Genomic DNA, 111984 nt, shown 5'->3' with positions numbered 1-111984 from the left:
CTGCCCACAGCGACAAGCCCAGCAGCCAGCCGACCAGTACCGAAGACGCCACCCACATACCGAGCATGCCGAGTATTAGCAGCAGGACGACAGGTCTGAGCATGGCCTTCAACGCGCCACGCTCGAGTCGCAACGCGACGCCCATCAAACCGATCGCCAGTGTTAACCGTGCGGCTTGTTCGAGAATGGTCAGCGGCTCGCCCCAACGCGCCAGGTCCAGCCAACCGAGGCCATGGGGGCCAACGGCTAGCCCGACCAGTACCGCGAGGGCGGGTTCGGAAATCGGGCTGCGCTTGATCAGTGCCGAGAGCAGCGCAATGCAGACGGCGACGGCGCCCATTACGGCAAGTGCAACGTTGAGCTGGGTCATCGACACTCCTGTTCGGTGAGTTACCTCACTTGGGAGTGATCTGTGCTGCAAAATGTTTCCGTCGTCGCCCTAAGCATTACGCAACAGCTCGAACAGGCGGTCTGATCTAGCTGCCCGCGCGCTTCATGCATGCCAGGTGGCGGTCGTTCACACGGTTGGCGAACCAGGCAGTGGTCAGGTTGCGGGTGATCTTCGGGCTTTCCAGGCGAATCCCCGGCAGCACCGCGCGCGGGAGCGGTTTGCCAGCGCGTTTTTCAGCCAGTTCGAAGACGCGTTCATACAGCCGCGTTTTCTCGAAGCCCTCGGTATCTCCACGCACCAACGCGTTGCGGATGGCGGTCTCGCTCATGTCCAGCTTGGTGGCGAGTGACCGTACCGCCGTTTCCGTCTGGCCGACCTTGCTGCTGCCATGGATGATCAGATCGCCGTCGAGCGCGAGCTTCCGGCCGCTGGCGCGCGCCACGGCATTCTGGAAGGCCGCGTTGCGGCTGGCGTACCAGCCGGCGTTGAAATCGGCGAAGCGGTAGAGCACGCGGTCGTAGCTGGCCGGGTAGTCGAGCAGGTGGGCGATGCCGAAGAACATGCCACCGCGACGCGTAAATACCTCTTCACGGATCGTGCCCTCACGGGAATAGGGGTAGTCCCGTGCGCGAGACTCGGCGAAGGCGATGCTGACCTGCATCGGGCCGCCCGTTTTGACCGGGTTGAACGTGCCGAACAACTGCTTGCCCAGCGGCACGATACTGACGAAATCGTCGAAAATGGCGCTCAGCTGGCTTTCGTTACGCACCGCCGAAAGCCGCTCGTTGTAAGTCTTGCCGGTCGGTGATTGCACATCCAGTGCGGCATTTACCACGAAACGCGGGACATGGATCCGCGCGGCCCGGCGATAGATCTCCTCGCGCGCGATCTTCGCCAGGCCCGGTACCGGCGGAGTGGCCTGGAAAGTGGATTCCTGCACCGTCACCGCCAGTACGGCGCAGATATTTTCGTTGTTGGCGGGTATGTCCAGCGTATCGAAGGCGGTGTAGATGTCCTGGGCCCATCCCTGGCGATCCGGGATATTGCTCGGTATCAGGCGGACTATTTTCGCCTTCACCTCGTCAGGGCGCGGCGCGGGCGGACCAGGCGGCTGGGTGCTGCACCCGGCTAGCGTCAGCATTAGCAAGGCGGCGAGGGCGGTTGTGTGCCGACGCACTGCGTGAGCGTCGATGCGAATACGGCGAATCGAAGAGCTGAGAATCATGCGGACCTGAGCGTGAGCAATCGTTGTGCTTCGGACATTACAACAGGCGACGCCGTTCTGTGCCGCCGTGGCGGGAACTTGCCTTGCGTACGTGGGCCGAATCGAGGCGGACACCTTTCCTGCAGCCGCACCATCGAACGAGCATCGACCATGAGCGAACCACATTTCGACATCCGCCGACTCGAGCGCTACGACAGCACCACACGCGAGTACCTGCTCGCCATCATCACTGACGAAGACCACGCCTCCCAGGTCGAACTGGGCGATGGCGAGATCGGCTGGCAGTCGACGTTGCGCCATGACCGCCTGCATCGTGAGATCGACCCGCACTCGGGCCAGCCGCGTTATCGCTTCGAGGATATTCCCGAGCACGCCGGCGGTGAATTTCAGTTGGTGAGCCTGATCGCCGAAGGCGGGCGCGGCGCGGAGTTCTCGGAGCTCGCGATGTTCGGCAAGCGGTTGGTGACCTTTGACGACCGTACCGGGCTGGTCTGTGAAATCCGCGACCAGAATCAGCTCATCCCTCGCAACATCCTCATGACGGGCAGCGGCGACGAGGCCTTCAAAGGCTTCAAGAGCGAATGGGCAACGCTTTATCACGACCGTTTGATCGTCGGCAGTCATGGCAAGCGGCCCACCGAGGAATGGGTGAAGTTGCTGGACCGGCACTACGGCGTGCAGAGCGTTGATTGGTCCGAGCGCTACCAGCGTATTCGCGAAGCCTTGGGCGTCGGACCGGACGGATACGTCATCCACGAGGCGGTGGAATGGCATCCATATCGGCGCGAGTGGTTGTTCTTCCCTCGCAAGATTTCCACGGCGCCGTTCGACGAGGCTGTGGACGAGCGCGAGCGCGGCGGCAACACGTTGATCATCGCGAGCGAGCACTTCAACGAGATCCGTACGCTGGAGGTAGGCGAGCGGATTCCGGAGCGCGGCGTGTCATCGTTCAAGATCCTGCCGGGCCACCCTGATGAATGCGTCGGGCTGAAAAGCGTGGAGATTGGCGAGCGGACCGAAAGCTACCTGTTCTGCTTCAACCTCGACGGCAAGGTGCTACAGGAAGACCTGTTCATTGGGGACTACAAGTGCGAAGGGCTGGAGATTCTCTGATAGCGAAGGGAACACCAAAGAGCGAACGGCGAAGGCCTCGATTTCAGCTAACCTGACAGGCCGTAAAGCATCGCCAGGGTTTGACCATGCGCCAGGCAAGAGCAAGCACTCCGTCTAACAAGGCGGACTCCAGTTTCTGGCGCGACTCGGCGCTGCCCTTCATCGAGTCGCGCACCGTGCTGGACGGTCGTCGTGTCTGCTACGCACGGCACAGCCACGACACCTTCTCAATCGGCCTGATCGACAGCGGCGCCAGCACCTACCTCAACGGTGATCATCTTTGCCGGATCGAGGCGGGCACCCTGGTGTTGATGAACCCGGGCGACGTGCATGCGTGCAACCCCATCCAGAACCAGCCTTGGGCGTACCGCATGCTCTATGTGGATGCCGCCTGGATCGCGGAGCTTCAAGACGCGCTGGGCATGCCCGGAGCAGGCTTTCGTCGCTTCGCCCCGATCCTCACGCGCGACGAGCCGTTGCAGGCCGGGTTTCGCCGGCTGCACAGGGAGCTGACCGATCCGCATGCCGATTCGCTACGCAAGCAGGGCGAGGCCGTCGCGTTTTTCACCCTGCTACATGAACGCCTGGTGGTGCAGCCTCGAATCGACAGCCACGCTACGAAGCTGCAGCGCGCTGCCGAATTCATCGCCGACAACTATCAGCGCCCACTCCGGCTCGAGGAGATCAGCCAGGCCGTAGCGGTATCCCCTTCGAGCCTGATCCGGGGCTTCAAGAAACAGTTCGGCATGACGCCGCACGCTTACCTGACCAACCGACGTGTGCAATTCGCGCGCGCCGAGTTGCGTCGGGGGCGGCCCATTGCCGAAGCCGCTTTGGCAGCCGGCTTCGCGGACCAGGCGCATCTGCAACGTGCCTTCAAGCACCTGCTGGCCGCGACACCAGGCCACTACCGCAACGTGCCGCGTGCTCAGGCTTAGCCCACCGATCACTCGCTCACGAGCAGATAAAGCGCGCAGGCAACCAGCAGCAGCGCCATCAGCCAGTTGAACGCGCGTACCCGCCGCGGCTCGCTCAGGTGGTGCCGCAGAAAGGTCCCTGCATAGGCCCAGCAGGCAAGCGAGGCGTAGCAGATAACGAAGTAGATCGCCGCAAAGCGCCAGACGGCCATCGCGTCATCACCCGCGGCGAACAGCCCCATGCCGGCGACCGACGCCAGCCACGCCTTGGGGTTGAGCCATTGCATCGCCGCACCTTGCAGCAGGGTCGGCTGCACGGCCGCGCCGTTGGTATCCAGCCGACCCTCATCGCGCATGAGGCGCCAGGCCATGTACAGCAGGAAGGCGACGCCCGCCAGGCGAATCGATTCGGTCAACCAGGGCCAGCGCGCCAGCAACTGGTCCAACCCCAGGCCAATCGCCAGCAACAGCAGGGTGAAGCCCAGCGTGCCCCCGCTGACGTGGCGCAGGGCAGGCCGCATGCCGAATTGGGCGCCGGCACTGAGCGCGACGATGTTGACCGGGCCGGGCGTGATAGATGAGGCCAGCGCGAACGTGGCCATGGAAAGCAGCAGGCTCATCGAAGCTCCTTGTGTTCTCAATGACAGGAGCGACGATAGGAATTGGCCTCGCGGCGGTATTGAAGAAAATGCGCGTTGTTGGATTACCAGCGGAGCAGGCGCGGGCCGAGCAGGGCGCCGATGAGCGCAGGCACGGCCATGCCGAGCACGTACCAGACGGCCCAGAACGCAACGCTCATCTCCGGACAGTGCAGGCTGTAGACCAGCGTCGCGGTCGAGCTCGCCAGCAGGCCGCCGGCCGCACCGGCAAGACGCGGGCGGGTCGGTGCCAGGCCCCGAATAGCCCAGAACACGCAGAAGAACGTCGGAATCGAGAGCAGCGCGATGTTCACCGGGCAAACCCGCCAGGTTTCGCCGAATACCAAGAGTTGCCTGCTGCCCGACGGGACGCTTATCAACAAGCCCAGCGCGGCCAGCCAGATGGCCGTCAAGGGCGTGGCGATGGCCGCCCAGCTGGCCCCTACCGCCATGCCAGGGCGGGCCAGCCGCGTCGTTATCCATAGGCTGCCCGCGAGCAACGAGGCAGGAAACGCGAGCTTGAGCCAGAACAACGGGGTGACAGCGACCTCGGCGAGATCAGGACGGATGCCCAGAAACATCAGCAGCGCCAGCACGCCCAGTAACAAGCCAGCCGCAATGGCGAAGGTGAAGCGCCGGGCAACGATCCGCCGGTCTACCGCCGGGGCGTTGCTGGCGAGCATGTCGATCAACTCGTGCGTGTTCATCGGGAACCTCCAATCAGAGCGGCCAGTGCTTTCAGGCCACGGTGGACGCCGACTTTGACCGCGGACGTCGAAAGCCCAGTGCGCCGGGCGGTTTCCTCCACCGACAAGCCCTGCAGCTTGACGTGCAGGATCGGCAGGCGCTGCTTGTCCGGTAAGCGTTCCAGCAGCTTGGACAGGTCGCGCTGAGCCTGTTCAGCCTGCTGATCCTCATCGGAGAACAGCTCGGCCTGGTCATCCAGCGGGTCGTGCAGCGCCTCGTGCCGGGCATGAGCGCGGAAATGGTCCATCAGCTTGTAGCGCGCGATGGCCTGCACCCATGCCGTCAGGGGCTGGTCGGCGCGGTAGGTGTGCCGCGCATTGTGGACCGCGAGCAGGGCTTCTTGCAGCAAGTCCTCGACGGCTGCCGTCTGCAGGCGTCGCCGAAGGAAGCTGCGCAGATGCGCGCCGAGCAACGTGAGGAATTGCCGGTAGGCCGCTGCATCGCCGTCGAGCCCCTGCAGGAACAGGCGCTGCAGATGCGCCTCGCGCGCCTTCAGCGCCTCATGACTGGTAGTTCGTTCCATCGGTTGCCCTGGTTACACGAGGGTAAAGAATCGATGTAGCGCCTGTTTGCGCCAGGCAGCAGCGGCCCGGGCGCGCCGCTACGTTAGGGCGGCCTCATTTAAATCTCAAAATTTTTTTCACGCCGCTGTAACCGGCATCGCAGCGCCGGCGAATTACTGGTCGAGCTGCCGGCAAGACCGCAGGCGGCCAAATTACCTTAGGAGAATAACCATGAAGACTCTCGCCCTTGCCGCTGCAGCCGTTGCCCTTGCGTCCATCGCCGCTGGCGCCACCGCCGACGACAAGAAGGAAGGCGCCATGGAAAAATGCTACGGCGTCTCGCTTGCCGGCCAGAATGATTGCAAGGCCGGCGCCGGCACCAGTTGTGCCGGCACCTCCAAGATGGATTACCAGGGCAACGCCTGGAAGCACGTTCCCGCCGGCACTTGCACCTCAATCAAAACACCCAACGGCATGGGTTCGCTGACCCCGATCGAATCCTGACAAGAGGCGCTGTCATGAGCATGCGAGTCGATCTGGGTGCGGGCCTTGGGCTCAAGCCCGAGCATTACGAGGCAGCGCATACCTGTGCTGCTTCGGGGATCTGGTTCGAGGTGCACCCGGAGAACTACATGCTCGGCGGCGGGCCGCGCCTGGCCTGGCTGGAGGCGATCGCCGATCGCCATCCGGTCTCGCTGCACGGTGTGTCGCTGTCGCTGGCAGCCGATTGCGCGCCAGACGTGGCCCAGCTGCAACGTTTCGCGGCGCTGGTCGAGCGGGTTCGACCGGCGCTGGTGTCCGAACACCTCGCCTGGTCCGCCTGGCGAGGCCAGTACCACCCCGATCTGCTGCCGTTCCCGCGGACCGGGGCGGCGCTGCGGCGCCTCGTCGACAACGTCCAGCGCACGCAGGACGCGCTTGGGCGAGCGATTGCGGTGGAGAACCCCAGCCATTACCTGCAAATCGAGCATGACTGGGATGAAATCGACTTTCTAGGTGAGCTGGCGCGCCGCAGCGGCTGCGGCTTGCTGCTGGACGTCAACAATGTGCATGTCAGCGCGCACAACCTGGGTTTCGACGCGGCCGGTTACATCGACCGCTTCCCAGGCAACCTCGTCACGGAGGTGCACCTGGCCGGACACAGTATCGATAGCCTGCAATCCGGGTTATTGATCGATTCGCACGATGCGCCGGTGGCCGATGCGATCTGGGCGCTCTACGCGCGGCTGATCCACCGCATCGGCGCGCGGCCGACCCTGATCGAGCGCGATGACCGCGTGCCGGCCTTCGCCGAATTGCTGGTCGAGCGCGACCGTGCGCAGCAGCTGCTTGATCGCAGGCGGGCGGCATGAAGACATCACTCACCGCGTTTCAGGATGCGTTCGTGGCCGCGCTCCAGGGTAGCGGTCCGGACTCGAGTGGCGGCTGGCTGCGTGCGCTCACCGCACAGCCGGGCTTTGCGGTATACCGCAACACCGTCCTCAAGGGCTGTGTGGATGCATTGAGAGCGAACTTTCCCACCGTAGAGCGGCTGGTCGGCTCCGATTGGATGGCTGCAGCGGCGGCCGCCTATGCCTGGCAATCGCCGCCAACCCGCCCGCAGCTGATCGACTACGGCGAGGGATTCGCCAACTTTCTGCAGCGTTTCGAGCCGGCCCGGCCGCTGCCTTATCTGGCCGAGGTTGCACACCTCGATCGGCTCTGGCTCGAAGCGTTCGCTGCTGCAGAGCAACCTCGGTTGACGTTGCAGGCGCTCAGCACGATGTCGCCGCTGCAATTGGCCGGGTTGCGTCTGGCGCCCTGCGCCGCAGCGCGCTGGCATTGGTCCCCGCTGCCGGCATCCACGCTGTGGCGCTGCAACCGCGAGGCTGTCGATCTGCCGGATCCGTTGCCGTGGCAGGCAGAGGGCACGCTGATCTGCCGGCGCGGCGGCGTCATCCACTGTTGGGCGCTGAGCCAGGGCGGCTGCGCCTTTCTCGACGCGTGCGCAACTGGCCTTTCCCTCGACGCCGCCTCGGCCGCAGCGCTCGAGGTCGAGCCGATGCTGGATTTCAACGAGTTGCTGGCAGTGCTCTTCGCGGCCAACGTTTTCACCGATCACGGACCACGACAGACAGGAGACGACCATGACTAGCCTGAATCCCCCGGCGCCGACCCTCGCGGCGCGCTGGCACCACTGGAACCGACTCGCGGCCTGGCTGCAGCGGCTCATCAGCGATTCCACCCTGAGCCTGGTGGCGCGCCTGGCAATTGCCGTGGTGTTTTTTTATTCCGGGCGGACCAAAGTCAGCGGCCTGCTTACGCTCAAGCCGAGTACCTATAGCCTGTTCGAAACCGAGTACGCAGTGCCGCTGCTGTCGCCTCATCTGGCCGCGCACTTAGCAACCTACGCCGAACATCTGTTTCCGCTGTTGCTGGTGCTCGGCCTGCTGACCCGGTTGTCCGCCTTCGCGCTGCTGATCATGACGCTCGTGATCCAGATCTTCGTCTACCCTGACGCCTGGCCGACGCACCTGACCTGGGTTGGCTTGATGCTGGTCGTGATCGGCCGCGGTGCCGGTCGCTGGTCTGCCGATAGGCTGTTGGGCATTCGCTGAAAAGGCTCCCACGGCAGCCAAACTTGGCCGGCGCAGGGCAGTCCAAGGTGCTCAAGCCTGGCGTCGCTACGCCTGTGGCGAATCTACCAAAGGGAGACTTGATGGCTTCTATCGACCTGCTGATCAGTGACTGCGACGGCGTGATCGTCGACAGCGAAATCATCAGCCACCGTGTGCTGTTCGAGGCTTTGAGCCTGCACGTGCCGGCCGAGCGCCTGCACGAGGCGCTGGAAGGCACGTTCGGCCTCACCGTGCCAAGCATCATCGACCTGATCGAAAAGCGCTTTGGCCTGAACCTGCCCGAGACCTTCGACAGCGACCTGCGCCTGCAGTCAGAAAAAGTCGTGGCCGACGAAGTGCAGGCGATTCCAGGCGTGCGCGAGGCGCTGATGGCCATCGACCTGCCGCTCGCAGTAGCGTCCAACAGCCGGTTGCACAATGTCGAATCCTCGCTGCGGCGCGCCGGCCTGACCGAGCGGGTTGCCGGTCATATCTTCTGTGCCGAGATGGTCGCCTCGCCTAAACCGGCACCGGACGTCTATCTGTTGGCGGCTGAGCGCATGGGCGTAGCGCCGGGCCGGTGTCTGGTCATCGAGGATAGCCCGACCGGCGTGCTGGCCGCGCGGACCGCAGGGATGCAAGTCATCGGTTTTACCGGGGCGAGCCACATTCCAGAGGGGCATGACCAGGCGCTACGCGAACTGGGCGTGACCGCTGTGATCAGTCGGATGCAAGATTTGCCGGCGCTGGTGAATCAACTGGCTGGCTTAGCGGAATAGGGTGGGCGAAACCTTACTTTTCCTTTACCTAGCGCTCACACGAAGCTGACTTTCGTTCGCGTAGAGTCTCGGACAGGCTGACGGAACAGCCCGCTCCCCCTTGGTGGGTCCGCCATGTCCGGCTTGGCCTCTGGCCGCTGGGCATGGCCGCCCGCTGTTTTTAGGTTCAGGTTGCGGGTACGGGCCGCTCCAGCGATAGCACACTCAACATACGTCGGGAGACAAAATCACCATGTTACTTCGCAGCAAGTTCCTGGCGGTCGTGACAGGCGTCGCACTGTTCGGGCAGACGCTCGTCGCTCACGCCGATCTACCGGATTTCACCCCGCTGGTCGAAGACGCTTCGCCGGCGGTGGTCAACATCAGCACCAAACAGAACGCACCCGTTCGCGGCGCCGCGCAGATGCCCGACCTGGAAGGCATCCCGCCCCAGTTCCGTGAATTCTTCGAGCGTGGTTTGCCGCGCCAGCCGGATCGCCAGCGCGAGGCGCAGTCGCTGGGCTCGGGCTTCATCATTTCCAAGGATGGTTACGTCCTGACTAACAACCATGTCGTCGAGAACGCCGACGAAATCATGGTTCGCCTGCCTGACCGCAGCGAACTGCAGGCCGAGCTCGTCGGCGCGGACCCACGCAGCGACGTCGCCCTGCTGAAGATCAAGGCCGACGAAGACCTGCCGACCGTCAAGCTCGGAAAGTCCGACGACCTCAAGGCCGGTGAGTGGGTCGTGGCGATCGGTTCGCCGTTCGGCTTCGACCACACCGTGACCGCTGGTGTGGTGAGCGCGACCGGCCGGACGCTTCCCAACGAGAGCTACGTGCCCTTCATTCAGACGGATGTGGCGATCAACCCCGGCAACTCCGGTGGCCCGCTGTTCAACCTCGACGGCGAAGTCGTGGGTATCAACTCGCAAATCTTCACGCGGTCGGGCGGCTTCATGGGGCTGTCATTCGCCATTCCGATCGATGTCGCCATGGACGTGGCCAACCAGCTGCGTGACGAGGGCAAGGTCAGCCGCGGCTGGCTTGGCGTGGTGATCCAGGAGGTCAACAAGGACCTGGCCGAGTCCTTCGGCCTCGAGCGTCCGGCTGGTGCGCTGGTCGCCCAGGTGCTCGATGGCAGCCCGGCCGCCAAGGGTGGCCTGCAGGTCGGCGACGTGATCCTGAGCCTGAATGGCAATTCCATCGATATGTCCGGTGATCTACCGCACCGGGTCGGCGGGATGAAGCCGGGCGACACGGCCAAACTCGAAGTGGTCCGCGATGGCAGCCGGCGCACGGTGAACATCACGATCGGCGCGCTGCCGGATGATGACGCCCAACTGGTCGCCGGTGGTTCGGGTGGCTCGTCGGCGAGCAGCAATCGACTCGGGGTAACCGTCGGTGGGCTGTCCGACGAGCAGAAAAAAAGCCTCGAGGTCGAGAGTGGTGTGGTGGTGCGTGACGTGAGCAATGGCCCGGCGGCGCTGATCGGCCTGCGCCCCGGCGACGTGATCACTCACCTGAACAACCAGGCCATCGACAGCGTGAAGACCTTCACCAACATCGCTGAGAAGCTGCCCAAGAACCGCTCGGTGTCGATGCGGGTGCTGCGTGAAGGGCGCGCCAGCTTCATCACCTTCAAGCTGCCGAATTGATCGCGGCGCTGCATGACGTAAGGGCTGGCGCCAGGTTGGCCCTTCGATGAAGCGAAGCCCCACCTTGCGGTGGGGCTTTTTCTTTTGCGGCGGGCGGGATTCGCACCAGTCGTCGTACTTGCGCAAGGGTGTTCAGAAACACAATCTTCCGACCCCGCGAATCGCTTAAGCTAGCCGTCGCGTTTTCCCGCCAGCAGTCCGAGGATGCGCACCCTCTACCTTGCGGCCCGGATAAATCAGGCAGGTCTCTATCTTGAATCAGGCAAGGCGGGCCACTCTGGCGCGCTCCGTATCCTTGCGTAGCCGGCTGATCGCGATCGCGGTCGCCGGCATCCTGCCGTTGGCGCTGGTGGCCGGGCTGGGCATGCTGTCGATCGTCAACGAGCAGAAACGGCTGGCCGAGAAACGCAGCCTTGAGACCACACGGCTTGCAGCGACTGCCGTGGAAGTAGAGTTGAGCCGGTCGCTCAACGTGCTCCAGGCGCTGTCCCAATCCCCGCTGCTCGATGAAGGCAACCTCGACAGCTTCGCCGATATGGTCCGTCGCGTACTGCCCTCGCTACCGAGCTGGCACGCCATGCTGATCATTGACCCGGACGGCCGCGTGCTTCGCCGCGTGTCGCTCCATGCCCCCTCCACCTCGCAGGATCTGGCCGAACCAGGCAGCTTTACCAGCCTGCTGGCGAGCCATGAGCCGCAAGTTGGCAGCATGGGGCGCGGGCCGAGCGGCACCTGGGGCATACCGCTGCGGGTGTTGGTCGATGTGGAAGGGGAGACGCGCTACATACTCACCGCCGTGCTCAAGCCTCAATCGATCGCCGACGTGATCAACAACCGCCGGTTACCCACGGGCTGGGTCAACACCGTGCTCGATGCCAACGGCGTGCGCATCGCCCGCTCCCTGCGCCACGAGGAGACTTTAGGTGGTCCGGCGTCGCCCCTGCTGCAGAAGCTGTTACGCGACAACCCGAATGAAGAAGGGATGGGGCTTTCCGCATCGGTGGAAGGGGAAGGGCTTTACACCTCGTTCGTGCGGCTGAAGCCGTCTGGCTGGGTGGTGGCGACCGGCATTCCCACCAGCGTAGTGGAGGCTGGAGCGATGCGGGCTTACACGCTGTACGGCGGCGGCCTGCTGTTATCGCTCATGTTCGCCGTGGCGGCTGCACTGTTCGCGACGCGGCGGATCAATGTGCCGATGCGCCAGCTGCGCCGCGCGGCGCAAGCCATCGGCAGCGGCCGCGCGGTCGAGGCACCGGCAAGCGAGATCGAAGAAATCCAGGAGGTTGGCCAGGCGCTGGCCAACGCAGCGGCGGCCCGGCAGGCCAGTGAGGCGGAGCGCGACAGCATGTTGTCGCGGCTGGAACTGGCTCAGCAGGACCTGACGCAGCAGGTCAGCGACCTTGAGCACTTGCAGGCGCTGAGCAACCGGCTGCTGCAGATGCCCGCGCTCGAAGAACAGTTGCAGGCGATCATCGACACCCTCTGCACCTTGCACGGCGCCGCGCACGGCCTGCTGGCACTGAGCGACGGTACGACGCCGCTGCGCATTCATGCCTCGCGGGGATTCTCCATCGAGTCGCTGGCGCTGATGGACAACGTCTCGCCTGGGCTGGGCGCTTGTGGCGCGGCGGTGCAGAGCGGCACCCGGGTGGTCGTGATCGACACCGAGACTGATCCCTGCTTCCGGGATTTCGTCTCGGTTTCGCGCCGCGAGGGCTTCCGCTCGGTACACAGCACGCCGATCCGACACAGCGATCACCGCGTGCTGGGCACCTTGACCGTGCAACTCCGCGATGCCCGTCCGCCCACCCAGCGGGAAATCCGCCTGGCCGACGTTGCGGCCGGCCTGGCAGCGGTGTTCATCGATCGCGCGCGGGCGCAAAGCAAGGCCGGCATGTTCGAGCAGCGGCTACAGGTCGCGCTGGATTCGTCCACGGTGCCTTTCGCCATCTTGTCGCCGCTCGTTCAGGGCCACCAGGCACCTGACGATTTCCGCCTGGACTTCATCAATCCGACCGGTGCAGCCAGCCTGCACGGCAGCGTGGCCGAACTCACCGGGCAGCATTTGCGCGATGTGCTCGGTCCAGGCGCCAACCCGCAAGCGCTGTCGACCTTGCTGGATGTGTATCGCCTGCAGCAGCCGCGTGACCTGGAAATGCGCAGCACCGCGTTCGGCGGCGAGCGCTGGGTGCGGCTGGTTGCGACACCGTTCGACGAGAGCGTCGCTGTCTGGTTTGCCGACGTCACCGAGGCCAAGCAGCAGGAGCAGGCCATCCGTGAAGCTGGCCGCCGCAAGGATGAATTTCTCGCCACCCTGGCACACGAGCTGCGCAATCCTCTGGCGCCGATTCGCCTGGCGGCGGGGCTGTTCGGCTCGCCGTCCGCCACTGAAGCGCAGAAGCTGCGCAGCCAGCAGATCATCGAACGGCAGGTGCGCCACATGGCCCTGTTGCTCGATGACCTGTTCGATATTTCGCGTATCACGCTGGGCAAGCTGGTGCTGCGCAAGGACTGGCTCGACCTGCGCAGCGTGGTCGAGGCCGCCGTCGAAACCGCTCGTGCGAAGATCGAGGCGAAGCGGCACGCGCTGACGGTGATGCTTCCCCCCGCGCCGGTCATGCTCGAGGCTGACGCGCTGCGGCTGGAGCAGATACTGACGAATCTGCTGAACAATGCGGCGAAGTTCACACCCGACGGCGGCAGCATCAGTGTCACGGTTACGCTGGCAGCGGGGCGGGTACGGGTGACGGTGGCCGACAACGGCCTGGGGGTGGCTCGCGAGCACCTCGGCCTGATTTTCGAACGCTTCGCTCAGGTGCCGGTTAGCGAAGGGCAGGTCAATACGGGGCTTGGTATTGGCCTGGCGCTGGCGCAGGGGCTGGCGAAGTTGCACGAGGCCGACATTCAGGTGACCAGCGAGGGGTTGGGCAAGGGCGCGGCGTTCAGTCTTGAGCTCCCGTTGCCGCCTGTGACTTCGTTCGCCGGGTTGGAACAGGCCGTGGCGGTACCTACTCACGTCAGCAGGTGCGTGCTGGTCGCCGATGACAATCGCGACATTGCCGAAACCATGGCTGAAGTTCTGCGGCTCGAGGGGCACGAAGTGCACCTGGCCCACGATGGCGTGCAGGCCTTGGAGCGCTACCGTGAGCTCAAACCGGACGTGGTGCTGCTGGACATCGGCATGCCGGGCCTGCGAGGCGACGAGGTGGCGCGGGCCATCCGCGAGCAGGATGCCGAGGTTCGCTTGCTGGCGATCACCGGCTGGGGCCAGCCTAGCGACAAAGAGCGCGCTTTGTCGGCAGGCTTCGACGAGCACATGACCAAACCGGTCGACATCGCGTTATTGATCGAGGCGGTAGGGCGCTGAGCACCGTTGATCGTGGCCGTCCACGACATACTGCTGGCGTAAACGGGGACCTTTCTGGCAGGCTGCCTGCCTAAGCGAAAGCTGCTGTCACCTGCTGACGGCACAGGCGTGACATCGGGAGAGACCGCGACGGCCAGGCCGTTCGTGGCGCCGAAGGAGCAACCGCCCCGGAAACTCTCAGGCAAAAGGACCGGTGTCGCGGGTGAACTCTGAAGAGCGTAGGGCCGTCGTCGCCCGTCGCACCGAAGGAGCAAGCGAGCCCTGCTCGTGAATCTCTCAGGTCCAGGACAGAGGGGGCGCCTGATCCGCATGTTGCGGACGGGCTAAACCCTTGACGTCTTGGAGCTGCACCCATGAAGCATATTGCCGTCATCGGTGGTGGAATCACCGGCATTACCACCTCTTACGCGCTGGCCAAACGCGGATTCGCTGTCACGCTGTTCGAAAAGCATCGCTACGCGGCGATGGAAACTTCTTTCGCCAACGGCGGCCAGTTGTCGGCCTCCAATGCCGAGGTATGGACGCACTGGTCGACCATTCTCAAGGGGCTCAAGTGGATGCTCCGCAGCGATGCGCCGCTGTTGGTCAATCCCAAGCCAAGCTGGCACAAGCTGTCCTGGTTTTCCGAGTTCATCGGCGCCATCCCTCAGTACCGGCAGAACACGGTCGAAACCGCCCGCCTGGCCATTGCGGCGCGCGAACATCTGTTTGCGTGGGCTGAGGAGGAGGGCATTGATTTCGACCTGAAGAAGGCTGGAATCCTGCACATCTACCGCGACAAGGCCGGCTTCGAGCACGCCGGCCAGGTGTCCCGGCTGCTTGCCGAAGGCGGCCTGCCTCGCCGCAGCGTGACGCCAGAGGAAATGCGCGCCATCGAACCGACCCTGGCCGGGCACTACTACGGCGGCTACTACACCGAATGCGACTCGACGGGTGACATCCACAAGTTCACCCATGGCCTGGCGGAGGCTGCGATCCGGCTCGGTGTCGATTGTCGCTACGGTCAGGACGTGGTGAAGGTGGATACCGATGGCCACGGCGCCGGCGTGACCCTCGCGTCGGCCCATGGCGAAGAGCGGCTGGCTTTCGATGGCATCGTGATCTGTGCAGGCACGGCCAGCCGGGCGCTAGCCGCACAACTGGGGGATCGGGTGAACATCTACCCGGTGAAGGGCTATTCCATCACCGTCAACCTGCAGGACGAGGCCAGTCGCGCTGCCGCGCCCACCGTTAGCCTGCTCGACGACGAAACCAAGCTGGTCACCAGCCGTCTTGGCGACGACCGCCTGCGGGTGGCGGGAACTGCCGAATTCAATGGCTACAACCGCGACATCCGCGCAGACCGGATTCGGCCCCTGGTGGATTGGGTCGCCGAGTGCTTCCCCGGCGTAAGCACCCGCAGTGTGGTGCCCTGGGCTGGCTTGCGACCGATGATGCCGAACATGATGCCGAAGGTCGGGCGCGGCCGTTCACCTTGCGTGTTCTACAACACCGGCCATGGGCATCTGGGCTGGACGCTGTGCGCCATCACGGCGGATATGATCGGTTCGGTGGTCGGCGAGGCGATGGGCGAGTCAATGAGCGTCGTTGCAGGGCCGGCCCACGCCTGATCGTCCGCGCTGTAGGTTGCGGGGTTGCGCCGCGACCTACAGGCGTTTCGCGCATTTGCACCTCTCCCTCGCCCCTATCTCTAGGGGTGAGGAGATGGGGCGGTGCCGGGCTTCAGACTCAGGCGCCGTTGCCGTCGATCAGGGCGGCGATGGCCTGCAGCAAGGCGGCCTGGGTAAAGGGTTTGGCCAGCAGAGGCAGATTTTCCGCGGCCGTGCCAGGTGCGATGGCGGCATAGCCGCTAACCAGCAACACCGGCATCGCCGGGTGCCGCTCACGCACTTCCAGGGCCAGTTGCGCGCCGGTCATTCGCGGCATGGCGTGGTCAGTGACGAGCAGGTCGAATGACGCCTCTGCGAGCCGTTCGAGCGCCTGTGCAGCGGATTGAGCGGTGGTGACCCGATGGCCCTGGTCGCGCAGCATCTCGGCAGTGTTGGCGAGCACCAGTGCATCGTCGTCCACGGCCAGGATATTGAGCAGCGCCGTGTCGCTGCGAGGTGCGGGGCTATCCATAAGGGGCGATTCGATCAGGGCGTCGTGCATGGCCGGTAGCCAGATCTGGGCCGTCGTGCCGACCCCCGGTTCGCTGCGCAGCACCAGCTTGCCGCCAGACTGTTCGGCGAAGCCATGAACGATCGATAACCCGAGACCGGTGCCCCGGCCGACGCCCTTGGTGGTGTAGAACGGCTCGGTGGCGCGCTTGAGCGTGACGGCGTCCATGCCTTCGCCTTCGTCGGAGACGGCCAGGCACAGATAGGTGCCGGGCTTCAGGCCGTATCGGCCATCGATCCGCTCGCTGTGCGCGCTGATGATCACGCGCCCCTGGCCGCCAATCGCATCGCGCGCATTCAGCACCAGATTGAGCAAGGCGGTCTGCAGTTGGTTGGGGTCCGCCTCGATCATCGGCAGGCGCGACTCGACCTGCGCCTCAATGGCTACGGTGGGGTCGAGCGAGCGGGCGAGCAGTTCAGTCATCTCCTCGATCAAGGCCCGCGGCTGGATGGGTTCGGCAAGTAGGTCCTGCTTGCGGGCGAAAGCAAGCATGCGGCGCGTCAGCGATGCGCCTCGGTCGGCGCCGATACGTGCGTTGTCGATCAGGCGTAGCAGTGGGGAGCCGTCCGGCACCCGTTTGCGCAACAGCTCCAGATTGCCGAGCACGGCGGTCAGCAGGTTATTGAAATCATGCGCGATGCCGCCGGTGAGGTTGCCCAGGGCTTCTATTTTTTGGGCCTGTTGAAGCGCTTGCTCGGCCTCTACCCGCGCAGTGCTGTCCACCGCTTCGGGGACGATCCCGACCACCAGCCCATCCTCGTCGAGCACCGGGCGGATCGAGAAATCGAACGAGTGGGTACCGCCTGGCAAGTGCAGCTGCATGTCGAGGTTGTCGCTGCCGCCCATGGCCGCGGTCATCACGCAGCGCTGCAGGGTCGCCTGCATGCCGGGCGTGGCGCTGAACCATGGCGCTTCCCAGAAGGGCAGGCCGATCACGTCATCAGGTACCGCGCCGGCGCCGGCCAGGGAGGTTGGGTTCGCATAGACGATGCGGCCGTCGCTGCCCAACAGCCACTGGTACAGGTGCGAACTGGCGGCGACGGTCCGGATCTGCGCTTCGCTCTGGGCGAGCGCGGCGGTCCGCTCGGCTACCTGACGTTCCAATTCGCGGCGAAAGCGTTGTTCGGCCAAGCGTACCTCCGCCTCCGAGCGCACCCTCTCGATGTGCGCCCAGGAGCGCTCGGTAACTTCGGTCAGCAGGGCCAACTCTTCGGCCTTCCATACCCGTGGCAGCTGGTCGTGCACAGCCATCAGTGCGGTCAAGCGGCCTTCTTTGGTCAACGGCATGCAGACGGTCGCGGCCAGGCCGAGGGACTGAAAGGTCGCGGCTTCGTGAGGCGGTAGCTGACGTGCGGTGTCGTTGAGCACCAGCGGTCGCCCAGCCTGTAGATTGGCGACAGCAAGCCTGCCGAAGTCGGCGAGGCGATAGTGCCCGACGATGTCTTGCGCGCAGGGTGCGGCCCAGTTTCCGCGAATGGTGAATCCGTCCTGGTCGGCGTCCATGTCGGCATAGGCGCAGACCGAAACGTTCATGTGCTCGCCCAGCTTTTGGGTGGTGATAGCCAGCACGGTATCGGCATCGGTGCTGGCGGCCGTGGCCTTGCCCAGCGCATAAAGAAATTGCATGCGGCGCTCGGCCAGCGCTCGCTGGGTAACGTCGTGGCCTTCCATGAAGATGCCGCTGACGCTTCCGTCGCGGCCGATGACCGGCTGGAAGACGAAGTCCAGGATGAAGCTTTCCTCGGCTTCGCCAGCGGTGTGCTGGATCGTCAGTTCGACCGAGTTGCCGACATAGGCGACTCCCGTCCGATAGACCTCATCGAGCAGCTCGATGAAACCCTGGCGGGCGATTTCCGGCAGGGCTTCACGTACCGACCGGCCAATCAGGTCCCGGTTGCCGACCAGGTTGGCATACGCCGGGTTGGCCATCTCATAGCGGTGTTCAGGGCCACCGAGCATCGCCATAATGCCCGGCGCCTGCTCGAACAGGTGGGTGAGCCGGTCCTTCTCGGCGAGCAGATGCCGCTCGGCCCTGACGCGTTCGCTGGTCTCCACGACGAAGGCGATGACGCCCGCCGGCCGCCCGGTCTCGTCCAGCACGGGCGAGTAGTCGAGGTTCATCCACACCTGTTCCGGACGGCCGTTGCGGTGCAGCGTGAGCTCCTGATCTTTGTAGGCGAGCGTGCCGCCAGCCAGGCAGACGCGCATGACGTTGTCGTTGAAGTCGGCGACTTCGGGCCAGCCCAGGCGCACCTCTGAGCCCAGAAGGCGTGGATGCCGGCCGGCGGCGAACACCGAATAGGCGTCGTTGTAGAGCATGATGCCTTTCTCGCCCCAGAGCAGCACGATGGGCACCGGCGACAGGAGCAACATGGCGGTGACGGTCTTGAGGCTTTGCGGCCACTGGTCCGGCGGGCCCAGTTCGGTTTGCGACCAATCATGCGCGCGTATCAGCTCACCCAGTTCGCCTCCCCTGGAAAAGGCGGCGGGGCTGAGCACTTCATGCGCGGCACTCGGCTGTGTGGTCATCTAGAAATCATTCCGGCTGGGTTGTGCGTTGCTGGCAATTGGTCGCCAGTCTATGCCGTCCCGCGTGATGCCGGGGCGAAACAGCTGAGGAAGGCCCATGAAGCGGTTGGATCACCGCCATGGCACAAAGTTGGATGGGGCGACGCAGGCTGTGCGCGCCGTCACGTCAGTCGTCGCGGGTGAGCACTTCGAGCAGTTCGATTTCGAAGATCAGGTTCGCGTTCGGCTCGATGCGGTCACCGATTCGGCGCTCGCCATAGGCCAGGTGCGCCGGCACGAAGAGCTTGCGTCTGCCGCCGACCTTCATTCCCATCAGGCCGATGTCCCAACCTTTTATGACGCGCCCTGTACCGATCACGCACTGAAAGGGTTTGCCGCGCTCGTAGGACGAGTCGAACACGGTGCCGTCCTCCAGCTGGCCGCGGTACTGGGTGGTGATCAAGGCGCCTTTGACAACGGCCTTGCCGTCGCCGAGCTGGAGGTCCTCGATGTGCAAGTCGTCATGCATGAAGCGATTCTTCAATAGGGGTGGCCCGGGCAGCATGCGCCGCGCCGATCGATGGGCCGCCCATGATACGCGAGCGATGATCAGTGCGCGTCGAGCTGGTCGTCCCAGTCGTGGTGCTTTTTCACGTAGGCGGCAATGAATTCGCAAATCGGTACGATGCGCTTGCCTTCGGTCCGCGTGTCGTCCAGGGCGCCGCGCACGAGGGTGCTGCCCATGCCTTTGCCTTCTAGGCTGGGGTCTACCTCGGTATGGGTGAACAGCCGTCGCTCGCCCTCGTCGCGGTAGGCGGCGAGGCCCAATGGCTGGCCATTGACCTCGAGTACGTAGCGTTGTTGCTGGCTGTCGTGGCGTACGGTTGCGGTCATACAGGTCTCCTCAGGCCGCGTGCTTGGCGGCGGTGATTTCAGGTGTCGAGCGAATCGACCCGTGCCTTGCCCATCTCGATCCCGCGGGCGAGGGCTTCGTCATAGCTGGGGTAATGGCGGCTGTGATCGGCCTCGACCGGGGCCACGATTTCCAGATCCCTGACAATTTCGGCACCCACTGCCCAGAGGGTTTCGCCAAAGGTTTCGTACTCATAGCCGGTGAGGTGAACGATCACGTCGTACCCCTTGTAGACCAGCCGATGGCTATGCGGGATCTGGTGATTGCTGCCGGCGGGAATGTGCGCCGGCGCGTCGAAGTAGGGCTGTTCGGCGTCCGGTTTGACTGCCTTGCTCATCAATGGGCCTCCCGATGGTTGTCGTGCGGCGCTGCTGCCTGGCTGATCCAGCAGGCCACTAGCTTGGGCCCGGCATCGGCCTGCATCGTTCCATCGGTGCGGCACCGTCCAGCGCGTGCAGCGACCCTAGACCGAAGTAGTGGCCGTTCAGATCGCAAGTCGCATGGTGCGCGCCGGGCCTCTGCTTAGCATGGAGGGAGCGTGGCGGGGCCCGGTGTCGGTTCGGCCCGCTTCATTCTCGACTGCCCGCGGGAGGTTCGATGATTCCTTGCGCCCGCCTGGTGATGCAGGTGCTGCTCCTGGTTGCGCTGTTGGCCAGCCCGGCGGCGTTTGCCGAGGCGCTCGAGCCGCAAATCCAGGCGCTGTTTCCCAAGGCGACACGCATCGAACCCAAGCAGGACGAGCCGCCCGTTCATGCCGTCTACCAGCTCGATGAGCTGCTGGGGTACGCGTTCGAATCGACGGACTACTCCAACCTTCAGGGTTTTTCCGGCAAACCGATCCGCTTGCTGATCGGCCTGGATACCGCCGGTGTGCTGGCCGGCGTACGGGTACTGGAACACCACGAGCCGGTATTTCTGCATGGGCTGGGCGAGCAGTCGCTGTTCGACTTCGTCGATCAGTACCGGCAGAAGTCCATCGGCGCGCCCATCGTGGTCGGTGGCGAACAGGGCGCGGCGGGCGAGGGCGGTTCGGTGACCCGCATCGACGGGGTGAGCAAGGCGACCGTGTCGGTGGTGATCCTTAACGAGACGGTGCTGCTCTCGGCCCTGAGCGTGGCGCGCAAGCTGCTGGAAGGTTTCGCCAGCGGCCCGTTGGCAACCGCGCGCGCAGACATCTACGAGCCACTTGACTGGGCCGCGCTGCTCGATCGCGGTTACGTGCAGCGTTGGACGATCAACCGCGAGGCGGTCGAGCAAGCCATCGGCCAGCCGCTCGAAGGCTTCCAGAATCTTGAGGCGGACAGCGACGAGGCGGTCTTCAGTGACATCCATTTCGCCTACCTGAACGCCCCCAGCATCGGTCGCAACCTGCTGGGCGACGCCGGTTTTGCCCGGCTCGGCGAAGAATTGAAAGACGGCGAGCAGGCGCTGCTGGTGCTTTCTTCGGGCCTGTACCGCCATGTACCGGATGACTTCGTTCCGGCGACCGCGCCCAGCCGGTTGGTGCTGGTGCAGAACGATCATGCCATCGAGCTGCATGACATGAATTTCAACAGCGGCGCCGTTAGGGCGCTGCTCGACGCGCCGCTCGGAGAAGACGTCGTGGCGAACGTATTCAGGATCAAGGCACACAATGCATTCAACCCCGCGGCGCCAGCCGGCCTGCAGCTGAACGTCGACCTGCAGCGCAACCACCTGGTGCACAGCAATGCCGCGTTTATCCGGCACTTCCAGCTCGACCCCGACCTGTTCGAGGTCCAGGCGGCTCCGGTCGACGCCGAACCGACGCCCATCTGGCTGCGCATGTGGCAGGAACGATGGTGGCAGGTGGTGCTGGTCGTGCTGGCCCTGGCGGCGCTGACCTGGACGTTTATTCGCCAGCACCGGATTAGCCGGCACAGCCGCGGCTTTCATCTGTTTCGCGCCGCGTTCCTGGTGTTCACGCTGGTGTTCATCGGGCTTTATGCGCAGGGGCAGCTGTCGGTGGTGAACATTTTCACGCTGCTGCTGGCGCTCTGGCACGGCTTCGACATCCGGGTGTTCCTCATGGACCCGGTGATCTTCATTCTCTGGAGCTTCACATTCGTCAGCCTGTTTCTCTGGGGGCGTGGGCTGTTCTGTGGCTGGCTGTGCCCGTTCGGCGCGCTGCAGGAGATGCTCGGTTGGGGCGCCAAGCGCCTGCGCATTCGACAATGGAAGATTCCGGATCGCCTGCACCAACGGCTGCAATGGCTCAAATACCTGATTCTGGTTGCGCTGGTGCCGCTGGCCTTCCATTCACTGACCCTGGCCGAGCGGCTGGCCGAGGTGGAGCCATTCAAGACCAGCATCACGCTGTTTTTCGTGCGCGCCTGGCCCTTCGTGCTTTATGCCGTTGTGCTGCTCGGACTCGGGCTATTTGTGCACAAGTTTTATTGCCGCTATGTCTGCCCGCTGGGCGCCGGCTTGGCGATTCTAGGACGGTTGCGGCTGTTCTCCTGGCTGACGCGCATCGACGCCTGCGGGCGACCGTGTCAGCACTGCAAGAACAGCTGCGAGATCGGGGCGATCAAGCGCGACGGGCGCATCGACTATGACGAATGCATCCAATGCCTGGAGTGCATCGTCATGCTCAACAACGACGATCAGTGCGTAGCCCGCATCAGCGCGCGCAAGAAGGCCAGCAAGGGGCGCGACGCTGATCTCATCGCCACCGATGCAACCGTCGTGCGGCCAGCGCTGCACTGAGCCGGTTGCGCATGACTGCGCGGTTCTGCGAATTCACACAGGCGCTGTGCATGGGCGCCTCTTGTCGCCTCGGCCTGAGCCGTTAGGATCGGTGAGTCGCTGGCCGTCAGGCTGGATGCGGCTCCAATCTGAACGGAAGGCATCTCATGGCTGAACGCGAAATCCACATCGTCGGCGCGGTACGCACGCCGATTGGCTCCTTCGGCGGCGCGCTGAAGGACGTCGACCTGATCTCCCTCGCTACGACGGCATGCCGGGGCCTGCTGGAACGCTCGAGCACGCCGGCCGATGCTGTCGGGCATGTCGTGATGGGCAACGTCATCCCCACCGAACCGCGCGACGGGTACCTGGCGCGCGTTGCGGCAGTGGACGCCGGGATACCGCTGGAGACGCCCGCGTTCAACGTCAACCGGCTCTGTGGCTCCGGCTTGCAGGCGGTGATCAGCGCGGCGCAGTCAATCCTCCTCGGCGACGCAGACCTGGCCATCGGCGGCGGGGCGGAGAGCATGAGCCGCGGGCCGTTCATCCTGCCGAACCTGCGCTGGGGTGCGCGCTTGGGCGACGCGCAGGCGATCGACTACATGAACACGCTGCTGCATGACCCTTGGGGCAAGTTCCACATGGGCGTGACCGCGGAAAACGTCGCCGAGCGCTACGGCATCAGTCGTGAGCGGCAGGATGAACTGGCGCTGGAGAGCCAGCAACGCGCCAGCCGGGCCGTGGCCAACGGCTATTTCCGCGAGCAGATCGTTCCGGTCGCGGTGCCGACCCGCAAGGGAATAATTCAATTCGATACCGATGAGCACATCCGCGCAGACATGACCGCCGAGCGCCTAGCCGCGCTCAAACCGGTATTCAAGAAGGACAACGGCACCGTGACCGCAGGCAATGCGTCCGGGCTCAACGACGGTGCCGCGGCGTTGATGCTGGCGGAGGCCGGGCGGGCCCGCGCGCTGGGGCTTCAATCACTGGCGCGGCTCGTGGGCTACGCGCATGCGGGCGTCGATCCGGCTTACATGGGCATCGGGCCGGTGCCGGCGGTGCGCAAGGTGCTAGAACGCACCGGGCTTGAGCTGGCGCAGATGGATGTCATCGAGGCAAACGAGGCCTTCGCCGCCCAGGCCTGCGCCGTGATGCAGGAACTGGGCATGGACCCGGCGCGCGTCAATCCCAACGGTTCGGGCATCTCGCTCGGCCATCCGGTGGGCGCGACCGGCGCGATCATTGCCGTCAAGGCCGTGCACGAGCTGCGCCGCACGGGTGGGCGCTACGCGCTGGTGACCATGTGCATAGGCGGCGGGCAAGGTATCGCGGCGATCTTCGAGCGCGTCTGAGGCGAGCGAGGGGCGGCTCATCGGGCAGCGAAACTCTTCGCTGAAGATTTCGCCCCGCCTGCCGACAAGCCGGGAGCGAGGTGACCTCTCGACACGAGCCCGGCTTTTCACAGGACGACCCATGAGCAACGTATCCGCCACCGACTCCTTATCGCTTCTGCTTTTCACGCTGCGCAGCGGCAAGCAGATGGCGATCAACCTGTTGAAAGTTAGCGAAATCATTCCGACCCCGTCGCTGACCCGGTTGCCCGAGTCGCACCCGCACGTCCGTGGAGTGGCCACTCTGCGCGGTCAGCCGCTGTCGGTGATCGACCTCAGCCTGGCCATCGGCATGGCGCCGCTGCCGGACCCCAAGGGTGGCTGCCTGATCGTCACCGAGATCAGCCGCTCCAAGCAGGGGCTGCACGTGCAGTCCGTGGTGCGGATCGTTCATATCCGCTCGTCGAAGATCCTGCCGCCACCCTACGGTGCGCGCAGCAGCTCGTTCATCACCGGCACGGCTGAGGTCGACGGCGAGCTGATCCAGATCCTCGACGTTGAAAAGGTCATTCACAACATCGCGCCGGCACCGATCGATGCGGATATTTCGGAACTCGACATCCAGGACGCTCAGCTCCTCACCGAAACACGCGCGTTGGTGGTGGATGACAGCCAGGTCGCGATCCACATGTCGGTGTCCGCGCTGACCAAGATGGGCGTGACCTGTCACGCCGTGCGCAGCGCGCGGGAAGCCTTCGATAAGTTGGACAGCCTCAAGGGCAGCCACGACGCGATCAACATGGTGGTCTCGGATATCGAGATGCCGGAGATGGACGGTTATTCCTTCACCCAGGCGCTACGCAAACATCCCGACCATGGGTCGATCTACGTGCTGCTGCATACCTCGCTGGACAGCACCATCAGCACCGACAAGGCCAAGGCTGCCGGTGCCAATGACATCCTGACCAAGTTTTCTCCGCCGGAAATGGCCAAGTGCATGCTGCGCGCCGCCCGGGTGATCCATCTCGGCGAGGATGCTTCGGTCGCCTGAGCGAGCGGGCATCCGGGCAGCGTGTCCGCCCCGTAGGGGCGTGCATGCTCGCGACTGCTTCTGGCCCACGTCGCCCGTTACAGGTAACCGAGTGCAGCGGCAATCAACTGGCGCGTTTGCCGAAGCTCGCGTCGCGTGTGTTGACGTATAGCGCATATACCGAGTGGCAGCTTGCCATGAACAGTCGGTTGCCTTTGGCGCCGCCGAAGCAGAGGTTGGCGCATCGCTCGGGCAAGCGGATTTTGCCGATGGCCTTGCCTTGCGGATTGAAGACCATCACGCCATCCAGGTCCGCCGGGTTGGCTTCTGGTGCGCCCGAGCTGCCCCAGCCGCACCAAAGGTTGCCGTCTTCGTCGCACTTGATGCCGTCGAGCGCACCGTTGGGCATCGCCTCGATGTGCTTGCGCCGTTCGCCCAGGGTGCCGTCATCATTGACCGTGTAGGCCCAGACCAAGCGGTTCGGCTTGGCGCGTCCTTCGACGACGTACAAGGTTTTCTGATCCGGCGAGAAGCACAGCCCGTTCGGGCCGGCGATCTGGTCGATCACGCGGGTCAGTTCACCCGTCTCACCATCGATCCGGTAGACGCCGTCAGGCAATTCGGTCTCGATCTTGTGGCCCTCGTAGTAGTTGCTCGTCTGGAAGGGCGGGTCGGTGAACCAGATGGAGCCGTCCTGGCGCACGGCCAGGTCGTTGGGCGAATTGAAGCGCTTACCCTCGAAGGTATCGGCCAGCACGGTGATGCTGCCGTCGGGCTCGGTGCGTGTCACGCGGCGGCCGATGCCGTTGGTGGTGGAGCCTTCGCACACCAGCAAGCGGCCCTGCAGGTCACGGGCCAGGCCGTTGGAATGGTTGGAGTGCTCGCGGTAGACGTCGAACGAGCCAGTCATTTCGTCCCAGCGCATGATGCGATTTTCCGGAATGTCACTGAGCAGCAGGTAGCGACCGTCACCGACCCAGACCGGACCTTCGGCCCAACGCATCCCCGTGGCCAGGCGCTCGACGCTTGCGTTGAACAGCCGGTACTTGGCGAAGCTCTCGTCGAGTATCTCGACGAGTTCGTCAGGGTAGCGCTGGGTTAAGGGTTCGGCATGGGTGAGTCGGGGCAGGCCCAGCGCGCCCAGGGAGGCGACGCCGGCTGAAACCATGAGTGATTTTTTCAGGAAGTCGCGGCGTGGCGTGCTGGCGTTGGGCGTGGTGTCGGTCGTTGGAATGGTCATGTGGTGCGTCCTATCGATCTTTTTATTCGCATAGGGAAGCCGTCTCTGCGCTGGGCGGCAAAGCGCTTGGAAGGGCTGGCGTTTACGCGTTAGCGCGGGCTGTCGCGAGAATGATCCCGGCGGGCGCATCCTGAGGAGAGCGTGGGCATGTAGGGTCCGTCGTTATTGTTAGTAGAGGTTGTCGTACAACCTTCCTCAGTATTGTGCCCGTTTGGACCCTTGTCAAAGCGGATTGCTGATTTATTGGGCATCTCTTCAAGAGAGGAGGTCGTATGACTTGCCGCCCGCGCACCCTGTCGCTACGCCACGTAGAATGCTCGGCTTCTATCTGCAACGGGGCGTGACACGTGGATTTGCAGCAGGGCTTCGTCCTGACCCGGCACTGGCGCGACACCGCGGAGGGCACCGAGGTGGAGTTTTGGCTGGCCACCGACAGCGGGCCGCGCCGGCTTCGCGTGCCGAACCAGATCTCCGTGGCCTTCATCCCGGCAGCGCAGCGGCGCGAAGCCGAGCGCCTTTTGACGGGTGAACGCGACGTCGAACTCCGCCCACTGGAGCTGACCGATTTCCGCCATCGGCCGGTGCTCGGTCTGTACTGCAAATATCATCGCCAGTTGATGGGCTTGGACAAGCGCCTGCGCGCGGCCGGGGTGAGCGTCTACGAGGCGGATATACGGCCGCCGGAGCGCTACCTGATGGAGCGGTTCATTACCGCGCCGGTCAGCTTCACCGGCCAACCCGACGCCGGGGGCGTGCTGAGCGAGGCGCAGATCAGACCAGCCCCGGATTATCGCCCGCGGCTGCGGCTCGTCTCGCTGGATATTGAAACCACCATGCGCGGCGAGCTGTATTCCATCGCGCTGGAAGGTTGCGGCCAGCGCCAGGTGTACATGCTCGGGCCGCCAAATGGCGACGCGACTGATGTGGACTTCGCGCTTGAGTATTGTGACCGCCGTGGTCAACTCATCGAGCGGCTCAACGCCTGGATGGCCAAGCATGACCCGGACGCCATCATCGGCTGGAATGTCGTGCAGTTCGATCTGCGCGTCCTGCGCGAGCAGGCGCAGCGCCATGGCGTGCCGCTGCGTATCGGGCGTGGTGGTGAGGAGATGGCCTGGCGCGAACATGGGCACCGCAGCCAGCACTACTTTGCCGCGGTGCCCGGCCGGCTGGTGATCGACGGTATCGAGGCGCTGCGCTCGGCTACCTGGAGCTTTCCCTCGTTCAGCCTGGAAAACGTCGCGCAGACGCTGCTCGGCGAAGGCAAAGCGATCGACACGCCGTATCAGCGCATGGACGAAATCAACCGCCTATTCGCTGAGGACAAACCCGGCCTGGCGCGCTACAACCTCAAGGATTGCGAACTGGTCACACGCATCTTCGAGAAGACTGAGCTGCTGATCTTTCTGCTCGAGCGCGCCACGGTAACTGGGTTACCGGCTGACCGCAGCGGTGGCTCGGTGGCAGCCTTCGAGCATCTCTACATTCCGTTGATGCACCGCCAAGGCTTCGTCGCGCCCAATCTGGGCGAGCGGCCGCCGGAAGCCAGCCCGGGCGGCTTCGTGATGAATTCGCAGCCGGGCCTGTACGAATCGGTGCTGGTATTGGACTACAAGAGCCTGTACCCCTCGATCATCCGTACCTTTCTGATCGATCCGGTGGGGCTGGTCGAAGGCCTGCAGCAGCTCGGTGACAGCGACTCGGTGCCGGGTTTTCGAGGCGCTCGTTTCTCCCGCACTCGGCATTGCCTCCCGGCAATCGTCGAACGCGTATGGGAAGGGCGGGAGACGGCCAAACGCGAGGGCAACAAGCCGCTTTCGCAGGCGCTGAAGATCATCATGAACGCCTTCTACGGCGTACTCGGCTCAAGCGGCTGCCGCTTCTTCGACCCGCGCCTGGCCTCGTCCATTACCTTGCGCGGGCACGAGATCATGCGCCGCACCCGCGAACTGATCGAGGCCGAGGGTTATGCGGTTATCTATGGCGACACCGACTCCACCTTCGTCTGGCTCCGCCGTGCCCATGACGACGAATCGGCTGCGCGCATCGGCCGGCAACTGGTGCAGATCATCAACGCCTGGTGGCGTGAGCACCTGCAAGAAACATTTGGCTTGCAGAGCGCGCTGGAGCTGCAATTCGAAAGTCATTTCAAGCGTTTCCTGATGCCTACCATTCGCGGCGCAGAGGAGGGCAGCAAGAAGCGCTACGCAGGCTTGGTTACCCGCGCCGACGGCAGTGATGGGCTGGTCTTCAAAGGGCTGGAAACGGTACGCACCGACTGGTCACCGCTTGCTCAGGCGTTCCAGCAGGAACTCTACCGACGCATCTTCGACGACGAACCCTATCAGGAGTACGTCCGCGACTATGTCAGCCGTACCTTGGCCGGTGAGCTGGACGACCAGCTTGTTTTTCGCAAACGCTTGCGCCGCCGCCTGGACGACTACGAGCGCAACGTGCCGCCGCATGTGCGGGCGGCGCGTATCGCCGACGCGTACAACCTGCAGCAGGGGCGCCAGCGGCAGTATCAGAGCGGCGGTTGGATCAGCTACGTCATGACAGTTGCTGGCCCCGAGCCGCTTGAAGTGCGGCGCGCGCCCATCGACTACGACCATTACGTGTCCCGCCAATTGCAGCCGATCGCTGATGCCATCCTCCCGTTCGTAAATGACAGTTTCAGCGCGTTGATCGACGATCAGCTCGGTTTGTTCTAACGCCTTTCAGCCTATCTCGCTTCTGGCCAGCACCATCACGACGCCCAGGAAATAGAGCCCGATCAGGGTCACGCTTTCAAACCCGATGCGGCCCAGGCCCTGCTTTTCACGGTGTAACAGCCCCATCAGGAGTACACCGGTCATGAGGATCGACAGCGCGATCCAGAGCAGCACACTGCTGGAGATGTGGTGATAAATCGAGCCGCCTCGATAGGGCGACAATACCGATCACGACTGCGCACGCGAACAGAAGGCCGATGCTGACGGATAAACCCATCGTCTCAAGGTTGGGTATCACGCGTTCTCCAAGTGGCTCGGTTCCTCAAGCGTTGTGCAAGGTAGAACGGCAGCCAACACCAGGGTTCCATGCGCAGGGCTTGATGTAGTTTGTTCGTATATGAATATAAAAATTGAAAAGTTACGTATGCGTAGTAGTCTGTAGGTGTCTTGATAACCAGACGGAGCGCCCGAATGAACCCAGTACAGGCGGCCAGCAAGCCTGATATCAGCTCACCCGATGCGGGCCGGGTGGCGCTGACGTTCTTTTTCAACCTCATGGGGTTGTGGAAGTGCAGCGCCGAACAACAGCGAGTACTGCTCGGGTCCGTCGGCAACACCACATACTTCAAGTACAAGAAGTTGCCCGAAGTACGGCTACCGCGTGACACCCTGGAGCGCATTTCCTACCTGATGGGCATTCACAAGGCGCTGCGCATCATTTTTAGCAACCAGGCCGAGCGGGCCTACGAATGGGTGCATAAACCCAACGAGGCTGCGCCTTTCAACGGCCACAGCGCGCTGGACTACATGCTTGGTGGGCAGGTCGTCGACCTGGCCGACGTGCGCCGTTACCTCGACGGGGTGCGAGGCTGATGCCACGGCAGGACGTGCTACCCGGATGGCGAAAAGCTTATCGGCTGATCAACAGCTCCTACCCGCCGCTGAGTGTGTTTGAGGACACGCTCGATCCGGTCGATCTCGACATGGCCTTCGCCATCGAGGCGATGACCAACGACCGGCTGCGGGACGAGGCTGGCATGCTGCAGCGGGTGCCGCCAGGCGACCGGGTCAGCGGCCCGGGCTCGACCGTGGTCATGGCGGCCTTCACCCACATCGGCAACGCCAGCCGTTTCAGCGACGGTACCTATGGCGTGTACTACTGCGCCAGTTCGATCGACGCGGCCATCGCCGAGACCAAGTTCCACCAGGAGCGCTTTCTGGCCGCCACCCGCGAAGCGAACGTCGAAATCACGATGCGCGCCTATGTGAACAAGGTGGTCAAGCCGTTGATCGACGTACGCGACCAGGCCGAATTGCACCAGCCGGAGCTGTCGACCTATGCCGGAACGCAGGCGTTCGCCCGTGAAAGGCGGGATGGCAAGACTTGGGGGCTTCTCTACCGGAGCGTGCGTCTGGAAGGCCACGAATGTGTCGCCGCCTTCCGGCCGCAGGCGGTTTCGCTGCCGGTGCAGGGCGCGCATTTCCGCTATGTGTGGGACGCACGCGCCGGTGCCATCACACACGTCATGGAGCTCACCGAGGTGAAGGTCTAGCCGCCCGCTAATCGGCGCGCCCGGCGATTCTTGAGTTCGATCAATTCCATCATGTGCTGGTGTGGTTAGCCTGAGGCCTCACCCTCAAGCACACCGAGGCCGCCAATGGCCAAGAAATTTCCCCTCAACCCACCACATCCCGAGCGCATCTGCTGGGGCTGCGACCGCTATTGCTCCGCCGACTCGCTTGCCTGCGGTAACGGTGCCGACCGCACCCAGCACCCAGCCGAGATGATGGGCGACGACTGGTATCTGTACGGTGGCTACAGCGATCTGATCGCCACGGACAAGCCGGAGGAGGCCGAGGTTTGAAGCTGCGTGTCAGTTGGCCGTGGTTCGGGATTGGTCGAGCATATGGCGCACTTTCGCCAACAGGTCGCCGATCTGGAACGGTTTGATCACCATATCCATTCCGCCAGCCAGGAACCGGTCGCGGCGCACCGCATTCTCGGCATAACCGGTCATGAACAGAACCGGCAACGTGGGGCGGTACGTCCGCGCTGTGTCTGCCAGCTCGCGTCCCGACAGTTGCGGCAGCCCAACGTCAGTCAATAACAGATCCACGCTGGGGTCGCCTTGCAGCACGGTCAGGGCCGTCGCCACATCTCCGGCCTCGGTGCAACGGTAGCCCGCTTCGCTAAGCATTTCGGCCACCAGCATGCGCACCGCCGGCATGTCTTCGACGATGAGAACATGCTCACCCGTGCCTGTAGGCAGGTCGACCGAAGCCATCGACACGGCGGACGCGGCGACGGCAGCAGGCAGCACGAGCGTGACCTCGGTGCCCAGGCCTACCGCACTGCTCAGCCGAACCTCACCGCCCGATTGCCGGGCGAAGCCATAAATCGATGACAGGCCCAGTCCCGTACCCTGGCCAAGCGGCTTGGTGGTGAAGAAGGGGTCGAAGACCTTGTCGAGGAACTCCGGGGCAATGCCTGTTCCGTTGTCTTTGACGGTCAGCAATACATAGCTGCCTGGAGCCAGTTCGGGGTCGTCGACCGCCTGAAACATGTCGGTACGGATGGCAATGGTGCCGCCGGCCGGCAAGGCATCGCGTGCATTGATCACCAGGTTGAGCACCGCGCTTTCGAGTTGGTTGGCATCGACCTGAGCGATAGCCCCGTGATCGCATAACTCCAGATGCAGCGTGATGCGTTCGCCTATGGTGCGCTGGAGCAATTCCTCCAGCGAGCGTATCTGTTCGTTGAGATCGGCCGGGCGGGCATCCAGCGGCTGTTGACGCGCGAACGCCAGCAGACGATTGGTCATCGAGGCGGCGCTACGCGCCGAGTTCAACGCTGTGTCGGCGAAGCGCAATACGGCGTCGGTGCGGCCTTCCTGGGCGCGCTTTTTCAACAGTTCGATGCCGGTGATGATGCCAGTCAACAGGTTATTGAAGTCATGGGCGATGCCACCGGTGAGCTTGCCCAGCGAGTCCATTTTCTGCGCTTGCATCAGCTGTGCTTCGGTCTTGACGCGCTCGGCCACTTCGCGGGCGAGCTCGGTGTTCGCGTCGTCGAGTTGCTGGCGCTGGCTGCGCTCGCGCTGGCGTTGTTCGGTGATGTCCTCGATGACCAACAGCCCGAGTTCAGTTGCCCGGTAGGGCGATACCTGCCACTTGGTCTCGCGCTGGGTGCCGTCGATCTTCATGAGCAGCGTGTTCTGCCAGCGCGCCCCGCTTGCCAGGCATTCACGAAGCTCCGCGAGCTTGGCTTGCTGGCCTGGCGCGACGCACGTGCTGAGGGTCGCGGTGTCCTGCTCGATGCCCAGCAGAAGGCCGAGCGCGCGGTTGCCTTCATGCACGTGCAACTGGGTGTCGATCACCGCAATCGGCGCCGCGACCTGGGAAAAGATGTCGCGAAAGCGCGCCTCGCTGTCACGCAGCGCGTGCTCGGTATCGCGGACGCGCAGCAAAGTGCGCAGCGTGGCGAGGAGCACGTCCGGGTCGACGGGGTGAATGAGGTAGGCGTCTGCGCCGGCGTCCAGCCCGGTAATGATGTCACCCGTCTGGATCGAGGCAGCCGAGACGTGGATGACCGGCAACAGGCGGGTGCGGTCATCCGCTCGCAGCGTCCTGACGATGTCGAACCCGCTCATGTCGGGCAGGTTCACATCGAGGATCAGCCCGCCGATCACTTGTGATTCCAGGACGGCCAAACCTTCGGCCCCCGTTCCGGCCTCGATGACGGAATAGCCGTGTTTCTCCAGCACGCGTCGCATCGCATAGCGCGTAGCGGCATTGTCGTCGACGATGAGTAATCGGTTCCTATGCGGCATCGAATGGCTCCGGCGAAATGGCCACGGGAATGATGACGTAGAACGTCGAACCCACACCCGGCGCGCTGTCTACTCCGACACGCCCGCCGAGCAATTCGGCGAACCGTTTGCACAGCGACAGCCCCAGGCCGGTGCCGCGTAAACGCTTCTGCAGCGGTGTGTCGATCTGGACGAAGTCTTCGAACAGGGTGCTGTGCAGATCGTCCGGGATGCCGATACCAGTGTCCGTCACCGCGAAGCGGACTTCCGAATCACCTTCAGGCCGTACCGACACGCGTATCTCGCCCTGTTGGGTAAATTTGAGCGCGTTGGATATGAAGTTGCGCAAGATCTGCGCGAGCTTCTTGTCGTCGGTATACAGCCGCGGCATGTCCTGCGGCTCCTCGAAGATGAGGGCGACGGCGTCGGTGTCAACGATCGGGCGGAACATGCCACGCAGGGCGGAGAAGAGGTCCAGCATGTCGAACCAGGCCGGCGAGATAGTGATGCGCCCGGCCTCGATCTTGGCCAGGTCCAGCAGATCATCGACCATGTCGCTGAGCTCGGTCGCCGCACCACTGATGAACAACACCTGTTTGTGCTGCTCCGGGCTCAGCGGGCCATCCAGTTCGTCGCTGAGCAGCCGCGTGATGCTGCGGATCGAACCTAACGGCGTACGAAACTCGTGGCTCATATACGACAGGAATCGGCTCTTGAGATCCGATGCCTGGCGCAATTGCTCGGCTTGGGTATCGAGCTCGGCGTACAGCGCTAGCACGCCCTGGTTGGTTTCATCCAGCTCGGCACGCAGCGAGTCGTTTTCGCTGCGAAGCTGCTCGAGCTCGGCCTGGGTCGGATCAGTCATCGATTGCCTCCAGTGAAACCACCATTACCGTTACGTCGTCTCGGCCCCGGCAATAATCCCGGTGGAGCAGGGCAGCGATGATGGCTGGATGACGGTTCGCAAGGCCTGGGTAGTCTTGCAGGTTCCAGCGTGACTGCAGGCCATCGCTATACAGGATCAACAGTTCAGTGCCGTTGGCGGGGTAGTCGTAGGCGACGGCTTTGCGAAACTGCGAGCCGACAATTCCGGGGTGGGAGGCCAGGCCTCGGCTTTTCTCCAGCGTGACGAGGTGTCCGCCGATGTTACCGACGCCGGCGAACCTGAGCGAGGCGGTCGCGCGGTCATAGCGGGCGATCGCCGCCGCGCCGCCACGCGTCCCGGTCATTGCGTGATTCATGTCGGAGAGATTCTGGGCAGGGTCGTCCAATGGTGTTGAGGCGAACACGGCGATCCCGGCTTGGCTGGCCCGCTCAGCCTCGGGCCCATGACCAATGCCGTCTACCACAAGGGCGCTCAGCACGCCTCCGGCCATCACCAGCATCCAGCCGTCGCCGCATGCCTTGTCGTTATTCAGCGAATGCTGGCTGACGCCGAAGCGCAGCCGCAGGGGTGAAACCTTGCGCGGATAGACCTGCGCCAGGACTACGGAGCCGCGCTCATCGGAGTGAACATCGAAGACCTGCGCCAGACGGCCCAAGGCGCCTAGCCCGTTTCCCGGCGTACCTCCCGTAGAAAAACCATCGACCAGGCACTGCTGCGGATTGAATCCGGGGCCCTTGTCGACGGCGATCAGCTCGATGCCTGCGCCATCGTCTGCCGGCACTGATCGAAGGTGAAGGGCGCCATGACGGGCATGTTTGAGGAGGTTGGTCGATAGCTCATTGGAGACGATCGCCACACGGCCAGCATCGGCTTCGTCGAAACCAAGTCGGGCGGCAAGTGCCAGCGCGACGCGTCGGGCCTGGCCGACTTGGCTTTCGTCATCGATGGGCAATACGGTCGTGATGTAGCTGCCTGCGGTCATGCCCATTTGGTGATACTGATCCGTGTGCCGGCGCCGGGGGTGCTGTTCAGCTCGAACTCATCGACCAAGCGTCGGGCGCCGGTCAAGCCGAGGCCCAGGCCACCACCAGACGTCCAACCATCTGTAAGCGCAAGTTTGATATCGGCGATGCCAGGTCCTTCGTCACGAAAGGTCAGGCGAATGCCGGTGCGCGCGCCTTGTTCGACCATGTCCCAGTCCATGTCGCCGCCGCCACCGTACACCACGGTATTTCGCGCCAGCTCGCTGACTGCGGTGACCAGCTTGGTCTGATCGATCAGGCGCATGCCGCAATCTTGGGCCAGCTTGCGCACTGCCTGGCGCGCAAGAACCACGTCCTGCTCGATGCGTACCGCGACGGAGCCGCTGGTGCGCACGTTCATTTAGCGGCCATCCGCTTGTGCAGGAGCTGCATACCTTTCTCAACATTGAGAGCAGTACTCACACCCTGAAGCGTAAGGCCCAGCTCGACGAGGGTAATCGCCACGGCAGGCTGCATGCCGACCACCACGGTTTCAGCATCCATGATGCTGGACAGCCCGGAAATCGAGCTGATCATGCGGCCAATGAAAGAATCGACCATGTCAAGTGCTGAGATATCGATCAGCACGGCGCGGGCGGATGTCGAGCTGATGCGCTCGGCCAGATCGTCTTGTAGCGTCAACGCCAGTTGGTCATGCATGTCGACCTGAATGGTAACGAGCAGGAAATCGCCCATTTGCAGGATTGGGATACGTTCCATTTAGACGACCTTCGTAACGGTTAGGCCGGCGCGGCGCAGGGCCAGCGCCAGCGCATCAGCCAGCGAGGCCTTGGTGACGACCCCCTGAAGATCCAGACCGAGATGCACGATGGTTTGGGCGATCTGTGGCCGCACGCCGCTGATGATGCAGTCGGCACCCATCAGTCGAATCGCCGTTACGGTGCGCAGCAGGTGCTGGGCGACGAGGGTGTCGACGGTCGGCACGCCGGTGATGTCGATGATCGCGATCTCAGAGCCGGTATCGACGATACGCTGCAGCAGCGATTCCATGACGACCTGAGTGCGTTGCGAGTCCAGCGTGCCAATCATCGGCAGTGCGAGCACCCCGTCCCAGAGCTTGACTACGGGCGTCGACAATTCCAGCAGCTCTTCCTGCTGGCGCTGGATAACCGCCTCGCGGGATTTCTGGAAGGTGCGTACGGTCTGAAGACCAAGCTGGTCGATCAGCTCGGACAGCGCCCAGAGCTGCTCGGCCAGCAGCGACGGTTCATCGGTGAATTCGCGTTGCAGCAGAGGCATCAACGGCCGCTTGATAGAGAAGATGAAGCCTGCCGTCTCTTGCGAATCGAAGCCGAGCAAAACGCGGCTGCGTGACAGCTGCTCCAGGAACTGGCGCATGTCCTCCCAGCCGTCGGCGCGCAGATCGAACGTGCTGGAGCGGCCGGCACCGGCGATCAGCAGCTTGAGGAACTCCGCAGTTTGCTGGCGGAACTCCTCGGGTTTGACGTTCCGATAGCCGCCGGTAGCCTCGAGCTCCCGTGTCCATTCATCAAGGAGGTCTCGCTCGTGTTTGGCAATGACAGTGAGGGTGCGCTGTTGCAGAGAGGCCATGGCAGTTCCTATAAACGGGGCGGTGAGGCGAGAGTCGACTTGGATGCGAAATGCATGGCAGCGTTCCAGTGGTGCATGCAAAGGCGAGTCGACTGAAGCGCAAAATCTTCGGCGTGGCCTGTAGAGGCTGGAATTCGGCTGGTGGATGCGTCTGACGCAAGGCGCCAGGCTGCTTCGCGGGTATGCCGATGCCGAGGGGTGAGGAAAAGGGCGCGCCTTGTTAACGAGGCAGGACCGTATCTATACGTGGCGCAGCGGTAGCATTTCGCCTTAACTCCCGGGCTCGGTCAAGGTTCGTTTTGCGCTCGGACGCCATTGCGAGCCCGGGTCCGGGCAACGATGCCGGCTGGCGCTACCGTTCGGCGGGTTTACTGGCGCTTCACTTCAGTGAAACACCGCTGGGCCGACATCGGACGGTGCGGGTCTGATTCCGCTGCAGGGCCATGCCGTGATGGCACTTCGCCTTTGCTGAGTTTTCGGTCAAGATTCGCGCCCATTTCTTCAGGAAGGCAGCCCATGCTGGTCGGTAGCTATAACAACATCCTGGTGTTCTTTTCGTTCGTTGTTGCCGTCCTTGCTTCCTACACCGCGTTGGATATGGCCGGGCGCGTCGCGACCGCCCAGGGTCGCGCGGCACGGTGGTGGCTCGCCGGCGGTGCTTTCTCCATGGGGCTGGGGATCTGGTCCATGCACTTCATCGGCATGCTGGCGTTCAGTTTGCCAATGTCGCTGGGCTACGACCCGCTGATAACAGCCGGTTCGCTGGCTATTTCAATTCTTGCTTCGGCAATGGCGCTGTGGCTGGTGTGCCAGCAGGCACTGCCGTTGAGCCGCCTGGTGCAAGGGGCGCTTTTGATCGGCGCGGGCATCGCGGTGATGCATTACAGCGGCATGGCAGCCCTGCGGATGCAGCCGGGGATCATCTATGACACCGGCTGGCTGATCGCATCGGTGGTGGTTGCCGTGCTGGCATCCGGTGCGGCGCTGTGGCTGGCCTTCCGGCTGCGTGCCGACCTGCAGCATGTCAAAGCTTGGCGCGGCGCGGCGGCACTGGTGATGGGGCTCGCTATCGTCGGCATGCACTACACGGGCATGGCAGCGGCATCCTTTCCCGAGGGCAGCTATTGCGGCGCTGCGAATGGCGTCGATACCAACTGGCTGGCACTGCTGGTCATCGTCGTAACGCTCGCAGTATTGGCGATTACATTGATCGTTTCGGTGCTCGACGCGCGGCTGCAGACACGTACCACCGTGCTGGCCAACTCGCTGGAGAAAGCCAATAGCGAACTGATGCAGCTCGCGCTGCACGACAACCTGACACGACTGCCCAATCGCTTGTTGCTCGAGGATCGCTTGAACCAAGCACTGAACGTAGCGCGGCGCGAACGTTCTTGCTTCGCGGTGATGTTCATGGACCTGGACGGCTTCAAAGCGGTGAATGATGCCTACGGCCATCACATGGGAGACCAGTTGCTGGTCAGCGTGACCGAACGGCTCAGCGCGGGGGTTCGTGCGCAGGACACATTGGCGCGGCTCGGTGGCGATGAGTTCGTCCTGCTCGCAGCCATCAGCGACCCGGAGGACGCCGCTACCTTGGCCGCCAAGCTGGTGCAGCGCATCAGCGAGCCGTTTGTGCTGTCGCGCCACACCTTCAGCGTTTCGCTGAGCATCGGCATCGCCGTATATCCCGGCGATGGCCTCACCGAACGAGACCTGCTGCTGCACGCCGACGCAGCGATGTACCACACTAAGAGCACCGGCCGTAACGGCTACAACTTCTTCGAAGCCTCGATGAATGCCGATGCCGCCGAACAACTGCAGCTGCTGCATGACCTGCGCCTGGCCGAAGCGAAGGGCGAGTTGCGCCTGCATTACCAGCCAAAGTTCGAGGCGCCGGCCGGTCCGGTGCGAGGTTTCGAAGCGCTGTTGCGTTGGGAGCATCCGCAGCGCGGGCTTCTCGCGCCGGACAAGTTCCTGCCGCTGGCGGAGAAAACCGGCCTGATCATCCCGATCGGCTGCTGGGTGTTGAACGAGGCGTGTCGGCAGCTGCGCGAATGGCATCTGCAAGGGCTGGATGAGTGGACCGTTGCGGTGAACTTGTCGGCCGTCCAGTTCGAACAGCCGGACCTGCTGGGTGTTGTCACCGCTGCGATCGAGCGGCACGGCATCCCGCCGGCGATGCTCACCATCGAGGTCACCGAGACCGTGGCGATGCGCAACCCGGACGCCACCATCGAAACGCTGGAACAATTGACTGCCTTGGGCGTCAAGGCGTCCATCGACGACTTCGGCACCGGGTATTCGAGCCTGCTCTACCTAAAGCGGTTGCCCGCTAGCGAGCTCAAGATCGACAGCGCATTCGTCCGCGACATGAGCGTGGGCAACGAGGATTCGGTGATCGTCTCCGCAATCATCGCGCTGGCCAAGGCGCTCGGATTGCAGGTCGTGGCCGAAGGGGTAGAAACGGCTGAACAGCAGCAGTTTCTCACCGGGCTGGGCTGCGAAACCCTGCAGGGCTTCCTGCTTGACCGGCCGATGACGCCCGACCAGATCCGCACGCGCCTGGAGCAGGCGCAGACGGGCCCGACCGTGTTCGCCGGTAGCGTCTGCGACGCCGCAGAGCCGGTTTGACCTCGGACGTGGCTTAGAACCAGCGGTCGTTGCGCTTTCGGCCGCGCGTCATCGCCGGAAGGATCAGGCCCGCCAGCAGGCCGGCCCCGGCGATGCTGCCGCCGTAGACCATGTAGCGCATCAGCACTTGATTGTTCTCATCACCGAGCCGGGCTTCGGCATCGCGCAGCTCCGATTCGGTGGCGGTCAGGGCGTCATCCAGGGCCTTGCGACGGGTTTCCAACTCGTCGATTAGCGCCTTGCGTGAGTCCAGGGTCTCCTGCATGCCCTGCACGCGCGCTTTCCAGCTGTCATCGATGGTTTTGAGTTTTTCGCTGAGCTCGGCGACCTGCTGCTCGAGCTGCGGCAGGCGCTCGGCCTGGCCGGGCATCTCCTGCAGGTCGCTGCTGCGGATCCAGACACGGTCGCCGTTCTCGCCGCGGATCTGACTGTAGTCACCCTGGGTGTCGAGCAGCTCGACTTTTTGCCCAGAGGTAAGGCTGCCGACGATGCGGTAACCATCGGTTGGCCCGCTGCGCACATAAGTAGTCAGGGAATCGCTGACCCAGCGCTCACTGCTCGCTTGTTGGGCCTGGGCGGGGATGGCTAATGCCAGCAGCGTGCCGATCAAGCCGGCGCCGAAGGCGTTGCGCTGGGTAGAGGAGAGGGAAAAGCGGGAAAGAAGGGCGACAAGATGACGAGATAAGGACATGGGCAGTCTTCGCGTTGAAAAGATGAAGGCCCCGGTGAACGGGCCAAAATAAAAGCGGGCCGGCCTGGTGCGCCTGTAGACCCGGGAGGGTGCGGCCGGCGATGCCGGTCAGATCGGGAGGCTGCATTCTCCCCGGCCGGCGCGGACCCCGTAGCGCTGCAGACAGGACTGACAGCGAACAGGTATGAGGGTTCATTAAATCTTCACCCGAACGTGCTCTGCCTCAGAGTTGTTCGATCCGTTGCGCGCGGATCATCACCTGATCCTGGCGAAAGCGCGCTTCCAACGAGGCGCGATAACGCTGCCACCAGATGCGGTCGAGATCGTCGGCCATGACTTCGTAAAGAATCAGGTCGTCGCGTACCGGATGGTCGTTATCCTCGCACCAGAGCCCGTCGACCGGCGCACGTGCATGGGCTGTGAGCCCGCCGAAGCGCTGCACCAGTTCATCGCGAACGTCACCGAACAGTGCCTTTGGCAGCGCCTCGCCGGTGTTGTCGTAAAGCGGCAGCAGGAGCTGGATCAGGTACATGCGCAAAGTCCTCAAGATGTCGGGATCTGTTCATCCGACCGCGGCGACGCCGGCTTGGCACCTCGGCCCGCGAACCGCCCGTAGGTCCGGGCGAATTCGGCGGCCTGGCTGGACTCCAATCAGGACAGGCACTGTCAGGAGGTAGCTAAAGATGGACGCGTCCCATCCCTCGATCAACGCGCTTCAAAAGGCGCAGGACATCACTTCGCGCTGGGCGGACGGCGAGCTTGGCGCCGACGAGGCGCAGCGGGCACTCCAATCCGTGTTCGACCAGTGGCAGCCCAGCGAGCCCTCGAACGAGACCGAACAGGTGGCAGAGGCCGCGCTCGCCGGTGCGCGCGTGGCTTTCCAGGATTGGCAGCAGCGTGGCGAGAACTGCGAAGAGCTGGTCGCGCAGTTGCGCTGGATTCTGGACCCCTCGAAGGACGGTATTACCGACCCCGTCCTTAATGTCTACGCGCCGCAGCGCCCCGACTGAATCGATTACCGGGCGAGCAGCACCACGACGACCGCCGCCAGGATGAAGGAAACGCTTTTCCAGAACAGCACCGGATTGCGCTCTATGAGCGGCGGCCTGGCCTTGGCCAGGAACGCCGGGCTGGGCTGGCGCAGTTCGAAGATGAATTCGGAAAGCGCCTCGTAGCGCTTGTACGGATCGGGGTGCAGCGCCTTGCGTAGCACATCGTCGATCCAGGCGGGCACCTCGCGGTCATGCTCGCGCACCGGCTGATAGCGCAGCTTGTTCTGCGCCGCACGCGTGCGGGCGCGGGCGACCTGCGTGCCGTAGGGCAGGGCGCCGGTGAGCATCTGGTAGGTGATGACCGCAAGCGAGAACAGGTCCGAGCGCGGTGTTCCGGCCTCGCCGAGAAAATATTCCGGTGCCATGTACTGGGCGGTGCCGAGCAGGTCGCTGCGTTCGAGCGGGGTGCTGATTTCCATCAGCCCGGCCACGCGGGTGGCGCCGAAGTCGATGATCTTCGCCGTACCGGTGGCGTCGATCATGACATTGGCCGGGCGCAGGTCCTGATGCAGCATCTCCAGCCGGTGGAAGGCGCGCAGCCCCTTGGCAATCTGCTCGACGATGCCGCGCACGGTCTCCAGGTCCGGCCGGGGGTGGTCGATCATCCACTGCGCGAGCGTTTGGCCTTCGATGTATTCACCGACGCTGTATAGATAGCTGCGCTTGCGTGTCGGCAGGCAGGGCTTGGCCACGTGAGGGCTGTCGATGCGCCGCGCGACCCATTCTTCGGTGAGGAAACGCTCAAGGTAGGGGGCGTCCCGCTGCAGGTCGATCGAAGGCGTCTTGAGGATAACGGGCGTCTGGCTGCTGTTGTCGATGGCGAGGTAGACGTGGCTGCGGCTGCTGGCGTGCACCTCGCGCACGATGGTGTAGTCGTCGAACGCCGCTCGCGGCTCGAGGATAGGCGGAAAGGGCAGCTCCGTGAGTTGCTGGTAGAGCTCGTCGGCTGCCTGCATGGGTAGCGCATCGATGCGCAGAATCTGCACGGTGAGGTTGTCGTCGCTGCCCTGCTCGAGCGCCTGGGCGACGATGGTGCGGGCAGCGGCGTCCAGGTCATCGGCATGGCTGGTGATTGCGGCGATCATCGCGGCGGAACTGATGAACTCGTAGACGCCATCGGTAGCGAGAATGAACAGGTCGCCCGATTCGACCCGCTCGGCGCGGTAATCCAGATCCAGTTGCGGGTGGATGCCCAGCGCCCGACTCAGGTAGCTCTGGTCTTCCGAAACCCACAAACGATGGTCGTGGGTCAGCTGCTCCAAGGCGGTGCCCTGCACGCGATAGATCCGCGAGTCGCCGGCGTGGAAGAGGTGCGCGGTGTTCGATTTGATAACCAGGGCGCTGAAGGTGCAGACGTAACCGCGATCGGGGTTGAAGCGCTCCGGCCCGTGCTGACCCTGCGCGTGTAGCCAGGAATTGGCGGCCATCAACACCCGCTGCGCGGAGGTCTTCACTGACCAGGCATCGGAAGTGCAGTAGTAATCGGCGAGAAAGCCGGTCACTGCCGACTCGCTGGCGATGTGGCTGACGGCGCTGCTGCTGATGCCGTCGGCCAGCGCGAGAGCGATGCCCTTGCTACTCAGCTGCGGCTCGCGCGGAATAAAGGCGCCGTGGAAGTCCTGGTTGGTTGCCTTGCGACCTTTATCGGTGTGCTGGCCTACCGAGACCGTCAGTGGGGTAGTCATGGGGGGAGATCGTTGAACTCTTGGGCGCTGGCAGCAAGGCGATCGCAAGAAAGCTCGCTGCTACAAGCGCTGCACCGGTAGGTTTGCAACCGCAGGATGACGTGGAGGGAGACAGCTTGCTGGCGATCATTCGTCATGACCACCAGCAAGCGTCCAGCAGACCTTACGACAGTTTCAGCGCACCAGGGCCCGCTTGGCGCCAGTCCGCACGTGCGTGGTGTAGAGCGTCAGGCCGGTGAAGGCCAGGCCACCGACCAGGTTACCGAGCGCGGTCGGGATTTCGTTCCAGATCATATAATCCATGATCGAGAAATTGCCGCCCATGATCATCGCGGAGGGGAACAGAAACATGTTCACCACCGAGTGCTCGAAGCCCATGAAGAAGAACAGCATGATCGGCATCCACATGGCGATGACTTTGCCACTGACGGTGGTGGAGATCATTGCGCCGACCACACCCATCGACACCATCCAGTTGCACAGCATTCCGCGCAGGAAGATCGTCAGCCAGCCGGCCAGGCCGAACTCGGCGTAGCCCAGCGTGCGTGCTTCGCCGACGTGGGAAATCTTCTCGCCGACCGGGCCCGGTTCGGTGGAAAAGCCCATGGTGAAGACGAACGCCATCATGAAGGCGACCGTCAGCGCGCCGCCGAAGTTGCCGAGAAACACTAGCCCCCAGTTGCGCAGCACGCCGTTGACGGTCACGCCTGGGCGACGGTCCAGAAGTGCCAGTGGGGTCAAAACGAACACGCCGGTAAGCAGATCGAACCCCATCAGGTAAAGCATGACGAAGCCGACTGGGAAGAGCATGGCGCCAACCAGTGGCGAGCCTGTCTGTACGGTGATGGTCACCGCGAATACCGCTGCCAGGGCCAGGATGGCGCCGGCCATGAAGGCGCGGATCAGCGTGTCGCGGGTGGACATGAAGATCTTGGATTCACCCGCGTCGACCATCTTGGTCACGAATTCCGAAGGAACGATGTAGGACATAGGTCAGTTCTCAATTGTGTTGGCAAAGCAGGTCGTTCCTGCCGTTGGCGTATCGCTACTCGTTGTGCCTCGCCGCCTTCATGCCACGGCGATTTCCACCGCATCGCCGTTAAGGCGCACCGGCCAGACTTGCAATTGCTGTTCCGGGTATTCCAGACAACTGCCATCAGCCAGCCGGAAGTGCTGTTTGTAGAGCGGCGAGGCGATCACGAGGTCGCCCTTGAGCTGCCCCAGAATGCCGCGCCCGATGACATTCGCGCCCGATTTCGGGTCCTTGTTGGCGATGGCGAAGACCTGCTCGCCGGTCTCCGTTTCGGGCAGGTGGAACAGCGCCACTTGTTGCCCGTCCAGCCAGGCGACTACGCCTGAATTGGCGACCAGGTCGCGGCGGCTGCACAGCGCGCGCCAGCTGACGGCTTCACTCGGTTGCATGCGTACGGCGTTGGGCTGGCTCATCAGAGCACCTCCTCGGTGACGGGAATCAGGTGGAGTTCAGACGCGTGCACCGGCCGACGCTGGCCGCGTTCCTTGACGAAGTGGATGTCCGGATCGCCGCGCCGGTCATTGACGAAGGTGCGGAAGCGCTTGAGCTTTTCCGGATCCTTGATGGCGTTGGCCCACTCGCATTCGTAGCGGTCGACCACCAGCTGCATCTGGGCTTCCAGTTCGGCGGCGAGGTTCAGGCTGTCGTCGATGATCACTTCCTTGAGGTAGTCGAGACCGCCTTCGAGTGATTCGCGCCAGACCGAGGTGCGCTGCAGCTTGTCTGCGGTGCGGATGTAGAACATCAGGAAGCGGTCGATGTAGCGGATCAGGCTTTCATCGTCGAGATCAGTGGCGAACAGCTCGGCGTGGCGCGGGCGCATGCCGCCGTTGCCGGCCACATATAGGTTCCAGCCGTTTTCGGTGGCGATCACGCCGATGTCCTTACTCTGCGCCTCGGCGCATTCGCGGGTGCAACCCGAGACACCGAACTTGATCTTGTGTGGCGAGCGCAGGCCCTTGTAGCGGTCCTCCAGACGCAGCGCCATGCCGACACTGTCTTGCACGCCGTAGCGGCACCAGGTGCTGCCAACGCAGGACTTCACCGTGCGCAGCGACTTGCCGTAGGCATGACCGGTTTCGAAGCCAGCCTCGATCAGCTCGCCCCAGATGTCCGGCAGTTCGTGCAGCTGGGCGCCAAACAGGTCGATGCGCTGGCCGCCGGTGATCTTGGTGTAGAGGTCGTATTTCTTGGCGACGGCACCGAGCGCGATCAGCTTGTCCGGGGTGATTTCACCGCCGGCGATGCGCGGCACCACCGAGTAGGTGCCGTTCTTCTGCATGTTCGCCATGAAGGTGTCGTTGGTGTCCTGCAGCGGGATCAGCCCCGGATCGGTGATCGGCTGGTTCCAGCAGGAGGCGAGGATCGATCCCACGGCCGGCTTGCAGATATCGCAGCCGGTGTGGCCGCGGCCATGTTTGGCGAGCAGTTCTTCAAAACTGATGATCCCTTCGACGCGAACGATTCCGTACAGCTCCTGACGGGTGTGGGCGAAGTGCTCGCAGAGGCTTTTATCCACTTCGACGCCGCGTGCGGTCAGCTCATGCTCGAACACCTGCTTGAGCAGCGCGCTGCAACCGCCGCAGCCAGTACCGGCCTTGGTCGCGGCCTTCAGCTCGCCCAGATCGGTGATGCCGGCGTCGACCTGGCAGCACACCGCACCCTTGGTGACGTTGTGGCAGGAGCAAATGGTCGCGGTGTCGGGAAGGGCGTCCGCGCCCAGCGTGGGTGCGCCGTCGGACAGCGGCAGGATCAGGCTGGACGGGTCGGCCGGCAGTTTGATGCCGTTCTGCGCGTATTGCAGCAGGGTGTCGTAGTAGCTGTTGTCGCCGATCAGCACGGCACCGATGACGCGCTTGCCGTCTTCGGAAAGCACCAAACGCCGGTAGCTGGCATTGGCTTCGTCGATAAAACGGTAGCTCTTGGCGCCGGGCGTGGCGGCATGGGCATCGCCGATGGAGCCGACATCGACGCCGAGCAATTTGAGCTTGGTGGACATGTCGGCTCCGCTGAACGGCTGGTGCGGTTCGCCGCAGAGCAGGGCGGCGAGGTTGCGCGCCATGGTGTAACCGGGCGCAACCAGGCCGAAGACCATGCCATTCCAGGACGCACATTCGCCGATGGCGAAGATCGAGGGATCGCTGGTGCGGTAGTCGCCGTTGATTACCACGCCGCCGCGCGGCGCGATCTCCAGCCCGGCGCTGCGGCCCAGGGCATCCTGCGGGCGGATGCCGGCGGAAAAGACGATCAGGTCGGTTTCCAGATACTCACTTCTACCATCAGGGCCATCCTGGAAGTTCATCCGGTAGGCGTATTCCTCGCCGACGATGATTTCCTGCGTGGCGCGCGACAGGTGAACGCCGACGCCCAGCGCCTCGATGCGGGCCTTGAGTGCCTTGCCACCTTCTTCATCGAGCTGCACCGGCATCAGGCGCGGAGCGAATTCGACCACATGGGCTTCGAGGCCAAGGGACTTGAGCGCGTTGGCCGCTTCCAGGCCGAGCAGGCCGCCACCGACCACCACGCCGCGCTTGGCATTGCTGGCCGCGGCGCGGATGGCGTCGAGGTCATCGAGGGTGCGGTAGACCAGGCGCGAATTGCCTTCAGCGCCCGGGATTGGCGGTACGAAGGGGTAGGAGCCGGTCGCTAGGATCAGTTTGTCGTAGGGCTGGCGGCCCTCGGTGGTGACCACTTCCTTGCGCTCGCGGTCGATCTCCAGCACCTGCACGCCGAGGTGAATGTGCACGCCGTTGGCGGCGTAGTACTCGGCTTCGCACAGGGCGAGGGAGTCTGCATCGCGACCACCGAAGTACTCGGACAGATGGACGCGGTCATAGGCGCGCTGGCGCTCTTCGCCGTACACATGGATCTGGTACTGGCCTAGCGCGCCGCGTTCGACCAGCTGCTCGACGCAGTGGTGGCCTACCATCCCATTGCCGATGACGACCAGCGTTTCACTCTTGAGCGGTGTGACGATTGCGTTCATGACCGGTTCCTCCGTCGAAGCCGCGGTGCGGCGTCGTCGTACAAAATCAAAAAGGCGCCTGGAGCTGTCGGGCAGCTCCAGGCGCCTTTGCCTGGTATTCGTAGGTTGTGGAGGTGACTGTTCGAGCCTCGTTGCCCGTTGCACCTGTCCCGCGCCGTTCAAGGCAGATGGTCTTCGCTGACCGCGGGTGCGCTGCCAAATCAGTTGGCAGGCGTTACAGCTGACAGTGCAGGTTGCATGCCAGACGATCGCAGGCAGGGCAGCAGGGCTCGCAAAACCAATATCCGCAAGGCTTCAAGGGCCATTGCGTAATGTGAAGGCGACGCGCTTGCCCTGGCCCACCTTTGCGCGGCCCTGACCTATAAAGGTGCGATGCCCTGGCTTGATCACTTTTTTGGGGCGTGCGGGCGAGAACTTTGCCGCGCGCCTTCGGTCGGTAATCCACCTGGCCGGCCCGTTCGCCGAGCGCGCGTCGAGCTGACGTCTGGAGGACCCGTGAACACCATCATCGAACAACCCGTGCTGCTGGGCATGATGCGCCTGACGCAATACCCCGAGCTGTCGCAACCGGAGGCGCTGCTTGCATTCATCGAACGCTGCGTCGAGGCCGGCGTCAGCGGCTTCGACCATGCTGACATCTATGGGGGTGGCGAATGCGAGGCGCAGTTCGGTGCCGCCTTGCGCTTGAAACCCGAACTCCGGCGGCAGATCCAGCTGATCGGCAAGGCCGACATCGTGCCGGCTGAGCAGGACCGCTCTCGGTGGTCGGTCAAGCACTACAACACCGAGGCTGGCTACCTGACGGCGGCGGTGGAGGGCTCATTGAGGCGCCTGGGCGTCGACAGGCTGGACGGATTCCTGCTGCACCGCCCCGATCCGTTGCTGCGCGTCGATGAGGTCGCCCGCGCATTGGATGATCTGGTTGCCAGCGGCAAAGTCGCCTGGCTCGGTGTATCCAATGCGGAGTTGCTGCAGTGCCAGGTGCTGGCTCGCGAACTGCCGATCCGCTGCAACCAGATCGAGCTGTCTCTACAAGCGCAAGCGTCTGTTTGGGATGGCCGCCTGCATGGCCTGCAGAGCGAAGGCATCCAGGTGCTGGCGTGGTCACCGATGGCAGCAGGCCGCTTTGCCGCGCCGTTGCAACGGGCTCTCGATACGGTAGCGTTGGATTTGGGCGCGACGCCCAACCAGGTCGCCCTGGCCTGGTTGCGCTGCCTGCCGGGGCGCCCAGTTCCAATTCTTGGCAGCCTGCGTTGGGAGCGGATCGAGGAAGCGGTGCAGGGTGCTTCGCTGCAATTGGATCGGCCGACCTGGTACTACCTGGCCGAAGCGGCGCGCGGGCATGCCGTCGCCTGATCAATAGCGTGTCGAGTAATTGGCGACGCGGCTCGGGTTCGCCATCTGCTTGACACAGTGGCGGCATAAGGTGTGCCGGACGCCGCGACTCCCCGCGGCCCCCGCTCATGGAGAAAGTCCGATGCGTATCCCGAAGCCGTTGGTCCTGGCACTCGCCGCCGCGATGTCCACGCCCGTGATGGCCGCCACTAACACCTTGGTCGGCTGGGCCATGATGCCTGCCGACACCTTTTCCGACGGCCCGACATCCGGCCAGATGGCCTCCGGCAATCCCTATGGCACCTTCACGCCGCCCTACGATGGGCGCCAGCCGGTGCAGGGCTTTTCCGCGATCCTGCCGGGCGCGGATGAAAACAACTTCATCGTCATGACTGACAACGGCTTCGGCACCCAGGACAACTCGGCAGATACGCTGCTGCGCCTGTACAGCGTACGGCCCGATTTCCGTACTGCCAGCGGCGGCAGCGGTAAGGTAAGCGCCAGCGACTACCGCAGCGGGACGCTGCTGGCCCGCTTCATCGCGCCGTCACGCCTGGGCCTGAACGACATCAACCAGAAGCTGGGCCTGCCGATCCAGGCCGACTACCGCTTCTATTACAACGACGGCTCCAAGCCCTCCGTCGACGGCGATATCGCGTTCGGCCGGCTGCTGACCGGAGCCGACCTGGATGTCGAGTCCGTGCGGCGCGACAAACACTGCGCAATGTGGTTTGGCGACGAGTTCGGGCCGTACCTGATCAAAACCGATGCCTCCGGAACGGTACAGCGCAGTGCGATTTCGCTTCCTGGCGTCTATGCGCCACAACACGCGGACGTGCTTGCAGGCCGCGCCACGGCCAACCTGGGTAGCTCGGGCGGTTTCGAGGGCATGGCGATCAACCCTCGCGGCGACCGCCTCTACACCTTGCTCGAAAAAACCGTGACCGGCGATCCGGCCGGTACGCTGCGCATCAACGAATTCGATATCGATGCGGAACGCTACACCGGCCGCGTTTACTTCTACCGTTTGCAGGCAGCCAACCATGCGATCGGCGACATGACGGCCATCGACGACACCCGCTTTCTCGTCATCGAACGCAACGGCGATACCGCGACGCGTGGCGAGCCTTTCAAGCGCATCTACCTGATCGACACGCGTAACGTTGCGAGCGGCGGCACCGTGCAAAAGACTGAGCTGGTCGATCTGATGCGTCTGGACGATCCCGACGACCTCAACCGCGATGGCCAGCGTCTGTTCACCTTTCCCTACGTGACCATCGAGAGCGTGCTGCCGCTGGACTCGCGCACGCTGCTCGTCACCAACGACAATAATTTCCCCGGCGGTGGCGGTCGTGAACTGGCGGCGGACGTAACCGAGTTTCTGAAGATTCGCCTGGCCAGACCTATTCCTGGTGTGCGCCCGCCCCACCAGCAGCAGGAGCGGACCGCGCGCCGTTGCGATATGGCAGCCAACCTGAACCAGCGTTAGCCAGAACTAGGCTCGGGTCCGGTTAGCGGGCGCCTTCAGCGGGCCCAACCGGCCCCGGGTCTTCCCTTGCGCTTCCAGAATACTGGGTTCGCATGCCTTTTCGAGACGGCACCGCTTAGCGACGAACTAGAACCTCGATCGAGCTTTGTTTAGTCAGCGAGTCACTAGAGGTCGGTGGCTCACTGACCGATGAGGTTGATTGTATTGTTGAGTGGCATGTCTTTGACGGATTGTGCTTGGGCTAGCAACTGCGACACCATCGAAAGTACGGCCCCCGATTGCCCTCCGTCCCGCCCTTTCGGGATCGAGTAATGGTCGCCAGCGAATTCAGTGCTAACGACCGCGTCCATGGTCATGCCTGTCTCGACTCTAATGATGGGTTGCTCGCCATCTGGCGTTCTGATCGTCAATGACGCGCCTCGCGCCTCTTGCTCGCGAACGCATTCGCCAAGGTAGTCGAATACCTCTGCCAACGACCGCGTGTGCAGCTCCACCTTTCCAATCCCCTTGGCTTCGAAAAACACGCGCCCCTCACCGACACTGCCAAAAAAGTCCGGGTCACCCAATTTGAACTCTTTCAGGCTCTCCAACTCGCAGCGGGCATGTTTAAAAAGTTCTTCGCGAGGGCGAATGAAGCAGAACCGAGCACTTTCTATAGACTCGGTGAGCTCGTAGCGATTCTTGCCGTTGGCCCTGACGATCAGCTTCTCCTTGCGTGCTGACAATAATTGGTCAATCGATGGTGCTTGCTTGAGTTCAAGTTCTGGCCCGTATCGGCTAACCAGAAATGCCGTTTCCATCGTGATGCCCTGATCGACGAGGCGGTTGATCATTTTCTGGAATCGAGCGAACTCAGCAGGCGCCGATGGGTTATTGAAATAGCGCTCGGTCTTGCCAGGGCGTTGGATCTGCACGCGCTCGAGAAAGAGCGACAAAATCAGCTCCGCTGGATAGTCCTGACGCAACATGAAGGCCAGTGACGTGGTGCTGATGGGCGCAACGTATCCGCGGTAGAACTCTTGGTTGTCTTGGGTAGATACATCGAATCCCGGCCCTTGCTCGACAGACAGGTGCGGGTTAAAGCTGAAATCCGATGGTGCTTCGCCACCAAATGGCAGCGTCATGTTCGCGCCCGCGAATAGCCGGCTGCGGCCGCGAATAGTCGTAACCGTCGTGAAGTGAGCAGGAAGGTTGGCGCTGCGGCGGACGATGTTCAGCAACAAAGCCTCATCCTGCAGACGACTGTAATCTTGATTGATCGTCGCCATCGCGGAGGCGAGGCGCTCGGTGCCGGCACAGCCTGCCAGAAGGCCGAGCATGGGCACAGCCATCAGCCGCACGGCTCGCAAGAAACGGCGCATTGAACGGGTTCCTGGTCTCGGTTCACTGATAAACGGCGTGACGATCGTTTTTAGCAAACGAACGCCCGCGTAGCGGCATGGCCGGATCGCCAGGCCTCGTCATCGCACCATAAAGGATGGCGCCATAGTGTTATGCGCCTGCCTTATTCAAGTTCTCCTGGCGTTGCTGACGCATGGGGTGGGTCGGCAGTGAGCGTTTCCTGTTCAGTGCGGTGCATGTTCCGGTTGGGCACCGAGTCATGCTCTGGCATGCCTTGGACGATGCGACCGTCTTCAGTAACGATCTGGCCCTGCTCGTTGCGATGGGTTTCGAGTTTTTCCTGCGGCGTTGGATTGCCCATCGGGCTCGGGCGCGCACCGGTGTCTTCCCTTGGGGTGCCAGCCGGCCATTGGGCAGCGGCGGGTTGTGCCGCCATCAGCGCTGCGATAGCTAGCGAGATATAAAGTGGGCTGCGCATGTGGGTCTCCTCGTTGTATTCAGCGGGCTGATACGCCTTCGGGTTTGCATTCCAGCAGCGCAACGGGCCCTCCAGCTGAGTATTTACCAGGTATGCGCATAACCACTTCTTCGTTTGGATTTACCGACACTGCTGGGGTCGCCGTCATGACGGTCTCCTCCGGTAGTGCGTGGAATTGGCACGAAGCGATCTCCTGGTCGTGGTTATTCACCTTGATGGCCTGAACACCTTCCAGATCGACCTTGTCCGACGAGGCTGATGGCACGCCCAGTTCCTCGACTTTGATCTGCATCCCGTGCAAGCGTGTTTTGACCTGCGTTTCCTGTGCGTGGATCGGCAAGGCGAGCGCCAGACAGGCCAGGGGTAAAAGGAGCGGTTTCATCCTGCATCTCCGTATTGCTCTGTACAGCATGTGAACAGGGTGCGCCGGAGTAGTTCGCAGCGATGGCCGCAGGGGATAGGGTTGGCCAGAATGCCTCGCAGCAAGTATTTAAGGCATGGAATCGCCCGCAAAACGGCGTATTTCACCTCGTCCAAGTCAGCCCCGACCACGTCCCGCCATATTTCGTTGCAAATTACTGAACCCCGTTCGTCCGAACCGGTCTGAGCAGAGCGCCATGGCCCTTTGCCCATGCGCCGATCAGCAGCCGCCAGGCCAGATGATCGTCTTGGGCCATGGCTGTTCTGACGAAAAACGAATTCCCGCCTTGTTGAATATGCCGAGCGCCCTAATGGATCAGATATACGCAGTCGTTCTGTCGTACAAACGCAAGGATTTGCTCAAACGCTGCCTGGACGGCATCAGTACTCAAAGCCGGCCGTGTGACGGGATCATCGTCGTCGACAACGCAAGCAACGATGGCACCGAGGAGATGCTGCTCGAATCGCAGCTGCCAAATCTCAAGGTGTTCGTGCTTTCGCGCAACACTGGAGCTTCCGGTGGCTTCAGCGCCGGGTTCCGGCTCGCCTACCAGATGGGCGCTGATTTCGTCTGGATGATGGACGACGACGTTATTCCCGAACCGGATGCGCTGGAAAAACTGCTCGAAGCGGACAGCCAGCTGGCGGCTCGAGAGCAGCCCCGTTCTTTCCTTATTTCCCGTGCGTATACCGAATCGGGCGAGTTGACCAATGTGCCGCAGGTTGACGTGCGCCCGAACGGCATCGCGTATGAGAACTGGCCGGCCATGCTCGATCTCGGGCTGGTACCGGTCCGCCCAGCGACCTATGTCTCGATCCTGGTTCCACGCGCCTCGCTGACGCGCTATGGGCTGCCCCTTGCCCAAATGTTCATGTGGGGGGACGACACGGAATACACCTTGCGCATCACGCAGGATGCCCCTGGCTATATCGTCGGGGCCAGCCGCGTCCTGCATTTGCGTCAGGTCAGCGGTGCGCTGGACATCATGCGTGAGCAGAGCCCGGCGCGGATTGCGTTGCACAAGCATCTGGTGCGCAACGAGTTGTACATTGCCCGGCGCTATTCGCGCACACGCCGCGTCCTTCGCCTGGCGCTGTCTCGCTTGCTCTTCGTAGCTCGCCTGTTCGCCCGTGGTCAGCATGGCAAGGCTCGTATCGTTTTTGCCGGCTTGCGAGAGAGCTTGAACTTCAACCCTTCGCCGGAAGCGGCAGACGCGTCGGTCGAAGCGCTGGGTGTGAGCGTTCGGGAGTTGACTCCGAAAGGCCCGTCGGTTGTCGGCTCGGCTGAGCGACCTGTTGCGGCCGTCACTTCGGAGGAAGACGAAGTCGGCCGGGCGAGCCACGGCAACATGCGCGTGCTGGTATGCGGCGCGGCTGGCCAGGTTGGGCATTGCGTCGTCAACCAAGCCGCCAGCTTCGGGCTCGAAGCGATCGGCTTGACGCATAAGGAGCTGGATATCACCTCACCGGCACAGATCCATCGCGCGATCGAGCTGCACAAGCCGGCTCTTATCATTAACGCGGCGGCCTATACCAACCTCGACCATGCCGAGGCTGAAGTGGCGAAGGCCGAGGCCGTTAACCGCGACGGTGCACGCAACCTGGCCGAGGCGGCGAAGCAGCGGGGCATTCCGCTGTTTCACCTCTCCAGTGAGTACGTTTTCGATGGCGAAGGGGCGACAGCATATTGCGAGACCGATGCAGCCGAGCCGCGCAGCGTCTATGGCAAGACGCGGCGGGCAGGCGAAATCGCGATCACCGAGACGCTGGATCGCCATCTCATCTTGCGCACGAGCTGGATCTACAGCGAGCACGGAAACAACTTCGTCAAGACCATGCTCAACGTCGGCAGCAAGACCGGCGAGGTCTCGGTCGTCAGTGATCAGCTGGGGTGCCCGACCCGCGCACGCAGTGTGGCTCGCGTGCTGATCGAGTTGGCCCTGCGCTATTGCCGCGACGGTCAGCTGCAGTGGGGGCTATATCACTACAGTGGTGCGTCCTGGTGCTCCTGGGCCGATTTCGCTACGGCGATATTCCATGAAGCGGAAATCGCCGGCCTGATCGAGCAGGCGCCACGCGTGCTGCCGGTGACGAGCGAGCAACTGCCGCGCGCAGCAGCAAGGCCAGCTTGGTCGGTGCTTGATTGCAGCCTGATCGAGACCACCTTCGGCATCCGGCCCAAACCGTGGCGCGAAGAATTGCACCATGTCATCCGGCTTATGAGTGATCGGCCGAGCGTGCCGGCAGGCCCTGCGCCTAGCCGTGTGCCATTTAAGGCCTATCCGTTCAGCATCGGCGACAACCCCGCCCAGCTGGCGGTAACGCAAACCGCGCTGCGCAGTTAAGCATCCGGAGCAAAACTTTTTCAGGATGTTTCGGTCCGACGAAAATCCAAATTGGAAGGGACGTGTCATGAGCGACGCAACGGTTAAAAGAATAGGGGTTTCAGGAACAGGGATGATCTCGCACTGTTTCGTCCGCTTGATCATGCAGCACTACAAGGATGTCGTGATCAGCCGGGTGCTGACGCGTCGCAAGCTCGATGAGCTAGGCAGATTCCCGCTGCCGGGCGCCTTGACCAACTCAATCGATGACCTGGTCGAACACTCGGACATCATCGTCGAGTGCTCGGGCGACGTGTTCTACGGTACCGAGGTTGTGGAGCGTGCGTTCGAGGCCGGACTTCCGGTCGTAACCGTCAATGCCGAACTTCAGGTGACTACCGGCTCCTACCTTGCCGGGCAGGGACTGATCACCGAAGCGGAAGGTGACCAGCCTGGCTCCCTGGCCGCGCTTCGCGAAGACGCCCTGCAGATGGGCTTCACCCCGCTGGTCTACGGCAACATGAAAGGCTACCTGAACCATAACCCCAGCCGTGAGGACATGGCATTCTGGTCTGCCAAACAGGGCACAAGCATTACCCAGACCACCTCGTTCACCGACGGCACCAAGGTGCAGATCGAACAGGTCGTGGTGGGTAATGGCTTCGGCGCGACCATCTCACGCCCGGGCCTCGAAGGGCTGGCATCGACCAGCCTGGACACCAGCGCCCATGTGTTTGGACTGATTGCCGACGGCCTCGGCCAGCCAATCGTGGACTATGTCATTCCCAGCGGATATCCGGCGGGCGGTGTATTCCTCGTGTGCCGTCATGACGAGAACCAGGCGCCCGCGATCGAATATTTCAAGCTTGGAAGGGGGCCTTACTACGTGCTGACACGGCCATTCCATCTCTGCTCGCTCGAAGTCGGCAAGACCGTACGGCGAGTGCTCGCAGGTGGCGGTGTGCTGCTCAACAACTCCGTGTCGCCGACCCTCGGGGTCGCGGCCATCGCCAAGCGCGAAATGAAGCCGGGCGAGAGTATCGAGCGTGGCATTGGTGGCTTCGATGTTCGTGGCGAAGCGATACGCCTGGCAGACGAGACAGACCATGTACCGATCGGTTTGTTGCGCAATACCGTACTCAAACGTGCGGTGGAGCCTGGGCAGATGATCAGTTTCGACGATGTCGAACTGCTGCCAAGCCGGGCGCTGGATATCGTGCAGCAGCAGCGGGAACGCTTGAAGGCCCGTCCCGAAATGCCCGCAGTCAGCCAACTGACCATGCAGCAAGTAGCGCAATGAAGCGAATGGGCGGCGGGGCGGAGATCTGGGCCGACGGCTATAGCTACCTCGAACTGCGCCATTGCGGCTTGGGGCTAGTGCCCTACCACCACGAGACGCGGCCCTCTAGCTGTTCGGTAAAACCGCTCGAGCCCCTGCCGTCCGTGCAGGTCGCGCCTGGTCCTGTAAGAAACGAGGCGCCAGGCACTCAGTTCACCGCGTGACGCTCTCACGAGGCTCGCCGGTGTTAGCCGGCGTGGCCCTCGCGTGAGCAAAAGCTACTGGCGCAGCTTGCGGTTGTTCAACGCTCCGACGAGGCGGGTTCGCAAAGTGCGGACCACACAGTGCGCGCCATTTGAACCACTGCGCCACCGAAGGTCGACGCTTCGTTCAGCGCGTCCTGCTCGGTCTCGAACAGGGTGAGCACACTGCCGTACGAGTACACGACTCCCCACTGAACGGCGTCTTGCGAATCTACTGTTGTTACGTCCATTTGCGCGCTGCTCCAAGAATGTTGCGGGATGTGACGGTATTTCGGCGCATAGATAGCATGCCGTCAAAAGGCCGGCAATGACCGTCCGGCGGGAGCATTGCGCGCACTAACGAAACAGGCCACTCGCCACGTTTTTTGTGCGCGCGGTCATGGTCGGCCAGCATGCGTTTCGTGGCCCATCGGCGTCGTGTCCGGCAGCGTAACCTGCGGCTGCTCGAAGTCAGGGCTGTGCACTTCGGAGTCGAGTGGCATGTGGGCATAGCGTTGTTTCTCGGTAGCACGCTGTTGTGTGGTGCTCAACGTGGCCCCATGGTTCGTGCCTGTTTCGCTAAGAATGCGCTTCGCCTCGCAACGCCCACTGATGCCTCGGGCGAGTGCCATGCCGCCCATGGCGAGCTGAATCATTCCCCCGAGGCCGCCACGGCGCAGCCCTTTGCCCACCAACATCAGTCCACCCGCGAGCGACGCGGTGCGCTCCCATCCGTGGACGTTCTGCGGCGCGGTCTTGTCGAAAAGTCTGGTCATATCGTTTCCTCAGTCGGAGTTTAGGCGGATGCGGGACGGCGCCACGTGCGTCGTCTGGTCCCAGCGAGCCGAGAGCTACCCCAGCGGGCTTTCGTCCAAATCCGGGCGCTCATCGGTGCCGGTGGTGTCGCCAGAGTTGGGCACATCGCCATATTCGTCGTAGTCGGGGGATGGCTGGTCGTCGCTGTTCGTGTGGGCGGTACTGTTCATAGGTCACCTCGCTGTCTTTCGATAGGCACCGTACTTCGGCTGTTTGTTCTCCGGCGCGGATGAACGGAGTTGCGAGGCGCACCTGAATAGCCAAGGCTTGACAGTCAGACATCGCTACCGCAAATTCCACTAAACGTAATTCGATTACGCAGAACAATAATGACGCGCGGACACCGCGCCCAAGCCTGGCGTGCACCATGGATCTACATACCTATTACCGTTCTACATCGTCCTATCGGGTCCGCATCGCGCTGGCTCTAAAGGGGCTCGACTACCGCGCGGTGCCGGTCAACCTGATCCGTGACGGGGGCGAGCATCGGCAGGCGAGTTATCTCGCGTTGAACCCGCAGGGCCGCGTCCCGACCCTGACCACCGACGACGGCGAACAGATCATCCAGTCGCCCGCGATCCTCGAATACCTGGAGGAGCGCTACCCGGACGTCCCGCTGTTGCCTGCCGATCCGTTAGCTCGCGCCCGCCATCGCAGCGTCGCGGCGCTGATCGGTTGCGATATCCATCCGCTGCACAATGTTGCCGTGCTTAACCGCCTGCGCTCGTTGGACGTCGGCGAGGAGCAGGTAATGATCTGGATTGGGCATTGGGTCAGTGAAGGGCTCAAGGCCGTCGAATCGCTGATCGGGGACGACGGCTACTGTTTCGGCGAACTGGGCCTGGCCGATGTCTATTTGTTGCCCCAGCTCTACGCGGCGCGGCGGTTCAACGTTGCGCTGGACGGCTATTCACGCATTCTGCGCGTAGAGCGTCTGGCGCTGGCGCATCCGGCGTTTCAGGCCGCGCATCCTGATGCCCAGCCGGACAAACCCGAGTGAGTTCCTCGGAATGAAGACCCTGGGCTTTCGACTTATCCTTGGCGAACACCTCGGCCGCAGCGTTCGAGGCATTTCCTGTGCGCCGCCGGGCTGACGAACTCTATTTTCGTCATCCATTCATGCACAGACCGTCAAGGAGCCAATCATGGCCGATCTTTTTGAAAACCCCATGGGCCTTATGGGTTTCGAGTTCATCGAATTCGCCTCGCCTACCCCGAACGTCATCGAGCCTGTGCTAGAAAGCATGGGCTTCAGCCACGTCGCCAATCACCGCTCGAAGGACGTGGCGCTCTTTCGCCAGGGCGAGATCAACGCCATCGTCAATCGCGAGCCGAAGAGCCACGCAGCGTTTTTCGCCGCTGAACACGGGCCGTCCGTGTGCGGCATGGCGTTCCGCGTAAAGGACGCACATCAGGCGTATGCGAAGGCGCTGGAGCTGGGCGCACAGGCTGTCGACATGCCCACCGGGCCGATGGAGTTGCGCCTGCCGGCGATTAAGGGCATCGGGGGTGCACCGTTGTACCTGATCGACCGCTTCGGTGAGGGCAGCTCGATCTATGACATCGACTTCGTCTTCCTCGATGGCGTAGATCGCCATCCGGCGGGCGCAGGCCTCAAGCTCATCGACCACCTGACCCACAACGTATACCGCGGCCGCATGGCCTATTGGGCGGACTTCTACGAGAAGCTGTTCAACTTCCGCGAGATCCGTTACTTCGATATCAAGGGCGAGTACACCGGCCTGACGTCCAAGGCCATGACTGCCCCGGACGGCATGATCCGCATCCCGCTCAACGAGGAGTCGAGCAAGGGCGCCGGGCAGATCGAGGAATTTCTCATGCAGTTCAACGGGGAGGGCATCCAGCACGTTGCCTTCTTGACCGACAACCTGATCGAGACCTGGGACAAGCTAAAGGCCGGTGGCACCGTCTTTATGACCGCGCCGCCGGAAACCTACTATCAGATGCTAGAAGAGCGGCTGCCGAACCACGGCGAGCCTGTGGAAGAACTGAAGTCGCGCGGCATTCTGCTTGATGGCGCGGCGGAGAACGGCGAGCAGCGCCTGCTACTGCAGATCTTCTCCGGGACGGTGTTGGGACCGGTGTTCTTCGAGTTCATCCAGCGTAAGGGCGACAGCGGCTTCGGCGAAGGCAACTTCAAGGCGCTGTTTGAATCCATCGAGCGCGACCAGATCCAGCGTGGTGTGCTCAGCACCGCGGAGTGATGCGGTAGCAGTTGCTGGCGGTCGTTGCCAAACCACCGCCAGCAGCGGCTCTTATCGAGGCATGAGCGGTAACCAGATCGCCAGCGCCACGAGCGTCGCCAGGAGTACCGGCGGCGTGATGATCAAGCCCACCTTGACGTATTGCCCCCAACCGATGCGATAGCCTTTGCCAGCCAGCACATGCAGCCAGAGCAAGGTCGCCAGGCTGCCTATCGGGGTGAATTTAGGGCCGAGGTCGTTGCCAATCACATTCGCATAAACCATCAGTTCCTGCGTCAGCGGGGCCACCTGGGCTTGGTCGATTGCCAGCGCACCGATGAGTGTCGCTGGCAAATTGTTCATGACCGATGCGAGCACAGCGACAGCAAAGCCGGTACCGATCGTCGCGATGAAATCGTCTTGTAGCGCAAGCCAAGCAAGAAACTCGGCGGCACGCGCTGTCAGCCAAGCGTTGCCGAGCCCGTAGACAACCAGATACATCCCGACCGAGAACAGCACGATTTGCCAAGGGGCGTTGGCTAATACCACTTTCAAGGAGACGACATGCCCCTTGCCGAACGCTGCCCAGCGTCCGGCGATAGCCATCAGAACCAGCGCTGCACTGCCAAGGATGAACGAGATTGGAACATGCAGGTTGGCGGTTACGAAAAGCGCGATCAGCAGGATAGCCAGTAAGGGAAATGCCGCTCGAAAAACCTGATCGTCGCGGATGGCGGAGGCCGGTGCTTCGAGACGTTCGACGGGGTAGTGCGAGGGGATCTCGCGGCGGAAATACAGGCCCACTATGAGCAGCGTGGCTAACAGCGACACCAGGTTAACCGGCACCATCACTAATGCGTAACGCGAGAATGAGACCCCGAAGTAATTTGCCGTCACGATGTTGACTAGGTTGGATGTCACCAGCGGCAGGCTCGTCGTATCCGCAACAAACCCAGTCGCGATGATGAAAGCAAGCGCTGCTGCTGGGCTGAAGTCCAGGCGGATCAGAATCGCCAGGACAATCGGCGTCAGGAGCAATGCAGCGCCGTCGTTGGCGAACAGCGCAGCAATCACCGCACCCAAGACGATGATCAGTGGAAACAGCAGCCGTCCACGACCACCGCCCCAGCGCGCGATATGCAGTGCGGCCCAGGCGAAAAAGCCGGCTTCGTCGAGTATCAGCGAGATGATGATCAGCGCGACGAAGGTAAACGTCGCGTCCCAGACAATTCCCCAAACGACCCCCACGTCGCTCAGATTCACCACGCCGGTGGCAAGCGCGACGATGGCACCCGCCAGTGCGCTCCAGCCAATGCCGAGCCCGCGAGGCTGCCAGATTACGAATATGAGGGTGACGACGAAGATAGCGAACGCGAGCATTGGGGGTCCGTTTCGGTAGTGTGGAGCGGGGCGAGTAAGCGTGCCGCCTTCTTGCCGTCAGGGGCGGGTGGCGACTATAGGCGAGGGGCAGGCACGAGGCCAAGACAATGCTGAAAAGCCCATTCCAGAGCGGCCCCAGCGCGCCTTTGTTAACAGTGCCGGTCGGTCAACGGTTATACAGCGTGCTGGTGTTTGTAGAACTTTCCGCCGCTTCGCTAATCGCACATTAGGAGGGCGCTCGCACACGGCTGGGTGCCACGCTAGCTCTTGAGGTGCGTTGATGGCCAATGGAGGCGATCAAAACTTTCGCGTTGATAACAGCTCGACCGGCGATATTTCTGGTTCGGGCAAGAACATCTTTTTCGCTGCGGTTGAAACCACCCGCATGCCGATGATCGTCACGGACCCCAACCGCGACGATAACCCGATCATCTTCGCTAACCGTGCGTTTCTCGAAATGACCGGCTATGACAGCGAAGAGCTGGTAGGGCACAACTGCCGGTTTCTACAGGGGCCAGAGACGGATCGGGCAGTCGTTGCCCAAGTCCGTGAGGCCGTTGCGGAGCGCCGCGAAGTTTCTGTTGAGCTCATCAACTACCGCAAGGACGGCTCAACGTTCTGGAATGCGTTGTTCATTTCGCCGGTCTACAACGATGCTGGCGAACTCATCTATTTCTTCGCGTCCCAACTGGACGTCAGCCGCCGCCGCGATGCCGAAGAAGCGTTACGCCAAGCCCAGAAGATGGAGGCGCTCGGCCAGCTCACCGGCGGTATCGCGCATGACTTCAACAACCTGCTACAGGTGATGATTGGGTATCTGGAGGTGCTCGATCGCGCTGCGACGAAGCCCACCTTCGATCGCGGGCGAATTCAGCGAAGCGTACGTCACGCGCGCAGCGCTGCCGACCGAGCCGCCACGCTGACGCAGCAGCTTCTAGCCTTCTCACGCAAGCAAAAGCTCGAAGGTCGCGTGTTGAACCTCAATACGCTTATTCATGACCTCGAAGAGCTGGCGGAGCGTACGCTGGGCGGGACGGATATCCGTTTCCAGCTGGAGCCGGGCCTCTGGAATTGCCGCATCGATCCGACTCAGGCCGAGGTGGCCTTCCTCAACATCCTGATCAATGCCCGTGATGCGCTGAACGGCCGTGCGGAGCCCACCGTCAGTATCGAAACGCGCAATGTCGTGGTCGAGGAGTTGCATAACCTCCCGTATGAAGGATTGTTGCCAGGGCGCTACGTCAGCGTTGCAATCACCGACAACGGTGCGGGCATGCCGGCGGCCATTCGTGCCCGGGTCATGGACCCGTTCTTCACCACCAAGCAGGACGGCAAGGGATCGGGCCTGGGCCTGTCCATGGTCTATGGGTTCGTCAAACAGTCGGGCGGCATCGTGCGCATCTATTCAGAGGAAGGTGTAGGCACGACGTTGCGCCTGTACTTCCCGGCAGACGACAGCCAAGTGCCGAACCTGCTCGTTAACGAGCGACCACGAGAACGAAATGGCAACGAGCGTATCCTCGTCGTGGATGACCGCCCCGACGTCGCCGAGCTAGCGCGCGCCGTGTTGGAGGACTACGGCTACGCTGCCGAGATTGCATTGAACCCGGACGAAGCGCTACAGCAACTCGAGGAAGGCAGGTACGACCTGTTGTTCACTGATCTCATCATGCCCGGCGGGATGAACGGCGTGATGCTTGCCCGCGAGGCAAAACGCCGCCAGCCAGGGTTGAAGGTATTGTTGACGACCGGCTATGCAGAGGGCTCGCTGGATCGCACCGATGGGGGCGGCAGCGAGTTCGAGGTGATATCCAAACCCTATACTCCAAGCGAGCTCGGTAGAACGGTTCGCGGCGTAATCGATGGGCCGACCGGAGTAAGTTGAAGGCTATCAGTCGATAGGCTCGGAGTCTGGCCGCTGTGGATGGGCTGCGCGGTCACGCGGATAACGGTGTTCAACAGGGAAGGGTGGTAGCCAGCCTTCGCGGCGGATCGTCCAGCATTCGTAGGTCGGTTTCAGTTGGTCGGGCGAGTCCAACGCGCCCAGATGAATCTCGATTTCATTGCCCATGCGCGAGAAAACTGAGCTGCCGCAACGTGGGCAGAAATGCCGACCGGCGTATTCGTTCGTCTCGCCTTCGATGGCGACCACCCCATCCGGGTAGATCGCCGCGGCATAGAACAATGCGCCGTGGTGCTTGCGGCAGTCCATGCAGTGGCAAATACCAACGCGCAGCGGCTCGACAGTCGCCAGGATGCGTACACGGCCGCAGAGGCAGCCGCCAGCGTAGTGAGGCATCGGTCCACCCCTCTGGTTTCTTGACACCAAGAAGTAAAGACCATGGCCGAGCCATCACAGGCGGAAATGCCGGCTAACCGTTTGGCTCAGCAGGTCTACCGCCTCGTCTGAGAGGGCCGCTGCGGCGCGGATAAACACTACCTCATGCTCGGCTATGGCTGGCATACCTTCGAGTACGCGCATATGGGGGGTGATGCGCGCGCGGTCGATCAGGCTGATGGCAAGACCCGCTTCCACGCAGGCGCGTACGGCCTGGCTCGACGGGCTGTCGAGGATGATCCGCCACTTGCGCCCGGCTTGCTTGAGCGAAGTCAGCATTGCCTCGCGGTACGGGCAATCGGCGGCGTAGACGGCCAACGGCAGTGGATCGGCAAGCGTCGAGCTGCCAACGGCGGCACCTACCCACACCGGCGTCGTGGCCGTCAGGATCTGTTCGCGTGCGGCCGGTTCACCCTTTGCTCGGGCGATCACCGCAGCCTGAAGTTTGCCGCGCTCGACGTCATCGCGCAGTGTGTGGCTCGGCGCCGTCTTCACATCGAGAATCACGTTGGGCCAGGCGCTGGTGAAGGCGGGCAAGATGTCTCGGATCACATGCGCGGCGTAGTCGTCCGGTATGCCGAGCTTGATCCGCCCAGCGAGCCGCGTTCCGTGTAGCTCGGCCAGGACACGGTCATGCGTGTGGAGGAGCTCCTGCGTTGCAGCCAGTAACCGCTTGCCCAGCGGCGTCAACGATACGGACTGGTTGTCACGCTCCAGCAGCCTGCCATTGGCCACGCCTTCGAGGCGCTGGATATGCACGCTGATTGCCGCCGGGCTTTTATGCAGCGCCTCAGCCGCCGCCTTGAACCGACCCATACGCGCCACCGCGTGGAAAGTGCGGACCAGCTCGATATCCAGTATCGCCATGATTCATACCCTCTGAATTACTGCTGAAGCATATTTTGATTTATTAGATTATGCGGCGTGCCTAGGCTGTGTCCATGAACACGCTGACTCGATCACTCTCATCCCGACGCCAGGTTGCCGGCTGGCTCAAGCGCATGCCCCTTCCCTTGCTGGAAGCGGGGCTGGTGCTGTGCTGGAGCTCCGGTTTCATTGGCGCCCGCTTCTCGGTCGACCATGCGTCGCCAATGCTTGTGGTGTTCTGGCGCTGCGTGCTGGTGAGCCTGGTCCTGCTGCCCTTCGTCGCGCGCGCGGTCCGAGCCGCGCCACGCAGAGTTCTGCTCGAGAATGCGGGTATCGGCCTGCTTGCCATGGCCGGTTATCTCTACGGCGTCACGCGCGGGATCGCGCTCGGTGTGCCGGCGGGGCTTGCCGCGCTGCTGGCGGACCTGTTGCCGATCGGGATGGCGCTGCTCAGCACGCTCGTCTTGCGGCAAAGGCTCGGCCGTGGCGTCTGGCTGGGGCTGGCGGTAGGGCTCGGTGGGGTATTGCTGGTCACCTGGGACGCGCTGGCCCTGGGCGGCGCACCTCTATGGGCGTATGGCTTACCACTGCTCGGCATGTTGTCGCTTGCCATCGCCACGTTAGGGAAGCGTCAACGCACGGCGGTCGCTGCCTCGCTCGGCCTGCTGCCGAACCTCTGGCTGCAATGCAGCATCACGGGCGTAGCATTCGGTTTCATCGCGTCCGCGGAGGGTAGTCTGCTGCCGCAAGCGAGCTTCGGATTCACCCTGAGCGTGCTCTGGACGGCCGGGCTGGCCACGCTCGGCGGCTACGGGTTGTACTGGCTGTGCCTGAGCCGGGCCACTCCGACCCGTGTCGCCAGCGTTCTCTACCTCAGCCCTGGCGTCACATTGATCTGGGCCTGGGCAATGTTCGGCGAGCCCTTGTCAGCCTGGATGCTGCTGGGGACCGCCGTGTCCGCGGTCGGCATCGGCTTGGTCGTGAGAGGCGAGTCGAGGTAACGGGACGAATCGGACGGCGCGCGGGCCCGGGTATCCCCTGTCAAGGCGCCGGGGATGTCGCCAGCCTGACTCCGAACGCGACGAGCACGCCCCCGGTAATGCGATCGAGCGCCTTCATCAGGCTCGGACGCCGCACGAAGCGGCCCAGCGGCACCGTAGCGGCGATCAGCAGGCCGAACCAGACCAGCGTCAATGCGACGTGGACGCACGTCAGAAAGAATGAATACCCCGCCACGCCGGCCCCCGGCGGAACGAACTGCGGCAGAAAGGTGATGTAGAAGACGCCGATCTTCGGGTTCAGCAGGTTCGTCAGCAGCCCCCGCCAGAACGCATCGAGGCTGCCAGCCGCTGCCTTGCCAGCCCCCGTCTCGAAACTCGTCCGAGGCCGCAACAGCAGCCCGATCCCAAGCCAGACGAGGTACGCCGCACCGGCCATTTTCACGACGCTATAGGCCACCTCGGACGCTTGCAGCAAAGCACCCAAGCCAAGCGACACTGCCGCTCCCCAGGTCAGGCAACCCAAGGTAATACCGGCCGAAGCCATCACCGCCTGCCGTCGCCCACCCACTGCCGCGGACCGCAACACGATCGCTGTATCCACACCTGGCGTAACGGTAAGAAGCGAGGCTGCTGCGACAAAGGCGAGCAGCAAAGTCAGGTCGATCATGGGGCGCTCCGAGCTGAGAGGGGGGCAGCAGCTGACTCTACGAAGCGGCCGACACGGCAGTCAAACCGGTGGGTGCATAAGTGATAGTCGTGGACGGGCGCCGCGTCCTTTTAGTGGTGCCTGTCCCATGCCGGCTACTGTGCTGCACCGCAGCACGACGAAAGGCGATTTCCCGCAAGCGCTTTGCGTAGCACGCCATGGTTTCGCTTACCTGCATGACGTACCGTATGGCACATCACATCGCATCGAAACACCGCCACCGGCGTGCCAGGCGAATGGTGCCTAAACACCTTATCAGGTCACTGAGCTGGGTAACGCATTGAAATTAAACGAGAATTAGGGTTGAGCCGGAATGTTATACACCAAGCCCGTTCGGCGTCTTATACACCAATTGGTGTCTAATTATAGTTAGGCTATACATGAAAACCATAGACACTTCGCTGGCCGGAAACTTAAGAACACTTTCTCAGCTTTCGTACGCCTTTGGATTAACCGGCGCAGCATTTGTAGTGAAGTATTTTTATGATGTTTATGGCGCAGGAATAAAGCTTCCAGCCGTTTTCCATTTTTTACCAATCGGTGCTTTCTGTCTCTTATTTTCGTTAGTTCTTTCGCCTGCAGTCTATAAAAGCATGGTTCCAAACTTGAACTCTTGGATTTCACGCGGAGTAAAAGCATCTCAAATAAATTATGGCACTTCGACCTCACATGCGGTACTGCGCACGGTTTCCATCATAAAATTCATTCGTTTAGTTGTTCTATGCTCCCACCCATGCTTTCTAATTTTGCTAGCTGCAGCAGTAGCTCAATATCTTGCCGCCTAACAAGCGGTTCAAGTCGTTCGCTTCGCTCACTGGGACGGGCTAAAGCCCGCCCCTTAACCAAACGTTAGGCTCCATGGAGAGCTGTGCATGGCCGGTGAACAAGCCCCTTGAAACACCGGACACCGTTTCCCCCTTACCATAAGGGATAGGCAAACGGTCGTGTTTATGACTACCAGTAAAGACAGACATATCGAAGTGCTCGGCCAAGAGCGGCGTCGCCGCTGGAGCGTCGAGGAAAAGCTCACCATGGTTCGCGAGAGCCTGGAGCCGGGGCAAAGCGTTTCCGTCGTGGCTCGGCGCAACGGCATCAACCCCAACCAGTTATTCCATTGGCGCAAGCTTTATCAAGACGGCAGCCTTTCGGCGGTCAGTGCCGGTGAGGCTGTGGTACCGGCTTCGGAACTGGCCGATGCGATGAAGCAGATCCGCGAGCTGCAACGCATGTTGGGCAAGAAGACCATGGAAGCGGAAGTTCTCAAGGAGGCTGTGGAGATTGCCCGTTCGCGAAAATGGATTGCGCACTCACCCTTGTTGCCGGGGGACGACCAGTGAAGCTGGTTAGTGAAAGTCTCGGTGTGTCGCGCTCGCAACTGACGGCTCGAATCAAGCAGGCCACTGAAAACAAAAGAGCCCGTCGTCGGCGTATCCCTGACGATGCGGCTCTGGTGGAGCGGATCAAATCTGCGATCTCCAACTTGCCCAGCTATGGCTACCGCCGGGTCTGGGCACTTCTGCGTAGGCAGACCGAACCGGTGGTCAATGTGAAGCGGGTTTATCGCGTCATGCGCGACCACAACCTGCTACTGGAGAGGCGGCGAAAGCAACCCGGAGTAGCGCGTCGTCATGAAGGTCGAGTAGCCGTGGACGAAAGCAACACCCGTTGGTGCTCGGACGGCTTTGAATTTCGCTGTGACGATGGTGACCGCCTGCGCGTGACGTTCGCCCTGGACTGTTGTGATCGTGAAGCCATCAGTTGGGTCGCCAGCCCGCTTGGTTACAGCGGCAATGATGTCCGTGACGTCATGCTCGAAGCCGTCGAGAAACGCTTCGGACAAACGCTGCCTATCGCTCCGATCCAGTGGCTGAGCGATAACGGCTCGGCATATACCGCTGACCAGACGCGCGCTTTTGCCCGGCAGATAGGCTTGTTGCCACTGACCACGCCGGTTTGCAGCCCGCAAAGCAATGGCATGGCGGAGAGCTTCGTGAAGACGATGAAGCGCGATTACATCGCCCATATGCCACGGCCGGATCGCCAGACAGCGCTACGCAACCTGGCGATTGCTTTCGAACACTACAACGAAGAGCATCCGCACAGCGCACTGAAATACCGCTCGCCTCGGGAGTTCAGGCGAATGAGCGCAGCATCAATTTAACGGGGCCGCGGTGTCCGGTTTGATAGGGGCAAGTCCAGCCGGAAGAGTAACCGCAGGGGAATTTGAGCAGCAATTCGCCCAGCACCTTGATTGGAAAATCAGACAAGGTGCGGAGCTGGACTCTGCTTTAATCAAAGAAAGCTATGAGGCAGCCGGCTCAGTATTAAGCCTTCCCGAAACCAAGGCAGATTTCCTTCACATAGCCGATATTTTTACAGCCTTGGCAGGCCGAAAGAATGAGCTCATCAAGCTTGGCTCCGAAAGAGCTCAAAAACTGATTTTTGACCTTATCTATATGCACTAGCCATGGTGGGTTATGCCTAACAATGCGCTCAAATCACTCACTTCGTTCGTTGGGACCGGCTAAAGCCGGCCCCTTAGCTTAATCGTTTGAATCGCCGCGGCTTTTGTGGAGGCCGTTTCGTTTAAGTTAGGCCGCCATGGCCTGACCTGTTTGTTGCCTGTGGAAGTTTGCCTCAGCCTCCGCAGGCGGGATATACCCGATTGAGCTCAACAGCCGCTGGTGGTTGTACCAGTGCACCCATTTCAGGGTCGCCATCTCAACAGCTTCGCGGCTCTTCCATGACTGACGGTAAATCAGCTCAGCCTTGTACAGCCCGTTGATAGTCTCGGCCAAGGCGTTGTCGTAGCTGTCGCCCTTGCTCCCAACTGAGGGCTCTATACCGGCCTCTGCCAGTCGCTCGGTGTAGCGGATTGAGACGTACTGACTGCCACGGTCGCTATGGTGAATCAGGCCACCTATACGATGTGGCTGTCGGGCGTACAGTGCTTGCTCCAGGGCATCCAACGACGAAGTCGGTCTTCATGCTGGTACTGACTCGCCAGCCGACGATGCGCCGTGCAAAGACGTCAATCACGAACGCCACGTACAGCCAGCCTTGCCAGGTCGAGACATAGGTGAAATCCGACACCCACAGCTGGTTCGGGCGGTCGGCATGGAACTGGCGCTGGACACGATCCAGCGGACACAGCGACTTGTCGTCGGCCACCGTCGTCCGCACAACCTGGCCACGCCTAATTCCCTGCAACCCAGCTCGCCGCATTAGCCGCTCCACCGTACATCTGGCGACCTCGCGGCCCTCTCGCAGTAACTGCTTCCAAACCTTCACCGCGCCATAGCACTGCATGTTGGTGTCCCACACGCGCTGGATCTCCAAGCTCAATGCCTCATCGCGCTGAGCACGACAACAGCGCAGTGCCGGGTTGCGCTGCTGAGCCACGTGCCTGCGGTAACCGGACAGGGCGATCTGCAACACGCGGCAGATCGACTCGACCCCGAGACGGTCACGATGCTGATCGACAAATGCCCTCAGGACTTGGTGCGGCGCAGGAAGGCCTGCCCGTCAGGCTCCGCCTGGGCAAAATACGCGCTGGCCAGGCGCAATATCTCGTTTGCCTTACGCAGTTCGCGGTTTTCGCGCTCCAGGGCTTTGATGCGCTCGCGCTCTTCACTGGTCTGACCGGGGCGCTGCCCCGCATCGGTCTGCTGGCGACGAATCCAGCCATGCAGGGTTTGCGCGGCACAGCCAATCTTCGGAGCGATGACTTCAATGGCTGCCCACTCGGACGGATAGTCGTTCAGGTGTTCCAGAACCATGCGCACAGCACGTTCACGGACTTCAGGGGAGTAGGTAGTAGTCTTTCTCATGGCCTCATCTTCTCAAGAGTTGAGGCCTCCACGAAACCCGGGGTGATTAACCACAGGTTGATGCGCTGCATTCAAGACTTCATCCGGTCTTCTCGCGACTTATGCAGCTGTCGGGCGTGCTGCTTTTGAGAATTCGGTGTTCCAGCGCTCGCTAATCCGCCAGACACCCGACAAACCCCGCAATTGCATCGACGACCAGCTCCGGTCGCTCCCGGTGGGGGACGTGCTGGCAGCCCTCCAGCAATAACGTCTCAACACGACTGGTTGCGAGTGCGGCGATGCGGTGGACGTGGGTGACGGTGCCGTATTCGTCATCTGTGCCGTGGATCGCGAGGAGCGGGCAGGTAAGGGTGGGGGCGCTGGTTTGGATGGTCCAGTCGGCGTAGCTGTCGTCGAGCCAGGTGTCGATCCAGGCGGAGAGAATCCATTGGGCCTTGTCGCCGTGGTATTTGCGCAAGCGTTCAAGTTGTCCGGGTTCGGCGAAGGTGGCTTGGGTCTGGCGGATGCCTTGGCGGGTGCGGTCTTCGACGAAGGCGAGTGCCGCGATGGTGATCAGTGCGTGGCAGTGATGTGGGTGATGTGCCGCAAGGCTTGCCACCATGATGCCGCCGACGCTGTGGCCGAGCGCGATGAAGTGTTCGACGTCGAGCATGTCCCGCACTGGTGGGAAGTACCGTTGGGCTTCGTCGCGGATGAAGTGGTTCGACCAACCGCCGGGGTGTGCATCAGAGCGGCCGAAGCCGAGGCGGTCGTATGCGATGACGTCGCGCTCGCATGCGACCGCGAGTCGCTCGGGGAAGTCGCGCCACAACTCCACGCAGCCAAGCGAATCATGCATAAGCACGATGGGTGTGCGATGGGTGTGCCGAGTGCGCCAGCGGCGTGAGAACACCTCGCCATCTTCGGTCGGCAGGTAACGGTCTTCGGTTGAAACGGTCATGGCAACGATTACCGGTGAGGCGCACGGCGTTGTCTGCCCCGCGCTCGGTAGCGGCGAGGCAGGGCGGGATGGTCAGCTGGCGGCTGCTGCGGCTTGAGGTGCTGCTTTTTCGCGGTCACGCAGAAGGAAGCGCTGGATCTTGCCACTTGGCGTCTTCGGGAGTTCGCTGACGAATTCGATCTCGCGCGGATAGGCGTGGGCGGACAGGCGCTGGCGTACGTGCTGCTGCAGCGCCTCGGCCAGGGCCGTGTCGCCGACGTGGCTCGGATGGAGCACGACGAAGGCTTTCACCAGTTCGGTTCGCTCGGGGTCGGGTTTGCCGATCACCGCGGCCTCGATGACGGCGGGGTGCTCGACCAACGCGCTTTCGACGTCGAACGGGCCGACGCGATAGCCAGAAGTGGTGATCACATCATCGGCGCGGCCAACGAAGCTGATGCTGCCGTCGTCGTTCATTTCAACCGTGTCGCCGCTGAGGTAGTAGTCCCCGACGAAGGCCTTGGTGCGCGTACCCAGGTAGCCGGCGAACCACAGCAAGGGTGAGCGGGTGCGGTCGAGTGCGAGCATGCCGGGCGTGCCGGGGCCGAGTTCACGTTGCTGCTCGTCGAGCACTACGACGCGGTGGCCTGGCATGGCATAACCGGCGGTGCCGATGCTGACCGGGTGGCTGAGCGCGTGGTGATTGCACAGCACCATGCCCAGCTCGGTCTGGCCGTAGTGATCGTGGATCGTGCAGCCCAGGCCGCTCTTGAACCAGCGAATGACTTCCGGTGTAAGGGGTTCGCCTGCGCTGCTGACCGCGCGCAGGCGGCCCTTTATGCACCCTTCCACCTCTTGACGAGCGGCTAACAGCAGGCGGAACGCGGTGGGCGACCCGGCCATGTTGGTCACACCGTAGTCGTTGACGACGCGGCAAGTGCTTTCGACCGAGAAGCCGCCTTCGTAGAAGAGCGTACTGTGCCCCATCGCCAGCGGCCCGGTGACGGCGTAATACAGGCCGTAGGCCCAGCCCGGATCGGCGATGTTCCAGAAGGTGTCGTCCGGGCGGAGGTCCACGGCGTCGCGCATGTAGGTGACAAAGGCGACGATGGCCTTGAGCGGCACGTGCAATTGCTTGGCCGGGCCGGTGGTGCCGGAGGTGAACATGGCCAGGAAGGGCGCGTCGCCGTGCTGCAGTACGGGTTCGAAATCGGTCGAGTACCGGTTGACCTGGGTCCAGAAATTTTCGCTACCGTCGCCTACGACAAGGCGCTGCGGAGCCACTTCGATGGCATCGAGCTTTTCACTGTTGGGCGTATCGGTTACGACCAGCTTCGAACCGGATTCCTTGACCCGATGTTCGACCGCCTTGGGGCCGAACGCAGTGAACAGGGGCTGGTAGATTGCGCCCAGCCGCCAGGTGCCGAGGATGGTAATGAGCAGTTCCGGTGTGCGGGGAAGCAGCCCGGCAACGGTATCGCCCGGCTTGATGCCCTGACTTTGCAGTAGGTTGGCGAAGCGCGCTGCGGCGTCCTTGAGCTGGGCGAAGGTCCAGGTGGCGCGCTGGCCGTTGCGGCCTTCCCAGATCAGCGCGACCTTGTCGGTATCGGCGTGCCGGTCGCAGCACTCGACGCAGGCGTTCATCGCTTGCATGTTGCCGCTGAGGAGGGAGGAGACGGTCTGGTCGTAGTCGAACTCGCTGGCAGCAGTGGCATGGTCGCGCATGGCTGGCTCCGGGTTTCTTGTTATGGGTGCCCGGATATTCGCGCCGCAGGGTGGCGGCAACAATGGCAAAAGCCGGCAACCTCGATGAGCGGTTTGGACAAGGAGCCGAGGCGTTGCCCGGGCGCGTCAGAATCCGACGGCCCGACTGCACTTGTAAGCGCCGCGCGCCTCGAAAGCAGGAGCCCATCGCAACCAGACCGGAGGTGTTCCATGAGTATCGACCCGCTCGACAGGCCGCACGACCAGCAACCGGTGCCCGGCCAAGGCCAGAACCCCAGCCATGAGCCCGAACCTGACTTCATCACCGACAACCCTGACGTGCAGCCGGGCACTGCCCGTGAGCGCAAGCCCGGCGATAAGGCGGATAAGCCCGCGTAAGTCCATCGGCAAGCGAATGGTATACGGACGCGACTGCCAGATTGTCCGCGGCTGCATAGTCCCATCGGAGCGCGGCGGGGTCATGTAGTGCCTTTGTGTTCGTGGCATGACTACTGCGGTCCGCTGACGCTCAGCGAATGGCAGGAATGGGCAAGCCTGCGGCACCTCTGGGCAGTGGTCGAGGCGCACATGCTGGCTACGCTAAGCAGGCTGAAACCGAAACTGACGGGGCTGCCCGGTTCTCGTACCGCTTGCCGGCGGGCGGAAGGCCATGAGCGGCCCCGGACACTCATCCTCCTGATGATCGATGAGAGGCTGTATATGGAGATCCCTTCCAACTTCCAGGAAGTCGAAGTTTACCGGGCCGAGCTGGTCCGCCTCTTGATGCGGCGTATACCAGAGCCGGGCGCTTTCGAAACGGCTATCGCGCCGCTGCATGTGATCCGCTGCGATAGGCCGTCCGAGCCCATCCACACCGTGCATCGACCGGCGCTCTGCCTGATCGTCCAAGGGCGTAAAGAAGTGACGTTGTGGGATGAGCGTTACCTTTACGATCCGCTCAATTACCTCGTCGTGTCGGTGACACTGCCGGTGTCTGGCCGCGTATTGGAGGCGAGCCCGGACGCGCCCTACCTGTGTCTGCGACTGGACCTGGACCCAGCCGAGATAGCCCAGCTGATTGTCGATGCGCCGCCTGCGGGTGTACCGGACGAGCCGGGTCGGGGGCTTTTTCTCAACAGCGTCGATGCGCCACTGCTCGATACGATGCTGCGCCTGGTACGGCTGCTGGAAACGCCGCGCGATATCGGCATGCTCGCACCGCTCGCGTTGCGTGAGCTGTATTACCGGTTGTTACGGGGGCGCAGCGGGCGACGCCTTTACGAGATCGCGCTGGGCGATTCGCAGACACACCGGGTGACGCGCGCAATCGAATGGCTGAACAAGCATTACGCCGAACCGTTGCGCATCGACGACCTCGCGCGAGTTGCCAATCTCGGCAACTCCACGTTGCATCACCGCTTCAAGGCGGTCACGGCGATGAGCCCGTTGCAGTACCAGAAGCAGTTGCGCCTGCAGGAGGCGCGTCGGCTGATGCTCAGTGAAGGGCTCGATGTGTCCAGTGCGTGTTACCGCGTCGGCTACGAAAGCCCTTCGCAGTTCAGCCGTGAATACAGCCGCCAGTTCGGTTGCCCGCCTTCGAAAGACGTGAGCCGCCTGCGCGATATCGCGTGATCGCTAATCGTGGTCTATGACGCGCGGATTCGCGACGTGATCACGACCCTAGCGGGCATCCCAATCTCTACGTCAACGCCTGGTAGTGGGCCCCACGCTGAAGAATCTGTTCGACAAGCACTACCTCGACCATGCCAGTAACGAGGATTTCGAATCGATACCGGGATACCGAGGCGTATGTGGTAGTGACGAACCTGGCCGCGAGTTGCGTTTGGGCGTCGCACTTCGCATATGAAATCGGCTCGCCGTTAGGTCAGTACTGAGGTTGATGAGGCCGAGGCCCAAGTCAGCCGCCCAACCTGGCGCTGATCGCTCTTGATGTGTCCAGCAAACGCTTCGCCGCTTCGCCGTCGGGCTCGGCGGTGAAGCCCGGCTCGGTGCCAACGACGGTGATCACGCCTGCGAGGCGCTGGCTGTGGCTGAACAGCGGCGCTGAGAGGGCGTTCACGCCGGCCATCAGCAGGCCGTGAACGGGCTGGATATGTGTGCGCTGCAGTTCGCGCATGGTTTCCAACAGCGCCTCAGCGGAGGGTGCACCCGGGCGCTTCAGTTCGTTGTCGCGCAGTTCGGCGGTTTCCGCGTTCGGTAGGAACGCGTTGAACACCAGCCCAGTAGACGAGCCGAGCAAGGGCAGCACCGAGCCGACCTGAGTCACCAAGGTCACGGCGCGCACCGCTTGCTCGACATGCACAACGGCAGGGCCGCGGTTGCCCCATACGGCGACGAAGCAGGTCTCGTTGAGCCCATCACGCAACTGCGCCAGGTGCGGCGTCGCCAACCTGACCACATCCAACCGGCCCAGCGCGGCCAGCCCCACGAAGAGCGCGGCGCGGCCCAGCCCGTAGTGATTGGTCAGTGGGTCCTGCTCGGCGAAGCCGCTCGCCATCAACGCCTGCAGGTAACGATGAACCTTGCTGGCCGGCATGTCGACGTGCTCGGCCAGGCGCGAGAGCGACGTCGCCGGCGCCAGTTCGGCGAGCGCGGTGAGGATGTCCGTGCCGACCTCGGCGGCCTGAACCTTCTGACGGCGAGGCGCCGCGTCCGTATTGCTGTTTGCCATTGAGTGCACTGCCTGTCTGACGGCCCGCGTTTGGAGGCGCTGTTTATAGCTTGACGCTTTGGGTGAGTTCAAATTACTTTTTGCGTAAACGAGTTACGCAAAAAAGAGAGGCGGTCATGCAGACACAAGAACAATCAAGAGAGTCCGCTCGATATCAATCAGGGTTCGGCAACGAATTCAGTAGCGAGGCGTTGCCCGGCGCCTTGCCGGTCGGGCAGAACTCGCCGCAGCAGGTGCCCTATGGGCTCTATGCGGAGCTGCTGTCGGGCACGGCGTTCACCGTGCCGCGCAGCGAGGCGCGCAGAACCTGGATGTACCGCATCCGCCCCTCGGCCAATCATCGGCAATACCAGCGGCTGGATCGGCAGCTCGGCAGCGAGCTGGGGCCGGTCACGCCTAATCGCCTGCGCTGGAATCCTGAGCCGCTTCCCGAGCGCGCCACCGATTTCCTCGACGGGCTGGCCTGCATCGCAGCCAATGCCGAGCCTGGCCAACCGGCCGGCGCGAGTGTGTATCGCTATGCGGCGAATGCGTCTATGGAGCGGGTGTTTTTCAACGCTGACGGCGAGCTGTTGATCGTGCCGCAGCAGGGCGCGTTGCGTCTGGTCACCGAGCTTGGCGTGCTCGAGGTATCGCCGCTCGAAATCGCCGTCATACCGCGGGGCATGCGCTTTCGCGTGGAGCTGGCCGGCACGACTGCGCGCGGCTACGTCTGTGAAAACCATGGTTGCGCGCTGCGCCTGCCGGATCTCGGCCCGATCGGCAGCAATGGCTTGGCGAATCCGCGCGACTTTCTGGCCCCGGTCGCTCATTACGAAGACCGCGACGAGCCTGTGGTGTTGGTGCAGAAATTCCTCGGTGAGCTCTGGGCGACCGAACTGGATCACTCCCCCCTGAACGTCGTCGCCTGGCACGGCAACAACGTACCCTACAAGTATGATCTGCGACGCTTCAATACCATCGGTACGGTCAGCTATGACCATCCCGACCCGTCGATCTTCACCGTATTGACGTCGCCTAGCGCCATCCATGGTATGGCCAACATCGACTTCGTTATCTTCCCGCCGCGCTGGATGGTCGCCGAAAACACCTTCCGGCCGCCGTGGTTCCACCGCAATCTGATGAATGAGTTCATGGGCCTGATCGATGGGGCTTACGATGCCAAGGCCGACGGCTTCTCGCCTGGAGGTGCCTCGCTGCACAACTGCATGAGCGCGCACGGGCCGGATCACGTCTCGACTGAACAGGCGATCCGCGCCGAACTCAAACCGCACAAGATCGAGAACACCATGGCGTTCATGTTCGAGACCGGCCAGGTGCTCCGCCCCACACGCCAAGCCTTGGAAAGCCCGCAGCTGCAGCAGGATTACGACAGCTGCTGGGCGGGCCTCGCCAAAACCTTCGACAAGAATGGGAAATGACATGACCGCACATCCTCAAAACGCGCCCCGTAGCTGGGTCGAGTCGGCCAACGGCCACGCTGACTTCCCACTCACCAACCTGCCGCTGGGTGTGTTCAGCCATGACGCAGGCGAGCCGCTTGGCGGTGTCGCCATTGGCGATCAGATTCTTGACCTGCGTGCTGCCTGTGACGCGGGCCTGTTCTTTGGCCCTGCACTGGAAGCGGCCAAGGCTGCCAGTGGCAGCAGCCTTAACGCTTTCTTTGCGCTGGGTGCTTCGGCGCGTCAGGCGCTACGCGGCGCCTTGCTGGACCTGCTCGGCGAAGGCAGTGCGCGCGAAGGCGATGTTAAGCCGCTGCTGCGACCGATGGCGGGCTGCCAGATGCATATGCCGGCGAAAGTAGGCGACTACACCGACTTCTATGTCGGCATCCATCACGCCACGAATGTTGGCAAGCTGTTCCGGCCGGACAACCCGTTGCTGCCGAATTACAAATACGTCCCCATTGGTTATCACGGGCGTGCGTCAACGGTCGGTCTGTCCGGTGCCTCGGTGCGGCGCCCCAACGGCCAGACGATGCCGCCCGGTGCGACCGAGCCGAGCGTTGGCCCGAGCAAGCGACTGGACCTGGAACTGGAGCTCGGAATCTGGATTGGGCCGGGCAACGTGCAGGGCGAGCCGATCCCGATCGGGCAGGCGGCCCAGCACGTCGCCGGCTTTTGCCTTCTTAATGACTGGTCCGCGCGTGACCTGCAGGCCTGGGAATACCAACCGCTGGGGCCGTTTTTGTCGAAGAGTTTCGCTACCAGCGTCTCGCCCTGGGTGGTTACACCCGAAGCGTTGGAGCCGTTCCGCTGCGCGCAACCGGCACGCCCGGATGGCGATCCCGAGCCGCTGGCCTATCTCAGTGATGCGCAGGACCAGGCGCAGGGTGGCTTGGATATCGAGCTGGAAGTCCTGCTGCAGACCGAGTCCATGCGCACCAAGGGTCTCCCGCCGCAACGCATCGCTTTGAGCACGACGCGCAATATGTACTGGACGGTCGCGCAGATGGTTACGCACCACAGCGTCAATGGATGCGCCCTGCAGCCGGGCGATCTGTTCGGCTCGGGCACCTTGTCCGGCGATAGCGCCGATAGCCTCGGAAGCCTGTTGGAAATAACCCAGGGCGGCAAGCAACCGCTCGAGTTGGCCAGTGGCGAGACCCGTACGTTTCTTGAGGATGGCGACGAGATCATCCTCAAGGCGCGCTGCCGTCGCGATGGCCAGGCCTCGATCGGGTTTGGCGAATGTCGCGGGCGGGTGATCGCCGCACCTGCCATGGCGTAAAAAGAATAAATTTGCCCTGATCGCGAGGTGCAGGGGCAAAGCCGTTCGTATAAATGCGTGCCGGTGCCGCTGCGGGGGGCGGGGTAGGGGCGAATGAATTCGCCCCTACGGTTGATGTAGGGGCGAACTTGTTCGCCCAGCGGGGCTACGATGAAGTAGCAGTGTCACGGTTATTCGAGTCCGGCTGTTTCCAGGCCGCTTGGGGCGACCGGGCCGGCTGCCGCGTTGCGCATCTGTTCGGCTAGGGCAAGCGTGAAGTGTCGGACGGCGGACCAGCGCAGGTGCACGGCATCGACGAACGCGTTGTCCGGCGTGCTCCAATCCTTGTCAGCATTCCAGTAAGTGCCGTGGCTGCCCAGGCTGGCCTGGATGCGCTGGTCGAAGTCGGCCATGAATGTGCCGTCCGGATCGTATTGTTCTTTCCACTCGGGATGCAGGGGCGTCGAAACGACCATCAGCTGCTGGCCGGTTTGCTCTAGCCGTTCACGTAGCTGGCGCAGGGCGGCAAAGCAGTTGCGGTCCAGCGCTTCGGGCCGGCCATAGAGCAGGTCGCGGGTATTGTTGGTCACCAGCGGGCCGTCGCCGTGGCGGTTGAATACCAGCGGATCCCACTCGATCTGCCCGGCGCGCTGTGCCTTGACGGTCAGCGCGTTGCGCGCGAGCGACTTGGGCGCGAAGTAGCGCATGTAATAGCCCCAGGGTGAGGCGCCACCATAGACGTAAGGGTCGACGTGTTCGCGGTTGAACACGGCGGTCGGTACGCGCCAGCAGCCTGCGAAATCCTGCGGATCGGCAATCATCACCACGCTGCGAATGCTGGGCTCGCGGTCGAGCAACCATTGCCCGACATAGGTGGACTGGTTGGCAAACAGTCCGCAGAAGGCGCCATTCATGGGACGCAGCTCGGGCATGGCTCGGGTCAAGGCATCGCCGTCGACGTGGCGCCAAGCCACAGACGAGCCGATCACCAAAAGATTGGGCGAACGGATCGGGTTCGCACGCAAGAAGTTGAGTTTCTCGTCCACGCACAGGTTGTTCGAAAACGCGGGGGGCGGCAGGTTGCCGGTGCGCTCGAGCAAGAACAGCGTCAGGCAGAACAGCCCCAGCGTGCCGAACACTCCGGCGAAGACCGACAGCAGATACCGCGCCCGAATACCGCCCGGCGCGCTGGCAGCGCGGGTGGCTTCGTCGTCGGGGTGGGGGAGGTCTGCTGCCTGGATCATGATCTATCTCCCTTCGAGCTTGGCGCTGATGACTTGTGCAAAGTGGCCGATGTTGCGCAGCGACTCGAGCTCAGCCGTGCGGAACTTGATACCGAAGCGCTGCTCAGCCGCGACGGTCAGCATGACGTGGGTCTGGCTGTCCCAGCCGTCTATATCGTTGGCGGTCATTTCCGGTGCGAGGACAATGCTGTCGTCGTCGAACACGTCGTGGAAAACGGGGGTCAGTGCCTGGAGTACTTCTGCTTCGGTCATGCCTTTACCTCGATGAAGTGGCGGGAAGTGCGGGGGCTGGTGAGGTCGTAGCGCCAGAAGGTCGCGTCGGCGGGTGCAGTGCCGGGCGCTGGATGCTGGATGAAACCGAGCCGTGGGTAGTGTTCGGCCACCATCGCGTTACGCTCGGTTGGCCGGTACTCGCCGATCAGGGCGCGGTAGCCGGCGGCGATTGCAGCGCTGACCAGCACGTCGAGCACGGCGTCTTCGACCTGCCGGCCAAGTACTCGACAGCTCATCAGCCAGCTGTCGATCAGCAGTTCGTCATCGCTGACCGACGCGTCCGGGCAGGCGAGCACAACGCTGATCAAGCCGTTGTCGCCGAACTTGTCCGCCAGCCGGATCGCCAACGCTACGCACCGAGAGTCGTTGGCCATGCGCTCGACCTCCGCCTCGCCGTAGCGGCGCGTGGTGAGGTTGAACTGGTTGGTCTTGTTGATCAGCTGTGTGCTACGTGCCAGTTCAGCCGTTCGGATGGGAGCAGCCGTCATCACCATCTCGAGGCCCCGCAGGTAGCCTTCCATGTCCGTGGCTTGACTCATGGCGGCTTTGCGCTCGGCGTTGAGCGCATAGTTACGGCCACGGGTGGTGTCGTCCGAGGTGAAGGACACCGCTTCGAAGTAGCCAGCCGCGGCGACACGTGCGGGGTAGTCCGCCACGTCATCGGGTAGCTCCGGCACAGCCACTTCGGGCAGTTCGCGGCGCACGATGTCGCGCTCGGCGGGGTTGTCATCCACGAAGACGAGGCTGTCCAGGCCGATATCGAGCATCGACGCAATGCGCCGCAGGTTGCCGGCCTTGTCTTCCCAGTTGGCTACGAAGGCGGAGATGTCGCTTCGCTTGAGCACCATTTCGGGATGGTTGAACGCAGCCTCGGCGACACTCAGATCGTTTTTGCTGCACACCGCAAGGATGATTCCGCGCCGCGCCAACAACGCGGCATAACGCTGGAAGCTCAAAAAGGCTTCGCCACTGGGCGAGCCCTGACCAAGGTGAATGCCCTCTACGCCATCGTCGCCGACTACGCCGCCCCAGAGCGTGTTGTCCAGATCCAGTACCAGACATTTGCGGGCTAGACCGACGCTCGCTGCCGCGATGCGCGCCAGTTGGTCGCCATACAGCGGCGCAAGGTGGGGGCTGACCAGCTGCTTGGCTTGGTGCCAGCGCACCGGCTCGCCAAGGCCGTCGCCGTAGCTGCCGCGCGCGGCTTCCCAAGCGAGGTCCATGAGCAGCACACCGTCTTCACGAGCGGCCTGCCGGATGGCCGTGTTGAGCCGCTCGACCAGCGCATAGGGCGAGGCCGGCACCAGCGCCTCGAAGGAGCCGAACAACGGTGGATCGGCAGGCACGATGGTCTGTTGCACCACCTGTGCGGCGTAGCGCTCACGCGCCCGACGCCAAAGCAGGCGAAGTTCCTCGACACGCTCGTTCACCGCGGCCTCCACATCGGCTTGGCTGGCGTCGAGTGACAGTTGAAGCGGTGCATCACGTGCATCCAGCGCGAGCATGATCAGCTGCGGCGCAAAGGCGTTGAGCGCGGCATCGTCCATCAGCAGCGCCTGGCGATACATCCCATAGGGCGCGACATGGACCGAAAGCGCGAGGCGCCGATGCAACCCAGCGATGCGGATCGCAGGCACGAGATGATCGACAGTATGTGAAGCCAGCAGGGCGATACGCAGTGGTCGCAGCCCCGGCGCGCTTGCATCACCGCTGGCAACCGCGCGCAACCCTTCGCTCGCTAGCCGGTCCAGCCGCGTGGTCTGGGTAAAGTCGCGGCGATAGCCGGCCAGGCGAGCAGCCTCGGCCAGGCGAAGCATTGCATCGGGCTCGCGCTTGGCCTCGCCAATCGCCGCGCCTAGATCCGGGTGTTGTGCCAACCAAACGAGCTGATCCATAAGCAGCGGAACTCCTTGTCTAGAACTGGAAATAGAGGAATTCGGTAGGGGCCACGGAGAAGGCCACGGCGAGCGCGAAGAAGCCCAGTACGCCAACGGCCAGCCCGATCACCGGGCTCGGGCTCCAGAGCGCCACGGGAAACCAGCGCAGCAGCCAGTGCTCGCGCGGCTGGGCATCCAGGGCGGTGCGTACGCGAGCCATCCACTGCTGCACGTTGGGCATCAGCCAGACGAAGGCCAGCAACAGAGCGACCGTGAGGTAATCGGATTTGTCGAACTTGGTCGTCAGGTCGCTCAAGCCAATCATTCCGGACAGCATCGCCAGCGCGGCGGTGACGCTTTCGGCACGGAAGAACACCATTGCGACCACAACGCAGAGAAAGGTCAGCAGCACTGCGGCGCCGTGGTGCATTGGTTTGTCGCTGTCGAGCGGCAGGCCCTGGCGTGCTTTGAACGCACGGAACCCATGCGCGACGACCAGATAGAAGCCGTGCAGCAGTCCGAACACTACGAATTGCCAGCCAGCGCCATGCCATACGCCAGAGATGAACATCGTCAGCACCGTCGGGTAGGCCACCAGCACCACGAAAGTGCCGAGACTCATCTTGCCGCGACGTGGCAGCGGCTTGCCGGCCGCCATTCGCGAGCGCGTGATGCGCATGACGATGGGGTTGTAGAGATAGGCGGTGAGAAAGCGCGTCAGCGTCATGTGCCAGCGCGACCAGTAGTCGATGACGTTATGCGCTTTGAATGGGCTGTTGAAGTTGACCGGCAGGCGCAGGCCAAACATCAGGCCCAAGCCAATGGCCATGTCGCTGTAGCCGGAGAAGTCGAAATAGATTTGCAGCGTATAGGTGAGTGCGCCGAACCAGGCGTCGTACAGAGCCGGCACCGTGCCGTCCGCAGCGACCGCAAAGATCGGCGACGCTTTGGCGCCCAGTGGGTCGGCAATGATGACCTTCTTGAACAGACCGAGCAGAAATACCGTAAGGCCGAGCGACAGGTTATCCAGGCGCGGGCGGAAGGTGCTGGCGTCCTTGAACTGTTTGAGCATCTCGCCGTGGTGTGTGATCGGGCCGGCAATCAGTTGTGGGAAAAAGCTGATGAACAGGCAGTAGTTGACGAAATCGTGCTCACTGACTTCGCCGTCATCGGCGTCCACCAGATAGGCAATTTGCTGGAACGTGAAAAAGGAGATTGCCAGTGGGAGGATGATGTCGCCTACCGACCAGCCCAGGCCGAAAGCCTCATCCAGCGTGCCGAACAGGAAACCGGTGTACTTGTAGTAACCGAGCAGCGCGACGTTGGCACCGACCCCAAACACCAGCAGAACCCTGGATGAATTGCGCATCAATGCGCCGCCGAGCAGGTAGTTGAAGACCATGCTGCCGACCAGTAGCGGCACGTAGGCAGGGTTCCACCAACCGTAGAAAACCAGCGATGCGAGGGTCAGCCAAACCGCTGCATGACGTTGCCGACCACTGCCAGCAAGCAGGATGAACCCGAGCAGGACCACCGGCAGGAAACCGGCAATGAAGATCATGGAGTTGAAGAGCACTGTCCTTATCCTTGCTCAGAAAATCCTCTGCCGAACCGCTGGGTTCGGCGACAGCGTCCATGAACCAGCCCGTGACAACAGTCGTCGGTGCGCTGGCTCACCCCCGAAAAGAGCGTTTCGCTGCCAGGCTCGATCCTTCTCGCTACTACGGAGTCATCTCCTGGTCTGTGAATGCGACTGGCAGTTGTAAGAAAAAGTTGCGCCGTTCGTCTGGTAAGAAAAGTTGGCGGATGGACGGAAACATGCAGCGAAACCAAGCGAAACGGCGCGATTCAGAGCGGTTTCGGGGAGATGGCCGAACGGGGCCGAAACGGCAGCGAATGCGCGCGAATGGCGGGTACGCCGTTGCGAGAGGCGAGGCGGACGGCCAGAAAATGAGGTGTTTATCACAATCCCGATGAGCGCCATGGGCCTGGACTGAACTTTCCCATCGGTCAGCCGATGACCCACCAGTACTCCTACTCCTTTTGCGGATATATATCCCATGCGAATGACGCTGAAACTGAAGGTTCTGCTCCTGGCACTCGTGCCGATCGTTCTGTTCGCGGCAGTGCTGAGCGGCGCGGCGGCAAAGATCCTTCACTCGCTTGCCCAAGAAGAGATCGAAACCACCCGTGAGCGGCTCATCGACGATGCCCGCGCCCGTTTGGAAGACTACATGCGCATCGGTGTCAGTAGCGTCGCGCATCTCTACGAGCCGGCGGCGCAGGGCGACATGGCCAGCCGCGACGAGGCCATCGCCATCCTGAAAAAGATCAAGTTCGGCAAGGACGGCTACTTCTTTGGCCACGACTCCAACGTGGTCCGCCTGTTCCGCGGCGAAAGCCCGGTGGACGTTGGCGTCAATCTGAGCGACCGCCGCGACCCGAATGGCGTGTACGTCAACCGCGAGCTGGTTGCGGTCGCGAAGAACAACACCTACTACGTCAACTATTCCTCGCCGTTGCCGAGCAACGACAAGGTATTGGTACCCAAGCTCGCCTATAGCTACTACCTGCCTAAATGGGACCTGGCGCTGGGCACGGCGGTGAACCTGGATAACATCGAAGCGGCGCTGGACGAAGTCCGTACGGACATCGACGGCCGCGTGAACTCTATCCTCAGCAGCATCCTCGCCATCGCCGGCGTGATGCTGGTAGCGCTGGGTATCGCCGGGGTCGTGATCAGCAACTCCATTGTCAAACCCATCCAGGTAATCCGCGCTCAGCTCGACGACATCGCTGCCGGCGAGGGCGACCTGACCCACCGTCTGCCAGAGAACCGCAACGACGAACTCGGCCAGCTTGCCCGCTCGTTCAACCTGTTCGTCGGCAAGATCCACACCATGGTCAGCCAGGTCGCCGAAATGACCGGCCAGCTCACGGGCATGGTCGGTGAGGTTGCCGCGCAGGCGCAGCGTTCCGAGAAAGCGATGGAAACCCAACGCCAGGAGACCGATCAGGTCGCCACGGCGATCAACGAAATGTCCGCCGCTGCGCAGGAAGTGGCCCACAGCGCGCAAGGCGCCGCCGAAGCGGCTCAGCAGACCGACCGTGAAGGGCAGCAGGCCAAGGCAGTCGTGGATACGAGCATTCGCCAGATCCATGCGCTGGTGGAGGAGATTCGCAGCAGCGGAAGCTCGTTGGACGAACTGCAACAGGACGTGCACGCCATCGTCGGCGTGCTCGACGTGATCCGCTCGATTGCCGAGCAAACCAACCTGCTGGCCCTCAACGCGGCGATCGAAGCGGCCCGTGCCGGTGAAGCCGGACGTGGCTTCGCGGTGGTTGCCGATGAGGTGCGCGCGTTGGCCAGCCGCACCCAGCAAAGCACGCAGGAAATCCAGGGCATGATCGACCGCCTGCAGACCGGCACGAAGCAGGCCGTCGCCGCGATGGGCCGTTCGAGCGAAGCCGGGGATGCCAGTAGCGCGCAGGCCAACCAGGCCGGTGCCTCGCTGGATGCGATCTCACAACTGATTGCGACCATCAACGGCATGAACGCCCAGATCGCCAGCGCGGCCGAAGAGCAAACCGCAGTCGCGGAAGAGATCAACCGCAGCGTTCATCAGATCGCCACGGCTGTCGAAAACGTAGCCGAGGAAACCCAGCAGGGCGCCCGTACGGCACGCAACCTTGCCAACGTCGGCGAACGCCTCGGTGGGCTGGTGCGTCAGTTCCGCATCTAGGTTTGCGGGCGGCATGAGCCGCCTTCGCTAAACGACAAAGCCGGCACAACTGCCGGCTTTGTCGTTTCTAGCCCCTGGCTCGCAGCGGCGAGCGTCAGCCGAAGAAATACAGGCAGCCGGAGATCACCACGCCCGAGTACACCAGCATCAGCAGGCAGTAGCCCATGATGTCCCTTGCGCCGAGGCCGACGATGCCGAGGATCGGGAGCGCCCAGAAGGGCTGGATCATGTTCGTCCAGGCATCGCCCCAGGCGATCGCCATGGCAGTAACGGCCGGGGCCACGCCCAGCGCCTGGCCGGCAGGCAGCATGATCGGGCCCTGCACGGCCCACTGGCCGCCGCCAGACGGCACGAAGACGTTCACCAGGCCCGCGCTAAGGAAAGCCAGCACCGGGAAGCTGTCGGCCGACGACCAGGCGATGAAGGTGTCGGTGATCTGCTTGCCTAGTGACAGCCCGTCGGCATTGGCGCCGACCATCATGCCCATGATTCCGGCGTAGAACGGGAACTGGATGACGATGCCGCTGATTCCACCGATGCCATCCTGCACCGCGCGCATGTAGCGCTCCGGCGAGCCATGCAGTGCCAGGCCAATGAACAGGAACAGACCAATGACGATATTCAGTGTCAGCGCGAAGCCGTTCGCGGCGAAGTAGTAGCCGAAATAAACGACGCCGAGCGCGACGATCAGCAGATTGAGGATCCGGCTGTCATCCAGGCGCTGGGCGAGCGTGGCGCGGGGGAGGGCGTTGTGCTCGGGGTCGCGCAGCAGGGCGGGATCAGCGGTTTTCGGGGTCTTCGGATGCATCGCCCAGTTGAGGATCGGCAGGCCAATGACGAGCAGCGCGATGATGGTCAGGTTCATGGGTGTGAACAGCGTTTCGCCGACACCCAGCGCCGTGGTGACAACGCCACCGGTCATGCGCTCGAGGTCCGCACCGCCGGTGGCCAGCGAGAGCGGGATCGAGCCTGACAGGCCGCCGTGCCAGATCAGGAAGCCTGAATAGGCCGAGGCGACCAGTAGTGGGTAGTCCACGCCTTTGACCTCACGTGCCAGCGCACGGGCAAAAACGGCGCCGATCACCAGGCCGAAACCCCAGTTGATCCATGACCCGGCCAGTGCGACCAAGGTGACCAGCACGATGGCGCGCCCCGGCGAGCGTGCCGTGCGAGCGAGGCCGGCAAGCAAGCGATGAATTGCCGGGGCGCTGGCCAGCGCGTGGCCAGTGACGAGGATCAGCGCCATCTGCATGGCGAAGGTCAGCAGGTTCCAGAAACCGGTGCCCCAGTGCTGCGCCATGGCGGGAAGGCCTTGGCCGGTCACCGTCATGCTCGCAACGAGCACGATAAGGCTGAGCAGAATGGCGAAAACGAAGGGCGAGGGTAGATAGCGTTGTACGAGCTTCACGCTTGCCGAGGTGATGGCGTTGAGCATGGATTGGTCCTTGTTCTTATTGCTGTGCGTTGTGGTTGTCGCTGTTTATCCGTAGCCGCTCTGCCTGCGACTGTGGTTTCAAACCCCCCGTCGCGGTCGGGTCGCAGGTAGAACCTGCTCCTACAAAAAAGCGCTGTGCTGTAGGGGCTGGCTCTGCCTGCGACTTGCGGGTGCAGCCTCGGGGTGGTTCTGGTCGCAGGTAGAACCTGCTCCTACAAAAAACCGCTGCTGTAGGAGCTGGCTTTGCCTGCGACTTGGGATTTCAGCCTCGGGAGTGGTTCCGGTCGCAGGTAGAACCTGTTCCTACAAAAAAGCGCTGCTGTAGGAGCTGGCTCTGCCTGCGACTTGCGGTTTCGGCCTCGAGGTGGTTCCGGTCGCAGGTAGAACCTGCTCCTACAAAAATCGGATCAGGCGCGCTCGATGGCCAATGCCACACCTTGGCCGCCGCCAATGCACAGGGTTGCCAGGCCTTTCTTCGCATCGCGGCGGATCAGTTCGTGCAGCAGCGTCACCAGTACGCGGCAACCGGATGCACCGATCGGATGGCCGAGTGCAATAGCGCCGCCGTTGACGTTGACCTTGTCCGCGTCCCACCCCAGCTCCTGGCCGACAGACAGAGCCTGCGCTGCAAACGCTTCGTTAGCTTCGATCAGGTCGAGGTCGTCCAGCGTCCAACCGGCTTTCTCAAGGCAGCGGCGCGTGGCGGAAACCGGAGCGATGCCCATGATGGCCGGGTCGACACCCGCATTGGCGTAGCCGGCAATCTTCGCCAGTACGGGCAGCCCGAGCGCTTGGGCTTTGGCGGCGCTCATCATCAGGACCGCGGCGGCGCCGTCGTTCAGACTCGAAGCGTTGCCGGCAGTCACGCTGCCATCCTTCTTGAACGCGGGCTTGAGCTTGCCCAGTGCCTCGGCCGTGGTGCCGGCGCGGGGCTGCTCGTCGGTGTCGAACACCAACGGCTCGCCCTTGCGCTGCGGGATTTCGATTGGGGTGATCTCGCCCTTGAAACGCCCGGCCTCAATAGCGGCCACAGCCTTCTGTTGAGAACCGGCAGCGAACGCGTCCTGCTGCTCGCGGCTGATCGCGTACTTGTCGACCAGGTTCTCGGCGGTGATGCCCATGTGGTAATCGTTAAAGGCGTCCCAGAGGCCGTCGCTGATCATCGAGTCGACCATCTGAGCGTGCCCCATGCGCAGCCCAGTTCGGGCCTTCGGCATCACGTAGGGCGCCAGGTTCATGTTCTCCATACCCCCTGCGATGATCACTTCCGCGTCGCCGCAGCGAATCGCCTGAGCGCCCAAATGCAACGCCTTCAGGCCCGAGCCGCAGACCTTGTTCAGGGTCAGTGCTGGCACGGCGTGTGGCAGGCCTGCGGCAATCGCAGCCTGGCGAGCGGGATTTTGTCCGGCGCCAGCAGTGAGCACCTGGCCGAGAATGACTTCATCCACCTCGGCAGGGTTCAGATGGGTCTGGGCGAGCAGTCGCTTGATGACAGCGGCGCCCAGTTCATGGGCAGGGATATTAGCCAGCGCGCCCTGGAAGGCGCCAATGGCGGTACGGGTGGCGGCGACGATGACGACGTCTTGCATATTCATGCTCCAGTTGAAATGGATGTTGTTCTAGTACCGGTAAGTCGTTTTTCAAAGATGCGGATGGTCAACGCAAGCGTTGCTGAATGTCCACGGTCCCGTAGAGCCAACCTGCTGGCGATCCGCAGTCCCGCTCACCCGCTGATCGCGATGGATCGCTCGACGTTCCCAAGCGAATACATGCGTATCTAGAACGTCATTTCCGGCACATGATCCGGCACGACCAGCTCGCCGGCCGTCTTGGCGCGGATCTCCTCGATGCTAACGCCCGGCGCGCGCTCCTTGAGGACGAAGGCGCCGTTTTCAATCTCGAGGTAGGCCAGGTCGGTCAGCACGCGTTTGATGCAGCCGGCGCCGGTCAGCGGCAGGTTGCACTGGGGTAGCAACTTGGACTCGCCATCCTTCGAAGCGTGGGTCATCAGCACGATGATGTTCTCGGCTCCGGCGACCAGGTCCATCGCGCCGCCCATGCCCTTGACCAGCTTGCCGGGGATCATCCAGGAGGCGATGTTGCCCTGTACGTCCACCTCGAAAGCGCCCAGCACGGTGAGGTCGATGTGGCCGCCTCGGATCATCGCGAAGGACTCGGCCGAGTTGAAAATGGAGGCGCCCACGCGCGCGGTGACGGTCTGCTTGCCGGCATTGATCATGTCGGCGTCGAGTTCTTCTTCGGTCGGAAAGGTGCCCATGCCGAGCAGCCCGTTCTCGGACTGCAGCATCACGTCCATGCCCTCGGGCACGTAATTGGCGACCAGGGTAGGGATGCCGATACCCAGGTTTACGTAATAGCCGTCCTGCAGCTCGCGGGCGACGCGCTGGGCCATTTGTTCGCGGGAAAGTGCCATGCTGGAATCCTCTTCTTGTTCTGGTCAGCTACGGACGGTGCGCTTTTCGATGCGCTTTTCGAAGGTGCCGCAGATAAGGCGGTCGACATAGATGCCGGGGGTGTGGATCTGGGTTGGGTCCAGCTCGCCGGGCTCGACGATCTCCTCGACTTCCACCACCGTCACCTTGCCGGCAGCAGCGGCCAGCGGGTTGAAGTTCTGCGCAGTGTGGCGGTAGACGACGTTGCCGTAGCGGTCGGCCTTCCAGCCTTTGACGATCGCGAAGTCGCCGACGATGGCGTGCTCGAGCACGTAATGGCGGCCATCGAATTCACGCACCTCCTTGCCCTCGGCGACCGGCGTGCCGTAGCCGGTTGCGGTGAAGAACGCGGGAATGCCTGCCCCGCCTGCACGCATCTTCTCGGCCAGAGTGCCTTGAGGCGTCAGTTCGACTTCAAGTTCGCCGTCGAGCAGTTGGCGTTCGAATAGCGCGTTCTCGCCGACATAGGAGGCAATCATCTTGCGGATCTGCCGGTCTTCAAGCAGCAGGCCCAGACCGAAGCCATCCACGCCGCAATTGTTAGAGACCACTGTCAGGTCGCGCGTACCGCGGCGCTTGATTTCCGCGATTAGGTTCTCGGGAATGCCGCACAGGCCGAAGCCACCCGAGAGGACAGTCATGCCGTCCTCCAACCCTTCGAGTGCCTCAGCGTAGGAGTTGACGCGTTTGTCGAAACCAGCCATGACCAGTCCTTCTTATTGTTAAGAGTACGGGCGAGTGTTCACGGCGAGCGACTATTTGTTAAGTTGATTTTTACGTTCTATTAATGAATAAAACCAAACAATAGGCTGTTGCCGAGGGATACCCATGACCGTCAAGCAGCTTCGTGCGTTTCTCGCCGTCGCCCATACGCTCAGCTTTGCCCAGGCATGCGAGCGACTGCACCTGTCGCAATCCGCGCTCAGCCTGACGATCAAGGCGTTGGAAGAAAGCCTGGGCGGGCGACTGTTCAGCCGCACGACACGCGCCGTCGGCCTGACGCCCGAAGGGGAAGCCTTGTTGCCATTGGCTCGGCGCCTGTTGGCGGACTGGGATAACGCCGAGGATGAGCTGCGCCAGCGTTTCACCTTGCAGCAGGGCCGGGTGGCGCTGGCTTCCATGCCGTCGTTTGCGGGCAACGTGCTGCCCGCCATTTTGCGGACCTTCAGCGACCGCTACCCGTCGATCAGCGTTACCGTGCATGACGTGATCAACGAACAGGTGATGGAGTTGGTGCGTGACGGCCAGGTCGAGATCGGCATTGCCTTCGAGCCCGAGCCGACCATGCCGCTGAGCTTCACGCCGCTCTATAGCGACCGTTTCGTCGCGGTGGTGCCGGCCGATTCGGCGTTAGCGAGCAAGGCCGAAATTGGCTGGGACGCTTTGCTCGGCTACCCATTCATCACCTTGCAGCGCCCATCTACCGTGCGCTTCATGCTGGAGGATCACCTGCGCCAACGGGGGCGTTCGCTGCCCGTGCAGTACGAAAGCCACCAACTGGCCACCGTTGGGCGCATGGTCGCCAGCAGCTTAGGGGTCAGCGCCGTTCCGGCGCTGTGTCGTAACCAGATGCTAGAAGTGGGTGCGCGCTGCGTGGCGCTGGGCGATCCGGTGATCGAGCGATCAGTGGGTGTCCTGACCAAGCCGGGGCACGAGTTGTCAGTCGCAGCGCAGGCCATTGCCGACACCCTGAGCGCGGGCAGTTATCCGGCTATCAACCTATAAGCTGAGTGTGTCGATAGAGCGAGCGTCTGATTGCGATCGATAAAAACGATTAGCGGTATTACAGAAGGGCAGAGTGCGACCGATAAGTGAGCATGGATCAGGTTGGCTTGGCCGCCTGTCCGCCAGCGCCCCTCGCGGCGCGCGGTTGGCTCATACATAGATAGGTGACTTATATGTCTCTTCGAAATTTTGGTATCGCGCCCCGGGCTGCTTTGGGGTTTGGTTTGGTCGCACTCTTCCTGTTGTGCATCGGCATTTTTTCGCTGACGCAGATGGCGCGGATGGACAGCGCTTCTGAAGACATCAATAGCAACTGGATGCCCTCTGTCACGACGCTCAAAGACATGAACCAGTCGATTCTCCGGCAGCGGATCTTTACCCTGCGGGCGCTTGTCATGACGGATGCAGCCTCGCTGGCCAAGACTACGACCACCATCGTGCAGTTGCGGGACGAGGTGGCTAAGCAGTTTGAGGTTTACAAGCGCTACATAACCGGCCCTGAAGAGCAGGGGCTCTTTGATCGGCTCACAAGCGTCTATGGCGTTTATCTGAGTGATCAGAAGCAGATCCTTTCTCTGGTAGATCAAGGTCGCCTCGACGAGGCACGGGATTATCTCAACGGCACGATGGCTGCCGACGCTGATGCGCTGATGCAAACCCTGATCGCGCTTGGAGAGTTCAATACCAAAGGCATCAAAGCCGCCGCTGACATGTCCGCCGAAACCTACGATAGCTCCCGTATTTCGGTCATCACTTCTATCATCATCGCGGCACTGGTTACCGCACTGCTGGCCTGGCTGCTGATCCGCAGCATCGTCCAGCCGCTGGCCGAAGCGGTGAAAGCTGCTGAAGTCATCGCCTCAGGCGACCTGACCCGACCGATCGTCGTCGTCGGCAAGGACGAGCCGGCGCGCCTGCTAGAAGCGATGAAGCGCATGCAGGCCAGCCTGCGTGACACCATTCAAAACATCTCCGATTCATCCAACCAGCTGGCGGCTGCCGCCGAAGAGCTGAACGTCGTCACTGAGGACTCCAGCCGCGGGCTGGCGCAGCAGAACGGTGAGATCGAGCAGGCCGCCACAGCGGTCAACCAGATGACCGCTGCGGTCGACGAAGTTGCGCGCAACGCCGTAGCGACCGCCGAAGCGTCACGCGAATCCGAGCGTGCCGGCCGCGAAGGTCAGCAACAGGTGACGCGCACCGTGCAGTCGATCAACGCACTGGCGGACGGTGTGACCACCACGGCTGGGCAAGTGGGTGAGCTGGCCGACAAGGTCCGCGACATCAGCAAGGTACTCGACGTGATCCGTGCGATCGCGGAACAGACCAACCTGCTGGCGCTCAACGCCGCTATCGAAGCGGCGCGGGCCGGTGATGCCGGCCGCGGTTTCGCGGTGGTGGCTGATGAAGTGCGTGCGCTGGCGCATCGCACCCAGCAGTCGACCCAGGAAATCGAGGAAATGATCGGCGGCATCCAGCACGGCACCGACCGCGCCGTTCAAGCGATGCAGCTGAGCAACGAGCAGGCGCGCTCGACGCTGGTCGTCGCTCAGGCGGCTGGCGAGGCCCTCGATCAGATCGCGACGGCCATCGCCACTATCAGCGAGCGCAATACCGTTGTGGCCAGTGCATCGGAAGAGCAAGCCCAGGTGTCGCGTGAAGTGGACCGGAACCTGGTGAACATCCGTGACTTGTCGATGCAGACGTCGGCGGGCGCCAACCAAACGAGCGTGGCCAGTCAGGAGCTTGCTCAACTCGCCGTAGGCCTGCGGGGCTTGGTGGGACGGTTTGCGGTCTGATTGCAGGTAGGTAATCAAGAACCCCGCATGGCTTGCCTTGCGGGGTTTTTATTTGCCTCGGTTTCCAGCAGCCCGGGACACGCTACTTTTCAGTGCTGCACCGGAACTGCCTAGGCGATATCCCCGCCAGCCGCTTGAAGAAGCGTGAAAAATACGCCGGTTCGGAAAATCCAAGTGCATCGGAGATATCACTGACACTCATCGCGGTATACACCAGTTGCCGCTTGGCCTCGATGAGCAGTCGCTGGTGCAACATCCCCTGCGCGGTGAGCCCGGTATAGCGGCGCGCCAGCGTATTCAGATACGCCGGCGTGATGTCCAAACGGCGGGCGTACTGCTCGACCGTCGGCTGCTCGGCGAAGTCCGCCTCCAGCAACTGCACGAACTGACTCAACAGCTGCTTGCCCCGCGTTGGCGCCTCCGGTGCGTGGGCGGTGTGGCTCTGCCGGCTGACCCATACCGCGAGCATCGCCGCCAGCGATTGCAATTGCAGCTCCCGCGCCGGAGCCGTGGCGCGGTATTCCTGCTCGATCTGGTCGAACAGGCTGTCGAGGTAGGGGCGATCCCGCCCGGCGCGATACAGCCCCGCGGCTTTCAACGACGTCTGGCCACTACCGAGCGCTTCGTCCAGCTGGGTTAGCAGAGGCGCAGCCAGCGTCAGCACGTGCCCCTCGACCTGCTCGGAAAAGCGAAAGCCGTGCACGGCCAGCGCCGGGACGACCTGCAGCGATGCCTCGTCGATGCGCGTCCGCACACCTTCGAGTTCGACTTCCGCCCAGCCGCTGCGCAGATAGAGCAGTTGCGTCAAGTCAGCATGGCGGTGCGGGCGGATCTCCCAGCCATGCAGGCGGCTGCGTTCGGCAATGGATTCGCAATGCATCAGGTCGAGTGTCGGCCACGCGAGCCCGTCGCCGTATAGCTTGAAGACGGGAACGGCAGCGGCGGGTGGCATGCGCATCAACGAAGGCTCCTGTTCGGTAATCGAACGCTGTTTATAAAAGTCCAGGTTTCTTGATGCTGGGTGCATTATCGGCGAGGCGCCGAGCGCTGACCATGAGCCTCTCGAATAAAACAATAATGCGAGGTTCGCCATGAAAACCGCGGTCGCCATCATCGGCGCAGGCCCGTCCGGGCTGTTGCTAGGCCAGCTGTTGCACAAGGCTGGCATTCCCAACGTCATCATCGAACGCCAGACGCCCGAGTATGTGCTCGCGCGGATTCGCGCCGGGGTGCTGGAACAGGGCATGGTCGACCTGCTGCGTGAAGCCGGTGTGGCTGACCGGATGGATGCCGAAGGCCAGGTGCATGAGGGCGTCGAGCTAGCCTTCGGCGACCGGCGCGTGCGGATCGACCTGAAGGCGCTGACCGGCGGTGACACCGTCATGGTCTACGGTCAGACCGAAGTGACGCGCGACCTGATGGATGCACGCAAAGCGGTGGGCGCGACGACGTTCTACGGCGTCCCTGATGTCGCATTGCATGACCTTGAGACGCAGGCCCCTTGGCTGAGCTTCACCTACGGCGGCGAGCAGGTCCGGCTGGATTGCGATTACGTGGCCGGTTGCGACGGCTTCCATGGCATCTCGCGCAAGAGCATGCCCGACGATGCGCGCCAGGAATTCGAGCGTGCCTATCCTTTCGGTTGGCTGGGCGTACTCAGCGACACGCCGCCGGTCAGCCATGAGCTGATCTATGCCAGCCATGAGCGGGGCTTCGCCTTGTGCAGCATGCGCTCGGCAACCCGCTCGCGGTATTACGTGCAGGTTGGTCTGGACGAGCGCGTCGAGGACTGGTCGGACGAGCGCTTCTGGGCCGAACTCAAACGCCGCGTGCCGGCAGATGTTGCCGAGCGGCTGGTGACTGGCCCGTCGCTGGAGAAGAGCATCGCGCCGCTGCGCAGCTTCGTTGTCGAGCCTATGCAGCACGGCCGGTTGTTTCTGGTCGGCGATGCCGCGCACATCGTGCCGCCGACCGGGGCCAAAGGGCTGAACCTGGCCGCGAGTGACGTCAGTACGCTGTGGCGCATCCTGCTCAAGGTCTACGGGGAAGGTCGCACGGATCTCGTGGCGCGCTATTCGCCGATCTGCCTGCGCCGGGTCTGGAAGGCCGAACGCTTTTCCTGGTGGATGACGAGCCTGTTGCACCGCTTCCCTGATACCGACGCGTTCGGCCGACGCATCCAACTGAGTGAGCAGGACTACTTCACCAGTACCGAGGCGGGCCTGAAGACCATTGCGGAGAATTACGTCGGGCTGCCCTACGAACCGATCGAGTAAGCCGCGCGAACGGCTGCGGGCTCGGCCGGCTGGCGTGTAAGCTCCGCCGCAGGCCCATCGCGGGGAGTTCAGGGTGAACATCGACAGCCGCATCAAGTTTCGCCATCTGCTGTGTTTCATCGAGGTTGCACGGCAGGGCAGCCTGGCGCGTACCGCCGAGGCGTTGGCCGTCAGCCAGCCAGCGGTCTCCAAGACCTTGCGCGAGCTGGAGAAATTGCTCGAGGCGCGGCTGTTCGAGCGAAGCAAGAAGGGCGTGACCCTGACCGACGCCGGCCAGGCCTTCCTGCGCTTCGCTGGCCCCAGCGTGCAGGCGCTGCGCGAAGGCGTCCGCAGCCTGCGCGCCGGCGAGCATGAGGCGGGCATCGTGCGGCTCGGTGCGTTGTCGACGGTGGAAAGTTCGCTGCTGCCAGAAGTCGTCCGGCGCCTGCATACGCGGCATGCCGCACTGGCGGTCAGCGTGATCACCGGGCCCAGCGCCTATTTGCTCGACCAATTGCGTGGCGGCCAACTGGACCTGGTCGTGGGTCGGATGACCGACAGCCCGCGCATCGAAGGCTTGAGCTTCGAGCATCTCTACAGCGAGTCGATGACGCTGGTGGTGCGCCCCGGCCATGCGCTGCTGACGACTGAGCCCGGGCGCATCGGCGATTACCCTGTGGTGTTGCCGCAGGCCGGCACGACCATCCGCCGCTACGCTGACAGCCTATTCATCCAGTTAGGCATTGGTGCGCCACCACGGCGGCTGGAGACCCTGTCAGTCGCGCTCAGCCAGCAATACGTTCGCCTGACTGATGCGGTGTGGGTTGCGCCCTTTGATGCCGTGCGCCAGGGGCTGGCCACCGGTGACCTGGTGGAGCTCGACGTGGGGCTGAAGGAGCCGGGCGGCTCGGTTGGGATCTGCAGCAATCCGACCCTGGCTCCGACGCTCGCGGTGCAGTTCTGCTGTGAAGCGTTGCGGGATGCAGCGGCGGCATTACGTCAGTAGCCATAACCTTTTGGTTATGGATCACGCGCGTCTTTTCATTTTTCATCTGCGACGCTTCGACGCAGACTGAGGACGCCTGAGTGAACGCTCTACTAATTTCAACAAAAGGAGCCTGACATGTCCGAGTTGGACACCAGCCTTTTCGTGGCGCGCAATCGGTCCCTCCACCCGCCGGCGCTGACTCCCGACTACAAGACCTCGGTCGCCCGTTCGCCGCGCCAAGCGCTGATCACCATTGCGCCTTCGGTGTCGGAAACCACCGGCCCGGATTTTTCCCACCTCGAATTCGGCAAGCACGACAACGACCTGCTGCTGAACTTCAATAACGGCGGTTTGCCGATCGGGGAGCGGATCATCGTCTCCGGGCGGGTCATGGACCAGTACGGCAAGCCGATCCCGAATACGCTCGTGGAAATGTGGCAAGCCAACGCCGGCGGCCGCTATCGGCACAAGAACGATCGCTACATCGCCCCACTGGACCCTAACTTCGGCGGCGTCGGCCGTACCTTGACCGACCGTGACGGCAACTACGTCTTCCGCACTATCAAACCCGGCCCCTATCCCTGGATGAACGGCCCGAACGAGTGGCGGCCCGCGCATATCCACGTCTCCATCAGCGGCCCGTCGATCTCGACCCGCCTGATCACCCAGCTGTACTTCGAGGGTGACCCGCTCATACCGCTGTGTCCGATTGTCAAGACCATCTCCGATGCGGAGGCGGTGCAGTCTCTGATCGCCAAACTGGACATGGGCATGGCGCATCCCATGGATTGTCTGGCCTATCGGTTCGACATCGTGCTGCGCGGTCAGCGCAAGACGTTCTTCGAAAATCGCTGAGTAGGAGCCCGAAATGCCTGTACAACTGTTGCCCGAAACACCCTCCCAGACGGCCGGCCCCTACGTCCATATCGGCCTCGCGCTCGCTGCTGCCGGCAACCCGGTTCGCGAGCTGGAAATCTGGAACGAGATGGCCAAGCCCGACGCCGAGGGCGAGCACATCCTCCTGGTCGGCCGCGTGTTCGATGGCATGGGCCACCTGGTACGCGACTCCTTCCTCGAACTCTGGCAGGCCGACCATGCGGGGGTGTACCACACCGAATTCGATCCGAAGCGGAGCTTCAACAGCTTCGGCCGCACCGCTACCACCTTCGATGCGGGTGAGTGGACGGTGCGGACGGTCAAGCCCGGGCAGGTCAGGAACCGCGCCGGTGTGCTGATGGCACCGCATGTGAGCCTTTCGCTGTTTGCGCGGGGTATCAACATCCACCTGCACACGCGCATCTACTTCGACGACGAGGCCGACGCCAACGCGAAGGACCCGGTTCTGAGCGGCATCGAATGGGCCCAGCGGCGCGAGACGCTGATCGCCAAGCGCTGCGAAATCGATGGCCAAACGGCCTATCGCTTCGACGTGCGCCTGCAGGGGGAGGGGGAGACGGTATTCTTTGACTTCTAAGGTCAACACGGCTTCGGCCGAAGTTCACGTCGCGCAGCAGGTCGTCGAGGGCTTCAGGGCGCGGCTCGAACGTCATGGCTACCAGGCTGACCCGGCACAATATGCCGCCGTCGAGCTGCTCGGCGGTTGGCTGGACAGCTGGCTGGACGGTCGTCGCGGCTGGCGGCGCGCGCCGAAAGCGGGCGTGTACCTCTGGGGCGGCGTCGGACGGGGCAAGAGCTTCGTGATGGATGCTTTTTTCGCGGCGGCGCCGGTCGTGGCCAAGCGTCGAGTGCATTTCCATGCGTTTCTTCAATACGTGCTGAGCCGTTTGCAAGCGCTGACCGGCCAGCCCGATCCATTGGCCCGCGTCGCCGCGGAGCTGGCTGCTGAAACGCGCCTGCTCTGTTTCGACGAATTCCACGTCCACGATCTCGGCGATGCCATGCTGCTCGGCCGCTTGCTGCGCCAGTTGGTCGAGCAGGGCGTCGGTATCGTCGCCACCTCGAACTACGAACCCAGCGCCTTGTGCCCGAACCCGCTGTATCGGGACCGCTTCAAGCCGACCATCGAACTCATCGAGCGCCAATTTGCGGTGCGCCAGCTCGATGGGGGCGAGGATTACCGCCAGCGTGCCGAAGGCGGCTATGTCTGGGGCACTTATGCCCAGGTGCCGGCCGCCGAACAGCCGAGGTGGGCGCTCGACCGGCTGGCTGCACCCGCGGCGGAGCGCGACGCCGTGATCGAGGTCAACCACCGGCCGTTGCGGCTCAACGCACGGGCGGGCCGGGCGGGCTGGCTGGATTTCGACGAACTCTGCCGGCTTCCGCGCTCGAGCGCCGATTTCATCTGGCTGAACGACGCATTCGAGCAGATCATCATCACCGGTGTGCCGCGTCTCGATGGTGAAGGCATCGATGTGCAGCAGCGGTTTCTCAACCTTGTCGACATTTTTTATGACAGCGCGGTGGAGCTCGTCCTGGTGGCCGAGGCCGGGCTGGACGAGCTGCTCAGCGCCGGCGCGCACGTGGACTTCGCCCGCACCCGCAGCCGTTTGCAGCAACTCAGCCCGTGGTGCGCGACGTGACGGCCCGTTTCCGCAACATGCAGGAGCTCTATTCTTGAACCGTCCGACCCGTCAGCTTCTCGATGCCTATTTCACTGCCGCGGACATGCGCGAGGTGTTCTCCGACCACGGCCATATGCAGGGCATGCTGGATTTCGAAGCGGCGCTGGCACGCGCCGAAGCCCGTTGCGGCGCGATACCCGAGACCGCCGTCGCACCCATCGAGGCCGCTTGCCGCGCCGAATTCTACGATCTCGACGCGCTGGCGCAGGCCATCACCACGGCCGGCAACTCCGCTATCCCACTGGCCAAGGCGCTGGGCAAGCGGGTCGCCAATGCCGATCCAGAGGCAGAGCGTTATGTTCACCTGGGGGCGACCAGCCAGGACGCCATGGACACGGGGCTCGTGTTGCAGATCCGTCGCGGGATCGGACTGTTGGAGCGTGATCTGGCACGTCTGGGCGATCTGCTGGCCGAGCAGGCCGAACGCCACGCCGAGCTTGCCATGCCGGGGCGGACCTGGCTGCAGCACGCCACGCCCATCACCCTGGGCATGAAGATCGCGGGCTGGTTGGGCGCGGTGACCCGTCATCGCCAGCGTTTGCAGGAACTGAAACCGCGCCTGCTCAGCCTGCAGTTCGGCGGCGCGTCCGGTTCGCTCGCGGCGCTGGGCGAGCATGCCTGGCCTGTGTCGCAGGCGCTTGCCGAGGAGCTGGGCTTGCAGCTGCCCGAGCAGCCCTGGCATACCCAGCGCGACCGACTGGTGGAGTTCGGCGCCTGGCTGGGGCTGGTGGCGGGCAGCCTGGGCAAGCTCGGACGCGACCTGTCGCTGCTGATGCAGACCGATGTCGGCGAAGTCTTCGAACCGTCAGCCCCGGGCAAGGGCGGCTCCTCGACCATGCCACACAAGCGCAATCCGGTCGGTTGCGCGGTGATGATCGCTGCCGCCACGCGCGCCCCTGGGTTGGTGTCGACCCTGTTGTCCGCGATGCCGCAAGAGCACGAGCGCAGCCTTGGTCTCTGGCACGCCGAGTGGGAAACGCTGCCGGAGCTCTGCTGCGTGGTGTCTGGGGCGCTGCAACAGGCGTTGACGGTAGTGGCAGGGTTGGAAGTCGATCCGGCACGCATGCAGGGCAATCTGGAACAGACCCGCGGCCTGGTGTTGGCCGAGGCGGTGAGTATCGCCCTGGCCCAGCGTATCGGGCGTGACGCCGCGCATCATCTGGTTGAGCAATGTTGCAAGCGTGCCGTGGCCGACGGCCGGCACCTGCGCGGCGTGCTCGCGGAAACGCCCGCCATCCGGGAGCAATTCAACGATGCCGAGCTGGACCGCCTGCTCGATCCGGCCGGCTACCTGGGCCAGGCGCGGCGTTGGGTCGACCAGGCCGTGGCGGCTCACCGGGCAATTTGATCAATCACAGGCCGCACGTCGGCGGCCTTGCGAACTTCGATACAGGAACCGACACGATGGATGAGAAAGAACGCTACGAAGCCGGCATGCAGGTCCGGCGTGCAGTGCTGGGCGACGCGCACGTCGACCGCAGCCTGGAGAAGATCACGCCGTTCAACCAGGAATTCCAGGAGATGATCACTCGCCACGCCTGGGGCGACATCTGGACCCGCCCGGGCTTGCCACGGCACACGCGTAGCCTGATCACCATCGCCATGCTCATCGGCATGAACCGTGAGGGCGAGCTCAAGCTGCACCTGCGCGCCGCGAAGAACAACGGTGTGACGCGCGACGAAATCAAGGAGGTGCTTTTGCAGAGCGCCATCTATTGCGGCATTCCGGCGGCCAACGCTACCTTTCACCTGGCCGAAGAGGTCTACGACGAGTTGGGCGTCGAGTCGGTTCAGGGTGAATAGGGCTCTCGCCAGGCCAGTGGCTTGGGATCGGGAACAAACAGAACGATAATCGGACATTCTTCCTGACCAGGTGTACGTCATGAGCGACGAATCCCGCCCCAGCATTGCGCCGATGGCACCGGCTATCATCGCCTCGCCAGCCAAACGCATCGACGCGCTGACCGGCGATCCCAACTTCATGACGTCGCTCGCCCGCGGGCTGGCGGTCATCCATGCGTTCCAGGAACGCAAGCGGCACCTGACCATCGCGCAGATCAGCCACCGCACCGAGATCCCACGCGCGGCGGTGCGCCGCTGTCTGCACACCTTGATCAAACTCGGCTATGCGACCACCGACGGTCGCACCTATTCGCTGCTGCCCAAGGTGCTGACGCTCGGCCACGCGTACCTTTCCTCGACACCGCTGGCGGTGACTGCGCAGCCGATCCTCGACCGCTTGAGCGATCAGCTTCACGAGGCCTGCTCCATGGCGACCCTCGAGGGCGATGAGGTGCTCTACGTCGCACGCTCCGCCACGCCGCAGCGGCTGATCTCGGTGGACCTGAGCGTCGGCAGCCGGTTGCCGGCCTACTGCACCTCGATGGGCCGCATCCTGCTGGCGGCCCTCGATGACGCGGCGTTGGACGACTACCTCGAGCACGCCAACCTGCAGATCAAGACCAGCCGCACGTTGCATACGCCGGAAGCGATCCGCGAATCCATCGCCGAGATTCGCCAGCAGGGCTGGGTGATCGTCGATCAGGAGTTGGAGGTCGGGCTGCGCTCGCTGGCCGTGCCGCTGAAGGACTCAGCCGGGCAGGTATTGGCCGCGCTCAATGTGGGGACCCACGCCGGGCGGGTGACGCGTCAGGAACTGGTGTCGCGCTTTCTCCCCGTGTTGCTGGAAGCGAGCAAAGAGCTGAGCACTCGGTTATTTCACTGAATGGCCCAAGCCAAAGCGCCAGCACGGTGCAACGCTTTTTCGTTCGATAATCGAACAGCTATTCGATTATCGGATTGTCCCGCTAAGGGGCTCTGGGTAGTGTGGCCGAACGCGTAGATGCGCATTCGATACCCACAAGAGACAGACCCATGGCCGAGCTTCTCTCGCTTCGCGAGGCAATCGATCGCTTCGTCAGTAACGGCGACACCGTTGCCCTTGAAGGATTTACCCACCTGATTCCCACTGCCGCGGCACTCGAGCTGATTCGGCAAGGCAAGCGCGACCTGACGCTCGTACGCATGACGCCCGACCTGGTCTACGACCTGCTGATCGGTGCCGGTTGTGCGAAGAAGCTGATTTTTTCATGGGGCGGCAACCCCGGCGTGGGCTCGCTCCATCGGTTGCGCGACGCGGTGGAGAAGGGCTGGCCGCAGCCGCTGGAAATTGAAGAACACAGCCACGCCGACCTTGCGAATGCCTATGTGGCCGGCGCCTCGGGCCTGCCGTTCGCGGTGCTGCGCGCCTACGCTGGCTCCGACTTGCCAAAGGTCAACCCGGTGATCAAGAGCGTGACGTGCCCGTTTACTGGGGAAGTGCTCGCAGCGGTGCCGAGCGTGCGCCCGGACGTGACCGTGATTCACGCGCAAAAGGCCGATCGCAAGGGCAACGTACTCATCCAGGGCATCCTTGGGGTACAGAAGGAGGCGGCCCTCGCGGCCAAGCGCTGCATCGTCACCGTCGAGGAAGTCGTCGATGACCTTCAAGCACCGATGAATGCCTGCGTCCTGCCGAGCTGGGCGCTGACGGCCGTTTGCGCTGTGCCGGGCGGTGCCCATCCGTCCTACGCCCACGGGTATTACGAGCGCGACAACCGGTTCTATCAGCAATGGGACCCGATCGCGCGTGACCGTGAACGCTTCAACGCCTGGGTCGATGAGTTCGTTCGCGGCACCGAGGATTTCGCTGCCTATCAGGCCAAGCTGGCTGCACAGGAGGCCAACTGATGAGCACCCATGCCACCCCCGATTACAGCACCAATGAAATGATGACCGTGGCCGCCGCGCGCCGGCTCGGCAACGGCAGCGTCTGCTTCGTCGGCATTGGATTGCCGTCCAAGGCCGCCAATCTGGCTCGCCTGACCCATGCGCCCGATGTGGTGCTGATTTATGAATCAGGCCCGATCGGTGCAAAGCCGAGCGTGCTGCCGCTGTCGATTGGTGACGGCGAATTGGCCGAGACCGCCGACACCGTAGTGCCCACCGGCGAGATCTTCCGCTACTGGCTGCAAGGTGGGCGTATCGACGTCGGCTTCCTTGGCGCGGCTCAGGTCGACAAGTTCGGCAACATCAACACCACCGTGATCGGTGACTATCACCAACCGAAAGTTCGCTTGCCTGGCGCCGGTGGCGCACCGGAAATTGCCGGTAGCGCGAAGGAGGTGCTGATCATTCTCAAGCAGTCGCACCGCACCTTCGTCGACAAGCTCGCGTTCATCACGTCGGTGGGGCATGGCGAAGGCGGTGACCATCGCCAGCGCCTCGGGCTGCCAGGCAAGGGGCCGGTCGCGATCATCACCGACCTGTGCATCATGACGCCGGAAGCTGGGTCCAACGAGTTCGTGGTGACCTCGCTGCATCCTGGCGTGACCCGCGATCAAGTGGTCGAAAACACCGGTTGGGCCATTCGTTTCGCCGATGACCTGTCGGAAACGGCGGCACCAACCCAGGCTGAGCTGGAGGCTCTGCGCGCCCTCGAGGCACGCACCGCCGCGGCCCATGGACAAGCTGGAGGTGACGAATGACACGCGACGTCTTTATCTGCGATGCGGTACGCACGCCCATCGGCCGCTTCGGCGGTTCCCTGGCCGCGGTGCGTGCCGACGACCTGGCGGCCACGCCGATCAAGGCCCTGCTGGCGCGCAACCCGAGCCTCGATCCGGCGGCCGTCGATGAGGTGTTCATGGGCAGCGCCAACCAGGCTGGCGAAGACAACCGAAACGTGGCGCGCATGGCCGCGTTGCTGGCGGGTTTGCCGGAAACTGTCCCCGGCGTCACGCTGAACCGGCTCTGTGCCTCGGGGATGGATGCGGTGGGCAGCGCCTTCCGCGCCATCGCCTGCGGTGAGATGGAGCTCGCAATCGCGGGCGGTGTCGAATCCATGTCCCGCGCGCCCTACGTCATGGGCAAGGCGGATACGGCCTTTGGCCGCACCCAGAAGATCGAGGACACCACCATCGGCTGGCGCTTCATCAATCCCAAGATGAAGGAGCTGTATGGCGTCGATGCCATGCCGCAGACCGCCGACAACGTCGCCGACGAGCACAAGGTCAGCCGCGAGGACCAGGACGCCTTCGCCCTGCGCAGCCAGCAGCGCACCGCCACGGCGCAGGCGGCCGGGTTCTTCGCCGAAGAAATCGTCCCGGTGGTCATCAAGGGCAAGAAGGGGGACACGGTGGTCGACACCGATGAGCATCCTCGCGGCGATACCACCGCCGAGGCCCTGGCCAAGCTCAAGCCGGTCAACGGACCGGACAAGACGGTTACCGCCGGCAACGCCTCGGGCGTCAACGACGGCGCCGCGGCGATGATTCTTGCCAGTGCCGAGGCGGTGCAGAAATACGGACTCAAGCCGCGCGCCAAGGTGCTGGGCATGGCCAGCGCCGGCGTTGCGCCTCGCGTGATGGGTATCGGTCCGGTGCCAGCGGTGCGCAAGCTGTGCGAACGGCTGGGCAAAGCGGTCGACGAGTTCGATGTGATTGAACTGAACGAAGCCTTTGCCGCCCAGGCTTTGGCGGTAACGCGTGATCTGGGCCTCGCGGACGACAGCCCCAAGGTCAACCCGCAAGGAGGCGCCATCGCGCTTGGACATCCGCTGGGCATGAGCGGCGCGCGCCTCGTGCTGACCACAGTGCATGCGCTGGAACAATCTGGCGGCAAGTTGGGCCTGGCGACCATGTGCGTAGGCGTCGGCCAGGGCCTTGCGCTTGCGGTCGAACGGGTTTGAACGGGGCCCGGCAAGGCTTGCCCGGTGCCCGGTTCCGGCCTTTGCTTGCCTGATCTCATCGCCTTGCCGCCGGGGTTCGCCCGGCGGCGTTCTCTCATTCAAGAAGGAGTGGTCATGCCCAGCGTCAACCTAGCGGACGGCGAACTGAACTATCGCCTCGACGGCCCGGCCGATGCGCCGGTGCTGGTGCTTTCCAATTCACTCGGCACCGAGCTGGGCATGTGGGATGCCCAGCTGCCGGCGTTTACCGAACACTTTCGTGTGCTGCGCTACGACACCCGTGGCCACGGCGGCTCGTCCGTCACGCCCGGGCCCTATTCGATCGAGCAGCTTGGCCGCGATGTGCTGGCGATGGTCGACGCGCTCGGCATCGATCGTTTTGCCTTCTGCGGCCTGTCCATGGGCGGGCTGATCGGCCAGTGGCTGGGCATCAACGCCAGCGAACGGCTAACCAAGCTCGTGGTGTGCAATACCGGAGCGAAGATCGGTACCGACGCGGTGTGGAACGATCGCATCGAGATGGTGCTGAAAGGTGGCGAGCAGGCGATGCGCGACATGCGCGACGGTTCTGTGGCCCGCTGGTTCACACCCGGTTTCGCCGCGGAGCAGCCGGCACAGGTCAGCCGTATCACCGAGATGATCGCCAGTACCTCGCCGGCCGGATATGCCGCCAACTGCGGCGCCGTGCGCGATGCTGATTTCCGCGAACAGCTCGGTGCCATCTCGGTGCCAACGTTGATCGTCTGCGGCGTCCAGGACCCGGTCACCACACCCGAAGATGGGCGCTTCATGCAGGCGCGCATCGGCGGTGCCCAACTGCTGGAGCTGGAAGCCGCGCACCTGTCCAATGTCGAACAGGGCGACGGCTTCACTCAGCCTGTGCTGGCCTTCCTCCAGGGCTGAGCCTCATGCGACCCGCTATCCGGGTCGCATTCTTTCTTTATCAGCGGGCGTCCCGGTAGCTGTTCACGCAGATGAAACTGGCCGCCTGGTTCACGTCGCCCTTGCCGCGATACAGCGGCCAGCGTGGGTACTCGCATAGCGGCCGGGTGCGGCCAGGCACAGCGACGCTGTCGGCGACCACCTCGCGCTTGGGCGCGACGCCCCGTTCGACCCAGTTCTCCAGCGCCGTCAGTGAGTCCCAGGCGGCGTTGAACACGGTGCTGGCGGCGTGGGCGTAACCGGGAATCTCGTAGTAGCGCATGAAGCGCCGGGTCTGGCCCACGCCCATGTCGCGTTGCACGCGCCGGTAGTAGTCGGCGGTGGCGCGGGTGCTGACGAGCTGGTCGGACGTGCCGTGCGCCATGAGGATTTTCCCGCCGTTGTCGGCAAACGCCGAGAGGTCGGTCTGGTTTACGTCCTGGCGCAGCGAGAGAGCGTCGACGCGCGCCTGCCACGGTCCCAGCTGGGTCGGATTCAGGGTCAGCGAATTGAACGCCGGGTTACGGGTTACGAAGTAGCGTACCCATTCATCCCAGAAACCGGCGTGGTACGGGGCCCCTTCGGCAAAGCCCGTGCCGTGCACGGGCATCGGGTAGTCCGGTTGCAACGTATTGAGGCCGAGGCGGTTGACCACCAGCTGCAAGCCCTCGCCAGGGCGCCCAAGATCGGTGCCCCACGTGTTGAAGCCGGGGTAACCCGTCTCGCCACTGGCCAGCGGCTGGCTGAAGCGGATCGGTGTGTCGAATATGTTGAGGGCAGCGATCTGCGCATCGGATAGGCAATTGTCGCCAAGGCCGCTGCCGCCCTTGCAGCGCAGCGGGCGGCCATCGAGCCGCGCCGTTGCCGGGTCGAACCGCGCGTTGCACGCCGCCTGATGGCTGATGACACGGTCGCGGGCGCCATCGAGCGCGTCGCAGGCTTGCATGGCGGCTTCGAGCAGGGCAGCGCGCTGCTGAAGGTTAGGGAAGGCACCGGGCTGGGCGAGGGCACGGGTGATCCGGCCGAATTGCAGGTCCAGCGCCGCGGCATTGAAAGCGGGGTAGAGCACGATCGCGCCCTGAAAATCGGTCGGCCATTGCTGCACGACGGCCAGCGCCTCACGCCCGCCGGTCGAGCCGCCCGCAAAGTAGCTGCGCGTCGGCTGGCTACCGTAGCGGCGCTCGATCAGCTGTATGGCGGTGTCGCGGGTTTTCTTCAAAGCATCGTGCGCGTAATTCGCCAGCGCTTCCTCGTTCCAGGCGAAGTCGCCGGGGTTGACCGGATTGGCCGGGTGCCCCGAGTCGCTGCCGAAGACGGTATAGCCTCGGCCCAAAGGCGTCGGTTGGTCGACCGGCCCGGCCGGTACGTTGCCGGCAACGTTCGGGATAGTGCCGTTGTAACCGCCACCGCCGTACATCATCGCCTTGCCGTTCCATTGCTCGGGCAGGGCGATGCGCATGCGGATCGGCGGTGCGCTGGGGTCGACCGGCGCGATGTCGGCACTGACGTCGCAATACGCGCCGAACGCTTGTGGCGCGCTGCCTCCCGCCGGCACGACGGTCGCTGCCGTGACGCGCGCGCCGGAGGTGGGCAGCCCAATCGCGCTGGCTGGCACGGTCGCGCCAAGCAATTCAGTACAGGTCGAGGCGAATGTCGGGCCGCTCAAGACCAATGTCAGCGCTGCCGGCCAAGCGCGCAGCAGACGAGGGCAGGGGGCCAAACGGGAGGGGCGTGGGTTCATCGGAGCGTCCTTCTTGTTGTTGGAATAGGTGAGCGCCGTGTCGCGGCTCGTTCGGCGGAGCCAATCTCATGCCAGTGCGGTTGCACCCGGGTCAGACACCGACAGTCGGTCGCGTCGCCGGCTGCCCGGGGCTCTGGCACCTGCACGTACAAGCAGCGGTGCAGAGCATTGACGCTTCACCCAAGTCCGGCCGGCTGGACAAGCATCGTGCACGTTTATCCGCCACGCTGGACAGGTTGTCCACTAGGTCAGAAAAGCCGACGGCCGGCGCAAGGTTTTTCGCACCGCGGGGTGACTGGACCGGCTAGCCGTGGCGTCTGTGAATGACCGGTTGGGCTGCTTGGCGTTAGGCCGATCGGATCTGACGAACGAGCCGGCTATATCCAAAGCCCTGGCTATACTTTCGTCGCATGCGCCTTGTGCGCGACCGCCACCTCGCAAAGAGATCGCACCCGCCTAATGGAAACGCTCTATCTCATCTTCCTGCTGCTGCTCGCCGTCGGCGCCAGCCGCATCCTCGCCAATGTCGTTCCGCTGCCATTGCCCATCCTGCAAATCATCATGGGGTCGGCGCTTGCGCTTCCGCCGTTCGGTATGGGTGTCGAGTTGCGGCCGGAGATCTTCATGTTGCTGTTCATCCCGCCGTTGCTGTTCTACGACGGTTGGAAGATCCCCAAGCGTGAGTTCACCGAGCATGGCGCCGAGATGACGGCCATGTCGCTGTTCCTCGTGCTGATCATCCTGGTCGTGGTGGGGTACTTCATCCACTGGCTGCTGCCGGCGATTCCGCTGGGCGCCAGTTTCGCGCTGGCAGCCATCTTGTCGCCGACCGATGCCTTGGCGGTAATCGCTATCGCCCAGGGGCGCCTGCCTCGGCACATGGCACACCAGCTCGAAGGCGAGGCGATGATGAACGACGCCACGGGCCTGGTTTCCTTCAAGTTCGCGCTGGCAGCCGCGATCACCGGAAGCTTTTCGCTGGTCGCCGTGACGGGTGAGTTCTTCGTGATCGCGCTCGGTGGCCTGGCGATTGGTGCGGGCCTGAGTTGGACAGTCGGCAAGATCAAGCAGTGGATGACCGCGCGTGACCTTTTCGACCCTTCGACCTATGTGGTGATGATCCTGCTGTTGCCCTTCGCGGCCTTCTTTCTCGCCGAGCATGCGGGCATGTCCGGCATCCTTTCGGCCGTCGCGGCGGGGATGGTGCAGAGCCGCATCGACATGCTCCCAGTGAAGACCACCACGCGCATTCTCAACCGCAGCATTTGGGAGATGCTCGATTTCAGTTTCAACGGGCTGGTGTTCCTGCTGCTGGGCCTGCAATTTCCTCGAATCATCGAGCGCGTCTGGGAAGCGGCCGGGCATGATACCTACCGCATGCCGATGCTGGTGTTCAGTGCGTTGGCCATCATGGCGCTGTTGCTGCTGGTGCGCTTCGCCTTCGTGTATGCCTACCACTGGAGCGAGGCGCGGGTGCGGCGGATGCGCGGCAAGCCGGTCGAGGACAAGCCTCTGCGGCTGTTCTCAGCACTCAGCGCAGTAGCGGGCGTGCGGGGCGCGATCACGCTGGCGGGTGTGCTGTCGATTCCCTTGATGATCGGTGACACCCCGTTTCCAGGACGCGATCTGATGATCTTCCTGGCTGCGGCGGTGATCATCCTGTCGTTGCTGGTCGGTGCGCTGGGCATACCGTTCTTCCTCAAGCAGCTGCCCAACAACGACTTCGAGCAGCACGAAGAAGAGTTGCAGAAGGCGCGGCGGGTGGCGGCGCAAGCTGCGGTCAGCTGGCTGGAAACCTGGAAGCAGACCAACCCGGTCGATGACCCCGACCAGGCGCTGCTGCATAGCGAGGTGACCGCACGGGTCACCGAATCCTACCGGCACGATATCGAAGCGCTGATGGACCACCACGATCGCGCCAACCAGGCACGCCAGACCCGCGAGTTGGAGCGTGACATCCGCCTGCAGGCCATTGCCGTGCAGCGCAAGGAAATGTATCGGATGCGCAAGCGTCACCTGATCGACGAGCAGATGCTGCAGACCTTGTTGCGAGAACTGGATTATGAGGAAGCGGCGCTGGGGAGCCGCGAAGCCGCGACCCATTGACGGGCGCGGCTTGGAATATCGACAGGGGTGACGTAGTTCGCCCGTAGGAGGGAGGGGTGTCTGTCAGCGGCCAGCGATGTCTTGCCGGGTTTCAGGCTCGAGTACGGCGATAGTCTGGTCGCTGTGCTTGAACGAGACCAGCGCCGCGAGCCACGCCTGCAGCATCGGCGACTTACCCTTCTGGTTGCGCATCGCAATCGTCAGGATTTCCCGCGCGATGGTTACCATGGCTGCCTTGCTGCCGAGGAAGTGCCAATTGAACCAGCCGTCGCCGTAGCTCCAGGGGGTGGATTGGCCGCCGGCGATGGGGATGTAGACCTTGACCGACAAATCGAAGAGCACCTCCGGCTTGGAGATGATCAGCAGGTTTACGTCTGTCACTTTGCTCAACCAGTAGCGATGATCGAAGCGGCCTCCGGTCAGCGTCGCGGACTGGCTGAGGGCATCGTTGATCAACGCTCGGTTATCGATGACTTGCACGGTAGAGGCTTCCGTTTGCAGTGGGTGGCGCCGGTCGCGGGTCCCCGCGAGTGCGCGGCAACGACGCTGGCCGACCCTGGAGTCGTGCGGCCGGGCAGATGACCTGCAGGGCACGCTTGGCATGCCCGGGTTATCGGTACGGTGGCGGTTTTGTTTAGCGACTGCTCGTCGAACCGCGAATATTTTTTAAAGCGCCTTGCAGCCCGCATCGGCTCTGGCCCGCGGCTCGGACGCGTGACACACTGCCGCGGCAATCCTTCCGAGACTAAGCCAGCCATGATCGAACGACTCTTCGTATACGGCACCCTTGCACCCGGTCGCCCCAACGCACACGTCCTCGCGGACGTTCCCGGCACCTGGGAACCGGCGAGCGTGACGGGCCACCTGCGCGAAGCAGGGTGGGGCGCGGCGCTGGGCTTTCCCGGGTTAGACCTGGACGAGGCAGGCGAGCCGATCGAGGGGTTCGTTTTCAGTTCCGCCGAGCTTGCCAAACACTGGGCGCGGCTCGATGCGTTCGAGGGCGAGGCGTATCAACGCATCCTGACGTCCACCCGGCTGGCCAAGGGTGAGCAGGTCCAGGCTTACCTCTACGCGTTAAAGCCCGCTGCGGACGCCAGCTGACGGCTATCGCTTGAGCATTGCGCTGATCCAGCCATAGCCGCTGACCAGCACGATGCCGCTCAGCGCCATGGTCGCCCCGGTGATGAAGCCAGGCTCGATGGGTTCGGCCAGCAGCCAGGCGCCGAGCGCCACGCCGAACAGCGGGGTGAGGAAAGACAGCACGCCCAGGCGCGAGGCCAGGTAGCGACGTAGCAGGCTGAACCAGATGAGGAAGCTGGCGAAGCAGACCACCAGCGATTGAAAGCCCAGGCTCAGCCATACCAACGGGATCGGGTTGAAGGTGGTGTGGCCCGTCACCAGCGCCACCGGAAGGAGCAGCGCGAAGCCCACCAGCAATTGATAGAGCAGCGTCTGAGTCGCTGGCAATGACGACAGGCGTGTGGTGCGGATCAGCACGGTGGTCGCGCCCCATGCCGCACCGCCAAGCAGCGCCAGAAAGTCACCCCAGAGCACATCCGTGAGCCCGGCGCCGGTACTGGCACCGCGCAGGAAGGCCACGGCTATTCCGGCGAACGCCACGCCAACGCCGATCCACTGCAGCGGGGCCAGGCGCTCATTTGGCAGTTTCCAGTGCAGGCCGAGGGCGGCGAACACCGGTGCGGTGTAGAGAAAGACCACCACGTGGCCGGCCGAGGTATGCCGGACTGCCTCGCCGACCAGCACGAACTCCAGCGCAAACAGGGCACCGGCCATGCAACCGACTTTCCAAATGCCGGTGACGGTCAACCGCTCATGGCGCCAGGCCATCAGCGCCGCCACCAACAGGGCGCCGATGCCGGATCGCAAGGCGATCTGCAACACCGGGGAAAAGTCTGCCGCGGTGGCCTTCAACGCGATCTGCTGCATGCTCCAGATCAGGCAGAGCATGAGCATCAGGCTGACGGCAGGGAGATCGAGCGGTTTGCGTGTGTCCATGACGAGCCTCGGTGCAGCGGATGGCTCGGCATTGTCCTTCCGTCCGCGATGCGTTACATAACGAAAACCCGACAGCTGATCACGGCGAACCGACAAATGCCGCCACCCCCACCCGCCAGGCACCTTTACCAGCCGCCGTTTGCCGATACCTTGCCTGCGCCGCTGTACTTCCGCTCGGCCCGGATGCCAGCCCATGCGGCGTATCCGGTGCATCGGCACGCCTGGGGTGAGTTCGTTTACTCGTTCAGTGGCGTAATGGAGCTGGAGCTGGCCGATGCGCACCTCTTGGTGCCGCCGCAGTACGGCATCTGGCTACCCGCAGGCGTCGAACACCGCGGCATGAACCGCGACGAAGCCTGCCATTGTTCGCTGTACATCACCGCTGAGCTGGCCGCTGGGTTGCCAAGCGATACCTGTGCGTTGACGGTCAGCCCGCTGCTTCGTGCGCTGCTGGACCACCTGCGACTTAGCAGCCGCGGTATGCCGCAAAGCGCGCGTGAACAGCGCGTGTTGCAGGTGGTGCTGGACGAGCTAAGCGAGGCGCAGGTCGTGGGCAGCTACCTGCCGTTTTCGGAAGATCCATTGCTGGCACCGGTGCTGCGCCAGTTGCAGCAGTCGCCCGGCGATACGCGAACCATTGCGCAACTGGCTGCGGCCGTACACACCACCGAGCGGACACTGATGCGCCGTAGTCAGCAGGCGCTGGGCATGACCCTCAACGAATGGCGCCAACGCCTGTGCGCGCTGGCCGCGATGCCGAGGCTGGAGGCGGGCGAGACCGTCGAAAACATCGCCCACGACCTCGGCTACAGCTCGGTCTCGGCGTTCATCGCCATGTTCAGGCGAATGATGGGCGTGACGCCGGACGAATTTCGCGCCGACGATTCACGCCGGCGCCGTGCCGTCGGTTGAGCTTACTTGGCGAACAGCTGGCTCATGTCCTTGAACGCCTTGAATTCCAGCGCGTTGCCGCAGGGGTCGAAGAGGAACATGGTGGCCTGTTCGCCGACCTGACCCTGAAAACGCACATAGGGCTCGATCACGAATTGGGTGCCGAGCGAGCGCAGGCGCTCGGCCAGTGCCTCCCACTCCGGCCAGCTGAGCACGATACCGAAATGCGGCACCGGCACGTCATGGCCGTCCACGGCATTGGTGTGTGCGGCCTCCTGCGACGCGGTGCGGGGATGTTCATGGATGACCAGCTGGTGGCCGTAGAAATCGAAGTCTACCCAATGGTCGGACGAGCGGCCTTCAGGCAGGCCGAAAACCTCGCCGTAGAAATGCCGCGCAGCGGGCAGGTCATGGACGGGAATCGCAAGGTGAAAGGGTGACAGGCTCATCGAGGCTTCCTTCTGGTTTGGGGCCGTGCGGACGATCCTGACGCGTTGTCGGCCGCCCGGCCAACGGATATCTTTCGCAGCGAGCCACGAAAATTTCGATCAATGGGCCTGGCATGATTCGAGAACTCAAAACCTTCCTCGCCATTGCCCGGTGCGGCAGCTTCGCCGCCGCAGGCCATAGCATCGGCTTGACGCAGTCGGCGGTCAGCGCGCAGATCCGCAACCTGGAGGAGGCCCTGGGCCTTCGTTTGTTCGATCGAACCGGCCGCTCGGCGCACCTCAACGCCGCCGGTCAGCGTGCACTCCCGCTGGCCGAGCAGATCATCGAGACATTCGCCCAGATGGGCCAACCCGAATCGCTCGACGACTACCGCGGCGAACTTCGCATCGGTGCTATCGGCACGGTGCAGACCGGGTTGCTGCCACCGGTATTGCTGCGCCTGCTGGAGTACGCGCCGGGTGTCGCACCGAAGCTGGTGCCGGGCGTTTCGCTCAACCTGCTCGCGCAGGTCGATGCCGGCGAGATCGACCTGGCAGTGATGATTCGCCCTCCGTTCGCGCTACCGAAGGAGCTGCTGGCCGAACCGCTGCAGCGCGAGCCTTTCGTACTCATCGCGCCGCTCGACACGCCCGGCGACGACCCGCTGGAACTGCTGGCCACGGAGCCGTTCGTGCGCTACGACCGCAGTTCGTTCGGCGGCCGGCAGGTTACCGCGTTCCTGCGCAAGCACCGCCTGGACCCGCGCCCGGCTTTGGAACTCGATGAGCTGGACGCCATCGTCAAGATGGTCGAGACCGGGCTAGGCGTGGCGTTGGTGCCACGGGCCGGGCTTTGGCTGGAAGGCAGCCCGCGCGTGCGGGTGCTTTCGCTAGGCAGCCATACCTTTCATCGCGATTTGGTACTGATGCGCCGGCATGGCGTGCGCAACCTGCCGGTGCAGCAGCTGTTTCGCCGGTGCCTGGACGAGGTGCTAGGCTGAAACACAAGTGCGGCGGCGGGGTCGAAGTTGGATGACGCGTCCTACCCGATCTTTCTTGGAGAATCTCGATGGCTCAACCCGATCTCCAGTCTCGCCTGGCGTTCACGCTTCAGTCGGCCGGGCTGCTGGAGTGGTACGTCGAACTCGATGACTCACTAAACGATGCGCATGAGGCGGTAGAGACAGTTACTCAAGCACTCGATGCCTGCTCGCTCGGCAGCACCTCGCTGACCGAATTTCTCGAGCATATTCATCCGGATGACCGAGACACGGTCGCCGAGCACGTAGCCGTCGCGCTCTCTACCGGGCATGAGGTGCGGTTTGAGTGCAGGGTGTTGGTGGGCGAGAGCGGGGTTCAAATGGTCAGCGTTTCAGGCTGGTCTACCGCGCACCCAGAGCTGCGCGCGCTCCATTTCGTCAGCCAGGACGTCACCGATTGCCGACGTGCCGAAGCGATCGTTATAGGTCAAATGCGCGCGTTGGAATCTGCTGTCGCGGGCGCGCCGTTGAGCGAAGTGCTTGTCGAGTTGTCCCGGTCCGCCCAAAGCCAGTTCGCCGGTGTGGTTCGCGCCGCTGTCATGCGCTTGGATGATGACGGCAAGCTGCGTTTCGTGGAGGCGTCCAGTCTGCCGGAAGGGTTCGTTCAAGCGCTGGATGGCCTCGATGCTAAATCTGATGAGACCACATGTGGCGTCGCAGTCCGCACCGGCAAGCCTAGCGTAGCGGTCGACATTGCTCGTGACCCTCATTGGGAACGATATCGGGATACTGCGCTTGAACACGGCCTGCATGCCTGTTGGTCCACCCCGATCTGCTCCGTTG

The 111984-nt window shown here is 63.1% G+C and carries 103 protein-coding genes, 1 pseudogene, 2 riboswitches and 1 other annotated feature (2 of these 107 cut by a window edge); of the genes and pseudogenes, 54 read left to right on the top strand and 50 right to left on the bottom strand.

All coding sequences use genetic code 11. From position 1 onward, the window contains the following. Both M1D78_RS12050 and M1D78_RS12045 read right to left on the bottom strand, forming a co-directional pair. A protein-coding gene (locus M1D78_RS12050; RefSeq protein WP_437422779.1) for a cation:proton antiporter domain-containing protein crosses the window boundary here: on the bottom strand, positions 1 to 370 show its 5' portion. 893 nt of this gene lie to the left of the window's left edge; the window shows 370 of its 1263 coding nt (coding positions 1–370); its start codon is at positions 368 to 370; its stop codon lies beyond the left edge, outside the window. 106 nt (positions 371 to 476) lie between these two features. Continuing rightward, positions 477 to 1532: a DUF1615 domain-containing protein gene (locus M1D78_RS12045; protein ID WP_437422838.1), complete on the bottom strand. Its 1056-nt coding sequence runs from the start codon at positions 1530 to 1532 to the stop codon at positions 477 to 479. A gap of 234 nt (positions 1533 to 1766) precedes the next feature. On the opposite strand from M1D78_RS12045, the gene M1D78_RS12040 reads away from it, so the two are divergent. Then, positions 1767 to 2729 (top strand): hypothetical protein, encoded by a 963-nt coding sequence (locus M1D78_RS12040; protein WP_437422780.1) that lies wholly within the window; start codon positions 1767 to 1769, stop codon positions 2727 to 2729. Between the two features lie 86 nt (positions 2730 to 2815). Next, complete coding sequence (locus tag M1D78_RS12035; protein WP_437422781.1) at positions 2816 to 3667, top strand: AraC family transcriptional regulator; 852 nt, start codon at positions 2816 to 2818, stop codon at positions 3665 to 3667. 8 nt (positions 3668 to 3675) lie between these two features. Here M1D78_RS12035 and M1D78_RS12030 read toward each other — a convergent pair whose 3' ends face one another. The 3 genes from M1D78_RS12030 to M1D78_RS12020 all read right to left on the bottom strand — a co-directional run bounded on the left by M1D78_RS12030 (position 3676) and on the right by M1D78_RS12020 (position 5554). Next, positions 3676 to 4266: a LysE family translocator gene (locus tag M1D78_RS12030; protein ID WP_437422782.1), complete on the bottom strand. Its 591-nt coding sequence runs from the start codon at positions 4264 to 4266 to the stop codon at positions 3676 to 3678. Positions 4267 to 4349: 83 nt separating this feature from the next. Next, complete coding sequence (locus M1D78_RS12025; RefSeq protein WP_437422783.1) at positions 4350 to 4991, bottom strand: DUF1109 domain-containing protein; 642 nt, start codon at positions 4989 to 4991, stop codon at positions 4350 to 4352. After that, the gene (locus tag M1D78_RS12020; RefSeq protein WP_437422784.1) at positions 4988 to 5554 is read right to left on the bottom strand and encodes a sigma-70 family RNA polymerase sigma factor; all 567 of its coding nucleotides are present in this window, start codon (positions 5552 to 5554) and stop codon (positions 4988 to 4990) included. The genes M1D78_RS12025 and M1D78_RS12020 overlap by 4 nt, the downstream gene beginning before the upstream one ends. A 211-nt stretch (positions 5555 to 5765) precedes the next feature. On the opposite strand from M1D78_RS12020, the gene M1D78_RS12015 reads away from it, so the two are divergent. From M1D78_RS12015 to M1D78_RS11980, 8 genes are all read left to right on the top strand, one after another. Then, on the top strand, positions 5766 to 6038 hold the full coding sequence (locus M1D78_RS12015) for a BufA1 family periplasmic bufferin-type metallophore (protein WP_437422785.1): 273 nt from the start codon (positions 5766 to 5768) through the stop codon (positions 6036 to 6038). 14 nt (positions 6039 to 6052) lie between these two features. Continuing rightward, the gene (bufB, locus tag M1D78_RS12010; RefSeq protein WP_437422786.1) at positions 6053 to 6886 is read left to right on the top strand and encodes an MNIO family bufferin maturase; all 834 of its coding nucleotides are present in this window, start codon (positions 6053 to 6055) and stop codon (positions 6884 to 6886) included. Next, the gene (locus tag M1D78_RS12005; RefSeq protein ID WP_437422787.1) at positions 6883 to 7668 is read left to right on the top strand and encodes an HvfC/BufC family peptide modification chaperone; all 786 of its coding nucleotides are present in this window, start codon (positions 6883 to 6885) and stop codon (positions 7666 to 7668) included. Before bufB ends, M1D78_RS12005 begins: the two co-directional genes overlap by 4 nt. Continuing rightward, positions 7661 to 8131 (top strand): DoxX family protein, encoded by a 471-nt coding sequence (locus tag M1D78_RS12000; protein WP_437422788.1) that lies wholly within the window; start codon positions 7661 to 7663, stop codon positions 8129 to 8131. Before M1D78_RS12005 ends, M1D78_RS12000 begins: the two co-directional genes overlap by 8 nt. Positions 8132 to 8232: 101 nt before the next feature. Then, complete coding sequence (locus M1D78_RS11995) at positions 8233 to 8910, top strand: HAD family hydrolase (protein WP_437422789.1); 678 nt, start codon at positions 8233 to 8235, stop codon at positions 8908 to 8910. Between the two features lie 232 nt (positions 8911 to 9142). After that, positions 9143 to 10546, top strand: a complete 1404-nt coding sequence (locus tag M1D78_RS11990) for a DegQ family serine endoprotease (protein WP_437422790.1) — start codon at positions 9143 to 9145, stop codon at positions 10544 to 10546. A 253-nt stretch (positions 10547 to 10799) separates the two neighbouring features. Further along, complete coding sequence (locus M1D78_RS11985; protein ID WP_437422791.1) at positions 10800 to 13913, top strand: hybrid sensor histidine kinase/response regulator; 3114 nt, start codon at positions 10800 to 10802, stop codon at positions 13911 to 13913. A gap of 105 nt (positions 13914 to 14018) precedes the next feature. Next, a riboswitch (glycine riboswitch) is annotated at positions 14019 to 14116 on the top strand. A 4-nt stretch (positions 14117 to 14120) separates the two neighbouring features. Further along, a riboswitch (glycine riboswitch) is annotated at positions 14121 to 14206 on the top strand. Positions 14207 to 14266: 60 nt separating this feature from the next. Beyond that, entirely contained in the window at positions 14267 to 15523 is a 1257-nt protein-coding gene (locus M1D78_RS11980) for a D-amino acid dehydrogenase (RefSeq protein WP_437422792.1), read from the top strand. Positions 15524 to 15641: 118 nt separating this feature from the next. Here the strand turns inward: M1D78_RS11980 and M1D78_RS11975 are convergent, their stop codons facing one another. The 4 genes from M1D78_RS11975 to M1D78_RS11960 all read right to left on the bottom strand — a co-directional run bounded on the left by M1D78_RS11975 (position 15642) and on the right by M1D78_RS11960 (position 19831). Beyond that, positions 15642 to 18602 (bottom strand): PAS domain-containing protein, encoded by a 2961-nt coding sequence (locus M1D78_RS11975; RefSeq protein WP_437422793.1) that lies wholly within the window; start codon positions 18600 to 18602, stop codon positions 15642 to 15644. Positions 18603 to 18768: 166 nt separating this feature from the next. Beyond that, a complete protein-coding gene (locus M1D78_RS11970; RefSeq protein WP_437422794.1) occupies positions 18769 to 19110 on the bottom strand; it encodes an FKBP-type peptidyl-prolyl cis-trans isomerase in 342 nt (113 codons plus the stop codon). Positions 19111 to 19190: 80 nt separating this feature from the next. Further along, positions 19191 to 19475, bottom strand: coding sequence for a GNAT family N-acetyltransferase (locus M1D78_RS11965; RefSeq protein WP_457932811.1), 285 nt, complete (start codon positions 19473 to 19475; stop codon positions 19191 to 19193). Positions 19476 to 19513: 38 nt separating this feature from the next. Beyond that, complete coding sequence (locus M1D78_RS11960; protein WP_437422795.1) at positions 19514 to 19831, bottom strand: hypothetical protein; 318 nt, start codon at positions 19829 to 19831, stop codon at positions 19514 to 19516. A 260-nt stretch (positions 19832 to 20091) separates the two neighbouring features. On the opposite strand from M1D78_RS11960, the gene M1D78_RS11955 reads away from it, so the two are divergent. From M1D78_RS11955 to M1D78_RS11945, 3 genes are all read left to right on the top strand, one after another. After that, positions 20092 to 22221 (top strand): 4Fe-4S binding protein, encoded by a 2130-nt coding sequence (locus tag M1D78_RS11955; RefSeq protein ID WP_437422796.1) that lies wholly within the window; start codon positions 20092 to 20094, stop codon positions 22219 to 22221. A 146-nt stretch (positions 22222 to 22367) separates the two neighbouring features. Next, positions 22368 to 23555, top strand: coding sequence for an acetyl-CoA C-acyltransferase family protein (locus M1D78_RS11950; RefSeq protein WP_437422797.1), 1188 nt, complete (start codon positions 22368 to 22370; stop codon positions 23553 to 23555). A 121-nt stretch (positions 23556 to 23676) separates the two neighbouring features. Then, on the top strand, positions 23677 to 24585 hold the full coding sequence (locus M1D78_RS11945) for a chemotaxis protein CheV (protein WP_437422798.1): 909 nt from the start codon (positions 23677 to 23679) through the stop codon (positions 24583 to 24585). A 103-nt stretch (positions 24586 to 24688) separates the two neighbouring features. On the opposite strand, the gene M1D78_RS11940 is transcribed toward M1D78_RS11945, so the two are convergent. Then, a complete protein-coding gene (locus M1D78_RS11940) occupies positions 24689 to 25804 on the bottom strand; it encodes an SMP-30/gluconolactonase/LRE family protein (RefSeq protein WP_437422799.1) in 1116 nt (371 codons plus the stop codon). Between the two features lie 347 nt (positions 25805 to 26151). Here M1D78_RS11940 and M1D78_RS11935 point away from each other — a divergent pair, with 347 nt between their 5' ends. Beyond that, the gene (locus tag M1D78_RS11935) at positions 26152 to 28515 is read left to right on the top strand and encodes a DNA polymerase II (RefSeq protein ID WP_437422800.1); all 2364 of its coding nucleotides are present in this window, start codon (positions 26152 to 26154) and stop codon (positions 28513 to 28515) included. Positions 28516 to 28521: 6 nt separating this feature from the next. Here the strand turns inward: M1D78_RS11935 and M1D78_RS11930 are convergent, their stop codons facing one another. Beyond that, entirely contained in the window at positions 28522 to 28737 is a 216-nt protein-coding gene (locus tag M1D78_RS11930; protein ID WP_437422801.1) for a hypothetical protein, read from the bottom strand. A 249-nt stretch (positions 28738 to 28986) separates the two neighbouring features. Between M1D78_RS11930 and M1D78_RS11925 the strand changes: the two genes are divergently transcribed. The 3 genes from M1D78_RS11925 (at position 28987) to M1D78_RS11915 (ending at position 30380) form a co-directional block, all read left to right on the top strand. Then, a complete protein-coding gene (locus M1D78_RS11925; RefSeq protein WP_437422802.1) occupies positions 28987 to 29388 on the top strand; it encodes an MbcA/ParS/Xre antitoxin family protein in 402 nt (133 codons plus the stop codon). Further along, complete coding sequence (locus tag M1D78_RS11920; protein WP_437422803.1) at positions 29388 to 30068, top strand: RES family NAD+ phosphorylase; 681 nt, start codon at positions 29388 to 29390, stop codon at positions 30066 to 30068. The genes M1D78_RS11925 and M1D78_RS11920 overlap by 1 nt, the downstream gene beginning before the upstream one ends. 105 nt (positions 30069 to 30173) lie before the next feature. Beyond that, on the top strand, positions 30174 to 30380 hold the full coding sequence (locus tag M1D78_RS11915; protein ID WP_437422804.1) for a DUF3079 domain-containing protein: 207 nt from the start codon (positions 30174 to 30176) through the stop codon (positions 30378 to 30380). 9 nt (positions 30381 to 30389) lie between these two features. Here the strand turns inward: M1D78_RS11915 and M1D78_RS11910 are convergent, their stop codons facing one another. From M1D78_RS11910 to M1D78_RS11885, 6 genes are read right to left on the bottom strand one after another with little or no spacing between them, the layout of a single operon-like run. Next, positions 30390 to 32345 (bottom strand): response regulator, encoded by a 1956-nt coding sequence (locus M1D78_RS11910; protein ID WP_437422805.1) that lies wholly within the window; start codon positions 32343 to 32345, stop codon positions 30390 to 30392. Continuing rightward, a complete protein-coding gene (locus M1D78_RS11905; protein ID WP_437422806.1) occupies positions 32335 to 33189 on the bottom strand; it encodes a sensor histidine kinase in 855 nt (284 codons plus the stop codon). The genes M1D78_RS11910 and M1D78_RS11905 overlap by 11 nt, the downstream gene beginning before the upstream one ends. Beyond that, positions 33182 to 34192, bottom strand: a complete 1011-nt coding sequence (locus tag M1D78_RS11900; RefSeq protein WP_437422840.1) for an ATP-binding protein — start codon at positions 34190 to 34192, stop codon at positions 33182 to 33184. The genes M1D78_RS11905 and M1D78_RS11900 overlap by 8 nt, the downstream gene beginning before the upstream one ends. Next, entirely contained in the window at positions 34189 to 34593 is a 405-nt protein-coding gene (locus M1D78_RS11895; protein ID WP_437422807.1) for an anti-sigma regulatory factor, read from the bottom strand. The genes M1D78_RS11900 and M1D78_RS11895 overlap by 4 nt, the downstream gene beginning before the upstream one ends. After that, positions 34590 to 34952: an STAS domain-containing protein gene (locus M1D78_RS11890; protein WP_437422808.1), complete on the bottom strand. Its 363-nt coding sequence runs from the start codon at positions 34950 to 34952 to the stop codon at positions 34590 to 34592. The genes M1D78_RS11895 and M1D78_RS11890 overlap by 4 nt, the downstream gene beginning before the upstream one ends. Continuing rightward, positions 34953 to 35804: an STAS domain-containing protein gene (locus M1D78_RS11885; protein ID WP_437422809.1), complete on the bottom strand. Its 852-nt coding sequence runs from the start codon at positions 35802 to 35804 to the stop codon at positions 34953 to 34955. Between the two features lie 516 nt (positions 35805 to 36320). On the opposite strand from M1D78_RS11885, the gene M1D78_RS11880 reads away from it, so the two are divergent. After that, positions 36321 to 38435 (top strand): putative bifunctional diguanylate cyclase/phosphodiesterase, encoded by a 2115-nt coding sequence (locus M1D78_RS11880; RefSeq protein WP_437422810.1) that lies wholly within the window; start codon positions 36321 to 36323, stop codon positions 38433 to 38435. A 13-nt stretch (positions 38436 to 38448) separates the two neighbouring features. Here the strand turns inward: M1D78_RS11880 and M1D78_RS11875 are convergent, their stop codons facing one another. After that, a complete protein-coding gene (locus tag M1D78_RS11875; protein ID WP_437422811.1) occupies positions 38449 to 39126 on the bottom strand; it encodes a TIGR04211 family SH3 domain-containing protein in 678 nt (225 codons plus the stop codon). A 223-nt stretch (positions 39127 to 39349) separates the two neighbouring features. Further along, positions 39350 to 39658, bottom strand: coding sequence for a hypothetical protein (locus M1D78_RS11870; RefSeq protein ID WP_437422812.1), 309 nt, complete (start codon positions 39656 to 39658; stop codon positions 39350 to 39352). A gap of 151 nt (positions 39659 to 39809) precedes the next feature. Between M1D78_RS11870 and M1D78_RS11865 the strand changes: the two genes are divergently transcribed. Next, positions 39810 to 40136 (top strand): hypothetical protein, encoded by a 327-nt coding sequence (locus M1D78_RS11865; RefSeq protein WP_437422813.1) that lies wholly within the window; start codon positions 39810 to 39812, stop codon positions 40134 to 40136. A 5-nt stretch (positions 40137 to 40141) separates the two neighbouring features. Here the strand turns inward: M1D78_RS11865 and M1D78_RS11860 are convergent, their stop codons facing one another. The 4 genes from M1D78_RS11860 to nirB form a co-directional block, all read right to left on the bottom strand. Continuing rightward, positions 40142 to 41863 carry a protein kinase domain-containing protein gene (locus tag M1D78_RS11860; protein WP_437422814.1) on the bottom strand — a complete coding sequence of 574 codons (1722 nt, stop codon included), beginning with the start codon at positions 41861 to 41863 and terminating at the stop codon, positions 40142 to 40144. A gap of 174 nt (positions 41864 to 42037) precedes the next feature. Further along, positions 42038 to 42853, bottom strand: a complete 816-nt coding sequence (locus M1D78_RS11855; protein ID WP_437422815.1) for a formate/nitrite transporter family protein — start codon at positions 42851 to 42853, stop codon at positions 42038 to 42040. A gap of 78 nt (positions 42854 to 42931) precedes the next feature. Then, positions 42932 to 43309 (bottom strand): nitrite reductase small subunit NirD, encoded by a 378-nt coding sequence (gene nirD / locus M1D78_RS11850; protein WP_437422816.1) that lies wholly within the window; start codon positions 43307 to 43309, stop codon positions 42932 to 42934. Continuing rightward, entirely contained in the window at positions 43309 to 45882 is a 2574-nt protein-coding gene (nirB, locus tag M1D78_RS11845) for a nitrite reductase large subunit NirB (RefSeq protein ID WP_437422817.1), read from the bottom strand. Before nirB ends, nirD begins: the two co-directional genes overlap by 1 nt. A 531-nt stretch (positions 45883 to 46413) precedes the next feature. Between nirB and M1D78_RS11840 the strand changes: the two genes are divergently transcribed. Next, complete coding sequence (locus tag M1D78_RS11840; RefSeq protein WP_437422841.1) at positions 46414 to 47238, top strand: aldo/keto reductase; 825 nt, start codon at positions 46414 to 46416, stop codon at positions 47236 to 47238. Positions 47239 to 47359: 121 nt separating this feature from the next. Then, positions 47360 to 48706, top strand: a complete 1347-nt coding sequence (locus M1D78_RS11835) for an esterase-like activity of phytase family protein (protein WP_437422818.1) — start codon at positions 47360 to 47362, stop codon at positions 48704 to 48706. 179 nt (positions 48707 to 48885) lie between these two features. On the opposite strand, the gene M1D78_RS11830 is transcribed toward M1D78_RS11835, so the two are convergent. From M1D78_RS11830 to M1D78_RS11820, 3 genes are all read right to left on the bottom strand, one after another. After that, complete coding sequence (locus M1D78_RS11830) at positions 48886 to 50067, bottom strand: hypothetical protein (protein ID WP_437422819.1); 1182 nt, start codon at positions 50065 to 50067, stop codon at positions 48886 to 48888. A gap of 143 nt (positions 50068 to 50210) precedes the next feature. Further along, positions 50211 to 50525: a hypothetical protein gene (locus M1D78_RS11825; protein WP_437422820.1), complete on the bottom strand. Its 315-nt coding sequence runs from the start codon at positions 50523 to 50525 to the stop codon at positions 50211 to 50213. Positions 50526 to 50544: 19 nt separating this feature from the next. Then, on the bottom strand, positions 50545 to 50907 hold the full coding sequence (locus tag M1D78_RS11820) for a hypothetical protein (protein WP_437422821.1): 363 nt from the start codon (positions 50905 to 50907) through the stop codon (positions 50545 to 50547). A 349-nt stretch (positions 50908 to 51256) separates the two neighbouring features. On the opposite strand from M1D78_RS11820, the gene rfbD reads away from it, so the two are divergent. Then, positions 51257 to 53290, top strand: a complete 2034-nt coding sequence (gene rfbD, locus M1D78_RS11815) for a dTDP-4-dehydrorhamnose reductase (protein WP_437422822.1) — start codon at positions 51257 to 51259, stop codon at positions 53288 to 53290. Positions 53291 to 53402: 112 nt separating this feature from the next. After that, entirely contained in the window at positions 53403 to 54569 is a 1167-nt protein-coding gene (locus M1D78_RS11810) for an NAD(P)-dependent oxidoreductase (RefSeq protein WP_437422823.1), read from the top strand. A 280-nt stretch (positions 54570 to 54849) separates the two neighbouring features. Here the strand turns inward: M1D78_RS11810 and M1D78_RS11805 are convergent, their stop codons facing one another. The 3 genes from M1D78_RS11805 to M1D78_RS11795 form a co-directional block, all read right to left on the bottom strand. Next, complete coding sequence (locus M1D78_RS11805) at positions 54850 to 55041, bottom strand: hypothetical protein (protein ID WP_437422824.1); 192 nt, start codon at positions 55039 to 55041, stop codon at positions 54850 to 54852. Between the two features lie 147 nt (positions 55042 to 55188). Next, positions 55189 to 55566 (bottom strand): YgaP family membrane protein, encoded by a 378-nt coding sequence (locus tag M1D78_RS11800; protein WP_437422825.1) that lies wholly within the window; start codon positions 55564 to 55566, stop codon positions 55189 to 55191. Positions 55567 to 55641: 75 nt separating this feature from the next. After that, positions 55642 to 55776 (bottom strand): hypothetical protein, encoded by a 135-nt coding sequence (locus M1D78_RS11795; RefSeq protein ID WP_437422826.1) that lies wholly within the window; start codon positions 55774 to 55776, stop codon positions 55642 to 55644. Between the two features lie 197 nt (positions 55777 to 55973). On the opposite strand from M1D78_RS11795, the gene maiA reads away from it, so the two are divergent. Then, entirely contained in the window at positions 55974 to 56606 is a 633-nt protein-coding gene (gene maiA, locus M1D78_RS11790) for a maleylacetoacetate isomerase (RefSeq protein WP_437422827.1), read from the top strand. Between the two features lie 145 nt (positions 56607 to 56751). Beyond that, on the top strand, positions 56752 to 57831 hold the full coding sequence (gene hppD / locus M1D78_RS11785) for a 4-hydroxyphenylpyruvate dioxygenase (RefSeq protein ID WP_437422828.1): 1080 nt from the start codon (positions 56752 to 56754) through the stop codon (positions 57829 to 57831). 51 nt (positions 57832 to 57882) lie between these two features. Here hppD and M1D78_RS11780 read toward each other — a convergent pair whose 3' ends face one another. After that, on the bottom strand, positions 57883 to 59190 hold the full coding sequence (locus M1D78_RS11780) for an arsenic transporter (protein ID WP_437422829.1): 1308 nt from the start codon (positions 59188 to 59190) through the stop codon (positions 57883 to 57885). 280 nt (positions 59191 to 59470) lie between these two features. Here M1D78_RS11780 and M1D78_RS11775 point away from each other — a divergent pair, with 280 nt between their 5' ends. Beyond that, positions 59471 to 61075, top strand: coding sequence for a histidine kinase famiy protein (locus tag M1D78_RS11775; RefSeq protein ID WP_437422830.1), 1605 nt, complete (start codon positions 59471 to 59473; stop codon positions 61073 to 61075). A gap of 6 nt (positions 61076 to 61081) precedes the next feature. Here M1D78_RS11775 and M1D78_RS11770 read toward each other — a convergent pair whose 3' ends face one another. Further along, entirely contained in the window at positions 61082 to 61489 is a 408-nt protein-coding gene (locus M1D78_RS11770) for a GFA family protein (protein ID WP_437422831.1), read from the bottom strand. A 54-nt stretch (positions 61490 to 61543) separates the two neighbouring features. Next, entirely contained in the window at positions 61544 to 62398 is an 855-nt protein-coding gene (locus tag M1D78_RS11765; RefSeq protein ID WP_437422842.1) for a LysR family transcriptional regulator, read from the bottom strand. Between the two features lie 71 nt (positions 62399 to 62469). Between M1D78_RS11765 and M1D78_RS11760 the strand changes: the two genes are divergently transcribed. Beyond that, positions 62470 to 63396 carry a DMT family transporter gene (locus M1D78_RS11760; protein ID WP_437422832.1) on the top strand — a complete coding sequence of 309 codons (927 nt, stop codon included), beginning with the start codon at positions 62470 to 62472 and terminating at the stop codon, positions 63394 to 63396. 40 nt (positions 63397 to 63436) lie between these two features. On the opposite strand, the gene M1D78_RS11755 is transcribed toward M1D78_RS11760, so the two are convergent. Beyond that, positions 63437 to 64063 carry a LysE family translocator gene (locus M1D78_RS11755; RefSeq protein ID WP_437422833.1) on the bottom strand — a complete coding sequence of 209 codons (627 nt, stop codon included), beginning with the start codon at positions 64061 to 64063 and terminating at the stop codon, positions 63437 to 63439. Between the two features lie 419 nt (positions 64064 to 64482). Between M1D78_RS11755 and M1D78_RS11750 the strand changes: the two genes are divergently transcribed. The 3 genes from M1D78_RS11750 to M1D78_RS11740 all read left to right on the top strand — a co-directional run bounded on the left by M1D78_RS11750 (position 64483) and on the right by M1D78_RS11740 (position 66567). Further along, positions 64483 to 64887, top strand: coding sequence for a hypothetical protein (locus M1D78_RS11750; RefSeq protein WP_437422834.1), 405 nt, complete (start codon positions 64483 to 64485; stop codon positions 64885 to 64887). 165 nt (positions 64888 to 65052) lie between these two features. Continuing rightward, a protein-coding gene (locus tag M1D78_RS11745) for an IS3 family transposase (protein ID WP_437423014.1) occupies positions 65053 to 66263 on the top strand; the annotation gives its coding sequence in 2 pieces (ribosomal slippage) (positions 65053 to 65398 and positions 65398 to 66263; 1212 coding nt in all). A 10-nt stretch (positions 66264 to 66273) separates the two neighbouring features. Then, complete coding sequence (locus M1D78_RS11740; RefSeq protein ID WP_437419092.1) at positions 66274 to 66567, top strand: hypothetical protein; 294 nt, start codon at positions 66274 to 66276, stop codon at positions 66565 to 66567. Positions 66568 to 66693: 126 nt separating this feature from the next. Here M1D78_RS11740 and M1D78_RS11735 read toward each other — a convergent pair. The 3 genes and pseudogenes from M1D78_RS11735 to M1D78_RS11725 form a co-directional block, all read right to left on the bottom strand. Then, positions 66694 to 67932: pseudogene (locus tag M1D78_RS11735) on the bottom strand (IS3 family transposase). Next, positions 67523 to 67654 (bottom strand) — a sequence feature (AL1L pseudoknot). It overlaps the preceding pseudogene by 132 nt. Before the next feature lie 151 nt (positions 67933 to 68083). Then, positions 68084 to 68872, bottom strand: a complete 789-nt coding sequence (locus M1D78_RS11730; RefSeq protein ID WP_437419093.1) for an alpha/beta fold hydrolase — start codon at positions 68870 to 68872, stop codon at positions 68084 to 68086. Positions 68873 to 68944: 72 nt separating this feature from the next. Continuing rightward, the gene (locus tag M1D78_RS11725) at positions 68945 to 70576 is read right to left on the bottom strand and encodes an acyl-CoA synthetase (RefSeq protein ID WP_437419094.1); all 1632 of its coding nucleotides are present in this window, start codon (positions 70574 to 70576) and stop codon (positions 68945 to 68947) included. 210 nt (positions 70577 to 70786) lie between these two features. Here M1D78_RS11725 and M1D78_RS11720 point away from each other — a divergent pair, with 210 nt between their 5' ends. Next, a complete protein-coding gene (locus M1D78_RS11720) occupies positions 70787 to 70954 on the top strand; it encodes a hypothetical protein (RefSeq protein WP_437419095.1) in 168 nt (55 codons plus the stop codon). 321 nt (positions 70955 to 71275) lie between these two features. Further along, positions 71276 to 72187 (top strand): AraC family transcriptional regulator, encoded by a 912-nt coding sequence (locus M1D78_RS11715; protein ID WP_437419096.1) that lies wholly within the window; start codon positions 71276 to 71278, stop codon positions 72185 to 72187. Between the two features lie 286 nt (positions 72188 to 72473). On the opposite strand, the gene M1D78_RS11710 is transcribed toward M1D78_RS11715, so the two are convergent. Beyond that, the gene (locus M1D78_RS11710; RefSeq protein WP_437419097.1) at positions 72474 to 73247 is read right to left on the bottom strand and encodes an IclR family transcriptional regulator; all 774 of its coding nucleotides are present in this window, start codon (positions 73245 to 73247) and stop codon (positions 72474 to 72476) included. Positions 73248 to 73363: 116 nt separating this feature from the next. On the opposite strand from M1D78_RS11710, the gene hmgA reads away from it, so the two are divergent. After that, positions 73364 to 74668 carry a homogentisate 1,2-dioxygenase gene (gene hmgA / locus M1D78_RS11705; RefSeq protein ID WP_437419098.1) on the top strand — a complete coding sequence of 435 codons (1305 nt, stop codon included), beginning with the start codon at positions 73364 to 73366 and terminating at the stop codon, positions 74666 to 74668. 1 nt (position 74669) lies between these two features. Beyond that, positions 74670 to 75977: a fumarylacetoacetase gene (gene fahA, locus M1D78_RS11700; RefSeq protein WP_437419099.1), complete on the top strand. Its 1308-nt coding sequence runs from the start codon at positions 74670 to 74672 to the stop codon at positions 75975 to 75977. A 170-nt stretch (positions 75978 to 76147) separates the two neighbouring features. Here fahA and M1D78_RS11695 read toward each other — a convergent pair whose 3' ends face one another. The 4 genes from M1D78_RS11695 to M1D78_RS11680 are packed head-to-tail and all read right to left on the bottom strand — an operon-like array spanning position 76148 to position 80926. Continuing rightward, on the bottom strand, positions 76148 to 77200 hold the full coding sequence (locus M1D78_RS11695; protein ID WP_437419100.1) for a hypothetical protein: 1053 nt from the start codon (positions 77198 to 77200) through the stop codon (positions 76148 to 76150). Positions 77201 to 77203: 3 nt separating this feature from the next. Beyond that, a complete protein-coding gene (locus M1D78_RS11690; protein ID WP_437419101.1) occupies positions 77204 to 77452 on the bottom strand; it encodes an acyl carrier protein in 249 nt (82 codons plus the stop codon). Then, positions 77449 to 79368 carry an HAD-IIIC family phosphatase gene (locus M1D78_RS11685; RefSeq protein WP_437419102.1) on the bottom strand — a complete coding sequence of 640 codons (1920 nt, stop codon included), beginning with the start codon at positions 79366 to 79368 and terminating at the stop codon, positions 77449 to 77451. Before M1D78_RS11685 ends, M1D78_RS11690 begins: the two co-directional genes overlap by 4 nt. Positions 79369 to 79387: 19 nt before the next feature. Continuing rightward, positions 79388 to 80926 carry an MBOAT family O-acyltransferase gene (locus M1D78_RS11680; RefSeq protein WP_437419103.1) on the bottom strand — a complete coding sequence of 513 codons (1539 nt, stop codon included), beginning with the start codon at positions 80924 to 80926 and terminating at the stop codon, positions 79388 to 79390. A 484-nt stretch (positions 80927 to 81410) separates the two neighbouring features. On the opposite strand from M1D78_RS11680, the gene M1D78_RS11675 reads away from it, so the two are divergent. After that, a complete protein-coding gene (locus M1D78_RS11675; protein ID WP_437419104.1) occupies positions 81411 to 83093 on the top strand; it encodes a methyl-accepting chemotaxis protein in 1683 nt (560 codons plus the stop codon). A 94-nt stretch (positions 83094 to 83187) separates the two neighbouring features. Here M1D78_RS11675 and M1D78_RS11670 read toward each other — a convergent pair whose 3' ends face one another. The 4 genes from M1D78_RS11670 to M1D78_RS11655 all read right to left on the bottom strand — a co-directional run bounded on the left by M1D78_RS11670 (position 83188) and on the right by M1D78_RS11655 (position 87685). After that, complete coding sequence (locus M1D78_RS11670) at positions 83188 to 84528, bottom strand: short-chain fatty acid transporter (protein ID WP_437419105.1); 1341 nt, start codon at positions 84526 to 84528, stop codon at positions 83188 to 83190. Between the two features lie 407 nt (positions 84529 to 84935). Beyond that, the gene (locus M1D78_RS11665; RefSeq protein ID WP_437419106.1) at positions 84936 to 86117 is read right to left on the bottom strand and encodes an acetyl-CoA C-acetyltransferase; all 1182 of its coding nucleotides are present in this window, start codon (positions 86115 to 86117) and stop codon (positions 84936 to 84938) included. 188 nt (positions 86118 to 86305) lie between these two features. Continuing rightward, entirely contained in the window at positions 86306 to 86962 is a 657-nt protein-coding gene (locus M1D78_RS11660; RefSeq protein WP_437419107.1) for a CoA transferase subunit B, read from the bottom strand. Between the two features lie 24 nt (positions 86963 to 86986). Next, entirely contained in the window at positions 86987 to 87685 is a 699-nt protein-coding gene (locus tag M1D78_RS11655; RefSeq protein ID WP_437419108.1) for a CoA transferase subunit A, read from the bottom strand. Positions 87686 to 87809: 124 nt separating this feature from the next. On the opposite strand from M1D78_RS11655, the gene M1D78_RS11650 reads away from it, so the two are divergent. Together M1D78_RS11650 and M1D78_RS11645 are read left to right on the top strand one after the other, a co-directional pair. Beyond that, positions 87810 to 88706: a LysR family transcriptional regulator gene (locus tag M1D78_RS11650; RefSeq protein WP_437419109.1), complete on the top strand. Its 897-nt coding sequence runs from the start codon at positions 87810 to 87812 to the stop codon at positions 88704 to 88706. 173 nt (positions 88707 to 88879) lie between these two features. Next, positions 88880 to 90505, top strand: coding sequence for a methyl-accepting chemotaxis protein (locus tag M1D78_RS11645; protein WP_437419110.1), 1626 nt, complete (start codon positions 88880 to 88882; stop codon positions 90503 to 90505). Between the two features lie 82 nt (positions 90506 to 90587). Here M1D78_RS11645 and M1D78_RS11640 read toward each other — a convergent pair whose 3' ends face one another. Then, complete coding sequence (locus M1D78_RS11640; RefSeq protein ID WP_437419111.1) at positions 90588 to 91463, bottom strand: helix-turn-helix domain-containing protein; 876 nt, start codon at positions 91461 to 91463, stop codon at positions 90588 to 90590. A gap of 133 nt (positions 91464 to 91596) precedes the next feature. Here M1D78_RS11640 and pobA point away from each other — a divergent pair, with 133 nt between their 5' ends. The 12 genes from pobA (at position 91597) to pcaD (ending at position 102961) form a co-directional block, all read left to right on the top strand. After that, on the top strand, positions 91597 to 92781 hold the full coding sequence (gene pobA, locus M1D78_RS11635) for a 4-hydroxybenzoate 3-monooxygenase (RefSeq protein ID WP_437419112.1): 1185 nt from the start codon (positions 91597 to 91599) through the stop codon (positions 92779 to 92781). Positions 92782 to 92854: 73 nt separating this feature from the next. Beyond that, entirely contained in the window at positions 92855 to 93766 is a 912-nt protein-coding gene (gene pcaQ / locus M1D78_RS11630) for a pca operon transcription factor PcaQ (RefSeq protein WP_437419113.1), read from the top strand. A gap of 117 nt (positions 93767 to 93883) precedes the next feature. Next, complete coding sequence (pcaH, locus tag M1D78_RS11625; protein WP_437419114.1) at positions 93884 to 94603, top strand: protocatechuate 3,4-dioxygenase subunit beta; 720 nt, start codon at positions 93884 to 93886, stop codon at positions 94601 to 94603. A 13-nt stretch (positions 94604 to 94616) separates the two neighbouring features. Continuing rightward, the gene (gene pcaG / locus M1D78_RS11620; protein WP_437419115.1) at positions 94617 to 95222 is read left to right on the top strand and encodes a protocatechuate 3,4-dioxygenase subunit alpha; all 606 of its coding nucleotides are present in this window, start codon (positions 94617 to 94619) and stop codon (positions 95220 to 95222) included. Beyond that, entirely contained in the window at positions 95212 to 96288 is a 1077-nt protein-coding gene (zapE, locus tag M1D78_RS11615) for a cell division protein ZapE (protein ID WP_437419116.1), read from the top strand. The genes pcaG and zapE overlap by 11 nt, the downstream gene beginning before the upstream one ends. A gap of 85 nt (positions 96289 to 96373) precedes the next feature. Beyond that, the gene (locus tag M1D78_RS11610; protein ID WP_457933591.1) at positions 96374 to 97678 is read left to right on the top strand and encodes a 3-carboxy-cis,cis-muconate cycloisomerase; all 1305 of its coding nucleotides are present in this window, start codon (positions 96374 to 96376) and stop codon (positions 97676 to 97678) included. 56 nt (positions 97679 to 97734) lie between these two features. After that, the gene (gene pcaC / locus M1D78_RS11605) at positions 97735 to 98133 is read left to right on the top strand and encodes a 4-carboxymuconolactone decarboxylase (RefSeq protein WP_437419118.1); all 399 of its coding nucleotides are present in this window, start codon (positions 97735 to 97737) and stop codon (positions 98131 to 98133) included. A gap of 79 nt (positions 98134 to 98212) precedes the next feature. Beyond that, positions 98213 to 99055 carry an IclR family transcriptional regulator domain-containing protein gene (locus tag M1D78_RS11600; protein ID WP_437419119.1) on the top strand — a complete coding sequence of 281 codons (843 nt, stop codon included), beginning with the start codon at positions 98213 to 98215 and terminating at the stop codon, positions 99053 to 99055. 149 nt (positions 99056 to 99204) lie between these two features. Beyond that, positions 99205 to 100059, top strand: a complete 855-nt coding sequence (locus M1D78_RS11595; protein ID WP_437419120.1) for a CoA transferase subunit A — start codon at positions 99205 to 99207, stop codon at positions 100057 to 100059. After that, the gene (locus tag M1D78_RS11590) at positions 100059 to 100856 is read left to right on the top strand and encodes a CoA-transferase subunit beta (RefSeq protein ID WP_437419121.1); all 798 of its coding nucleotides are present in this window, start codon (positions 100059 to 100061) and stop codon (positions 100854 to 100856) included. Before M1D78_RS11595 ends, M1D78_RS11590 begins: the two co-directional genes overlap by 1 nt. Continuing rightward, positions 100853 to 102058, top strand: a complete 1206-nt coding sequence (gene pcaF, locus M1D78_RS11585; protein WP_437419122.1) for a 3-oxoadipyl-CoA thiolase — start codon at positions 100853 to 100855, stop codon at positions 102056 to 102058. The genes M1D78_RS11590 and pcaF overlap by 4 nt, the downstream gene beginning before the upstream one ends. A 114-nt stretch (positions 102059 to 102172) precedes the next feature. Further along, a complete protein-coding gene (gene pcaD, locus M1D78_RS11580; protein ID WP_437419123.1) occupies positions 102173 to 102961 on the top strand; it encodes a 3-oxoadipate enol-lactonase in 789 nt (262 codons plus the stop codon). A 40-nt stretch (positions 102962 to 103001) separates the two neighbouring features. Here the strand turns inward: pcaD and M1D78_RS11575 are convergent, their stop codons facing one another. Beyond that, positions 103002 to 104720: a tannase/feruloyl esterase family alpha/beta hydrolase gene (locus M1D78_RS11575; protein ID WP_437419124.1), complete on the bottom strand. Its 1719-nt coding sequence runs from the start codon at positions 104718 to 104720 to the stop codon at positions 103002 to 103004. A 459-nt stretch (positions 104721 to 105179) separates the two neighbouring features. Here M1D78_RS11575 and M1D78_RS11570 point away from each other — a divergent pair, with 459 nt between their 5' ends. Continuing rightward, the gene (locus tag M1D78_RS11570) at positions 105180 to 106826 is read left to right on the top strand and encodes a Na+/H+ antiporter (RefSeq protein WP_437419125.1); all 1647 of its coding nucleotides are present in this window, start codon (positions 105180 to 105182) and stop codon (positions 106824 to 106826) included. 63 nt (positions 106827 to 106889) lie between these two features. Here the strand turns inward: M1D78_RS11570 and M1D78_RS11565 are convergent, their stop codons facing one another. After that, positions 106890 to 107306 carry a hypothetical protein gene (locus M1D78_RS11565; protein ID WP_437419126.1) on the bottom strand — a complete coding sequence of 139 codons (417 nt, stop codon included), beginning with the start codon at positions 107304 to 107306 and terminating at the stop codon, positions 106890 to 106892. 279 nt (positions 107307 to 107585) lie between these two features. Here M1D78_RS11565 and M1D78_RS11560 point away from each other — a divergent pair, with 279 nt between their 5' ends. Next, positions 107586 to 107927 carry a gamma-glutamylcyclotransferase family protein gene (locus M1D78_RS11560; protein WP_437420338.1) on the top strand — a complete coding sequence of 114 codons (342 nt, stop codon included), beginning with the start codon at positions 107586 to 107588 and terminating at the stop codon, positions 107925 to 107927. A gap of 3 nt (positions 107928 to 107930) precedes the next feature. Here M1D78_RS11560 and M1D78_RS11555 read toward each other — a convergent pair whose 3' ends face one another. Then, the gene (locus M1D78_RS11555; RefSeq protein WP_437419127.1) at positions 107931 to 108842 is read right to left on the bottom strand and encodes a DMT family transporter; all 912 of its coding nucleotides are present in this window, start codon (positions 108840 to 108842) and stop codon (positions 107931 to 107933) included. A 96-nt stretch (positions 108843 to 108938) separates the two neighbouring features. Here M1D78_RS11555 and M1D78_RS11550 point away from each other — a divergent pair, with 96 nt between their 5' ends. Next, a complete protein-coding gene (locus tag M1D78_RS11550) occupies positions 108939 to 109754 on the top strand; it encodes an AraC family transcriptional regulator (RefSeq protein ID WP_437419128.1) in 816 nt (271 codons plus the stop codon). A 2-nt stretch (positions 109755 to 109756) separates the two neighbouring features. Here the strand turns inward: M1D78_RS11550 and M1D78_RS11545 are convergent, their stop codons facing one another. After that, positions 109757 to 110182, bottom strand: coding sequence for a VOC family protein (locus M1D78_RS11545; RefSeq protein ID WP_437419129.1), 426 nt, complete (start codon positions 110180 to 110182; stop codon positions 109757 to 109759). A 113-nt stretch (positions 110183 to 110295) separates the two neighbouring features. Between M1D78_RS11545 and M1D78_RS11540 the strand changes: the two genes are divergently transcribed. Together M1D78_RS11540 and M1D78_RS11535 are read left to right on the top strand one after the other, a co-directional pair. Continuing rightward, positions 110296 to 111162, top strand: a complete 867-nt coding sequence (locus tag M1D78_RS11540; RefSeq protein ID WP_437419130.1) for a LysR family transcriptional regulator — start codon at positions 110296 to 110298, stop codon at positions 111160 to 111162. Positions 111163 to 111230: 68 nt separating this feature from the next. Further along, positions 111231 to 111984 carry the beginning of a bifunctional diguanylate cyclase/phosphodiesterase gene (locus M1D78_RS11535; protein WP_437419131.1) on the top strand. It continues 1811 nt past the right edge of the window, so 754 of the gene's 2565 nt are visible here — the first part of the coding sequence; it begins with the start codon at positions 111231 to 111233; its stop codon lies off the right edge, out of view.

It is taken from the genome of Pseudomonas sp. SA195 (genome assembly GCF_054131565.1).
This window is presented reverse-complemented; position numbering and strand designations above follow the sequence as displayed.

What these genes read in the sequence shown, in the direction of transcription:
- hmgA (WP_437419098.1), top strand. Translation starts at nt 73,364, where the DNA reads ATGCAGACACAAGAACAATCAAGAGAGTCCGCTCGATATCAATCAGGG.
- M1D78_RS11925 (WP_437422802.1), top strand. Translation starts at nt 28,987, where the DNA reads ATGAACCCAGTACAGGCGGCCAGCAAGCCTGATATCAGCTCACCCGAT.
- M1D78_RS11860 (WP_437422814.1), bottom strand. Translation starts at nt 41,863, where the DNA reads ATGACTACCCCACTGACGGTCTCGGTAGGCCAGCACACCGATAAAGGT.
- M1D78_RS11965 (WP_457932811.1), bottom strand. Translation starts at nt 19,475, where the DNA reads ATGACCGCAACCGTACGCCACGACAGCCAGCAACAACGCTACGTACTC.
- M1D78_RS11610 (WP_457933591.1), top strand. Translation starts at nt 96,374, where the DNA reads ATGCGCGAGGTGTTCTCCGACCACGGCCATATGCAGGGCATGCTGGAT.
- fahA (WP_437419099.1), top strand. Translation starts at nt 74,670, where the DNA reads ATGACCGCACATCCTCAAAACGCGCCCCGTAGCTGGGTCGAGTCGGCC.
- hppD (WP_437422828.1), top strand. Translation starts at nt 56,752, where the DNA reads ATGGCCGATCTTTTTGAAAACCCCATGGGCCTTATGGGTTTCGAGTTC.
- M1D78_RS11940 (WP_437422799.1), bottom strand. Translation starts at nt 25,804, where the DNA reads ATGACCATTCCAACGACCGACACCACGCCCAACGCCAGCACGCCACGC.
- M1D78_RS11945 (WP_437422798.1), top strand. Translation starts at nt 23,677, where the DNA reads ATGAGCAACGTATCCGCCACCGACTCCTTATCGCTTCTGCTTTTCACG.
- M1D78_RS11955 (WP_437422796.1), top strand. Translation starts at nt 20,092, where the DNA reads ATGATTCCTTGCGCCCGCCTGGTGATGCAGGTGCTGCTCCTGGTTGCG.
- pcaH (WP_437419114.1), top strand. Translation starts at nt 93,884, where the DNA reads ATGTCCGAGTTGGACACCAGCCTTTTCGTGGCGCGCAATCGGTCCCTC.
- M1D78_RS11810 (WP_437422823.1), top strand. Translation starts at nt 53,403, where the DNA reads ATGATCTCGCACTGTTTCGTCCGCTTGATCATGCAGCACTACAAGGAT.
- M1D78_RS11905 (WP_437422806.1), bottom strand. Translation starts at nt 33,189, where the DNA reads ATGACTGATCCGACCCAGGCCGAGCTCGAGCAGCTTCGCAGCGAAAAC.
- M1D78_RS11570 (WP_437419125.1), top strand. Translation starts at nt 105,180, where the DNA reads ATGGAAACGCTCTATCTCATCTTCCTGCTGCTGCTCGCCGTCGGCGCC.
- pobA (WP_437419112.1), top strand. Translation starts at nt 91,597, where the DNA reads ATGAAAACCGCGGTCGCCATCATCGGCGCAGGCCCGTCCGGGCTGTTG.
- M1D78_RS11885 (WP_437422809.1), bottom strand. Translation starts at nt 35,804, where the DNA reads ATGGCCTCTCTGCAACAGCGCACCCTCACTGTCATTGCCAAACACGAG.
- M1D78_RS11800 (WP_437422825.1), bottom strand. Translation starts at nt 55,566, where the DNA reads ATGACCAGACTTTTCGACAAGACCGCGCCGCAGAACGTCCACGGATGG.
- M1D78_RS11755 (WP_437422833.1), bottom strand. Translation starts at nt 64,063, where the DNA reads ATGATCGACCTGACTTTGCTGCTCGCCTTTGTCGCAGCAGCCTCGCTT.
- M1D78_RS11725 (WP_437419094.1), bottom strand. Translation starts at nt 70,576, where the DNA reads ATGCGCGACCATGCCACTGCTGCCAGCGAGTTCGACTACGACCAGACC.
- M1D78_RS11595 (WP_437419120.1), top strand. Translation starts at nt 99,205, where the DNA reads ATGGCCGAGCTTCTCTCGCTTCGCGAGGCAATCGATCGCTTCGTCAGT.
- M1D78_RS11660 (WP_437419107.1), bottom strand. Translation starts at nt 86,962, where the DNA reads ATGGCACTTTCCCGCGAACAAATGGCCCAGCGCGTCGCCCGCGAGCTG.
- M1D78_RS11690 (WP_437419101.1), bottom strand. Translation starts at nt 77,452, where the DNA reads ATGACCGAAGCAGAAGTACTCCAGGCACTGACCCCCGTTTTCCACGAC.
- M1D78_RS11960 (WP_437422795.1), bottom strand. Translation starts at nt 19,831, where the DNA reads ATGAGCAAGGCAGTCAAACCGGACGCCGAACAGCCCTACTTCGACGCG.
- pcaD (WP_437419123.1), top strand. Translation starts at nt 102,173, where the DNA reads ATGCCCAGCGTCAACCTAGCGGACGGCGAACTGAACTATCGCCTCGAC.
- M1D78_RS11920 (WP_437422803.1), top strand. Translation starts at nt 29,388, where the DNA reads ATGCCACGGCAGGACGTGCTACCCGGATGGCGAAAAGCTTATCGGCTG.
- pcaF (WP_437419122.1), top strand. Translation starts at nt 100,853, where the DNA reads ATGACACGCGACGTCTTTATCTGCGATGCGGTACGCACGCCCATCGGC.
- M1D78_RS11590 (WP_437419121.1), top strand. Translation starts at nt 100,059, where the DNA reads ATGAGCACCCATGCCACCCCCGATTACAGCACCAATGAAATGATGACC.
- M1D78_RS12045 (WP_437422838.1), bottom strand. Translation starts at nt 1,532, where the DNA reads ATGCTGACGCTAGCCGGGTGCAGCACCCAGCCGCCTGGTCCGCCCGCG.
- M1D78_RS11665 (WP_437419106.1), bottom strand. Translation starts at nt 86,117, where the DNA reads ATGCAAGACGTCGTCATCGTCGCCGCCACCCGTACCGCCATTGGCGCC.
- M1D78_RS11550 (WP_437419128.1), top strand. Translation starts at nt 108,939, where the DNA reads ATGCCGCCACCCCCACCCGCCAGGCACCTTTACCAGCCGCCGTTTGCC.
- M1D78_RS11600 (WP_437419119.1), top strand. Translation starts at nt 98,213, where the DNA reads ATGAGCGACGAATCCCGCCCCAGCATTGCGCCGATGGCACCGGCTATC.
- M1D78_RS11805 (WP_437422824.1), bottom strand. Translation starts at nt 55,041, where the DNA reads ATGGACGTAACAACAGTAGATTCGCAAGACGCCGTTCAGTGGGGAGTC.
- M1D78_RS11555 (WP_437419127.1), bottom strand. Translation starts at nt 108,842, where the DNA reads ATGGACACACGCAAACCGCTCGATCTCCCTGCCGTCAGCCTGATGCTC.
- M1D78_RS11775 (WP_437422830.1), top strand. Translation starts at nt 59,471, where the DNA reads ATGGCCAATGGAGGCGATCAAAACTTTCGCGTTGATAACAGCTCGACC.
- M1D78_RS11820 (WP_437422821.1), bottom strand. Translation starts at nt 50,907, where the DNA reads ATGAAACCGCTCCTTTTACCCCTGGCCTGTCTGGCGCTCGCCTTGCCG.
- nirB (WP_437422817.1), bottom strand. Translation starts at nt 45,882, where the DNA reads ATGAACGCAATCGTCACACCGCTCAAGAGTGAAACGCTGGTCGTCATC.
- M1D78_RS11870 (WP_437422812.1), bottom strand. Translation starts at nt 39,658, where the DNA reads ATGTACCTGATCCAGCTCCTGCTGCCGCTTTACGACAACACCGGCGAG.
- bufB (WP_437422786.1), top strand. Translation starts at nt 6,053, where the DNA reads ATGAGCATGCGAGTCGATCTGGGTGCGGGCCTTGGGCTCAAGCCCGAG.
- M1D78_RS11675 (WP_437419104.1), top strand. Translation starts at nt 81,411, where the DNA reads ATGCGAATGACGCTGAAACTGAAGGTTCTGCTCCTGGCACTCGTGCCG.
- M1D78_RS11840 (WP_437422841.1), top strand. Translation starts at nt 46,414, where the DNA reads ATGATGCGCCTGACGCAATACCCCGAGCTGTCGCAACCGGAGGCGCTG.
- M1D78_RS11835 (WP_437422818.1), top strand. Translation starts at nt 47,360, where the DNA reads ATGCGTATCCCGAAGCCGTTGGTCCTGGCACTCGCCGCCGCGATGTCC.
- M1D78_RS12020 (WP_437422784.1), bottom strand. Translation starts at nt 5,554, where the DNA reads ATGGAACGAACTACCAGTCATGAGGCGCTGAAGGCGCGCGAGGCGCAT.
- M1D78_RS11540 (WP_437419130.1), top strand. Translation starts at nt 110,296, where the DNA reads ATGATTCGAGAACTCAAAACCTTCCTCGCCATTGCCCGGTGCGGCAGC.
- M1D78_RS11720 (WP_437419095.1), top strand. Translation starts at nt 70,787, where the DNA reads ATGAGTATCGACCCGCTCGACAGGCCGCACGACCAGCAACCGGTGCCC.
- M1D78_RS11900 (WP_437422840.1), bottom strand. Translation starts at nt 34,192, where the DNA reads ATGACCGCAGGCAGCTACATCACGACCGTATTGCCCATCGATGACGAA.
- M1D78_RS11830 (WP_437422819.1), bottom strand. Translation starts at nt 50,067, where the DNA reads ATGCGCCGTTTCTTGCGAGCCGTGCGGCTGATGGCTGTGCCCATGCTC.
- M1D78_RS11865 (WP_437422813.1), top strand. Translation starts at nt 39,810, where the DNA reads ATGGACGCGTCCCATCCCTCGATCAACGCGCTTCAAAAGGCGCAGGAC.
- M1D78_RS11670 (WP_437419105.1), bottom strand. Translation starts at nt 84,528, where the DNA reads ATGCTCAACGCCATCACCTCGGCAAGCGTGAAGCTCGTACAACGCTAT.
- M1D78_RS11950 (WP_437422797.1), top strand. Translation starts at nt 22,368, where the DNA reads ATGGCTGAACGCGAAATCCACATCGTCGGCGCGGTACGCACGCCGATT.
- M1D78_RS11825 (WP_437422820.1), bottom strand. Translation starts at nt 50,525, where the DNA reads ATGCGCAGCCCACTTTATATCTCGCTAGCTATCGCAGCGCTGATGGCG.
- M1D78_RS11655 (WP_437419108.1), bottom strand. Translation starts at nt 87,685, where the DNA reads ATGGCTGGTTTCGACAAACGCGTCAACTCCTACGCTGAGGCACTCGAA.
- M1D78_RS11990 (WP_437422790.1), top strand. Translation starts at nt 9,143, where the DNA reads ATGTTACTTCGCAGCAAGTTCCTGGCGGTCGTGACAGGCGTCGCACTG.
- M1D78_RS11915 (WP_437422804.1), top strand. Translation starts at nt 30,174, where the DNA reads ATGGCCAAGAAATTTCCCCTCAACCCACCACATCCCGAGCGCATCTGC.
- M1D78_RS11980 (WP_437422792.1), top strand. Translation starts at nt 14,267, where the DNA reads ATGAAGCATATTGCCGTCATCGGTGGTGGAATCACCGGCATTACCACC.
- M1D78_RS12005 (WP_437422787.1), top strand. Translation starts at nt 6,883, where the DNA reads ATGAAGACATCACTCACCGCGTTTCAGGATGCGTTCGTGGCCGCGCTC.
- M1D78_RS12015 (WP_437422785.1), top strand. Translation starts at nt 5,766, where the DNA reads ATGAAGACTCTCGCCCTTGCCGCTGCAGCCGTTGCCCTTGCGTCCATC.
- M1D78_RS11880 (WP_437422810.1), top strand. Translation starts at nt 36,321, where the DNA reads ATGCTGGTCGGTAGCTATAACAACATCCTGGTGTTCTTTTCGTTCGTT.
- M1D78_RS11760 (WP_437422832.1), top strand. Translation starts at nt 62,470, where the DNA reads ATGAACACGCTGACTCGATCACTCTCATCCCGACGCCAGGTTGCCGGC.
- M1D78_RS12035 (WP_437422781.1), top strand. Translation starts at nt 2,816, where the DNA reads ATGCGCCAGGCAAGAGCAAGCACTCCGTCTAACAAGGCGGACTCCAGT.
- M1D78_RS11640 (WP_437419111.1), bottom strand. Translation starts at nt 91,463, where the DNA reads ATGCGCATGCCACCCGCCGCTGCCGTTCCCGTCTTCAAGCTATACGGC.
- M1D78_RS11545 (WP_437419129.1), bottom strand. Translation starts at nt 110,182, where the DNA reads ATGAGCCTGTCACCCTTTCACCTTGCGATTCCCGTCCATGACCTGCCC.
- M1D78_RS11890 (WP_437422808.1), bottom strand. Translation starts at nt 34,952, where the DNA reads ATGGAACGTATCCCAATCCTGCAAATGGGCGATTTCCTGCTCGTTACC.
- M1D78_RS12025 (WP_437422783.1), bottom strand. Translation starts at nt 4,991, where the DNA reads ATGAACACGCACGAGTTGATCGACATGCTCGCCAGCAACGCCCCGGCG.
- M1D78_RS11710 (WP_437419097.1), bottom strand. Translation starts at nt 73,247, where the DNA reads ATGGCAAACAGCAATACGGACGCGGCGCCTCGCCGTCAGAAGGTTCAG.
- M1D78_RS11730 (WP_437419093.1), bottom strand. Translation starts at nt 68,872, where the DNA reads ATGACCGTTTCAACCGAAGACCGTTACCTGCCGACCGAAGATGGCGAG.
- nirD (WP_437422816.1), bottom strand. Translation starts at nt 43,309, where the DNA reads ATGAGCCAGCCCAACGCCGTACGCATGCAACCGAGTGAAGCCGTCAGC.
- M1D78_RS11715 (WP_437419096.1), top strand. Translation starts at nt 71,276, where the DNA reads ATGGAGATCCCTTCCAACTTCCAGGAAGTCGAAGTTTACCGGGCCGAG.
- pcaG (WP_437419115.1), top strand. Translation starts at nt 94,617, where the DNA reads ATGCCTGTACAACTGTTGCCCGAAACACCCTCCCAGACGGCCGGCCCC.
- M1D78_RS11970 (WP_437422794.1), bottom strand. Translation starts at nt 19,110, where the DNA reads ATGCATGACGACTTGCACATCGAGGACCTCCAGCTCGGCGACGGCAAG.
- M1D78_RS11895 (WP_437422807.1), bottom strand. Translation starts at nt 34,593, where the DNA reads ATGAACGTGCGCACCAGCGGCTCCGTCGCGGTACGCATCGAGCAGGAC.
- M1D78_RS11695 (WP_437419100.1), bottom strand. Translation starts at nt 77,200, where the DNA reads ATGATCCAGGCAGCAGACCTCCCCCACCCCGACGACGAAGCCACCCGC.
- M1D78_RS11750 (WP_437422834.1), top strand. Translation starts at nt 64,483, where the DNA reads ATGAAAACCATAGACACTTCGCTGGCCGGAAACTTAAGAACACTTTCT.
- M1D78_RS11855 (WP_437422815.1), bottom strand. Translation starts at nt 42,853, where the DNA reads ATGTCCTACATCGTTCCTTCGGAATTCGTGACCAAGATGGTCGACGCG.
- M1D78_RS11975 (WP_437422793.1), bottom strand. Translation starts at nt 18,602, where the DNA reads ATGACCACACAGCCGAGTGCCGCGCATGAAGTGCTCAGCCCCGCCGCC.
- M1D78_RS11780 (WP_437422829.1), bottom strand. Translation starts at nt 59,190, where the DNA reads ATGCTCGCGTTCGCTATCTTCGTCGTCACCCTCATATTCGTAATCTGG.
- M1D78_RS11795 (WP_437422826.1), bottom strand. Translation starts at nt 55,776, where the DNA reads ATGAACAGTACCGCCCACACGAACAGCGACGACCAGCCATCCCCCGAC.
- M1D78_RS11645 (WP_437419110.1), top strand. Translation starts at nt 88,880, where the DNA reads ATGTCTCTTCGAAATTTTGGTATCGCGCCCCGGGCTGCTTTGGGGTTT.
- M1D78_RS11650 (WP_437419109.1), top strand. Translation starts at nt 87,810, where the DNA reads ATGACCGTCAAGCAGCTTCGTGCGTTTCTCGCCGTCGCCCATACGCTC.
- pcaC (WP_437419118.1), top strand. Translation starts at nt 97,735, where the DNA reads ATGGATGAGAAAGAACGCTACGAAGCCGGCATGCAGGTCCGGCGTGCA.
- maiA (WP_437422827.1), top strand. Translation starts at nt 55,974, where the DNA reads ATGGATCTACATACCTATTACCGTTCTACATCGTCCTATCGGGTCCGC.
- M1D78_RS11770 (WP_437422831.1), bottom strand. Translation starts at nt 61,489, where the DNA reads ATGCCTCACTACGCTGGCGGCTGCCTCTGCGGCCGTGTACGCATCCTG.
- M1D78_RS11875 (WP_437422811.1), bottom strand. Translation starts at nt 39,126, where the DNA reads ATGTCCTTATCTCGTCATCTTGTCGCCCTTCTTTCCCGCTTTTCCCTC.
- rfbD (WP_437422822.1), top strand. Translation starts at nt 51,257, where the DNA reads ATGGATCAGATATACGCAGTCGTTCTGTCGTACAAACGCAAGGATTTG.
- M1D78_RS11910 (WP_437422805.1), bottom strand. Translation starts at nt 32,345, where the DNA reads ATGCCGCATAGGAACCGATTACTCATCGTCGACGACAATGCCGCTACG.
- M1D78_RS11995 (WP_437422789.1), top strand. Translation starts at nt 8,233, where the DNA reads ATGGCTTCTATCGACCTGCTGATCAGTGACTGCGACGGCGTGATCGTC.
- M1D78_RS12030 (WP_437422782.1), bottom strand. Translation starts at nt 4,266, where the DNA reads ATGAGCCTGCTGCTTTCCATGGCCACGTTCGCGCTGGCCTCATCTATC.
- M1D78_RS12040 (WP_437422780.1), top strand. Translation starts at nt 1,767, where the DNA reads ATGAGCGAACCACATTTCGACATCCGCCGACTCGAGCGCTACGACAGC.
- M1D78_RS11575 (WP_437419124.1), bottom strand. Translation starts at nt 104,720, where the DNA reads ATGAACCCACGCCCCTCCCGTTTGGCCCCCTGCCCTCGTCTGCTGCGC.
- M1D78_RS12000 (WP_437422788.1), top strand. Translation starts at nt 7,661, where the DNA reads ATGACTAGCCTGAATCCCCCGGCGCCGACCCTCGCGGCGCGCTGGCAC.
- M1D78_RS11685 (WP_437419102.1), bottom strand. Translation starts at nt 79,368, where the DNA reads ATGGATCAGCTCGTTTGGTTGGCACAACACCCGGATCTAGGCGCGGCG.